This is a genomic window from Rhizobium sp. SG741, assembly GCF_012275435.1.
GTDB classification, from domain to species: domain Bacteria; phylum Pseudomonadota; class Alphaproteobacteria; order Rhizobiales; family Rhizobiaceae; genus Rhizobium; species Rhizobium lusitanum.
The window spans coordinates 392,035-507,377 of the sequence record NZ_JAAZQP010000004.1; the positions used below are offsets into that span (position 1 = coordinate 392,035).

The 115,343-nt window shown below is 60.2% G+C and carries 104 protein-coding genes and 1 pseudogene (2 of these 105 only partly in view); 43 read left to right on the top strand and 62 right to left on the bottom strand.

Going from position 1 to position 115,343, the window contains the following annotated elements; all coding sequences use genetic code 11:
• The 3 genes from FHT29_RS13445 to FHT29_RS13455 all read left to right on the top strand — a co-directional run.
• Positions 1-1,018 carry the 3' portion of a peptidoglycan DD-metalloendopeptidase family protein gene (locus FHT29_RS13445; RefSeq protein WP_047556632.1) on the top strand. It extends 299 nt beyond the left edge of the window, so the window shows 1,018 of its 1,317 coding nt (coding positions 300-1,317); its start codon lies off the left edge, out of view; the stop codon is at positions 1,016-1,018.
• 197 nt (positions 1,019-1,215) lie between these two features.
• Positions 1,216-2,733: a DEAD/DEAH box helicase gene (locus FHT29_RS13450; protein ID WP_037202333.1), complete on the top strand. Its 1,518-nt coding sequence runs from the start codon at positions 1,216-1,218 to the stop codon at positions 2,731-2,733.
• Between the two features lie 56 nt (positions 2,734-2,789).
• Positions 2,790-3,212 carry an NUDIX domain-containing protein gene (locus FHT29_RS13455; protein ID WP_047556630.1) on the top strand — a complete coding sequence of 141 codons (423 nt, stop codon included), beginning with the start codon at positions 2,790-2,792 and terminating at the stop codon, positions 3,210-3,212.
• Between the two features lie 3 nt (positions 3,213-3,215).
• Here the strand turns inward: FHT29_RS13455 and FHT29_RS13460 are convergent, their stop codons facing one another.
• From FHT29_RS13460 to FHT29_RS13490, 7 genes are read right to left on the bottom strand one after another with little or no spacing between them, the layout of a single operon-like run.
• Positions 3,216-3,536, bottom strand: coding sequence for a TfoX/Sxy family protein (locus FHT29_RS13460; RefSeq protein WP_037202336.1), 321 nt, complete (start codon positions 3,534-3,536; stop codon positions 3,216-3,218).
• Between the two features lie 3 nt (positions 3,537-3,539).
• The gene (locus tag FHT29_RS13465; RefSeq protein WP_047556628.1) at positions 3,540-5,174 is read right to left on the bottom strand and encodes a molybdopterin-binding/glycosyltransferase family 2 protein; all 1,635 of its coding nucleotides are present in this window, start codon (positions 5,172-5,174) and stop codon (positions 3,540-3,542) included.
• Positions 5,171-5,878, bottom strand: a complete 708-nt coding sequence (locus tag FHT29_RS13470; protein WP_047638228.1) for an XdhC family protein — start codon at positions 5,876-5,878, stop codon at positions 5,171-5,173. Before FHT29_RS13470 ends, FHT29_RS13465 begins: the two co-directional genes overlap by 4 nt.
• Complete coding sequence (locus FHT29_RS13475; RefSeq protein ID WP_168599748.1) at positions 5,878-6,207, bottom strand: XdhC family protein; 330 nt, start codon at positions 6,205-6,207, stop codon at positions 5,878-5,880. Before FHT29_RS13475 ends, FHT29_RS13470 begins: the two co-directional genes overlap by 1 nt.
• A 10-nt stretch (positions 6,208-6,217) precedes the next feature.
• Entirely contained in the window at positions 6,218-7,462 is a 1,245-nt protein-coding gene (locus FHT29_RS13480) for a VWA domain-containing protein (protein WP_168599749.1), read from the bottom strand.
• 3 nt (positions 7,463-7,465) lie between these two features.
• Positions 7,466-8,398 carry a MoxR family ATPase gene (locus tag FHT29_RS13485; protein WP_047556620.1) on the bottom strand — a complete coding sequence of 311 codons (933 nt, stop codon included), beginning with the start codon at positions 8,396-8,398 and terminating at the stop codon, positions 7,466-7,468.
• Between the two features lie 19 nt (positions 8,399-8,417).
• Complete coding sequence (locus FHT29_RS13490) at positions 8,418-8,936, bottom strand: flavin reductase (protein WP_173410859.1); 519 nt, start codon at positions 8,934-8,936, stop codon at positions 8,418-8,420.
• A gap of 146 nt (positions 8,937-9,082) precedes the next feature.
• Between FHT29_RS13490 and FHT29_RS13495 the strand changes: the two genes are divergently transcribed.
• The 4 genes from FHT29_RS13495 to purB all read left to right on the top strand — a co-directional run bounded on the left by FHT29_RS13495 (position 9,083) and on the right by purB (position 12,845).
• Positions 9,083-10,165, top strand: coding sequence for an ABC transporter substrate-binding protein (locus tag FHT29_RS13495; protein ID WP_168599750.1), 1,083 nt, complete (start codon positions 9,083-9,085; stop codon positions 10,163-10,165).
• Positions 10,166-10,246: 81 nt separating this feature from the next.
• Positions 10,247-10,933, top strand: coding sequence for a ribulose-phosphate 3-epimerase (gene rpe, locus FHT29_RS13500; RefSeq protein ID WP_037202347.1), 687 nt, complete (start codon positions 10,247-10,249; stop codon positions 10,931-10,933).
• Positions 10,934-11,027: 94 nt separating this feature from the next.
• Positions 11,028-11,441, top strand: coding sequence for a hypothetical protein (locus FHT29_RS13505; RefSeq protein ID WP_234903790.1), 414 nt, complete (start codon positions 11,028-11,030; stop codon positions 11,439-11,441).
• Positions 11,442-11,543: 102 nt separating this feature from the next.
• Entirely contained in the window at positions 11,544-12,845 is a 1,302-nt protein-coding gene (purB, locus tag FHT29_RS13510; protein WP_037202348.1) for an adenylosuccinate lyase, read from the top strand.
• Here the strand turns inward: purB and FHT29_RS13515 are convergent.
• Both FHT29_RS13515 and FHT29_RS13520 read right to left on the bottom strand, forming a co-directional pair.
• On the bottom strand, positions 12,842-13,342 hold the full coding sequence (locus tag FHT29_RS13515; protein WP_168599751.1) for a low affinity iron permease family protein: 501 nt from the start codon (positions 13,340-13,342) through the stop codon (positions 12,842-12,844). The genes purB and FHT29_RS13515 overlap by 4 nt on opposite strands.
• 87 nt (positions 13,343-13,429) lie before the next feature.
• Positions 13,430-14,230, bottom strand: coding sequence for a DUF2189 domain-containing protein (locus tag FHT29_RS13520; protein WP_037202837.1), 801 nt, complete (start codon positions 14,228-14,230; stop codon positions 13,430-13,432).
• Between the two features lie 168 nt (positions 14,231-14,398).
• Here FHT29_RS13520 and FHT29_RS13525 point away from each other — a divergent pair, with 168 nt between their 5' ends.
• From FHT29_RS13525 to FHT29_RS13550, 6 genes are all read left to right on the top strand, one after another.
• Positions 14,399-14,953: an alpha/beta hydrolase gene (locus tag FHT29_RS13525; RefSeq protein WP_037202349.1), complete on the top strand. Its 555-nt coding sequence runs from the start codon at positions 14,399-14,401 to the stop codon at positions 14,951-14,953.
• 264 nt (positions 14,954-15,217) lie between these two features.
• Positions 15,218-15,982, top strand: a complete 765-nt coding sequence (gene purC, locus FHT29_RS13530) for a phosphoribosylaminoimidazolesuccinocarboxamide synthase (protein ID WP_034504846.1) — start codon at positions 15,218-15,220, stop codon at positions 15,980-15,982.
• Between the two features lie 17 nt (positions 15,983-15,999).
• Positions 16,000-16,242, top strand: coding sequence for a phosphoribosylformylglycinamidine synthase subunit PurS (gene purS / locus FHT29_RS13535; protein ID WP_037202350.1), 243 nt, complete (start codon positions 16,000-16,002; stop codon positions 16,240-16,242).
• A 103-nt stretch (positions 16,243-16,345) separates the two neighbouring features.
• On the top strand, positions 16,346-17,017 hold the full coding sequence (gene purQ, locus FHT29_RS13540; protein ID WP_037202351.1) for a phosphoribosylformylglycinamidine synthase subunit PurQ: 672 nt from the start codon (positions 16,346-16,348) through the stop codon (positions 17,015-17,017).
• A gap of 131 nt (positions 17,018-17,148) precedes the next feature.
• Positions 17,149-17,556: a hypothetical protein gene (locus FHT29_RS13545; RefSeq protein ID WP_037202352.1), complete on the top strand. Its 408-nt coding sequence runs from the start codon at positions 17,149-17,151 to the stop codon at positions 17,554-17,556.
• Between the two features lie 82 nt (positions 17,557-17,638).
• Positions 17,639-18,172: an AAA family ATPase gene (locus FHT29_RS13550; RefSeq protein WP_047556614.1), complete on the top strand. Its 534-nt coding sequence runs from the start codon at positions 17,639-17,641 to the stop codon at positions 18,170-18,172.
• Between the two features lie 43 nt (positions 18,173-18,215).
• Here FHT29_RS13550 and FHT29_RS13555 read toward each other — a convergent pair whose 3' ends face one another.
• A complete protein-coding gene (locus tag FHT29_RS13555) occupies positions 18,216-18,461 on the bottom strand; it encodes a DUF1127 domain-containing protein (RefSeq protein WP_037202354.1) in 246 nt (81 codons plus the stop codon).
• A gap of 105 nt (positions 18,462-18,566) precedes the next feature.
• Here FHT29_RS13555 and FHT29_RS13560 point away from each other — a divergent pair, with 105 nt between their 5' ends.
• From FHT29_RS13560 to FHT29_RS13575, 4 genes are all read left to right on the top strand, one after another.
• A complete protein-coding gene (locus tag FHT29_RS13560; RefSeq protein ID WP_047556612.1) occupies positions 18,567-19,985 on the top strand; it encodes a PLP-dependent aminotransferase family protein in 1,419 nt (472 codons plus the stop codon).
• A gap of 121 nt (positions 19,986-20,106) precedes the next feature.
• Complete coding sequence (locus FHT29_RS13565) at positions 20,107-20,721, top strand: acyloxyacyl hydrolase (RefSeq protein ID WP_080760516.1); 615 nt, start codon at positions 20,107-20,109, stop codon at positions 20,719-20,721.
• A 172-nt stretch (positions 20,722-20,893) separates the two neighbouring features.
• Positions 20,894-23,125 carry a phosphoribosylformylglycinamidine synthase subunit PurL gene (gene purL / locus FHT29_RS13570; RefSeq protein ID WP_037202357.1) on the top strand — a complete coding sequence of 744 codons (2,232 nt, stop codon included), beginning with the start codon at positions 20,894-20,896 and terminating at the stop codon, positions 23,123-23,125.
• 17 nt (positions 23,126-23,142) lie between these two features.
• Entirely contained in the window at positions 23,143-23,376 is a 234-nt protein-coding gene (locus FHT29_RS13575; protein ID WP_004108912.1) for a BolA family transcriptional regulator, read from the top strand.
• Here the strand turns inward: FHT29_RS13575 and FHT29_RS13580 are convergent.
• Both FHT29_RS13580 and FHT29_RS13585 read right to left on the bottom strand, forming a co-directional pair.
• Positions 23,362-24,561, bottom strand: coding sequence for a hypothetical protein (locus FHT29_RS13580; protein ID WP_047556791.1), 1,200 nt, complete (start codon positions 24,559-24,561; stop codon positions 23,362-23,364). The genes FHT29_RS13575 and FHT29_RS13580 overlap by 15 nt on opposite strands.
• 167 nt (positions 24,562-24,728) lie before the next feature.
• A complete protein-coding gene (locus FHT29_RS13585; RefSeq protein WP_037202359.1) occupies positions 24,729-25,031 on the bottom strand; it encodes a hypothetical protein in 303 nt (100 codons plus the stop codon).
• A gap of 378 nt (positions 25,032-25,409) precedes the next feature.
• On the opposite strand from FHT29_RS13585, the gene grxD reads away from it, so the two are divergent.
• The 3 genes from grxD (at position 25,410) to FHT29_RS13600 (ending at position 28,409) form a co-directional block, all read left to right on the top strand.
• The gene (gene grxD, locus FHT29_RS13590; RefSeq protein ID WP_034504827.1) at positions 25,410-25,745 is read left to right on the top strand and encodes a Grx4 family monothiol glutaredoxin; all 336 of its coding nucleotides are present in this window, start codon (positions 25,410-25,412) and stop codon (positions 25,743-25,745) included.
• A gap of 137 nt (positions 25,746-25,882) precedes the next feature.
• Positions 25,883-27,115 (top strand): multidrug effflux MFS transporter, encoded by a 1,233-nt coding sequence (locus FHT29_RS13595; RefSeq protein ID WP_037202360.1) that lies wholly within the window; start codon positions 25,883-25,885, stop codon positions 27,113-27,115.
• 13 nt (positions 27,116-27,128) lie between these two features.
• Positions 27,129-28,409 (top strand): multidrug effflux MFS transporter, encoded by a 1,281-nt coding sequence (locus tag FHT29_RS13600; RefSeq protein WP_047556609.1) that lies wholly within the window; start codon positions 27,129-27,131, stop codon positions 28,407-28,409.
• Between the two features lie 13 nt (positions 28,410-28,422).
• Here the strand turns inward: FHT29_RS13600 and FHT29_RS13605 are convergent, their stop codons facing one another.
• The 12 genes from FHT29_RS13605 to FHT29_RS13660 form a co-directional block, all read right to left on the bottom strand.
• A complete protein-coding gene (locus FHT29_RS13605; RefSeq protein ID WP_037202363.1) occupies positions 28,423-29,346 on the bottom strand; it encodes an adenylate/guanylate cyclase domain-containing protein in 924 nt (307 codons plus the stop codon).
• 120 nt (positions 29,347-29,466) lie between these two features.
• Complete coding sequence (locus tag FHT29_RS13610) at positions 29,467-30,291, bottom strand: inositol monophosphatase family protein (protein WP_037202364.1); 825 nt, start codon at positions 30,289-30,291, stop codon at positions 29,467-29,469.
• A 17-nt stretch (positions 30,292-30,308) separates the two neighbouring features.
• Entirely contained in the window at positions 30,309-31,136 is an 828-nt protein-coding gene (locus FHT29_RS13615) for an inositol monophosphatase family protein (RefSeq protein ID WP_092573793.1), read from the bottom strand.
• Positions 31,137-31,205: 69 nt separating this feature from the next.
• On the bottom strand, positions 31,206-32,087 hold the full coding sequence (gene ttcA, locus FHT29_RS13620; RefSeq protein ID WP_047556605.1) for a tRNA 2-thiocytidine(32) synthetase TtcA: 882 nt from the start codon (positions 32,085-32,087) through the stop codon (positions 31,206-31,208).
• 60 nt (positions 32,088-32,147) lie between these two features.
• Entirely contained in the window at positions 32,148-33,077 is a 930-nt protein-coding gene (locus tag FHT29_RS13625) for a glutaminase (protein WP_037202367.1), read from the bottom strand.
• A 71-nt stretch (positions 33,078-33,148) separates the two neighbouring features.
• Positions 33,149-33,766, bottom strand: a complete 618-nt coding sequence (gene rpsD / locus FHT29_RS13630; protein WP_037202369.1) for a 30S ribosomal protein S4 — start codon at positions 33,764-33,766, stop codon at positions 33,149-33,151.
• Positions 33,767-33,989: 223 nt separating this feature from the next.
• Entirely contained in the window at positions 33,990-35,507 is a 1,518-nt protein-coding gene (locus FHT29_RS13635; protein WP_092573795.1) for an ATP-binding protein, read from the bottom strand.
• 129 nt (positions 35,508-35,636) lie between these two features.
• The gene (locus tag FHT29_RS13640; RefSeq protein ID WP_092573796.1) at positions 35,637-36,782 is read right to left on the bottom strand and encodes an alpha-hydroxy acid oxidase; all 1,146 of its coding nucleotides are present in this window, start codon (positions 36,780-36,782) and stop codon (positions 35,637-35,639) included.
• Positions 36,783-36,870: 88 nt separating this feature from the next.
• A complete protein-coding gene (locus tag FHT29_RS13645; protein WP_047556789.1) occupies positions 36,871-37,335 on the bottom strand; it encodes a GNAT family N-acetyltransferase in 465 nt (154 codons plus the stop codon).
• Between the two features lie 2 nt (positions 37,336-37,337).
• The gene (gene murI, locus FHT29_RS13650) at positions 37,338-38,138 is read right to left on the bottom strand and encodes a glutamate racemase (RefSeq protein WP_047556601.1); all 801 of its coding nucleotides are present in this window, start codon (positions 38,136-38,138) and stop codon (positions 37,338-37,340) included.
• The gene (locus FHT29_RS13655; RefSeq protein WP_037202374.1) at positions 38,119-38,961 is read right to left on the bottom strand and encodes an RNA methyltransferase; all 843 of its coding nucleotides are present in this window, start codon (positions 38,959-38,961) and stop codon (positions 38,119-38,121) included. The genes murI and FHT29_RS13655 overlap by 20 nt, the downstream gene beginning before the upstream one ends.
• 113 nt (positions 38,962-39,074) lie before the next feature.
• Entirely contained in the window at positions 39,075-39,596 is a 522-nt protein-coding gene (locus tag FHT29_RS13660; protein ID WP_246703036.1) for a hypothetical protein, read from the bottom strand.
• 774 nt (positions 39,597-40,370) lie between these two features.
• Between FHT29_RS13660 and FHT29_RS13665 the strand changes: the two genes are divergently transcribed.
• Entirely contained in the window at positions 40,371-41,585 is a 1,215-nt protein-coding gene (locus FHT29_RS13665) for an NADP-dependent isocitrate dehydrogenase (protein WP_037202377.1), read from the top strand.
• Between the two features lie 118 nt (positions 41,586-41,703).
• Entirely contained in the window at positions 41,704-42,330 is a 627-nt protein-coding gene (locus FHT29_RS13670) for a glutathione S-transferase family protein (protein ID WP_047556598.1), read from the top strand.
• A gap of 46 nt (positions 42,331-42,376) precedes the next feature.
• Here the strand turns inward: FHT29_RS13670 and FHT29_RS13675 are convergent, their stop codons facing one another.
• The 3 genes from FHT29_RS13675 to recA all read right to left on the bottom strand — a co-directional run bounded on the left by FHT29_RS13675 (position 42,377) and on the right by recA (position 47,284).
• Positions 42,377-43,228 carry an AraC family transcriptional regulator gene (locus FHT29_RS13675; RefSeq protein ID WP_047556596.1) on the bottom strand — a complete coding sequence of 284 codons (852 nt, stop codon included), beginning with the start codon at positions 43,226-43,228 and terminating at the stop codon, positions 42,377-42,379.
• A 137-nt stretch (positions 43,229-43,365) separates the two neighbouring features.
• A complete protein-coding gene (gene alaS / locus FHT29_RS13680; RefSeq protein WP_047556594.1) occupies positions 43,366-46,026 on the bottom strand; it encodes an alanine--tRNA ligase in 2,661 nt (886 codons plus the stop codon).
• Between the two features lie 172 nt (positions 46,027-46,198).
• Positions 46,199-47,284: a recombinase RecA gene (recA, locus tag FHT29_RS13685; protein WP_037202383.1), complete on the bottom strand. Its 1,086-nt coding sequence runs from the start codon at positions 47,282-47,284 to the stop codon at positions 46,199-46,201.
• A 239-nt stretch (positions 47,285-47,523) separates the two neighbouring features.
• On the opposite strand from recA, the gene FHT29_RS13690 reads away from it, so the two are divergent.
• Both FHT29_RS13690 and FHT29_RS13695 read left to right on the top strand, forming a co-directional pair.
• Positions 47,524-48,468, top strand: coding sequence for a carbohydrate kinase family protein (locus FHT29_RS13690; RefSeq protein WP_047556592.1), 945 nt, complete (start codon positions 47,524-47,526; stop codon positions 48,466-48,468).
• Positions 48,469-48,514: 46 nt separating this feature from the next.
• Positions 48,515-49,441, top strand: coding sequence for a pseudouridine-5'-phosphate glycosidase (locus tag FHT29_RS13695; protein ID WP_037202385.1), 927 nt, complete (start codon positions 48,515-48,517; stop codon positions 49,439-49,441).
• 22 nt (positions 49,442-49,463) lie between these two features.
• Here the strand turns inward: FHT29_RS13695 and trpS are convergent, their stop codons facing one another.
• Positions 49,464-50,483: a tryptophan--tRNA ligase gene (gene trpS / locus FHT29_RS13700; RefSeq protein WP_047556590.1), complete on the bottom strand. Its 1,020-nt coding sequence runs from the start codon at positions 50,481-50,483 to the stop codon at positions 49,464-49,466.
• Positions 50,484-50,720: 237 nt separating this feature from the next.
• On the bottom strand, positions 50,721-53,336 hold the full coding sequence (locus FHT29_RS13705) for a PAS domain-containing sensor histidine kinase (RefSeq protein WP_047556587.1): 2,616 nt from the start codon (positions 53,334-53,336) through the stop codon (positions 50,721-50,723).
• A gap of 290 nt (positions 53,337-53,626) precedes the next feature.
• Here FHT29_RS13705 and FHT29_RS13710 point away from each other — a divergent pair, with 290 nt between their 5' ends.
• Positions 53,627-54,565: a flagellar biosynthetic protein FliO gene (locus tag FHT29_RS13710; RefSeq protein ID WP_037202389.1), complete on the top strand. Its 939-nt coding sequence runs from the start codon at positions 53,627-53,629 to the stop codon at positions 54,563-54,565.
• A gap of 98 nt (positions 54,566-54,663) precedes the next feature.
• Here the strand turns inward: FHT29_RS13710 and dksA are convergent, their stop codons facing one another.
• Positions 54,664-55,083, bottom strand: coding sequence for an RNA polymerase-binding protein DksA (gene dksA, locus FHT29_RS13715; RefSeq protein ID WP_034504792.1), 420 nt, complete (start codon positions 55,081-55,083; stop codon positions 54,664-54,666).
• A gap of 289 nt (positions 55,084-55,372) precedes the next feature.
• On the opposite strand from dksA, the gene FHT29_RS13720 reads away from it, so the two are divergent.
• The 4 genes from FHT29_RS13720 to FHT29_RS13735 all read left to right on the top strand — a co-directional run bounded on the left by FHT29_RS13720 (position 55,373) and on the right by FHT29_RS13735 (position 59,215).
• Entirely contained in the window at positions 55,373-55,864 is a 492-nt protein-coding gene (locus FHT29_RS13720) for a histidine phosphatase family protein (protein WP_047556586.1), read from the top strand.
• A gap of 125 nt (positions 55,865-55,989) precedes the next feature.
• Positions 55,990-57,465: a YcjX family protein gene (locus FHT29_RS13725; protein WP_037202392.1), complete on the top strand. Its 1,476-nt coding sequence runs from the start codon at positions 55,990-55,992 to the stop codon at positions 57,463-57,465.
• Positions 57,462-58,559 (top strand): TIGR01620 family protein, encoded by a 1,098-nt coding sequence (locus FHT29_RS13730; RefSeq protein WP_168599752.1) that lies wholly within the window; start codon positions 57,462-57,464, stop codon positions 58,557-58,559. The genes FHT29_RS13725 and FHT29_RS13730 overlap by 4 nt, the downstream gene beginning before the upstream one ends.
• 104 nt (positions 58,560-58,663) lie before the next feature.
• Positions 58,664-59,215 carry a hypothetical protein gene (locus FHT29_RS13735; protein WP_037202395.1) on the top strand — a complete coding sequence of 184 codons (552 nt, stop codon included), beginning with the start codon at positions 58,664-58,666 and terminating at the stop codon, positions 59,213-59,215.
• A gap of 63 nt (positions 59,216-59,278) precedes the next feature.
• Here FHT29_RS13735 and folK read toward each other — a convergent pair whose 3' ends face one another.
• The 3 genes from folK to folP form a co-directional block, all read right to left on the bottom strand.
• Positions 59,279-59,797: a 2-amino-4-hydroxy-6-hydroxymethyldihydropteridine diphosphokinase gene (gene folK / locus FHT29_RS13740; RefSeq protein ID WP_037202396.1), complete on the bottom strand. Its 519-nt coding sequence runs from the start codon at positions 59,795-59,797 to the stop codon at positions 59,279-59,281.
• The gene (gene folB / locus FHT29_RS13745) at positions 59,790-60,161 is read right to left on the bottom strand and encodes a dihydroneopterin aldolase (RefSeq protein WP_034504785.1); all 372 of its coding nucleotides are present in this window, start codon (positions 60,159-60,161) and stop codon (positions 59,790-59,792) included. Before folB ends, folK begins: the two co-directional genes overlap by 8 nt.
• Before the next feature lie 61 nt (positions 60,162-60,222).
• Entirely contained in the window at positions 60,223-61,080 is an 858-nt protein-coding gene (gene folP, locus FHT29_RS13750) for a dihydropteroate synthase (protein WP_173410871.1), read from the bottom strand.
• Positions 61,081-61,183: 103 nt separating this feature from the next.
• On the opposite strand from folP, the gene FHT29_RS13755 reads away from it, so the two are divergent.
• Positions 61,184-61,804: a DUF922 domain-containing protein gene (locus tag FHT29_RS13755; protein WP_047556582.1), complete on the top strand. Its 621-nt coding sequence runs from the start codon at positions 61,184-61,186 to the stop codon at positions 61,802-61,804.
• A gap of 458 nt (positions 61,805-62,262) precedes the next feature.
• On the opposite strand, the gene FHT29_RS13760 is transcribed toward FHT29_RS13755, so the two are convergent.
• Positions 62,263-62,583 carry a 2Fe-2S iron-sulfur cluster-binding protein gene (locus FHT29_RS13760; protein ID WP_037202401.1) on the bottom strand — a complete coding sequence of 107 codons (321 nt, stop codon included), beginning with the start codon at positions 62,581-62,583 and terminating at the stop codon, positions 62,263-62,265.
• Positions 62,584-62,731: 148 nt separating this feature from the next.
• Entirely contained in the window at positions 62,732-63,100 is a 369-nt protein-coding gene (locus FHT29_RS13765; protein WP_034504779.1) for an Hpt domain-containing protein, read from the bottom strand.
• A 493-nt stretch (positions 63,101-63,593) separates the two neighbouring features.
• Here FHT29_RS13765 and FHT29_RS13770 point away from each other — a divergent pair, with 493 nt between their 5' ends.
• Complete coding sequence (locus FHT29_RS13770; protein ID WP_168599753.1) at positions 63,594-70,454, top strand: hypothetical protein; 6,861 nt, start codon at positions 63,594-63,596, stop codon at positions 70,452-70,454.
• 134 nt (positions 70,455-70,588) lie between these two features.
• Here FHT29_RS13770 and FHT29_RS13775 read toward each other — a convergent pair whose 3' ends face one another.
• The 10 genes from FHT29_RS13775 to FHT29_RS13820 all read right to left on the bottom strand — a co-directional run bounded on the left by FHT29_RS13775 (position 70,589) and on the right by FHT29_RS13820 (position 82,788).
• Positions 70,589-70,915 (bottom strand): RcnB family protein, encoded by a 327-nt coding sequence (locus tag FHT29_RS13775; RefSeq protein ID WP_037202404.1) that lies wholly within the window; start codon positions 70,913-70,915, stop codon positions 70,589-70,591.
• A gap of 143 nt (positions 70,916-71,058) precedes the next feature.
• Entirely contained in the window at positions 71,059-72,669 is a 1,611-nt protein-coding gene (locus tag FHT29_RS13780; protein ID WP_168599754.1) for a glycoside hydrolase family 43 protein, read from the bottom strand.
• Positions 72,670-72,804: 135 nt separating this feature from the next.
• Entirely contained in the window at positions 72,805-73,836 is a 1,032-nt protein-coding gene (mgrA, locus tag FHT29_RS13785) for an L-glyceraldehyde 3-phosphate reductase (RefSeq protein WP_037202408.1), read from the bottom strand.
• Positions 73,837-73,902: 66 nt separating this feature from the next.
• Positions 73,903-75,036 (bottom strand): Gfo/Idh/MocA family oxidoreductase, encoded by a 1,134-nt coding sequence (locus tag FHT29_RS13790; protein ID WP_047556575.1) that lies wholly within the window; start codon positions 75,034-75,036, stop codon positions 73,903-73,905.
• A gap of 11 nt (positions 75,037-75,047) precedes the next feature.
• The gene (locus FHT29_RS13795; RefSeq protein WP_047556573.1) at positions 75,048-75,809 is read right to left on the bottom strand and encodes a sugar phosphate isomerase/epimerase; all 762 of its coding nucleotides are present in this window, start codon (positions 75,807-75,809) and stop codon (positions 75,048-75,050) included.
• Between the two features lie 76 nt (positions 75,810-75,885).
• Complete coding sequence (locus tag FHT29_RS13800; RefSeq protein ID WP_168599755.1) at positions 75,886-78,348, bottom strand: glycoside hydrolase family 2 protein; 2,463 nt, start codon at positions 78,346-78,348, stop codon at positions 75,886-75,888.
• Between the two features lie 57 nt (positions 78,349-78,405).
• The gene (locus tag FHT29_RS13805) at positions 78,406-79,497 is read right to left on the bottom strand and encodes an ABC transporter ATP-binding protein (RefSeq protein WP_037202413.1); all 1,092 of its coding nucleotides are present in this window, start codon (positions 79,495-79,497) and stop codon (positions 78,406-78,408) included.
• A gap of 3 nt (positions 79,498-79,500) precedes the next feature.
• Positions 79,501-80,442 (bottom strand): carbohydrate ABC transporter permease, encoded by a 942-nt coding sequence (locus FHT29_RS13810; RefSeq protein WP_037202415.1) that lies wholly within the window; start codon positions 80,440-80,442, stop codon positions 79,501-79,503.
• Positions 80,435-81,340: a sugar ABC transporter permease gene (locus FHT29_RS13815; RefSeq protein ID WP_037202416.1), complete on the bottom strand. Its 906-nt coding sequence runs from the start codon at positions 81,338-81,340 to the stop codon at positions 80,435-80,437. Before FHT29_RS13815 ends, FHT29_RS13810 begins: the two co-directional genes overlap by 8 nt.
• A 212-nt stretch (positions 81,341-81,552) precedes the next feature.
• Complete coding sequence (locus tag FHT29_RS13820; protein WP_037202417.1) at positions 81,553-82,788, bottom strand: ABC transporter substrate-binding protein; 1,236 nt, start codon at positions 82,786-82,788, stop codon at positions 81,553-81,555.
• Positions 82,789-83,249: 461 nt separating this feature from the next.
• Between FHT29_RS13820 and FHT29_RS13825 the strand changes: the two genes are divergently transcribed.
• Positions 83,250-84,281, top strand: a complete 1,032-nt coding sequence (locus FHT29_RS13825) for a LacI family transcriptional regulator (protein ID WP_047556781.1) — start codon at positions 83,250-83,252, stop codon at positions 84,279-84,281.
• A gap of 60 nt (positions 84,282-84,341) precedes the next feature.
• Here FHT29_RS13825 and gndA read toward each other — a convergent pair whose 3' ends face one another.
• Positions 84,342-85,769: an NADP-dependent phosphogluconate dehydrogenase gene (gene gndA / locus FHT29_RS13830; RefSeq protein WP_037202419.1), complete on the bottom strand. Its 1,428-nt coding sequence runs from the start codon at positions 85,767-85,769 to the stop codon at positions 84,342-84,344.
• Between the two features lie 297 nt (positions 85,770-86,066).
• Here gndA and FHT29_RS13835 point away from each other — a divergent pair, with 297 nt between their 5' ends.
• Positions 86,067-86,465 (top strand): polyketide cyclase, encoded by a 399-nt coding sequence (locus FHT29_RS13835; RefSeq protein WP_037202420.1) that lies wholly within the window; start codon positions 86,067-86,069, stop codon positions 86,463-86,465.
• Positions 86,466-86,471: 6 nt separating this feature from the next.
• On the opposite strand, the gene FHT29_RS13840 is transcribed toward FHT29_RS13835, so the two are convergent.
• The 7 genes from FHT29_RS13840 to FHT29_RS13870 form a co-directional block, all read right to left on the bottom strand.
• Complete coding sequence (locus FHT29_RS13840; RefSeq protein WP_052212142.1) at positions 86,472-87,086, bottom strand: ABC-type transport auxiliary lipoprotein family protein; 615 nt, start codon at positions 87,084-87,086, stop codon at positions 86,472-86,474.
• Between the two features lie 38 nt (positions 87,087-87,124).
• Entirely contained in the window at positions 87,125-88,495 is a 1,371-nt protein-coding gene (locus FHT29_RS13845; RefSeq protein WP_047556570.1) for an MlaD family protein, read from the bottom strand.
• Positions 88,496-88,504: 9 nt separating this feature from the next.
• Positions 88,505-89,368 carry an ATP-binding cassette domain-containing protein gene (locus tag FHT29_RS13850; RefSeq protein WP_037202422.1) on the bottom strand — a complete coding sequence of 288 codons (864 nt, stop codon included), beginning with the start codon at positions 89,366-89,368 and terminating at the stop codon, positions 88,505-88,507.
• Between the two features lie 12 nt (positions 89,369-89,380).
• Positions 89,381-90,541 carry an ABC transporter permease gene (locus FHT29_RS13855; RefSeq protein ID WP_037202423.1) on the bottom strand — a complete coding sequence of 387 codons (1,161 nt, stop codon included), beginning with the start codon at positions 90,539-90,541 and terminating at the stop codon, positions 89,381-89,383.
• 153 nt (positions 90,542-90,694) lie between these two features.
• Positions 90,695-91,915: an MFS transporter gene (locus tag FHT29_RS13860; RefSeq protein WP_047556569.1), complete on the bottom strand. Its 1,221-nt coding sequence runs from the start codon at positions 91,913-91,915 to the stop codon at positions 90,695-90,697.
• A 167-nt stretch (positions 91,916-92,082) separates the two neighbouring features.
• Positions 92,083-92,895 carry a UDP-2,3-diacylglucosamine diphosphatase gene (locus FHT29_RS13865; protein ID WP_037202425.1) on the bottom strand — a complete coding sequence of 271 codons (813 nt, stop codon included), beginning with the start codon at positions 92,893-92,895 and terminating at the stop codon, positions 92,083-92,085.
• 113 nt (positions 92,896-93,008) lie between these two features.
• Positions 93,009-93,764: a glycerophosphodiester phosphodiesterase family protein gene (locus FHT29_RS13870; RefSeq protein ID WP_052212139.1), complete on the bottom strand. Its 756-nt coding sequence runs from the start codon at positions 93,762-93,764 to the stop codon at positions 93,009-93,011.
• A 221-nt stretch (positions 93,765-93,985) separates the two neighbouring features.
• Between FHT29_RS13870 and FHT29_RS13875 the strand changes: the two genes are divergently transcribed.
• Both FHT29_RS13875 and FHT29_RS13880 read left to right on the top strand, forming a co-directional pair.
• Entirely contained in the window at positions 93,986-96,298 is a 2,313-nt protein-coding gene (locus tag FHT29_RS13875; protein ID WP_037202428.1) for an NADP-dependent malic enzyme, read from the top strand.
• A 148-nt stretch (positions 96,299-96,446) separates the two neighbouring features.
• The gene (locus tag FHT29_RS13880; protein WP_168599756.1) at positions 96,447-97,184 is read left to right on the top strand and encodes a hypothetical protein; all 738 of its coding nucleotides are present in this window, start codon (positions 96,447-96,449) and stop codon (positions 97,182-97,184) included.
• Between the two features lie 73 nt (positions 97,185-97,257).
• Here FHT29_RS13880 and FHT29_RS13885 read toward each other — a convergent pair whose 3' ends face one another.
• Together FHT29_RS13885 and FHT29_RS13890 are read right to left on the bottom strand one after the other, a co-directional pair.
• On the bottom strand, positions 97,258-98,085 hold the full coding sequence (locus FHT29_RS13885) for a TolB family protein (RefSeq protein WP_047556565.1): 828 nt from the start codon (positions 98,083-98,085) through the stop codon (positions 97,258-97,260).
• Positions 98,086-98,113: 28 nt separating this feature from the next.
• Positions 98,114-99,793 carry an NAD+ synthase gene (locus tag FHT29_RS13890; RefSeq protein ID WP_047556775.1) on the bottom strand — a complete coding sequence of 560 codons (1,680 nt, stop codon included), beginning with the start codon at positions 99,791-99,793 and terminating at the stop codon, positions 98,114-98,116.
• Between the two features lie 246 nt (positions 99,794-100,039).
• On the opposite strand from FHT29_RS13890, the gene FHT29_RS13895 reads away from it, so the two are divergent.
• The 4 genes and pseudogenes from FHT29_RS13895 to FHT29_RS35060 all read left to right on the top strand — a co-directional run bounded on the left by FHT29_RS13895 (position 100,040) and on the right by FHT29_RS35060 (position 103,267).
• Entirely contained in the window at positions 100,040-101,911 is a 1,872-nt protein-coding gene (locus FHT29_RS13895; protein WP_348644865.1) for an LTA synthase family protein, read from the top strand.
• Positions 101,912-102,048: 137 nt separating this feature from the next.
• Positions 102,049-102,591, top strand: coding sequence for a DUF1003 domain-containing protein (locus FHT29_RS13900; RefSeq protein ID WP_047556560.1), 543 nt, complete (start codon positions 102,049-102,051; stop codon positions 102,589-102,591).
• A 74-nt stretch (positions 102,592-102,665) separates the two neighbouring features.
• Positions 102,666-102,929 carry a ribbon-helix-helix protein, CopG family gene (locus FHT29_RS13905; RefSeq protein WP_047556559.1) on the top strand — a complete coding sequence of 88 codons (264 nt, stop codon included), beginning with the start codon at positions 102,666-102,668 and terminating at the stop codon, positions 102,927-102,929.
• Positions 102,883-103,267, top strand: a pseudogene (locus FHT29_RS35060) (type II toxin-antitoxin system RelE/ParE family toxin). The gene FHT29_RS13905 and the pseudogene FHT29_RS35060 overlap by 47 nt, the downstream one beginning before the upstream one ends.
• Before the next feature lie 15 nt (positions 103,268-103,282).
• Here FHT29_RS35060 and FHT29_RS13915 read toward each other — a convergent pair.
• The 5 genes from FHT29_RS13915 to rpiA all read right to left on the bottom strand — a co-directional run bounded on the left by FHT29_RS13915 (position 103,283) and on the right by rpiA (position 108,227).
• Positions 103,283-103,708 carry a GFA family protein gene (locus FHT29_RS13915; protein ID WP_047556558.1) on the bottom strand — a complete coding sequence of 142 codons (426 nt, stop codon included), beginning with the start codon at positions 103,706-103,708 and terminating at the stop codon, positions 103,283-103,285.
• Positions 103,709-103,864: 156 nt separating this feature from the next.
• Positions 103,865-105,238, bottom strand: a complete 1,374-nt coding sequence (locus FHT29_RS13920; protein ID WP_047556773.1) for a 3-deoxy-7-phosphoheptulonate synthase class II — start codon at positions 105,236-105,238, stop codon at positions 103,865-103,867.
• Between the two features lie 150 nt (positions 105,239-105,388).
• Complete coding sequence (gor, locus tag FHT29_RS13925) at positions 105,389-106,774, bottom strand: glutathione-disulfide reductase (protein ID WP_047556556.1); 1,386 nt, start codon at positions 106,772-106,774, stop codon at positions 105,389-105,391.
• A gap of 183 nt (positions 106,775-106,957) precedes the next feature.
• Positions 106,958-107,512, bottom strand: coding sequence for a DUF2059 domain-containing protein (locus tag FHT29_RS13930; protein WP_037202441.1), 555 nt, complete (start codon positions 107,510-107,512; stop codon positions 106,958-106,960).
• Between the two features lie 13 nt (positions 107,513-107,525).
• Positions 107,526-108,227, bottom strand: a complete 702-nt coding sequence (gene rpiA / locus FHT29_RS13935; RefSeq protein ID WP_047556553.1) for a ribose-5-phosphate isomerase RpiA — start codon at positions 108,225-108,227, stop codon at positions 107,526-107,528.
• 197 nt (positions 108,228-108,424) lie between these two features.
• Between rpiA and FHT29_RS13940 the strand changes: the two genes are divergently transcribed.
• Positions 108,425-109,099 carry an HAD family hydrolase gene (locus tag FHT29_RS13940; RefSeq protein WP_047556552.1) on the top strand — a complete coding sequence of 225 codons (675 nt, stop codon included), beginning with the start codon at positions 108,425-108,427 and terminating at the stop codon, positions 109,097-109,099.
• A gap of 72 nt (positions 109,100-109,171) precedes the next feature.
• Here the strand turns inward: FHT29_RS13940 and FHT29_RS13945 are convergent, their stop codons facing one another.
• Both FHT29_RS13945 and FHT29_RS34920 read right to left on the bottom strand, forming a co-directional pair.
• Positions 109,172-111,061, bottom strand: coding sequence for a L,D-transpeptidase family protein (locus tag FHT29_RS13945; RefSeq protein WP_047556550.1), 1,890 nt, complete (start codon positions 111,059-111,061; stop codon positions 109,172-109,174).
• A 197-nt stretch (positions 111,062-111,258) separates the two neighbouring features.
• Positions 111,259-111,384, bottom strand: coding sequence for a hypothetical protein (locus tag FHT29_RS34920; protein ID WP_281408366.1), 126 nt, complete (start codon positions 111,382-111,384; stop codon positions 111,259-111,261).
• An 84-nt stretch (positions 111,385-111,468) separates the two neighbouring features.
• Between FHT29_RS34920 and fumC the strand changes: the two genes are divergently transcribed.
• The 3 genes from fumC to FHT29_RS13960 all read left to right on the top strand — a co-directional run.
• Complete coding sequence (gene fumC, locus FHT29_RS13950; RefSeq protein WP_047556772.1) at positions 111,469-112,860, top strand: class II fumarate hydratase; 1,392 nt, start codon at positions 111,469-111,471, stop codon at positions 112,858-112,860.
• 372 nt (positions 112,861-113,232) lie between these two features.
• Complete coding sequence (locus FHT29_RS13955) at positions 113,233-114,840, top strand: fumarate hydratase (RefSeq protein WP_047556548.1); 1,608 nt, start codon at positions 113,233-113,235, stop codon at positions 114,838-114,840.
• Between the two features lie 192 nt (positions 114,841-115,032).
• On the top strand, positions 115,033-115,343 hold the start of the coding sequence (locus FHT29_RS13960; protein WP_037202454.1) for a GGDEF domain-containing protein. It continues 757 nt past the right edge of the window; only the first 311 of its 1,068 coding nucleotides appear in the window; it begins with the start codon at positions 115,033-115,035; the stop codon falls past the right edge of the window.

Below are 115,343 nucleotides of genomic sequence, written 5' to 3' on the forward strand. Positions count from 1 at the left end.
TCAGCAGGTCGTCGAAGAGAAAGTCGACAAGCTCATCGAGCAGCAGCAACAACTGTCGTCGCGCGGCGGCAAGCTCAACGCATTGCTCGACAGGGCCGAAAGCTCGGGCCTCACCGATAAAAGCCCGCATGCCGATGCGAACACGGCAGCTGCAAAGAACGAGCATGCGCAGCTGACCGCGCCAAAGGCCATCGAAAAGCTTCTTACCAACGGCAAGCCCGCAGATGTCACCCCGGACAACTCCACCCTCGCCTACGTCCCCGCCCCGGAAACGGTCGCCGATCGCGCCGACCGCGTCTTTTCGAAAGTGACGCTGTCGCTGAAACATATCGAACAGGATCAGCTAACGCGCATCCGAAATCTCACCGCAGACGCATCCGGGACGGCGAACGAGATTCAGACGATCATGTCTAATGTCGGCGTTAAGATCCCGAACGAGGTCGTGGTCAGTGATAGCGAAGATGACGACGGTGGCGTTGGCGGCCCCTATATGGCGCCGGAAAATGTCGACCAGTTCGAGCAGTCCATGGCCGATCTCGATACGGCGCTAACGCGCCTGGAGACGGCGCGAGGTGCCGCCGAGAGCCTTCCCTTCCGAAACCCTGCACCGGGCAAGCTCGTCACCAGCCCCTTCGGCAATCGCAAGGATCCCTTCTTCGGCACGCTGGCTCTCCATCCCGGCACCGATTTCCATTTCAGCCCCGGCGAAAAGATTAAGGCGACGGCCCCTGGCAGGATCGTTTCGGCGGGCTGGACAGGCGGCTATGGCAATATGGTGGAGATCGATCACGGCGACGGCATCTCGACGCGCTACGGCCATATGGAGGAAGTGCTTGTCAAAGTCGGCGATAAGGTCGGCACCGGTGACCCGATCGGCCTCGCCGGCAGCACCGGGCGTTCCACAGGCACGCATCTGCACTACGAAGTCCGGGAAAATGGGCGTCCTATAGACCCGATGTATTTCATCAATGCCGGTACAAAACTCGCAAGTTACATCAGCGGTCTCGGCGCGATTTAACTGCCAGGATTGTGACAAACGAGCAACAAAGATGGCACTAATCCAAAAATTGCGTTACGAATGAACTTCGGGTCGGCAGAAGCGACCGCTTTCCTTGACTCTGTGGATATTTGGTTCTATGTCGCGCTGCATTACGGCATGCTCCTGTGTGTCGATTCATGGTGTTCGACCGAACCGAGACGGAACTAGTTTTCCCTTTGACAACATTTGCTGACCTTGGCTTGAGCCAAAAAGTCCTTTCCGCGGTAACTGACGCGGGCTACACGACACCGACTCCGATTCAGGCCGGTGCCATCCCATTTGCGCTGCAGCGCCGCGATATTTGTGGTATCGCCCAGACGGGTACCGGTAAGACGGCTTCCTTCGTGCTGCCGATGCTGACGCTGCTCGAGAAAGGGCGCGCTCGTGCCCGCATGCCGCGCACGCTGATTCTGGAGCCAACGCGAGAGCTGGCCGCCCAGGTTGCCGAGAATTTCGAGAAATACGGCAAGAACCATCGCCTCAACATCGCCCTGCTGATCGGCGGCGTGTCCTTCGAAGAGCAGGACCGCAAGCTGGAGCGTGGCGCCGATGTGCTCATTTGCACGCCGGGCCGCCTGCTTGATCATTTCGAGCGCGGCAAGCTGCTGATGAGCGCCGTCGAAATCTTCGTCATCGACGAAGCCGACCGTATGCTCGACATGGGTTTCATCCCCGATATCGAGCGCATCGCCAAGCTCATTCCCTTCACGCGCCAGACGCTGTTCTTCTCGGCCACGATGCCGGCGGAAATCCAGAAGCTGGCAGACCGCTTCCTGCAGAATCCGGAACGTGTCGAAGTCTCGGCGCCCGCGTCGACGGCAAAGACTGTCACGCAGCGCTTCGTCGCCTCGCATGGCAAGGACTACGAGAAGCGCGCCACGCTGCGCGATCTCATCCGAGCTCAGACGGACCTGAAGAACGCGATCATCTTCTGCAATCGCAAGGTAGATGTGGCCGACCTCTTCCGTTCGCTTGAACGCCACGGCTTCTCGGTCGGCGCATTGCATGGTGACATGGATCAGCGCTCGCGCACGACGATGTTGCAGAATTTCCGTGACGGCCAGATCCAGCTTCTCGTCGCCTCCGACGTCGCGGCACGCGGTCTGGACCTTCCCGATGTCGGCCACGTCTTCAATTTCGATGTTCCGATCCATTCGGAAGACTATGTCCATCGCATCGGCCGTACCGGTCGCGCCGGTCGTTCCGGCGCCGCTTTCACTCTCGTGACGAAACGCGACACCAAGCACATCGACGCGATCGAAAAGCTGATCGGCGAAGATGTCCAGTGGCTGAACGGTGACCTGTCGGCACTGCCGCCGGCCGAGGAAGGTGGGGACGACAATCGTTCTCCTCGCCGCCGCGAGCCGAAAGGCAGAGGCCGCGAGCGTGATCGCAGCCCCAGAGGCCGGAGTGCCTCGAGTCATAAATCTGATATCGACGTCGAGGATAATGGCGTCGAAGTGATCGAAGCAGCACCAGCAAAGGCCGAGAGCGTGAGAAACGAGCGCAAGTCTGAGAACAACAACAAATCCAACAACGGTTCTCGCAACAATCACCGGCCCTTCCCCGCTGCGAACGACGACAACCGCGAACGCCGCAGCCGTTATCGCGACCAGGATGACGGCCCGACACCAGTCGGCTTCGGCGACGACATTCCCGCTTTCATGCTGATCGTCGCGAACGCCAAGGGCTGATAAGTCCACATCCGAACCGTTACGCCGGAGTTAACGGCACATTTCGGGATGTAGGCATGGGCAAACCCGGCATCGATTTCCCAGGATTAGGAACCGGTCTCGCAATATTGCGGGACGGGAAGATTTTGCTCTACAGGCGCCTCAAGGCGCCTGAGGCCGGCTTCTGGAGCATCGTCGGCGGCAAGGTCGACCATATGGAGCCCGCAGCCAGGGCCGCCATCCGCGAGGCGGAAGAGGAAAGCGGCCTTTCCATCGGCCGGACCGAATACCTCTGCGCAGAAGAGGTTATCGTCGAAGCGGATCGGCAGCATTGGATTTCGCTGATCTATGTTTGCACGGATTTTTCCGGCGAGCCGCGCCTGATGGAGCCCGACAAGCTCTCCGATTTCGGCTGGTTCGGCCGCAACGAGTTGCCACAACAACTATCCGCTTTCGCCAAAGCAACGATTGCGCATCTGAGCGAAGACGATTTTCGCTGACGCCTACTTATCGGCGCGCAACGCAGCCTCATAGGCCAGCCTTACCCAGTGCGCCATGATGTCGGGATCGTCGAAAGCATCATCGGGAACCGACCAGTAAGGCATATTGACGGCCTTGCCCTTCTTGCCTTCATAAGCCCAACGCCGCGCTCCGGCCGCCTCGAACTCCGAAGCACTGACGTCATCTGCCTTCAAAAGTATCTCGTCATCCACTTCGAGCGCCAGGATCCGGCCCATATGGTAGATCCCCTTGCCGCCGAACATTCGCTTGATCGCTACCGGCCCGAGCGACTGAAACATCTCTTCGATATCGTTATTGTCCATTCCCTATCCCTTTAAAACGCCGCCGGCGGCGATGACGGCCTCGGGCGTATCGACGTCGAGATGCGCCGCCTCGCCGATATCGACGTCGACAACCGGAAGCCCGGACGTCTCGATGATATGCCGCGCGCCGACATCGCCCTCGAGCCGCATGACCGCGTTCAGCACCGCACGCGGCAATATGACGGGGTTGCCGCGCTTGCCGCCCGATACCGCGCGCACGATCGCCTGGCCATTCGCCTCGCGAAACGCGGCGATCAAGGTTTTCAAGTCGTCGCTGGTGACGCCAGGCATATCGGCCAGCATGACGAGGACACCGTCCGCACGTTGCGCAGCCTGCGTACCGACGCCTGCAACCAGCGAGCTTGCCATGCCGGATGCATAATCCGGATTGAACACCTGCTCAACCGCAAGATCGCGCAACGCCGGCTCGATGTCGTCGCGACGGTGGCCCGTGACGACGATGACCGCAGATGCTCCGCCTGCCATGGCCGTCAAGGCCGATCGACGGACCAATGGGACGCCGTCGAACTCGGCCAGCAGCTTGTGCGAACCGCCCTCGCCCATGCGGCTCGCCCGGCCGGCGGCCAGCAGCACGACGGCAACCGATATCTGCGCCGCCGGCTTGGCGGCGATATCACGCGGACGCGGACGCGACTGTATTTCCATGAGCAATCCCCCAACGCCCATGCCGCTGATATCCTGCGGCGTCGGTTGTTCGCCGGCTAAGATACGATCCAGCACCCAGTCGAAACCGTTTTCCTTCGGGCTGCGCGCACATCCTGGTGCACCGACGACATGGACATCGCCCACCTTGCCGAGTACCAAAAGGTTGCCGGGATCAACAGGCATGCCGACCTGAATGACCTCACCGCCCGCAAGCCGGATCGCCTCCGGAATGACATCGCCGGCATCGATAACGGCGGAGGCGCCGAAAACGATCACCAGCTTCGGCAGTTGATCCGGTACCTTCAACGCCTGACCGATCGCATCGGCGACCGCTTTCGCCCGGTGGGCGACGCGCTCCTCCCGTTGCAAAACGCTGCCTGCGAGCTGAAGCCGCTGAGAGAGGATGCGCGCCGTCTTGTCCATGACACCAGTCTTCAGCGACGGCAGCTCCGTGGCGACGAGCGACACGGCATGCGGCAGGAACGGCTTGACTTCAAAAACCGGCATTCGCCGCAGAATGTCGGCGCCGGCCGCCACCTTCGGCCCCGAAACCGCCAGCGGAATGATCTTGAAGGTCGCCACCATATCACCTGATCGCACCGGCACATGATCGGCAAGACAGGCAAGCGTGATGGCCGGGTCGACGCTGTTGAGCCGATCGACGGCGGCGCGATTTGCCACGAACAGGCCGTCGACCGCGCTGTGAATATTGACACGCCCGGTGGTCGCCTTGGAAAAGGTCAGGTGATCGGGTGCAACCGCTTGCGCGAGCTGCTCGGCCGCCTCGTCTTCCATAAGATCGCCGGGTTCGATCCGCGCCGCGATGACGTGATCGATCCCGGCGGCGATCAGTCGTTCGACATCGCCGTGGTCAAGCTTGTGCCCTTTGGCAAAACTACCATCGGATAACCGAAGGGAATGTGCCAGAACCGCGCCCTCGGCGTTCACAGTCGAAAACTCCCCGAAGATCATGGCTTCGGGCCCTTGGGCAACGACACGTCGCGCTCGCGAAGGGCGCCGATGATCTCGGCCAGAATGGCGACCGCGATCTCCGCCGGACTCGCCGCGCCGATGGGAAGACCGATGGGGGCGTGGATGCGGGCGAGATCCTCTTCGGTCAATCCTTCCCGCTTCAAGCGCTCCAAGCGGCCGGCATGCGTCTTGCGGCTGCCGAGCGCGCCGACATAGAAACAGCCCGTCCCCAGCGCTTGCGCAATCGGCTCGTCGTCGATCTTCGGATCGTGGGTAACGGCGACCAGCGCCATATAGCTGTCGAGCGGCCGTTCCTTCAGTGCATCCGCAGGCCAATCGGCAATCAGGTCGATACCCTCGAAACGCTCCGGCGTCGCAAAGGCCGTGCGTGGATCGATGATGGTCACATCGAAGTCGGCAAGTGCCGCCATTCGCGCCAGGATCTGACTGATATGCACCGCCCCGATGACGACGATACGCGGCGGCGGCAGGTGAACATTCAGGAACAGACTCTGTCCTTCAATCGCGACCGGTGCCGACTTGCCCGAACGGAATGTGGACGCGACGGCATCGGCCAGAGCGCCTTCGAGCTTGTCGCCCTCGACGATCAGCCTGTCAGGCCCGCCCGACAGGTCGGTGGCAAGAATCGCCGCCCGCCGCTCGCGCCGCAATTTATTCAGCTTCGCCAGTATCTGACGATCCATCAGGCAAGCCTCTCGACATAGACGCGGATTCGGCCACCGCAGGAGAGGCCGACGCGCCAGGCAGTCTCGTCGGCAACGCCGAATTCCAGCATGCGGGGCTTGCCGTTTTCGATAACGTCGAGCGCCTCGGTGATCACGGCACCTTCCACACAGCCGCCCGAAACGGAGCCGTGGAAATTGCCCTCGCTGTCGATCACGAGGTGACTGCCCGCCGGGCGCGGCGCCGAACCCCAGGTATCGACGACGGTCGCCATGGCAACGCTGCGGCCTGCCGACATCCATTCCTCCGCGATCACGAGCGGATCCAGGCTTTCGGATATATTTGTCATCGGAGCCTCATTACTTACAGAGAAACCGCCGCGGATCGTAGGCATCCGCGCGGCCGGCGGTGAGAGCCGATACGAGATCGGCCAGAGATAATAGATTGTGGACCGGACGGAATTCGTCAACATGCGGCAGCATGGCTTTTACACCGCGGGCGCGCGCTTGGAAGCCATCGAACCGCAACAGGGGATTGAGCCAGATCAGCCGCCGACAGGAGCGATGCAGACGGTCCATCTCCTGAGCGAGCAGTTCCACGCCCTCCCGCTCCAGCCCGTCGGTGATCAAGAGCACGATCGCGCCCTGCCCGAGCACCCGGCGCGCCCAGAGCCGGTTGAACTCCTTCAGCGTCTCACCGATGCGCGTCCCTCCGGACCAGTCCCGCACCGCCGCTGCGCATTCGTCGAGCGCCTGGTCCGGGTCTTTGTGACGCATCGCTCTGGTGACATTGGTCAGCCGCGTGCCGAAGAGAAAGGTGTGCACGCGCCGACGCCGCTCGGTCAGCACATGCAGGAAATGCAGGAAGATGCGCGTATATTGGCTCATCGAACCGGAAATATCGGCCAGCACGACGAGCGGCGGCTGTATTTGCTTGGCTTGCCGAAAACGCGGCAGAATCAGCTCGCCCCCGGTGCGCAAGGCAGACCGCATCGTCGCGCGCGGATCGATCTTGACTGGTCTGTGCGACGGCGCAAAGCGGCGTGTGCGTACCCGATCCAGCGGCAATCGCAGCTTTGCGAGCTCCTTCTTGGCGACGGCAATTTCAGCCGCCGACATCTGCGCAAAATCCAACCCGCGCAGAATCTCGCTGCCCGACGTCGTAAACCGGGCATCGATCTCGATGTCGGGCGTCTCGCGTTGCGGACGGCGGTCGTCGCGGTTATCAAGTAGGGCATCGCCCGCGCGGGTTTCGCCGGGCTTCGGCTTCTCCTTCTCACGATTGGCGGGCGCGATCGGCGACATCATCGCGATCATCTTTGCAACGAGATCGCGCGAGCGCCAGAACAGCCGGAATGCCTCGTCGAAAACCGCCAGGTCCTCATGCCGCTTGACGAAGACCGAACACAGAGCGGCGTAGAATTCCTCGCGCGAACCTATACCGATCGCTTCCACCGCCTCGATGGCATCCGCAATTGCCCCGGGCCCGATCTTCAGCCCGGCCTTGCGGAGCGCGCGCCCGAAAAAGACGATATTATCGACAAGACGCCCGTCACCGGGCGGTGACGGCGCAACGGTGATGCCATCTTGCGCGCCCGGTTCCATGGTTCATCCCGCCGCGAGCAGTTCGGACTTTACTTCGTCCAGCACGCGCTTGCCCTCGCTACCTTGAATACGCGCTATGTCGTCCTGGTATTTCAGCAGCGTGCCCAGCGTGTCGGAGATCGTCTCCGGGTCGAGCGCCAGTCGATCGAGTTCCGTCAGCGCGCTTGCCCAATCGATGGTCTCGGCAACGCCGGGGTTCTTGTAGAGATCGAGAGTCCGCAGCTTCTGTACATAGGCAACGATCTGACGCGACAGCGCTTCGTTGCAGCCCGGCACCTTGCGGCGGATGATTTCCAGCTCCTGCTCCGCCTGCGGATAGTCGACCCAATGATAGAGACAGCGCCGTTTCAATGCATCGTGCACTTCGCGCGTGCGGTTGGTGGTGATGATGACGATGGGTGGCTCGGTCGCGCGAATAGTGCCGAGCTCCGGCACCGTCACCTGGAAATCGGACAGCACTTCCAGAAGGAATGCTTCGAATGCCTCGTCGGTACGATCGAGTTCGTCGATCAGAAACACCGGCGCACGCCCGCCGACACCCGACAGCGCCTGCAGGACAGGACGGCGGATGAGATAGCGCTCGGAGAAGATATCGGCCTCGATGCGACCGCGATCGGTCAATCCCGATGCTTCCGCAAGGCGGATCTCCAGCATCTGGGCCGGATAGTTCCATTCATAGACGGCCGACGAGACATCCAGGCCTTCGTAGCACTGCAGGCGGATCAGCGGCCGGTCGAGCGCCTTCGACAATACCTTGGCAATCTCGGTCTTGCCCACGCCGGCCTCGCCCTCCAGAAAGAGCGGACGCTTCATCTTCAGCGCCAGAAACAGGACAGTGCCGAGCGCGCGCCCTGCCAGATAGTCATGGGCGCCGAGCAAGGCCATCGTCTCATCGATAGAGCTCGGCAGCGAAGTTGATGATTTTTGATCCGCCATGATAACTCCCTTGAAGGGGTTATAGCGTGTGATAGCCCCGGTTCATATACAGCAGTGCCGGCTTTGCCTCGCTGTAGCGCACGGCCATCACCTCGCCGAAGATGATGTTGTGCGTCGAAGCCTGCTTGATCTCGATCACACGGCAATCGAACGCCGCGAGCGCGTCGGCGAGCACAGGCGCCCCGGTCGCAAGCGTCTCGAATGTACCGGAGGCAAAACGCTCGTCGGTGGTCAGCGGTGTCTTGCCGGAGAAGGCGTCGGCGAGCGACTGGTGATGCGCGCCCAGCGTATTCAGCGCGAAGATCCCGCTCTTGAAGAAGATCTCGTTCTTGACGTTGCTGTTGTTGAGGCAGATCAGAACCGTTGCGGGATCGTCCGACACCGAGCAGGCAGCCGTGATCGTCACGCCGCGCCGCTCCCCTTCGAGGGCCGTGGTCACCAGCTGCACATGGCCCGCATAGCGGCTCATGGCATCGCGATAAAGCGCCGGGTCCATACGCTGCCTGTCTAGCACCACCGTCTCCTTATTCTTTCTCATATCCCGTCTTTCGCTCAATATGGCGGGCAGGCGTTAGCTTTTCTACAATAGCATTATTGAAAACAGAGTGATTTTGCTGCTTTTTCTTTTGACGATCCCCCTCAGACGGATAAAAGAGCAGGAAAATTGTCCGGGATAATCAATCGATGAACGTTCTGCGTCGCCTTCCGCTTCTGCTTATGCTGCTTTCGGCGGCCGGCAGCAGCGACGCCGCCGGAATCCGTATCGGTGTCGTGGCGCCACAGGACGGCAACTTCGCAACGCTCGGAGCCGAGATCACGACCGGCGCCAATTTCGAGATGCAGGCCCAGAAGGATGCGGCAACCGTCATCGACGACCCTTGCACCGAGGATGGCGGCCAGGCCGCTGCCCAGGCGCTGATTGCCGCCAAGGTGCAGGTCGCGATCGGCTTCCTCTGCACCGAGACGCTGGAAGGCGCGCTGCCGCGCCTCAAGGATGCCGGCATTCCGGTCATCACCGTTTCCGTACGCTCCCGCATCCTGATGGAAGATGTGCTGAAGAACGGCTGGCCGTTGTTTCGCCTTGCTCCGGTTGATAGCGCCGAAGCCTCCATGGCTATCGATACCATCCTGAAATACTGGGCATCCGAGCCGATGGCGTTGATCGACGATGGCACGATCCACGGCCGCGAACTAGTCGGCGCGATACGCAACGCGCTCGAGGAAAAGGGATTGAAGCCGGTCTTCACCGATACCTACCGGCCCGGCCAGGATCAGCAGATAGCTCTTGTACGCCGGCTGAAGAAGGCCGGCGCCACGCGCGTTTTCGTCGGCGGCGACCGCAGCGACGTGGCCGTGATCGCCCGGGATGCCAAGAGCGAGAACATCCCGTTGACCTTGATGGGTGGCGACGCCATGCGCGCCGCCGATCAGCCAGTGCCTCTATTGAACGGCGTCCAGGCTATCGCATTGCCGGAATACGTAACTCTGCCGGCCGCACAGCCGACTGCGCAGGCCATGCGCGCGAGCGGCATCGAGCCGGATGGCTATATCCTGCCGGCCGCGGCCGCGGCACAGATCGCCAGCCAGGCGGCTGAGAGCGCCAAGTCGGAAAACAAGCCCATCGCTGACAAGCTCGTTGCCACGACTTTCCAGACAGCGATCGGACCGATTACCTTCGGGAAGAACCATGAATTGACCGAGAACCCCTATCGGCTGCTGGAATGGCGCGACAATGCTTTCGTGCCGGCAGCAGCGGCGTCGAACTGACACGATCCGCGCTTTCTGTTGTTTGCCCGCCGAAGCGGTGCTAATCCAAGCGCGAAAAAATCAGATGGAGCTCAGCTACCCATGACTTTGCCGATCCGCATTGCCCCTTCCATTCTCGCGGCCGATTTCGCCAAGCTCGGACAGGAAGTGAAGGATGTGACCGAAGCCGGAGCCGACTGGATCCATCTGGATGTCATGGATGGGCATTTCGTGCCGAACATCTCCTTCGGCCCTGATGTCATCAAGGCCCTGCGCCCCTATACGACCGCCACCTTCGACTGCCATCTGATGATCTCGCCGGCCGATCCCTATCTCGAAGCCTTCGCCAAGGCGGGCTGCGACCGCATCACCGTGCATGCCGAAGCGGGCGTCCATCTGCATCGTTCGCTGCAGACAATCCGGCATCTCGGCAAGAAGGTCGGCGTCACCCTCAATCCGGCAACGCCGCTCTCGATCCTGGAAAACGTGCTCGACGATATCGACCTGATCCTGATCATGTCGGTCAATCCGGGTTTCGGCGGCCAGAAATTCATCCCGGCCATGGCCGACAAGATTCGCAACGCCAAGTCTCTGATCGGTGACCGGCCGATCGAGCTGGAGGTTGACGGCGGCGTCTCCACCGAGACAGCCGGCCTCATCATCGCTTCAGGCGCCAATGTCCTTGTGGCCGGTTCGGCAATCTTCAAGGGCGAATCGGTCGATGCCTACAAGCAGACGATTGGTGATCTGAGGGCGGCGGCTGAAAGAGGTCGCGTTGGATCAAACTAATCCGACCAGCACCATCATCGCGGCGGACCGAACGCGGACCGCCACTTCGCATTGCCTCGAACTGTTTGGTGGCTCGATCAGCTGGGGCGTGGTTATGACCGCCTCGGCACTTGCCGCTCTCTACCTGCGCAACGGCCTTCTGACGAGCCACCTGACCGCCCTTGCCCTTGTCTATTTCCTCGGCGGCGCGCTCTCCTGGCCAATCATGGTGCCGCTGGCACGGCGCGTTGCCAGCAGTCGACCGCCGAGCGCGCGTTTCGCGGCCTTTTTCCTCGCATTGTCGCTCGGCACCACGGCGATGACGGCATTTCTGTTCGCCATGGACTATCGCTGGTTCTATGCGCGCTGGCATGCGCCGTTCGGTTCGCTGATCTGGACATTTCAATTCCTGTTCACCGGCGCCAGCGCCGTCTACCAATTCGCCGTTCTCGGCGTTACCCTATTCCTGCCGTTCGGTTTGCTCTGCCTGATCACCACCTCCGCCTATCTCGCGCGATATGAGCGTTGAGCCGGATGAAAGATCGGTCGGACAAACATTGTGATTGCCGCCCGTCTTTGTTATGGGGGCGCCGAGGTTTCCTTTCCCGTTAGCCAAGAAAGCTTTGAGCCCATGATCCCGCGCTACTCCCGACCGGAAATGGTCGCCATCTGGTCGCCCGAAACCAAGTTCCGTATCTGGTTCGAGATCGAGGCGCATGCCTGTGACGCGCTGGCCGCTCTCGGCGTCATTCCGAAGTCGGCCGCCGAGACCATCTGGGAAAAGGGCGGCCAGGCGACCTTCGACGTCGACCGCATCGACGAGATCGAAGCCGTCACCAAGCATGACGTCATCGCCTTCCTGACGCATCTCGCCGAAATCGTCGGTCCGGATGCGCGTTTCGTGCACCAGGGCATGACCTCCTCCGACGTGCTCGATACCTGCTTCAACGTCCAGCTCGTACGCGCCAGCGACCTGCTGCTGGCCGATATCGACAAGCTTCTGGAAGCCCTGAAGCGTCGCGCTTTCGAACACAAGGACACGGTCACCATCGGCCGCTCGCACGGCATCCATGCCGAGCCCACAACCTTCGGCGTCAAGCTGGCGCTCGCCTATGCCGAATTCGAGCGCTGCAAGCAGCGTCTGATCGCCGCCCGCGAGGAAGTCGCGACCTGCGCGATTTCGGGCGCCGTCGGCACCTTCGCCAATATCGACCCTCGCGTCGAGGAACATGTCGCCGCCGCGCTCGGCCTGAAGCCGGAGCCGGTCTCCACGCAGGTCATCCCGCGCGACCGTCATGCGATGTTCTTCGCCACCCTCGGCGTCGTCGCCTCTTCGATCGAGCGTCTTTCAACCGAAATCCGCCACCTGCAGCGCACCGAAGTCCTCGAAGCCGAGGAATATTTCTCGCCGGGCCAGAAGGGCTCTTCGGCCATGCCGCATAAGCGCAACCCGGTGCTGACTGAAAATCTGACCGGCCTTGCCCGCATGGTCCGCTCTTACGCCATGCCGGCCATGGAGAACGTGGCACTTTGGCACGAGCGCGATATCTCGCATTCCTCGGTGGAACGCATGATCGGGCCGGATGCGACCGTCACACTCGATTTCGCGCTCGCTCGCATGACGAGCGTCATCGACAAGCTCCTCGTCTATCCGGAAAATATGATGAGGAATTTGAACAAGTTCCGCGGACTTGTTCATTCACAGCGCGTGCTGCTGGCACTGACCCAGGCCGGCGTTTCCCGCGAAGATTCCTATCGTCTCGTTCAGCGTAATGCGATGAAGGTTTGGGAGGAAGGCAAGGATTTCCTTGAGGAGCTGCTGGCCGACCAGGAAGTCCGTGCAGCGCTTTCCGAAGCGGATATCCGCGAGAAATTCGATCTTGGCTATCACACCAAGCACGTGGACACCATCTTCAAGCGGGTTTTCGGCTAAGACTTGGCCGGGCCGGCCTGATTGCGAGTAGAGGCGGTGCGGCTGACGCGCCGCTTTTTTCTTTTGTTCGCGGATTTGGCGACGATTGCGCGATCGCGTTCGACGCTTTCGCCCACATTGCCGTTGTGCTGATTTTCGCTACGCTTGGCGGCCTTCCCCACCAGCCTGTCCAGATGCTTCAGATCCTCTTCGTCGAGGTTTTCGATGCCGATGAAGCGGTTTTCAGCCGCGCTGGTGAGGATCAACTCATTGAGCTTGGCCTGAATGGCCCGCGTATCACGCGTCTGCGCGTTCTGCAGCAGGAACACCATCAGGAAGGTTACGATGGTCGTGCTGGTGTTGATGACCAGCTGCCAGGTATCGGAGTAGCCGAAGATCGGACCGGTAACGCCCCATAAGATAATGGAGAACAGCGCCAGGACGAAGATGGCCGGCTTTCCCGTCCATTCCGAAACCTTAACCGCAAAGCGGGTGAAGATGTGCGCAAGCCAAGCCATGATCCGCATCTCCTTGATGATGCGGATCAACGTGGAAACCCTATTGCGGTTCCAGCGATTGCGAAGAACCGCTGAAAGTCCGGACTTTTAGTCCTGAACCACCACCAGCTTGCGATAGAGATGCCAGGATGCGTGGCCGAGTATGGGCATGACCACGGCAAGGCCAGCAAAGATCGGGATCGTGCCGACGACGAGAAGTGCTGCGACGATCAGGCCCCAGACTGCCACGGGCACCGGGTTGATCAGCGTCGCCCGAATACTGGCATCGACCGCTGCCACCACGCCCACGTCACGGTCGAGCAACAGCGGAAACGTGACGACCGTAGTCGCCAGCACGACGAGCGCGAAGACGAAGCCGATGAGATCGCCCCAGAACATCATCGCCCTGCCCTCGGGGGTCCTCAAAATGTTCGACACGAAGGACCAGAGCGTGGGCGGTGCACCATCGCCGAAATAGATGAAGTAGATATTCTGCGCCGCGAACAGCCAGACGATGAATATGCCGAACAGCATAAGGCCGGCGACGATGATCGACGGCAGCGCCGGTGAAAAGCGTACATCGAAAGCATGGCTCCACGACGTATCCTGACCCTTTTCGCGCCGTCGACTGATTTCGTAGAGACCGATCGCCGCCAGGGGCCCGAGCAAGGCGAAGCCGGACATCAGCGGAAACAGCAGCGGCAGCAAATTCTGACCGGAACTCCAGATCGCCAGAGCAATGCCGGCAATCGGATACATCAGGCACAAGAAGACGTAATGCGATGGCTTCTCGCTGAAATCGTCAAGCCCCAACTTGAGGGCGTCGACGAGGTCGGCGATACCGATCTTACGGATGGCGGGACGCGTAAATGTGTGGTCCGCTCCTGCCATGACGTGAAAGGCCGACATAATGCTCTCCTCCTCAACCGTGGTGCGCGGCAGGCGGTGCAAAAGTGGCGGCAAAACGGACGCCGACATCTTCATTCGCTACCGGCAGCGGTCATACTAGCAAATTTTGCTGCATTTGTCGCCTTTTTCCCTTGACAGTTGGGTTCACCTTTTCCACATCGGCGCATCATGAAAGTCTCCGACGCAGATATTCTCATCATCCCGGGCTACACGAATTCCGGCCCGGATCACTGGCAGACGCGCTGGGAGCAGAAGCTCTCCACAGCGCGGCGCGTGGAGCAGGCCGAATGGTCCAAGCCCGTTCGCGATGACTGGATCGCCCGCATTGCCGAAGAGGTGAATGCTTCCGAGCGGCCTGTCGTGCTCGTGGCGCATTCGCTCGGCGTTCCCTCGGTGATCCATGCGATCCCGCATTTTCGCAACAAGGTCGCCGGCGCCTTCTTCGTCGCACCGCCCGATGTCGCCAATCCCGGCATTCGCCCGAAACATCTGATGACGTTCGGCCCCTATCCGCGCGATCCGCTGCCGTTTCCGTCGGTCACGATCGCAAGCCGCAACGACCCCTTCGGCAGCTATGAGCACGCCGACGATGTCGCCAGCAGCTGGGGTTCCCTTCTGATCGACGCCGGCGAGGCCGGTCACATCAACAGCGATTCCGGTCACGGCCCCTGGCCCGAAGGCACGATGGTCTTTGCCAAATTCCTCAGCCAACTGAAGTCGTGATACAATAAAGGCGGACTTGGGATGGATACGCCGCGGCTCACTAGCCTGTGAAGTACCGGCCACCTTCATTCCATCGTCAGATAAAAGCCTGTAATACTGGGCATGACAGGATCCTGATTCTCGCATTGGCGCCCCGCCAAGGCCGGAATTCCGAGGTAAGGAGGCGCTGGCGGATTGTGAATTCGCTTCTTATCCGTTATGGGGACGCCCACATACGATCCACTTGCGCTGTCCCGTGAGCGCCAAAGACAGAGAACAATACCAATGAACCGTCGCCGCCGTATCTACGAGGGCAAGGCCAAGATCCTTTATGAAGGACCTGAGCCGGGCACGCTGATCCAGTTCTTCAAGGACGATGCCACCGCCTTCAACAAGAAAAAGCACGAAGTCATCGATGGCAAGGGCGTTCTGAACAATCGCATCTGCGAATATATTTTCAGCCATCTGAACAAGATCGGCATTCCCACCCATTTCATCCGCCGTCTCAACATGCGTGAGCAGCTGATCAAGGAAGTGGAGATGATCCCGCTCGAGATCGTCGTGCGCAACGTCGCCGCCGGCTCGCTCTCCAAGCGCCTCGGCATCGAGGAAGGTGTGGTCCTGCCGCGTTCGATCATCGAATTCTACTACAAGTCCGATGCGCTCGAGGACCCGATGGTCTCCGAGGAGCATATCACCGCGTTCGGCTGGGCCAATCCCGCCGAGCTCGACGACATCATGGCGCTCGCGATCCGCGTCAACGACTTCATGACCGGCTTGTTCCTCGGCGTCGGCATCCAGCTCGTCGATTTCAAGATCGAATGCGGCCGCCTGTTCGAAGGCGACATGATGCGCATCATCCTTGCCGACGAAATCTCGCCCGATTCCTGCCGTCTCTGGGACATCGAAACCCGCGAGAAGATGGACAAGGACCGTTTCCGTCGCGACATGGGCGGACTGCTGGAAGCCTATTCCGAAGTGGCCCGCCGCCTCGGCATCATCAATGAAAACGAACCCGTGCGCGGCACCGGCCCGGTTCTCGTCAAGTAAGTTCAGGAAGGACAATCGTGATCAAGGCTCGTGTAACCGTCACGCTGAAGAACGGCGTTCTCGATCCGCAGGGCAAGGCAATCGAAGGCGCGCTCGGGGCGCTCGGCTTTGACGGCGTCCATCAGGTTCGCCAGGGCAAGGTCTTCGATCTCGAACTCGAAGGCACCGACAAGAGCAAGGCCGAGGCGGATCTCAAAGCCATGTGCGAAAAGCTCCTCGCCAACACGGTGATCGAGAACTTCAGCATTTCGATCGACTGATTGTCGTCTTCCGCCGGCCATTCTTCCTTTGCAACAGGCAATGGAGTATGGCTCACGAAGCACATTCCAGCGATTACCCCTAGCCTCTTGCGGGACCAGCATCATGAAATCAGCAGTCGTCCAACTCCCAGGCCTCAATCGCGATCGCGACATGATCGCGGCGCTGACCAAGATTTCCGGCCATGCGCCTGTAACTGTCTGGCAGACCGAAACCGACATCCCGGACGTCGATCTGATCGTCATTCCCGGCGGCTTCTCCTACGGCGATTATCTGCGCTGCGGCGCGATCGCAGCCCGCATGCCGATCATGCAGGCGATCAAGGATAAGGCCGACAAGGGCGTCAAGGTTCTCGGCGTCTGCAACGGTTTCCAGATCCTGCTGGAAGCCGGCATGCTGCCCGGCGCGCTGATGCGCAACGCCTCGCTGAAATTCGTCTGCCGCGAAGTGAAACTCGAAGTCGTCAATGCCGACACGGAGTTCACCAGCGCCTACGCCAAGGGCCAGATCATCCGCAGCCCCGTGGCACATCACGACGGCAACTATTTCGCCGATCCCGAGACGCTGGCAGCGATCGAAGGCAACGGCCAGGTGGTCTTCCGTTATGCCGAAGGCACGAACCCCAACGGCTCTGTCAACGACATCGCCGGCGTCATGAATGCCAAGGGCAATGTGCTCGGCATGATGCCGCATCCGGAAAACCTGATCGAGGCTGCGCATGGCGGCAACGACGGCCGCGGTCTCTTCGCCTCGGCACTCGGCGTGATCGCGGCCTGATAGATCGTCGGGCTTGGCTCCGAAATCTTAAAATCGACGTCTTTGCGCCAAACAGCAGGGACGTCGTTATCGTTGCCTCCGGCAACCCTCGGGCAAAGAGCAGCCCTAACCGCTTCGTTGGAAAGAAATTGATGCGCCCTCGCCTCCTGACAGGACTTTACTCCGCCGCTGCCATCACGATGCTTGGGCTTCTGGTCACGTCGTGCGGCCCGCGTCCGCCGAGCATCAGCGCCACCGATCACAGCGCCCTGTCGACGATGGAGCGCGTCATGATCAATTCGAACGCCTGCTGGTTCAAATCGGCCGATCCGGCCTTTGCCGGCTATCAACTCGCTCCGGAACTCAATTCCTTTACCGGTCGTCCGCGCATTCTCGTTGTCGACAAGAAACATCCGACCGGCCGACCGTCCCTGGTTGTCCAAGCGGAAGGCAACCCGGCCCAATTGCAGGCCTTCGGTCCGATGATGAACGGCGCTTCCGGCGGCCGTATCACGGGCGACGTCAATCGCTGGGCTGCGGGTTCGAAGAACTGCAGTTAGGCCGATGGTCTGAAGAAGCTCCGCTTCCACTCAGACACTGCAGCCGACGCATGACGTACCCTCAACTCCAGGGATCATTGTCATGGACAGGTTTGTCATTCTTTCAGGCTGCTCGGGCGGCGGTAAATCGACCTTGCTCGAAGCGCTCAGGCTTCATGGACACCACGTGGTCGAGGAGCCCGGTCGTCGCATCGTTATGGAAGAGCTGAACAGCGGCGGCTCGGCTCTGCCGTGGGTGGACACCGCGGCATTCGTGCGCCGGGCAATCGACATGTCACTAGCCGACCGCGAGGCAGCGGCAACATTTCCAGGTATCGTCTTTTTCGACAGGGGATTGATCGACGCCGCATCAGCCCTCGAGCATCTGACGGGTGAGCCCGCTTTGACGTCATACGGTCAGCTGCACCGCTACAACAAGCATGTCTTCCTCACCCCGCCCTGGCCGGAAATATACGTCGGCGACCGCGAACGAAGACATGACCTGTCCGAGGCAATTGCCGAATACGAGCGGCTCAGCGTCGATTATCCCGCACTCGGCTATGAGATTCATATCCTGCCGAAAGTCGGCGTCGCGGACCGCGCCGATTTCGTCCATTCCATTCTGGGCCTGAGCTAAGCTGCAAACGTCCCGCCATGGCAGGCGCGAACGCCATCCCATTTCAATCCCAGAAGAATGACTTGCTGACCTCGGTCCTCGCCTCGCTTCGCGTCAGCCCGACATCGCGTAGCTGATCATCCGTCAATTCCCGCAGGACACAGCGGCTTTCGCGTTTCTGCATCCACAGCAAAAAGGACGTCCAGAGCCGATGCGCCGCGCGCGACTTTGGCTGCGCTGCCCTCGTGTCCCGGCCCGCGGCGAAAGCATCCTTGGCTTGGGCAGGACGGATTGTATCTATTGTACTCATTTCAATGCTCGCTTGATGGTGACATTTCTCGAAGTACCGAGCCAAACGATACGATTGTCACTTAGTATTGACTCCGTGCGCGATGCAATATAGCAAATTGTCATTATGACAAATTGGCTCCCTGACATTTCCAGCGGCAATGGGCCGGTCTATATCCGTGTTGCCGACAGCATCGAGAACGCGATCACCCACGGCGTTCTGCCGCCCGGCACGAAGCTGCCGCCGCAACGCAACCTCGCCTATGATATCGGCGTCACCATCGGCACCGTGAGCCGGGCCTACGCGCTCGTGCATGAGCGCGGCCTGGTGGCGGGCGAAGTCGGCCGCGGTACCTATGTGCTGGAGCGCTCGAACGGCAAGCAGATCGAACAGGTGGATCCGATCACGCAGGCGCTTGCCGGCACCCGCGGCCTGAATACGCCTGATGCCAGGATACGCTTCGATACGACGGCCGCCCCCGATATCGGCCAGGGCGAGATCATCGGCAAACTGTTTGCGGATATCAGCAACGAGCACCAGTCGGAGATTTCCTCCTACTCGCGGAATTTCCCGACGAGCTGGTTTGAGGCGGGACAGATCTGGCTTGCCCGCAACGGCTGGCAGCCGGCAATCGAGACCGTCGTGCCGACGCTGGGCGCTCATGCCGGCGCCATCGCCGTCATCTCGGCCGTCACTTCGCCCGGCGACAAGATCGTCTTCGAGAACCTGACCTATACGCAGATCAGCCGCGCCACCCGCCTCCTCGGACGCCGGTCGGTATTGGTGGATTCCGATGAGCACGGCATCAACCCCGACGATTTCGAGCGGCTGTGCCAGCAGCAGCATCCACGTCTGGCCTTTCTGATGCCGACGGCACACAATCCGACGCTCGTGACGATGCCGGAAGCACGCCGGCGCGCAATTGCCGCCATCGCACGCCGCCACAGCGTCTGGCTGATCGAGGATGATCTCTATGGCGCCATGACCGGCGACCAGAACCCGCTCATGGCGGCTATCGCGCCGGAACGCACCTTCGTGGTCAGCAGCCTGTCGAAGTCCGTTACAGCGGGCGTGCGTGGGGGCTGGGTCGCCTGCCCGCCGCATTTCGCCCAGCGAATCAAGGTTACGCACAAGATGACGACCGGCGGCCTGCCTTTCATCCTGGCGGAAACCTGCGCCCGGCTCGTGCTCGATGGTCACGCGCTGGAGCTGCGCCGCAAGTCGGTCGAGGAAATCAAGGCTCGCGAGCAACTGGCGCGGGACGCCCTGTCAGGATTTGAGTTCAACTCGCATCCGCATCTGCCGTTTCTCTGGCTGAAGCTGCCCGAACCATGGCTGTCAGGCACTTTCAAGAATGCCGCCATCGCCGAGGGCGTGCTCATCGACGATGAGGATGAATTCAAGGCCGCGCGCATGGAGAAGGTCTATCATCGCGTTCGCGTCGCATTCTCATCGCCGCGACAACGAGAAGATGTCGCCGCCGGCTTCATGACGTTACGGCGGTTGCTGGAAAACGGCTCGGCCGGTTACGACAGTCACATTTAAGCAAGCCTCGTCGTTTTTATCGACAGCTATCTTGCAAAATCCCGGCTCTTCTCTCTCGACTCCTAGCACGCTACCATTTTAACTATGTGAAATGATTCGCCCGCCGTACTAGGGGGAGTGCATGGCCATTGACAGCGTTTCAGCAGGCAATTTGTGCAAGCGTTTAGTTACGAGTTTTCTGGCAATCAGTTCCATATTCATCGCGGGTCAGTCCGCTGCAACCGCTGCAGATACGGTTCCCGTCGCCGCCAGCCCTAAGATTTTCGACGAACTGCGTTTCGGAGCAAGCGGCTCCATCCAGAGCGGAAACGATCACGAAAACGGCGTGTTTCCGGATGTGCAGGTGCTCTTCAATCCGTTCGGCTACAATCCAACCGCTGGTTGGAAGGATCAGTTGGCGCATCCGCGCATCCATTTGGGAACCTCGATCGGCACAGCCGGCTCGGCGACCCAGGTTTATGCTGGTCTTTCCTGGACGCTGACGCATAGCAACGGCATCTTCACCGAAGCTGGCTTCGGTGGAACGGTACATTCAGGCAATCTCGATGATTGGACCGAACATGGTCCGCTGCTTGGTTGTCGCCTGCTTTTCCACGAATATGCCGGGATTGGTTACAATTTTGACAGCCATTGGAATATGATGGCGCAGATCGCGCATTCCTCGCACGCCAATCTCTGCGACGGTCCGAATGGCGGCATGACGCGTGTCGGCGTTTTGGTCGGCTATAAATTCTGACGATCCGAGAACGGCCGCGAATGGTCGTGCTCACGACTTGCCTGTTATCAATGTCGGCGTGCTGCGAACGCCGGCGATTTTCCTGTCGCACGACAGGTTGACTTGCGCTAAAGAGACCTCGATCCCCTGACCGGCCTTCAAACCCCTTACAGGCAAGGACCCTCGAGCGCCCATGACCATTTCAAATTCGATCCAGATCACCCCCGAACTGATTGCCGCCCACGGCCTGAAGCCGGATGAATATCAGCGCATTCTGGATCTGATCGGCCGCGAGCCTTCCTTTACAGAGCTCGGCATCTTCTCGGCCATGTGGAACGAGCATTGCTCCTACAAATCCTCGAAGAAGTGGCTCCGCACTCTGCCGACCAAGGGTCCGCGCGTCATCCAGGGCCCGGGCGAAAATGCGGGCGTTGTCGATATCGATGACGGCGATTGCGTCGTCTTCAAGATGGAGAGCCACAACCACCCCTCCTATATCGAGCCCTATCAGGGTGCTGCGACCGGCGTCGGCGGCATTCTGCGCGACGTCTTCACCATGGGCGCCCGCCCGATCGCGGCCATGAACGCGCTGCGCTTCGGCGAGCCGGATCATCCGAAGACCCGCCATCTCGTCTCCGGCGTCGTCGCCGGCGTCGGCGGCTACGGCAATTCCTTCGGTGTCCCGACAGTCGGTGGCGAAGTCGAATTCGATGCACGCTACAACGGCAATATCCTGGTCAATGCCTTTGCGGCTGGTCTGGCCAAATCGAACGCCATTTTCCTGTCGGAAGCCAAGGGCGTCGGCCTGCCGGTCGTCTATCTCGGCGCCAAGACCGGCCGCGACGGCGTCGGCGGCGCGACGATGGCATCGGCCGAGTTTGACGAATCGATCGAAGAGAAGCGCCCGACGGTTCAGGTCGGCGACCCCTTCACCGAAAAGTGCCTGCTGGAAGCCTGCCTCGAACTGATGCAGACCGGTGCCGTCATCGCCATCCAGGACATGGGCGCCGCCGGCCTCACCTGCTCTGCCGTCGAAATGGGTGCCAAGGGCGATCTCGGCATCGAGCTCGACCTCGATAAGGTGCCGGTGCGCGAAGAGCAGATGACGGCCTATGAAATGATGCTGTCGGAAAGCCAGGAGCGCATGCTCATGGTGCTGCAGCCGGAAAAGGAAGCCGTCGCCAAGGCGATCTTCGTCAAATGGGGCCTGGATTTCGCCATAGTCGGCAAGACGACGGATGACCTGCGCTTCCGCGTCATCCATCAGGGCGAGGAAGTCGCCAACCTGCCGATCAAGGATCTCGGCGATCAGGCTCCGGAATACGACCGTCCATGGCGGGAAGCCGACAAGCGCGCCGCCCTGCCCGCCGATCTGGTACCGGCTCCTGAGGATTACGGCCAGGCTCTGCTGTCGCTGGTCGGCTCCGCCAACCAATCGAGCCGCCGCTGGGTCTACGAGCAATACGATACCCTGATTCAGGGCAACTCGCTGCAGCTCCCGGGCGGCGACGCCGGCGTCGTGCGCGTCGAAGGCCATCCGACCAAGGCGCTGGCATTCTCCTCCGACGTCACGCCCCGTTATGTCGAGGCCGACCCGTTCGAGGGCGGCAAGCAGGCCGTCGCCGAATGCTGGCGCAACATCACGGCAACCGGCGCTGAGCCGCTTGCAGCGACCGACAATCTGAACTTCGGCAATCCGGAAAAGCCAGAGATCATGGGACAGTTCGTCGGCGCGATCAAAGGCATCGGCGAAGCTTGCCGCGCGCTCGATTTCCCGATCGTCTCGGGCAACGTTTCGCTCTACAATGAAACCAATGGCGTCGGGATCCTGCCGACCCCCACCATTGCCGGCGTCGGCCTGCTGCCGGACTGGAAGACGATGGCCCGCATTGGCGCCGCCTCCGAAGGCGACAGCGTCCTGATGATCGGCCTCGACGGCAGCCATCTCGGCTCTTCGATCTATCTCCGCGATATTCTGGGTTCGACCGATGGCCCCGCTCCGGAAGTCGATCTTTTCGCCGAGCGCCGCAACGGCGATTTCATCCGTTCGGCCATCCGCAACGGCCAGGTCACGGCCTGCCATGACATTTCATCGGGCGGCCTGGCGCTGGCCCTTGCCGAAATGGCCATCGCGTCCCGCAAGGGGCTGCGCATCGACCTGACCGAAAGCAAGACCCCACCGCATGCGGCACTTTTCGGTGAGGATCAGGCCCGCTACGTCATCGCCGTTCCGGCCGATGTCGCCGATTTCGTCTGCATCAATGCGGAAAGCGCCGGCGTGCCGTTCCGTCGTCTTGGCACTGTCGGCGGCGATGCGCTCGTCATCGATGGCCTGTTGTCGCTTCCGGTTGAGCAGTTGCGCGACGCGCATGAATCGTGGTTTCCTGCCTTCATGGATGGCAGCGCTCTCGCTGCCGCTGAATAGATCGAGGTACACCACCAATGCCAATGAACCCCGGCGATATCGAAGACATGATCAAGGCCGGCATTCCCGGAGCCAAGGTGACCATTCGCGACCTGGCCGGAGACGGCGATCACTATGCCGCCGAAGTTGTCGCGGAAGCCTTTCGCGGCAAAAGCCGCGTGCAGCAGCACCAGATGGTTTATGATGCCCTGAAGGGCAATATGGGCGGCGTGCTGCATGCCCTGGCGCTGCAGACCTCAGCGCCCGATTGAGGCTGCCTGCAACTCGCTGCCGGAGTTGAACGTCAGCTCCGGCATGTTGTTCGCCGAAAACTCCGCAAAGCGGGAGGCTGGCAATGGGCCAGCCGTCATCAGCGTAAAATCGAAGAATGCCCGCACGTCCGGCCCGAGCACATATTGCCGATGGACACGCAGGAAATCGCGCTTGATCTTGGCGTAGTGCTGCGCTGTCAGCATTTTCTTGAAACGCACGAACAGGATCGCGGGCTGCTTGTCATCGGCATGCCCGCAAACCGCCACGACCTTTGTCTTGTAGAAATGGATCGCGTCGGTCAGACAGTGAACGTCCACCCAGAACATCTCCTTGCAGCGCGCAAGCAAGCCAACGCGTGAGCGCAGCACCGCCGCCGACCGCATGAGGGCGCATTGCAGGATGGCGCTCCCCAAGGTCGCAAACACCACGCGCTTGTCACGAAAAACCTCAGGCTCCCGCTCAAGCAGGAGACCGATCACATGCGCCGCCACGGATGAGCCCATGCTATGCGAGGAGATGACGAATTCATCGACGCCGGGCTCATCCAGCGCCTGACGCACGCCGATCGCGCAGGTCTCCAGCCATTGCTCGTTGCCGATTCCGTTCAGCCCCGCCATCGCCACGGCCATCTCCCAGTCGGAGAAGAGATGCAGCGTATGCAACCTTTCGGCCTGCGGCAGAAAGGCATAGACGAAGAAAGCGACGGCCAAGGCGATGCTGCCGATATGGCTCCAGGCGGCCAGCCCCAACATGAACGGCAAGAATGCTATCGACAGGCTGAGCAGCAGCCCGACAAACATGAGGAGAAACGGAAATATGAAAAACAGGCCGAAACGCCATGCATGGCGGAAATAGCCTGTCATCCCTCCGGAAACGATAACCTTTGCGGCCGCCAGATAGCCCTGTGCCAGCCGCGTGAAGAATGGCCTGCCGTTCAACGCCGCAACCAGGTCGTTATGGTCGACAATATGGACACGGCTTTGCGTCCGCCAATCCGCAGCTTCGGCAGTCACATCGAAATAGGGTGCCCTACCGAAACTCTTCAGCTCGTCCACGGTGACCGAATAATCCCACACGCCGGCGCTTTGCCTGGCCGAGCGCTCGTAGCGCGCCCGATGCGCCGCCGCATCCAGCGGCTCAAAGCCAGGGAAGTGGAGAACCACCCGCTTCTTGATGCTATCCATATTGTCGTTGGTCCCCAGCACGCGCTTCAGCGGCAGATACACGTAAGCGACCGCCAAGACCACGGCCTGCTGGCTTTTTCATGGCAGCGCAATGCAAAGCTATCCATTCGCCGCACCGCTACAACGAGTGAAACTTCCGTCGTCTGAGGCTGAAAGCTCGAATCAGATCAGCATTCCCGGCCGGGATAGGGCGAGATGTCAGAACACGGATCCGCGGGGGGCGCAGTCATGATTTTTTCGATGACCGAAGCCACGGGCGGTTGCGGCGTCGGCGCGGTCGACGCGCGATAACCGAAAGCGATGCTTAGAATCAAAACGATGGCGCTGACGGTAAAGGCACTGTTCAATATCGAGGCTTTTGACGTGCGCACATGCTCATAATATTCCCGCTCGCCGTCGCTAGTCTCTTCCGTACCGTAAAACTCTCGCTCCTCACCAACCTGGCCCTCGGTATAATGATGATGGCTCATGGTGTCCGCTCCCTCAAATGCAATGCAATCTTCGCAAAGGACCGATACGCGCCAAACCGCATAAATCGACTGACTCTAACAAACATACCGGCCGCATGTAAAATTAATAGCAACCTAATATTAATCAACCCTTGCCTCGATTTTATGTGTGTTGTTCAGCTCTCAGGTTGAAGAGGCTATTTCAAAACGCACTGTTCAAGAAAAGTAGCTAATCGACGGATTCGGCCATCTTTCTTAACCGCTGATGCCGAAAATCCATTCATGCGATGAAAACGACGCGTGGTACGTTTTGCGGCTGGAAATCGAGCCGGTCGCTTGCTATTTAAGAAAGAGATTTAACGCTGTGGGCCTTGACCCCGCATGTGAAAGGACTGGAAAATGAGCGGCATTCACGAATTCATTGCCAATGAAGTAAAGAACAACGATGTTGTTGTCTTCATGAAGGGCACGCCCCAGTTCCCGCAATGTGGCTTCTCGGGCCAGGTAGTCCAAATTCTCGACTATATCGGCGTCGATTATAAGGGCATCAATGTCCTTGCTGATGCCGAGATTCGTCAGGGCATCAAGGAATACTCCAACTGGCCCACAATCCCGCAGCTCTACGTGAAGGGCGAATTCATCGGCGGCTGTGATATCGTGCGCGAAATGTTCCAGGCGGGCGAGCTGCAGCAGCACTTCCAGGAAAACGGCATCAGCGTTCGCGCCGCCTCCTGACCGGTCACCGGGCTCTCGTCCGGTTTCCATAGTTCACTTCGATCGAAAGGCGCTGCTGCAGGGCAGCGCCTTGATATGTTTATGGGAATAAAACCGTGACGACTACATCCCAGGCTATGTCCCATGGGCAACTGCCCATGGGCAAACGCGAGTTCATCGTACTCGCGGCCTTCCTGATGGCGATCAATTCATTGGCCATCGACATCATGCTTCCGGCTCTCCAGCAGATCGGCTCCAGTCTCGGTGTCGAGAACGAGAACCATCGGCAATACGTGGTAACAGCCTATCTGATCGGATTTGGCTCGGCGCAGCTTATCTACGGTCCGTTGTCAGATCGCTTCGGCCGCCGCATTCCCCTGTTGATCGGCATTGTCGTCTATGTCATCTCCGCTTTCGGCATTGCCCTTATTCCGTCCTTCGCCGGTCTGCTCGCCCTGCGCTTCATTCAGGGGCTGGGTTCGGCAGCGACGCGCGTCATCACCATTTCCATCGTCCGCGACGTTTTCGGCGGCCGCCTGATGGCCGAGGTGATGTCGCTGATCATGATGGTCTTCATGATCGTTCCGGTCATCGCGCCGGGAAGCGGCCAGATCATCCTGCTGATCAGCACTTGGCACATGATCTTCGTCTTCATCGGCACCATGGCGACCCTGGTCGGTCTCTGGATGTATTTCCGCCTTCCGGAAACACTGAAGCCCGAAAATATCCGCCCGCTGACCGTCAGGTCGGTTGCATCCGGCTTCCGCATGGTCCTGACGAACCGCGTCGCGCTCTGTTACACCATCGCCAGCACGTTCCTCTTCGGCGCGCTGTTCGGCTTCATCAACTCGGCCCAGCAGATCTACAGCGGCATTTACGGACTTGGCGTCTACACCCCCGTCGCCTTTGGTGGCGTGGCGCTCTTCATGGCTCTGTCATCCTTCATCAACTCGCAGCTCGTCGGCCGTTTCGGCATGCGGCGGCTGTCGCATGCGGCCTTGCTCGGCTTCTCCTTCATTACCTTTGTCTGGCTGATGGTGCAGCTTAATGGCCCTGCCCCGATGCCCTTCCCGCTGTTCATGATCTTCTTCGCGCTGGCGATGTTCCAGTTCGGTTGGATCGGTTCCAATTTCAACTCGCTCGCCATGGAGCCGCTCGGCCATGTCGCCGGAACTGCCTCCTCGGTGCTCGGTTTCATGAGCACGGTCGGCGGCGCATCGATCGGCGCCGGCATCGGCCAATATTTTAATGGCACGGCGACGCCGATGGTCATCGGCTACTTCACCGTCTCGCTGATCGGCTTGATGTTTGTGCTGATTGCCGAAAAGGGGCGCCTCTTCCGTCCGCACAATGCGCCACCGCCGGCCGATCAATCCCTCGCTTTGCATTGACAGGCAAATTCATATGACCCCGCCTCAAGAACACACGCCGGCGCAATCCGGCTCCAATCGTATCGGCCTCGGCATCGTCGAATTCATCATCATCATCGCGCTGATGACGGCGAGCATTTCCATGGGCATCGACAGCATGCTGCCGGCACTTCCGAACATCGGCCAATCCCTTAATGTCGCCAACCCCAATGACACGCAGCTGGTCATCGGCGTCTACTTCCTCGGCTTCGGCATCTGCCAGCTCTTCTTCGGCAGCCTGTCGGATACCTATGGCCGCCGTAGCATTCTGCTCGGAGGCCTGGCCTTTTATACGGTGACGCTGTTTGCGGCGGCCTGGAGCGGCAATCTCTTCGCGCTGCTCGCTCTGCGCTTCGCACAGGGCGTCGGCGCCGCAGCCGTGCGCATCACCACGCTTGCAATCGTCCGCGATTGCTTCGGCGGTCGTGAAATGGCGCGCGTCATGTCCTATGTCATGATCGTCTTCATGATCATGCCGATGGTCGCACCTTTCGTCGGCCAGGTGATCGTTGCCTATTCCAACTGGCAATGGATCTTCATCCTGATCGGCATAGTCAGCGCCGGTCTTTTCCTGGTCGCTTTCTTCCGCATGAAGGAAACGCTTCCGACAGAAGAGCGCCTGCCGCTCTCGGTCGCTTCGGTCGTCTCCGGTTTCAAGACGGTTCTGACCAACCGCATCACCTGTGGCTACATGATCGGCCTGACGCTCTACACGGGTGTGATCTGCGCCTATATCGTCTCGGTGCAGCAGGTATTCGGTGAAGTCTACGGCCTCGGGGACACGTTTCCGATCGCCTTTGCGGCGACGGCAGCCGGCACGGCAGTGGCGCAGTTCGCCAATGGTTATTTCGTGCGTAGCTTCGGCATGCGGCGCATTTCCCACGCCGCCATGATCGTTTTCACCGTCCTGGGCGCTGTCGGCTACGTCGTCGGGATGTTCGGTCAGCCGAGCTTCACGTTCATCTATGTGCTGATCTCGATCATGCTGATGATGTTCGCTGTTATCACCACCAACTTCATGGCCATCAGCCTCGAGCCAATGGGACACCTGGCGGGCACCGCGGCTGCCATCACCAGCTCGGTCTCGACCACCGTCGGCGTTCTGCTCGGCGGCATCGTCGGCCAGATGTTCGATGGCACCGCTCAGCCGATGATCGCTGGCTTTACCATATTCGGTGCGCTCACGATCGTCGCGACGCTATGGGCCGAACGTGGCAAGCTCTTCACCCATCCCGGTGATACGCCGGCACTGGAGCCGGGCATGGGGCACGTCTGAACGGCGCACTCTCTTACGCGTCGCTGCGCGAACGGCTGACCCAACGCAGCGCCGCGGCAATCGCAAGTCCGAAGAGTGGCCACATCGCCCAGGGTGTGCCCTGCCAGGTGAAAATGTTGATCGCGACGATGCCGATGCCGGTGACAATCATGCGGGCGATAACGATGTCGATCCGCTTGTTGCTCCGCGCAAAACGGAGCGCCCCAACCCAGGTAAGCGCGAGTATGGGCCACTTTGCCCAGAACTCGCCATGCCATGTCAACGCGTTCAGCGCGGCAAGTCCGACCGCGACAACGAACAGCGCGCCATAGCTCCGCCGCCAATCCAATAAAACGGGTTCTTTCGTTGTGTCCTCGGGCATGCGAACCGGTTGCGGTCTGGCGCGATCGTCAACTGAAGTGTCGACGACCTGCACGCCGCCGACCCGCACCGCATAGCTCGGCACGCCGCCTTCGATGTTCTTGACCTCGAGCTGACCGAGAAAATCGAAGCCGACCGCGACCTTGTTCCGCACTTGGTCGTAGACGGTATTCGAGATGACGATACCGCCCGCCGCAGCGCGCGACTGAAGCCGAGCGGCTATATTGACTCCATCGCCGTAGAGATCATTGCCATCAGCGATTACATCGCCAAGGTTGAGACCGATGCGAAAGAGCATCTGTCTTTCGGTATCCATGGCGGCATTGTAGCCGGCCAGTTCGTTCTGGACGTCGATTGCCGCCCGTACGGCTTCCACAACGCTTGGAAATTCGGCGAAGACGCCGTCGCCCCAGGTATTGATCACCCGGCCGCCATGCGCTTCAATGAGCCGCGTCATTGCATCCCGATAACGACGAAGGGTCGCAAGCGTCCCCTCCTCATCCTTGCCCATAAGACGCGTATAGTCTTGCACGTCTGCGCAGAAGATGGTGGTCAGCTTGCGGCTCGTTTCGGACATCTGCCTCATCCTCTCGGCAAGCGCCGATCGCAGTCCTTGCCTGTTGCGGCGAAGATAGCCTTCCCGACGCGACTTTCCAAGTAGCCGCGCCGACTATCCGATCCGGCTCGATGCGGCCTGTTAGACGGTGAAAACCTCACGCCGCAGCAATTCCCAGGAATCCTTATCCACCGCGACGAGCAAGCCTCCGTCGAGATGATGCGGCAGATAGGGCGAGCCGTCGAAGCGACGCACATAAGCGCCCGCTTCCTGCGAGATCAGCGCGCCGGCGAGATGATCCCAGGGCATCAGCTTGTTGTACATCAGATAGTGGACATGGCCGCCGGCAAGCGTGCGATACTCGTGCGCCGCGCAGCGATAGTTGGTGGAGTAGCGCACCTTGGCGAGATTGCCCATGACTTCCGCGCGCTTGTCCTTCGGCAGGAAGCCGGTCGATGCCATGCCGACCATGTCTTCCAGCGCGACCGATTGCGTAACCCTCATGCGCAGCGTCTCGCCGTCGGGGCGACGCAGCCATGCGCCGCTGCCGCGCTCCGCCAGCACCCAGTCGTCGCCCATCGGATCGAAGATGATGCCAGCGACCGTTTGACCCTTGGAGATCACCGATGCCATAACGCCGAAGGCGGGGATGCCCGAGGCGAAATTGAACGTGCCGTCGACAGGATCGACGATGATGGCCAGATCCGCATCCGGCAGCTTGTCGAGCAGTGCGGGATCGGCGGCAACAGATTCTTCGCCGATGAAGAGCGCCTCGGGCCAGAGCCGCGACACCTCGGCCTTCACCATGCGCTCGGCACGCTCGTCAGCCTCGGTCACCAGATCGGTCGCTTCGCTCTTGGCGCGAACATCGCCGCTGCCAAGTCTGCGGAAGCGCGGCAGGATCTCCATCTGCGCGGCGCGGCGCAACACATGAGCAAGGGTAGTGATGTCAACGGGCGATGTCATGATATGGTCCTTTCCTGTCAGGCGCCGATGATCTCGCGGCGGATCATTTGCCAGCTATCCTCATCCGGCGCAGAGATAATGCCGCCGGTGGTCTCGCCGGGGCGGTATGGTGTGCCATCGAATTTGGCCGTATAGCCGCCGGCCTCCTGATGCGCCAGCACGCCGGCAAGATGATCCCAGGGCATTAGCTTGGAATGGCCGATGAAATGCCATTTGCCCGATGCCACCATCCAGTATTCGTAGGCGGAACAATTGAGCGAGAAGGTCATGCGTGTCTTGGCGAGATTGGCGCAGATACGCGACCTCTCCGGCTCATCCATATGCCCCCAGGATATTGCGCCGGTCATGGCGCTCAGCGCAGCGGGTGCGGCAACCGAAAGCCGCCTCGCCTGCCCCTTGCCACGACGCAGAAAGGTGCCCGCACCACGCATGGCGGTAACGGTGTCACCGAGTACCGGATCATAGATGACGCTGGCGATCGTCTCGCCCTTGGCGACGACAGCAACGATCGTGCCGAATACCGGCAGCCCTGCCGCGAAATTGAATGTGCCGTCCACCGGATCAATGGTAAAGGCCAGATCCGCATGCGCCAGTGCCGGCACAACGGACTTGTCGGCCTCATAGGCCTCTTCTCCGACGATGAGAGCGCCGGGAAAGCGCGCCTTCAGCGCCGCAGTGATGTATTGCTCGGCCAGCAGATCTGCCTCAGTCACCAGATCGATGGCCGACGTCTTTTCCGATATGTCGCCATCACCCAGATTGCGGAACCGCGGCAGGATTTCCCGCGCCGCCGCCTCGGCAACGATCGTCATCAGATGGTCGAAGTCTGTATCGGAGAAAGTCATGGAAGGCCTTTATCTTGGGAGAGGCCTCCTCTTATGACCGATTCGATGACGCTGGTGTGGCAAAACCGCCTAATCGGCGTCGGTTTGTCCAGTCATCAGCCCAGCAAAATCGAAGAGCTTGGGATCGAGCAGATGCGACGGATTCACATGCGCCAGCGCCCGCAGCATCGTATCCTTGCGGCCCGGCATGCGCCGCTCGATATCGGCGAGCATATCCTTCATCGCATTGCGCTGCAGCCCGTCCTGCGAGCCGCAGAGGTCACAGGGAATGATCGGAAACTGCATGGCGGCGGCGAACTTGGCGAGGTCGTCTTCGGCGGCGTAAGCGAGGGGGCGCAGCAGCATCAGATCGCCCTCATCATTGAGAAGCTTTGCCGGCATGGAGGCCAGGCGACCGCCGTGGAAGAAGTTCATGAAGAAGGTTTCGAGAATATCCTCGCGGTGATGGCCGAGCACCAGCGCATCGCAGCCCTCTTCGCGCGCGATGCGATAGAGATTGCCGCGGCGCAGGCGCGAACAGAGCGAACAATAGGTCGCACCCTCCGGCACCTTTTCCTTCACGATGGAATAGGTGTCGCGATATTCGATGCGATGCGCGACGCCGATCTTCGTCAAATAGTCCGGCAGGACATGCTTCGGGAAGTTCGGCTGGCCCTGATCGAGATTGCAGGCGATCAGTTCCACCGGCAACAGGCCGCGCCATTTGAGATCGAGCAGGATCGACAGCAGCCCGTAGGAATCCTTGCCGCCGGAAAGGCCGACAAGCCAGCGCTTCTGCCCCTTCAGCATCTGGAAATCCTCCAGGGCCTGACGCACCTGCCGCAGCAGGCGCTTGCGAAGCTTGTTGAAGGAGACGGATCGAGGCGCATCGGAAAACATCGGATGCACGGCAGCAGCGCCGTCCTCAGCCTCGATATCGATCTCGTCCATTACCGTCGTCGCGATGTTCATTCCGTCGTCCTCAGTGCCTCGCCACGCTGATAGCAGAAAGCGCCGAAAGAAGACACCGCATCAATCGCCGAACACCGACCAGCCGGTGCGCGCAGCCAGCATTTCCAGCGCCACGGCGCCGAGCTGCGAATTGCCGACCTTGTTCAGGCCCGGCGACCAGACGGCAATCGATCCGATACCCGGCGCCACGGCGAGAATGCCGCCGCCGACGCCGCTCTTGCCGGGAAGGCCGACATGATAGGCGAAATCGCCGGAGCCGTCATAATGGCCGCAGGTCAGCATCAGCGCATTGATGCGCCGCGCCCGCTTCGGCGAAACGACGGAATGGCCTGTGATCGGATTGCTGCCACGCGCCGCAAGATAGAGCCCCGCCTTGGCAAGCTGTTCGCAGCTCATCGAAAGCGCGCACTGGTGGAAATAGACGCCGAGTACATGCTCGACCGGATGATCGAGATTACCGTAGGCGCGCATGAAATTGGCGAGCGCGAAATTACGGAAGCCTGTCTGCGTCTCCGAGCGCGCTACCCTGTCGTCGATGGTGATCGACTCGTCATCGGCTACATAGCGTACGAAGCGCAGGAGCTCGCCGATCGCCTCGCGCGGCGCATGGCCAGACAGCACGACATCGCTGACGGCGATCGCGCCAGCATTGATGAAGGGATTACGCGGAATGCCCTCTTCACGCTCGAGCTGGACTATGGAGTTGAAGGAGGTGCCTGACGGCTCGCGTCCCACTCGGTTCCAAAGGCTTTCGCCGATCTTGCCGAGCGCCAGCGTCAGCATGAAGACCTTGGAAATGCTCTGGATGGAAAAGGCAGTGCCCGCATCACCGACGCTGTGAACCTCGCCGTTGACGGTGGCGATCGTCATGCCGAACTGCTTCGGATCGACCTTGGCGAGCTCCGGAATGTAATCGGCAACCTTACCCTCGCCGATACGCGGCGAAAGCTCCGTATGGATGCCGTCGAGAATTGCCTGCAGATCGGTCATAGGGCGCTCCAAAGACAAAAAAGCCGCTCGAAAGGAGCGGCTTTTCCATCATCAAGAAAAATATCCGCTTTTTAACGCGAATAGAATTCGACGACCAGCTGCGGTTCCATGACGACGGCGTAGGGCACATCGGCGAGGGTCGGAACGCGAGCGAAGGTCGCTACCATCTTGTTGTGATCGGCTTCGATGTAGTCCGGAACGTCGCGCTCAGCGAGACCAATCGATTCCAGAACGATCACGAGCTGCTTCGACTTTTCGCGGACTTCGATCACGTCGCCAGCCTTGCAGCGATAGGAACCGATGTTGACGCGAACGCCGTTCACCGTGACGTGGCCATGGTTGACGAACTGACGGGCTGCGAAGACGGTCGGAACGAACTTGGCGCGGTAGACGATCGCGTCGAGGCGCGATTCGAGCAGGCCGATCAGGTTTTCCGAAGTGTCGCCCTTGCGGCGGTTGGCTTCGTCGAAGGTGGCGCGGAACTGCTTTTCACGCAGGTCGCCGTAGTAGCCCTTCAGCTTCTGCTTGGCGCGCAGCTGCACGCCGAAGTCGGAGAGCTTGCCCTTGCGGCGCTGGCCGTGCTGGCCCGGGCCGTATTCGCGACGGTTGACCGGGGACTTCGGACGACCCCAGATGTTCTCGCCCATACGGCGGTCAATTTTGTACTTGGACGATTCGCGCTTGCTCATCGCATTTCCTTTCAAACTATTTGAGCGGCCCGTTGCCGAACCGCTAAGGAAACACGCCCTCCTCTGAACTCCATTTTCGAGCTCTGACAGGCTTCTCACATTAGCGAACGGAGAAAGCCACGGGACATGTCAAATGAAACACCGGACATTTCTGCCCGGCGTTGGCGCGGTCTGTAAGGGGTCGTCATGAAAATGTCAACAGCAGGATCGAAGGAAGTGACGGCTATTCCGCAGCCGCTTGCTCTTCGCCATGCATATCAGGCGCATTGGCATCGCCCGGGGCCGTCTGGCAGTCGATATCCGGGAACGCCACAACGCGGCGACCGGAGAAATCGGTATGGACGACGACGCTGCCCTGTTCCTCGAAGTAGCTGAGCAAACGCCGGGCGCGGCGGGCCGAGTGGGTACCGTAGGCACGGGCGATCCGCGCATCGGAGGGGCAAGCTTCGCCGCCGATGGCCGCCTTGGCAAGCATCAGGAAGACACCCTGCAGATCGTCGGTGACACCAGCCGAAAGCGACAGAGCCGTCGCCCATGCCTCCGTCGCCATCGTCGCCTCATCCGCGCCGGAGCGCACCACCGCCACGCGGCGGCGAAATTCCGACAGGCTCATCGGCGCACCGGGCACGCGGCGCATGCGCAGCCGCACGAGAAACTCCTGGTAAAGGACGGAATCCGTGCGGAAGGCAGAGGCCGGATCATCCAGGATTTCGGAAAGCACGGCGGTCACCCGCGCTTCGCGATCCTCGTTCGACAATTCTGGCTGGCTCGGCTTCGGCTCTGCCGCAGCCGCGTTCGTCGCAGGGGCGGAACGCGATAGTTCGGCCAGGATATCCGTCGTCGGGCGCGGCACGGGTGTGGCCCGGCGAACCATCGGCTTGGAAAACTCCTCCGGATCCGGCGTAAAGATCAGATCCTCGACATCCTGAGGCGCATCCGGCAACGGCATCAGCTTCGGGCTGGAGGAGCGCGCCGAGGTTTCCACGGAACCGATCGTGATCGGCAGCGGCCGCCGCGATAGCGCCGGACCGAGCGCGACGAAATTGCCGCGCTTCAGATCGCGGAACATCTCCGCCTGCCGGCGGTCCATGCCAAGCAGGTCGGCAGCACGCGCCATGTCGATGTCGAGGAAGGTGCGGCCCATCAGGAAGTTGGAGGCCTCGGCGGCAACGTTCTTGGCAAGCTTCGCCAGGCGCTGTGTGGCGATGACGCCGGCAAGACCGCGCTTTCGGCCGCGGCACATCAGATTGGTCATGGCGCCAAGCGACATCTTGCGCGCATCTTCGGAGACATCGCCGCCCACGGACGGCGCAAACATCTGCGCCTCGTCGACGACAACCAGCACCGGATACCAGAATTCGCGATCGGCATCGAACATGCCGTTGAGAAAAGCCGCGGCGGCGCGCATCTGCTGCTCGATATCGAGCCCTTCCAGCGTCAACACGCAGGAAACGCGATGCTGGCGGATGCGGTTGGCAATGCCGGCAAGCTCGGCCTCAGTGCGCTCGCCATCAACGACCACATGCCCGAACTTATCGGCCAGCGTGACGAAATCGCCTTCCGGATCGATGATGACCTGTTGGACCCATTGCGCCGACTGTTCCAGCAAACGCCGCAGCAGATGCGATTTTCCGGAGCCGGAATTGCCCTGCACCAGGAGACGGGTTGCCAGCAGCTCCTCGATATCGAGCTGGGCGCTGGTCCCGCCGGACGCCGTTCCCATGTCGATGCCGACCTGCAATGCACTTCCCCTGTCGTCAAGAATCAAATGCCGATGCGTCCCATCTTTCTGAAAGGACGCGCCTTCGTCTAGCAAAGATTTCCAAGCTTCGCGCCCGTGGATTGAAAAAACCCACAGGCAATCGCGATGTCAGCGAAACCGCAGATTGGCGCGCGACAACTGGTCGACCGAGGTGCAGCCCATCAGCTTCATGTCGCGCTCGATCTCGGTGCGCAAATGCCGCAGCGCGCGTTCGACCCCCGCTTGGCCGGCAGCTGCCAGCGGATAGAGATAGAAGCGGCCAAGACCTACGGCCTTGGCGCCGAGCGACAGGGCCTTCAGCACATGCGTGCCGCGCTGGATACCGCCGTCCATCATGACGTCGATGCGGTCGCCGACGGCATCGGCGATTTCCGCCAGCTGGTCGAATGCCGCTCGCGAGCCGTCCAACTGCCGGCCGCCATGGTTCGAAAGCACGATGCCCGTGCAGCCGATGTCGACGGCACGCTTTGCATCCTCAACCGACATGATGCCCTTCAGGCAGAACTGCCCGTCCCAATGCTTCACCATTTCGGCAACGTCGTTCCAGTTCATCGACGGATCGAGCATCTCGGTGAAGTATTTGCCGATCGACATCGCGCCGCCGCTCATATCCACATGCTCATCGAGCTGCGGCAGGCGGAATTTCTCGTGCGTGAGATAGTTCAACCCCCAGGCTGGCTTGATGGCGAATTGCGCAATGCCGGCGAGATTGAGCTTGAAGGGAATGGAGAATCCGGTGCGCAGGTCGCGCTCGCGATTGCCGCCGGTGATGCTGTCGACGGTGAGCATCATGACGTTGACGCCGGCATCCTTCGCCCGCTGCATCATCGCGCGGTTCAGCCCGCGATCCCTGTGGAAATAAAATTGATAGACCTGCGGCCCCTGATGCTTCTTGCGCACCTCCTCGAGACTGACCGTGCCGAGCGAGGAGACGCCGAACATGGTGCCGATGGAAGAGGCTGCCGCCGCAACCGCATTTTCGCCCTCGTGATGAAAGAGCCGCTGCAGGGCCGTCGGCGAGCAGTAGAAGGGTGTGGCGAGCTTTTGTCCCATGACGGTGACAGACATATCGACACTGCTGACGCCGCGAAGGACGTTCGGAACGAGATCACAGCTCTCGAAGCTCGCCGTGTTGCGCCGAAGCGTCACTTCGTCGTCGGCAGCACCATCGATGTAGTTGAAGATCGGACCGGGAAGACGGCTCTTCGCAAGAGCGCGGAAATCATGGAAATTATAGCAGTCAAGCAGGCGCATGGCTCGCCTCTGCATGGAAACTGCAACCATTTTCAAAAAACATCAAATATCGTCCTCCCAATATCCCGCCGCTTAGTCCGACCTTGCATTACAGTCGATGCAACCGTGCTTCCCATTTGTAAAGCACGTCCGGCTCCTTCTCCTCATTGCCTGCCCCGTCCGACTCGTCAACAACGAAGAAGCCGTGTTTTTCGTAAAAGCGGCGCGCCGGCGCATTTCGTTGAAACGTCCAGAGCGAAAGCACCGGATAGGCCGATTTGGCGACATCGAGCAAACGGCTGCCGATGCCATGCCCCTGTGCCTCTGGCAAAACGTAGAGCTGATCGATCCAGTCCTCCAGAAATGCAATCACGCCGACCAAGCGGCCGCCCTCTTCCGCACCCCAGATCTGGCAGTCCTTGAACACCACTGCACTCCAGAAGCCGACATCTTCCTCCGTCGTATGAAGCCCGGAAAGCGTCGGAAGCCGCTCGTCGAAGGAGGCGCGGTGAACGGCCGCTGCTGCGGGCATGTCCGCGAGATCGAGTTTACGCAACGAAACCTTGTCTGCCATCATCAAGCCCTAAGCCCAAAACCCTGCATCAGCCGCCGGGTTGGAAAATCCGGCGCGCCTGACGTAAACATTGCAAAGTCGAAATTGTCAGGATGGACGGCATCGACGGCTTGCGGCACCAGGCTGCGCGCACGGCGCGCGATCGCCTCGGCCGGATCGAGCCAGTCGACCGGCCAGGGTGCGAGCCTGCGGAAGATGTTGGCCATGAAAGGGTAATGCGTGCAGGCCAGCACGACGATGTCAGTCCTGCGTCCGTCCTTCTCGACGAAGCACTGATCGATCTCGGAGAGCACCGCTTCGTCGGAAACCACATCGCCCCGAATATAGGCCTCCGCCAGGCGCGCCAGATTTTCCGAACCCACGAGCCGGACATGGCATTGAGTGGCGAAGGACTGGATCAGGTCGCGCGTATAGGCCCGCTTGACCGTGCCCGGCGTCGCCAGCACCGAAACCAGACCAGAGCGGGTCCGTTCCGCAGCCGGCTTGATCGCCGGCACCGTGCCGACGAAGGTCATTTGCGGAAAGGCGGCGCGCAGATCGGCGCCGACAAGCGTGAAAGCCGTGTTGCAGGCAATAATGCAAATTTCCGGATTGTATTGCGCGAGCAGCTTGGCGAAGAGATCGATGATGCGCTCCTTCAGTGCCGGCTCTTCCCAGCCGCCATAAGGAAAACCGGCATCATCGGCGACGTAGATGAAACCGCGCTCCGGCATCAGCACCCGCGCTTCGCGCAGCACGGTCAGGCCACCGATGCCGGAGTCGAAGACCAGGATGGGTTTCAGCTCATTCGCCGCTGCTGTCATCGTTCGTGGTTTCCTTGGATGCGCTGGACGATCGGGGATGGGAACCGCTGCCGCGGGGAGATTTCCGCGTGAAGCGATCGAGAGACGAGATCACGCCGCGCAAGACGCTGATTTCCTGTTCGGTGAACGCCCGGCGCGAGAGGACAGCGCGGAGATTGTCGACCATTTTCGGCTTTTTCCCGGCAGGATGGAAATAATTGCGGGCGTCCAGCGCCTCCTCGAGCTGGTCGAAAAGGCCGAAAAGTTGATCCTTCGTCGAAGGCCGCTGTTCGATTGCCTGGAAAGGCACGGCGCCGAGATCCTCCATGCCCGACTTCATCCACTCATAGGACATCAGCAGCACGGCTTGGGCGATGTTCAGGGAAGCGAAAGCGGGATTGACGGGGAACGTCACGATCTCGTCGGCAAGCGCCACTTCCTCGTTCGTCAGGCCCCAGCGCTCGCGCCCGAAAAGAATGCCCGTGCCCTCGCCGGCCTTGAACCGGGCGCGAAGGGTCTCCGCCGCGACGACCGGCGAACGCACGGGCTTATAGCCATCGCGTTCGCGTGCCGTCGTCGCATAGACGAAGTTCAGATCGGCGACCGCCTGCTCCAACGTATCGTAGACCTTCGTCGCCTCGATGATGTGATCGGCCTTCGAAGCGGTCGCCTGCGCTCTCTCGTTCGGCCAGCCGTCACGCGGATTGACGAGGCGCAGTTCTGCGAGACCGAAATTCGCCATGGCCCGCGCCACCATGCCGATATTCTCGCCCATCTGCGGCTCGACCAGAATGACGGCCGGCCCCTCGGCTAGAAGTTGACGCTCGCTGTTCGTGCCTGCCATGACGCTTTTTCTCCGGGCGCGAACCCCGTCCGCGCAAATCACGGTCGCAATAGCGAGACACCAGCCGATCGGCAAGGTTTTTGCGCGCCGGCGCCGCGACGAACCCTGCCCGACTATTGTGGATTGGCCGGCTTCTGCTGATCGGAAGGCTGCTGTTGCTGCTGCTTGACAAGATCCTGCATGACCGATTTCAGCGAGCTCGGATTGCCGTTGTCGTCGATCGTGATGATGTCGTCGATGACGGGTTTTCCGGCCTCCTGGATGACTTCGAAACGAACCGTCGTCGTCTTCTGGTAGTCGGCGTCCGATCCCATGCAGGTGGATTTCTTGAACGTGGCGAGGACTTCCGTCACATCGCCTTTGGGCGGCTGTCCTGCGAGCTTCATGTCCTCCAGCGGACAAGCATCCTGCGCGTTGACGATGACGTCGTAGTCGAACGGTGAAATCCCGTCCTCGTCGGCTGCGGGAAACTGCGCCGCCGCCTGGTATTTGGCAGCAAAATCCTTGCTGTAGACATCCTTGAGCTTGCTCTCGTCGAAAATATCCTGCCAGTCGCTGTCTCCGCCTGCCCAGTTCGAGACGGTGGCATCCATGATGACCTTGACAGGAGCCGTCGCATCGGCCGCAAGCGCCATATTCGCCCCCAACGAGAACTGAAGGAATGTGAGGACAAGCGCGGATGCGGCGAATTTCTGCATGATATGATTCCGTTGCGACAGGCAAAACATGGGCGACATTAGACGCATCCACCGCTTTGGCAATGGTGCCGATTTTGAAAAACCACCCGTCGGACCGAAGCTGCGCTGATAAGATTACGACGATTTCAAAAGCCGTCTTTGTCGGCGTTCCAGGCTTGTATGTTCCTTTTACAAGGAAGGCCGGGCCTTCGTATCGAGTGGATATATGCGGTTTGCTATCCGATATGCGGCGAAGACAATTTCGCCGAGGGGGACATCATGTCGCGTGGCCTGTTGGTATTCGTGCGGCAGATATTTGTCTGCCTCGCAGTTGCATTGCTCGGCGCCTGGACGTTGTTCCGGCCCAAAAGCTTTAAGGCCTTCGTGCATGAAAATTTTGGAATTTTTCCGAGCGTCAAGCCCGGCATCCAACCGATAACTATCCTCATAAGGCTCTCATCGGCTTTTTTGCTCTGATACGCCAAAATGCTGGCGCAGGTCTTCGGTGCTGAAATTCTCTTTCTCGTTCATATCGTGCAGCACCTGGCTGGTTGACACTGACATCGAAAAGTCGATCGCTACCGGAAGGTGCCATGAAGCGGATGTGATGAGCAAAAACGCCGCCTTGGCGCCGCTTTGGCTTTGCGTTCGGAACTTGCGATGCTATAGCGCTCGAGACTTCATATCACTCACGGGGACATGCGCCCCCATCAGCTTAAACGAGGCAGAAGCATGAAGAAGATCAAGGTCGCTAACCCCGTTGCCGATCTCGATGGCGACGAGATGACTCGCATCATCTGGCAGTTTATCAAAGACAAACTGATCTACCCCTACCTCGATATCGATATCGACTATTACGACCTCTCGGTCGAAAACCGCGATGCGACCAACGACCAGGTCACCGTCGACGCCGCCAACGCCATCAAGAAGCACGGCGTCGGCATCAAGTGCGCGACGATCACGCCGGATGAAGACCGCGTCAAGGAATTCAACCTCAAGCAAATGTGGAAGAGCCCGAACGGCACGATCCGCAACATCCTCGGCGGCGTCATCTTCCGCGAACCGATCATCTGCAAGAACGTGCCGCGTCTGGTTCCGGGCTGGACCAAGCCGATCGTCGTCGGCCGTCACGCCTTCGGCGACCAGTATCGCGCCACCGACTTCAAATTTCCGGGCAAGGGCAAGCTGACCATCAAGTTCGTCGGCGAAGACGGCACGGTCATTGAAAGGGACGTCTTCGACGCCCCGGGCGCCGGCGTTGCCATGGCCATGTACAACCTCGACGAATCGATCCGCGAATTCGCTCGTGCGTCGATGATGTACGGCCTGATGCGCAAGTGGCCGGTCTATCTCTCGACCAAGAACACCATCCTCAAGGCCTATGACGGACGCTTCAAGGACATCTTCGAAGAAGTCTATCAGAGCGAATTCAAGGCGAAGTTCGACGAAGTCGGCATCACCTACGAACATCGTCTGATCGACGACATGGTCGCCTCCGCCCTGAAGTGGTCCGGTGGCTACGTCTGGGCCTGCAAGAACTACGACGGCGACGTCCAGTCCGACACGGTTGCTCAGGGCTTCGGCTCGCTCGGCCTGATGACCTCGGTCCTCTTGACGCCGGATGGCAAGACGGTTGAAGCCGAAGCCGCCCACGGCACGGTCACCCGTCACTATCGCCAGCACCAGAAGGGCCAGGAAACCTCGACGAACTCGATCGCCTCGATCTTCGCCTGGACCCGTGGTCTCGCCCATCGCGCCAAGCTCGATGACAATGCCGAACTCGCCAAGTTCGCCGCAACGCTCGAAACCGTCTGCGTCGACACTGTCGAAGCCGGCTTCATGACCAAGGATCTGGCGCTGCTCATTGGCCCGGATCAGCCGTGGCTCTCGACCACCGCCTTCCTCGACAAGATCGACGAAAACCTCCAGAAGGCCATGGCTGCCTAAGCCTCGGCAACATCAAGGCTTACGGAAACCCGGCCTCAGTGCCGGGTTTTCTTTTGTCACGCAACTTGCTGACCCGCCTGAGCGATGGCAAGAATGCACCAAACCAAGGGAGGATCTTATGACCGAGGAACTCGTTTTCTACACCAATCCCATGTCACGCGGACGTATCGCCCGTTGGATGCTGGAGGAAATCGGCCAGCCCTATCGCACCGAATATCTCGATTTCGGCACGACGATGAAGGCGCCCGACTATCTCTCGATGAATCCCATGGGCAAGGTGCCGGCGATCAAGCACGGCGATACCGTCGTCACCGAGGGCGCGGCCATCTGCGCCTATCTGGCCGAGACCTTTCCACAGGCGGGCCTGGCGCCGACGGCAGCCGAGCGCGGACGCTACTTCCGCTGGATGTTCTTTGCGGCTGGGCCGATGGAGATGGCCGTCACCAATCGTGCCCTTGGCTTCGAAATTCCACCCGAGCGCCTGCGCATGGCCGGCTGCGGCAGTCTGGATAATGTATTCGACACTCTGGAACAGGCAGTCAGCGTTTCCCAGTACATTGCGGGCGACCGTTTCACGGCCGCGGACGTCTATGTCGGCTCCCATGTCGGCTGGGGTCTCAATTTTGGTACTATCGAAAAGCGACCGGCCTACATCGACTATTGGAACCGCGTTAGCGACCGCGATGCCTATCGCCGTGGCAACGAACTCGATAACGCGGCAATGCCGAAGCAAGCGAATGGCTGAAAGGCCAAGGCTCTACAGCCATTCCCTCGTGTGAAACATCATGCCGCTATTGCAGCGGCATGTAGATATCGGTCAACAACTCCGTCGGCTGCACGTCGCGCGGATTGTTGAGATATTCCTCGAACATGACGGCATCGCGCAGTTGCCGGCCGGAGGCCGGCAGCCATTCGGCATAGAGCCACTGATAGGCCCTATACATATCGGCATAGGGGCCCTTGTGCCGCAACACGGCATATTCGCCGCCATCGACGGCTCGCCGCTCCAGCGGAGCCTCGACGGCAATCTCCTCGCCGGCATTGACGCAGGCGTAGGAGTGCAGTTTCTCGGCCGCGACAACGTCCGGATCGTCGAGATAGACGCCGATCATCCGCATATCGGGCCTGGCGAGGCCGCGCGCATAGAGCGTACCGAACAGGGTTTCGAAAGCCTGGCCGATCTGCATGTAGGGACCCTTGTGGGAAACCCCGATCAGCGAGACCGGTGAGATGGTGCGAAGCGTAACGTCGAACATGAGCTTGATCCTTCCTTGGGTGCTGGGTTCGAAAATCGTGTGGCTTCCCTCATTCCGATATCGCGCCGGCGGCATGCCGTAGACGGATTTGAAGATGCGGTTGAACGATTGGAGGTTGGGATAGCCCGATCGCTTTGCAATGTCGCTGACCACAAGATCGGTGCGGACGAGATCGCCGGCGGCGCGGTGAAGCCGCAACCGTTTGACGGTAGCAGCCGCCGTCTCGCCATAGATCGCCCGATAAATCCTGTGCCAGTGATAGCTGGACATGCAGGCGATCCCGGCAAGTTTCTCCATATCGAGCTCTTCATCCAGATGCTCGTGGATATAGGCAGAGACCCGCCGCAGACGGGTCTCGTAAAGCGCCCATGCCGTTTCGCCGTTCATGTCCAACTCCTTGCAAATCGATCGGCCCCAAGGAACCATATCTCGATTTGACAAATCCTGCTGAGTCGGTTGCACAAACGAAAACGGCGGAGGTCAACTGCCTCCGCCGCGTCCGATATTGGAATGAAATCTGGCCCTTAGCCGGCGAGTGCCCCAGCAACCGCTTCGACCGCCTCATTCGCCTTGGCACCATCGGGGCCGCCGGCCTGAGCCATGTCGGGACGTCCGCCGCCGCCCTTGCCGCCGAGGGCAGCAGACGCGATGCGGACGAGATCGACCGCGCTGAAGCGGCCGGTCAAATCCTCGGTGACGGCAACGACGGCGCTGGCCTTGCCATCCTCGGAAACGCCGATCAGCGCAACGACGCCGGAGCCGAGGCTGGCCTTGCCTTCATCCGCCAGCCCCTTGAGATCCTTGGGGTCGACACCGGAAACGGCTTTACCGAGGAATTTGACGCCACCGACATCGCGCACCGCATCGGCAGAACCGCCCTGGCCGCCGCCCATGGCGAGCTTGCGCTTGGCATCGGCCAATTCACGCTCCAGCTTGCGGCGCTCATCCAGCAAAGATTCGACGCGCGAAACGACATCCCCGGGCTGCACCTTCAGCGCCGAAGCGAGGCTCTTCACGCGCTCGTCCTGCTCGGCAAGATAATCACGCGCGGATTCGCCTGTCACGGCTTCGATACGGCGCACGCCGGCACCGACAGCGCTGTCGCCGAGAATGCGCACGAGCCCGATCTGGCCGGTGGCGGATACATGCGTTCCGCCGCAAAGCTCGATGGAATAGGGCTTGCCGGCCTTGGCGCCGCGCACGCCCTGCCCCATGGATACGACGCGAACTTCATCGCCGTATTTCTCGCCGAACAGCGCCATCGCGCCTTCCGCGATCGCATCGTCGACGCTCATCAGGCGGGTCGTAACAGGCGAATTCTGCAGAACGATCTCGTTGGCCATATCCTCGACGATCTTCAGCTCCTCGGCCGACATCGGCTTCGGATGCGAGACGTCGAAGCGCAGGCGCTCGGGCGCGACCAGCGAGCCCTTCTGGGCGACGTGGGTGCCGAGCACTTCGCGCAGGGCCTCATGCAGCAGATGGGTCGCGGAATGGTTGGCGCGCAGGCGCGAGCGCCGTGCGTGATCGACCGTCAGCACGACGGCATCGCCCACCTTGATCGTGCCTTCCGAAACCTCGGCGCTGTGAACGAAAAGGCCTTCGCCCTTCTTCTGGGTGTCGCCGACAACAAGCTTGCCGCTGTCGCCGGAGATCACACCGGTATCGCCCATCTGGCCGCCGGACTCGCCGTAGAACGGCGTCTGGTTGACGACGATCTGCACCTTGTCGCCGGCCGAAGCACTGTCGATAGCGGCGCCGTCCCGAACGATCGCCTGGATGACACCCTCGGCAGCCTCCGTGTCGTAGCCGAGGAACTCGGTCGCGCCGAACTTTTCCTTGAGCTCGAACCAGATGGTCTCGGTCGCCTTGTCGCCGGAGCCTGCCCAATGCGAACGCGCCTCGGCCTTCTGCCGCTCCATGGCGTCGGTGAAGCTGGAAATATCGACGCCGATGCCGCGGGCACGCAGCGCGTCCTGAGTCAGGTCCAGCGGGAAGCCATAGGTATCATAGAGCTTGAATGCGGTTTCGCCGTCCAGGCTATCACCCTTGTGCAGGTCCGACGTGGCGTCCGACAGAAGCGACAGGCCACGTTCCAGCGTCTTGCGGAAACGGGTTTCCTCAAGCTTCAGCGTCTCGGAGGTCAACGCTTCGGCGCGCACCAGCTCAGGATAGGCGCGCCCCATCTGCTGGATGAGCGTCGGCAGCAGCTTCCACATCAGCGGCTCCTTGGCGCCAAGCAGCTGGGCATGGCGCATGGCGCGACGCATGATGCGGCGGAGCACGTAGCCGCGGCCCTCGTTCGACGGCAGCACGCCGTCGGCGACCAGGAATGCCGAGGAACGCAGATGGTCGGCGATGACACGATGGCTGGCGCGATGTTCGCCCTCAGCCTTCACGCCGGTCGCCTCTTCGGAGGCTTCGATCAGTGCGCGGAAGAGATCGATGTCGTAGTTGTCGTGCTTGCCCTGCAGCACGGCGGCAACGCGCTCGAGACCCATGCCAGTGTCGATCGACGGACGCGGCAGATCGACACGCTCCTGCTTGCTGATCTGCTCGAACTGCATGAAGACGAGATTCCAGATCTCGATGAAGCGATCACCGTCTTCTTCCGGCGAGCCGGGAGGGCCGCCCCAGATATGATCGCCGTGGTCATAGAAAATCTCCGAACAGGGGCCACAGGGACCGGTATCGCCCATCGCCCAGAAATTGTCGCTGGTGGCGATACGAATGATCTTGTCGTCAGAGAGGCCGGCGATCTTCTTCCACAGATTATAGGCGTCGTCGTCAGTGTGATAGACCGTGACCAGCAGGCGCTTGGCGTCGAGGCCGAATTCCTTGGTGATCAGATTCCAGGCAAGCTCGATGGCGCGCTCCTTGAAATAGTCGCCAAAGGAGAAATTGCCGAGCATTTCGAAGAAGGTATGATGGCGGGCGGTATAGCCGACATTGTCGAGGTCGTTATGCTTGCCGCCGGCGCGCACGCATTTCTGCGCTGTCGACGCCGTCGTATAGGGCCGCTGCTCCAACCCGGTGAAAACGTTCTTGAACTGCACCATGCCGGCATTGGTGAACATCAATGTCGGATCGTTGCGCGGCACCAGCGGGCTCGACGGCACGATCTCGTGGCCGTTTTTCTTAAAATAGTCGAGGAAGGTCGACCGGATTTCATTCACACCGCTCATATTGGGCCCTTCAGTACTGCCATCAGCAACTTGCGTCAAAGTCAGTGGCTTTTATCGTTCGCTCCCGGCCCTGTCCAGCCGCACGAACAAAACCGGCCGCACATCTCTTGGACAATGCGGCCGGTTTCGGATTTTGGTCTTATATCAGGCCCGGGATCGCTCCCTGAAACCGCTATTCCGCAGCGGCGTCGCCATCATCGGCATCAGGGCCGCCATTCTGCAGGAAGCGATCGGCGATCAAGCCGGCATTCTGGCGCAGTGACAACTCGATCTCGCGGGCGAGATCCGGATTGTCGCGCAGGAAGAGTTTCGCATTCTCGCGACCCTGGCCGAGGCGCTGGCTGTTATAGGAGAACCAGGCGCCGGACTTTTCGACGATGCCGGCCTTGACGCCGAGATCCACCAGTTCGCCGGTTTTGGAAACACCCTCGCCATACATGATGTCGAATTCCACCTGCTTGAAAGGCGGCGCCATCTTGTTCTTGACGACCTTGACGCGGGTCTGGTTGCCGACAACCTCTTCACGCTCCTTGACGGCGCCGATACGGCGGATGTCGAGGCGGACCGAGGCATAGAACTTCAGTGCGTTGCCGCCGGTCGTCGTTTCCGGCGAGCCGAACATGACACCGATCTTCATGCGGATCTGGTTGATGAAGATCACCATGCAATTGGACTTCGAGATCGAAGCGGTGAGCTTGCGCAGCGCCTGGCTCATCAAACGAGCCTGCAGGCCCGGCAGGCTGTCACCCATCTCGCCTTCGATTTCGGCACGCGGCGTCAACGCCGCGACGGAGTCGATGACGAGAACATCGATAGCGCCGGAGCGCACCAGCGTGTCGGTAATTTCAAGCGCCTGTTCGCCGGTGTCGGGCTGCGAGATCAGCAGGTTCTGCAGGTCGACGCCGAGCTTGCGGGCGTAGACCGGATCGAGCGCGTGTTCGGCGTCGACGAAGGCGCAGATGCCGCCCTTCTTCTGCGCTTCGGCGATCGTCTGCAGCGCCAGCGTCGTCTTACCGGAGCTTTCCGGCCCATAGATTTCGATGATACGCCCCTTCGGCAAGCCGCCGATGCCCAGCGCAATATCGAGGCTCAGGGAGCCAGTGGAAACCGTTTCTATTTCGACCACGTTCTCGTTGGAGCCGAGCTTCATGATCGAGCCCTTGCCGAACGACCGCTCAATTTGAGAGAGTGCCGCTTCAAGTGCTTTGCTTTTATCCACCGATTTGTCCTCTACAAGCCGCAAAGAATTCTGAGACATTCGATCCACCTTTAGGTTATTGAAGCCGCTCTAGCAATGTCGCCGCCGATGAGAATTCTGTACTCTATTTGTTCTCCAATCACAAGAGCACAACAAGCAATTGAAAGAAAAAGGTAAAATGAATTCCGTTCTACTTTTGTTTTCTCCTTTCTTCCCAAGCACTTACGAGTCCGCGACGATCGGATCAGGCTTGTTGGCGGCCGGTCCGATTCGCCTTTTTGATTGCTGAGGAAAACCATATGGCGAAGAAGATTCTCGTTCTTGGCGGCGCCCATGTCGACCGTCGCGGTCGCATCTTCGGCGAGACGGCGCCGGGCGCCAGCAATCCGGGAGCATGGTTCGAGGAGCCCGGCGGCGGCGGCTTCAATGCAGCCCGCAATCTCGCCCGCCTAGGCTTCGACGTAAAGCTGATCTCGCCCCGCGGCGGCGACCCCTCCGGAGAGATGGTGGCCGAGGCCGCCAGCCACGCCGGCATCGACGACAAGCCTTTCGTGTTCCTCGACCGCAAGACACCGAGCTACACCGCGATCCTAGAACGCGACGGCAATCTGGTCATCGCGCTTGCGGACATGGAGCTCTACAAGCTGTTCGTCCCCAGGCGCCTGGCGATTCGCGCCGTTCGCAATGCATTCGAGGCGACCGACCTCGTTCTTTGCGACGCCAATCTGCCGGCCGAGACGCTGAGTGCCATCACAGCAAGGGCGTCCTTCTGCGGCAAACCCGTCGCCGCCATCGCGATTTCGCCTGCGAAGGTGGTTCGGCTGAAGCCGTGCCTTGCCGGCATCGATCACCTGTTCCTCAACGAAGCCGAGGCCGCGGCGCTGACGGAGAGCCGTCCGGAAGACCCGCGCGAATGGGTGAGCGAATTGCGCGCACTCGGTCTGCGGAGCGGCGTGATCACCCGCGGCAAGCGCGAACTGATCGCGTTCTCGCGCGATGTCGTCATCAGCCTGCAGCCGCCCATCGTCGACAATGTCGCCGATGTCACCGGCGCGGGAGATTCGCTTGCCGCAGGAGTTCTGGCCGCCCTGCTCGCCGGCCACGACCTTGGCGAGGCCGTGCGTCACGGTGCTGCTGCGGCGGCAATCACCGTGCAGTCGCCCTTCGCCACCGCCGAAAATCTCACACCCGAGCTGCTAAAGACGACGTTGGCCCTTGTTCCAGAGGCCGCTATACTGTCATGAAGCCTGCTCAAATCGCCTCTACCGTTTCAGTCAATTGGACACGACCATGACCAAGCCTATCTCGCCACTGCTTCCGATCTCCTATTCGAAGGAAGTCGCTGCGGCAAAGCTGCGCGGCGCGCCGCTCGTCGCGCTGGAATCGACCATCATCACCCATGGCATGCCCTACCCCGGCAATATCGAGATGGCCCGCAGCGTCGAGGCGATCATCCGGCAGGAAGGCGCAGTGCCGGCAACCATCGCCGTCATCCACGGCGTTTTGCATATCGGCCTTGAGCCGGAAGAGTTGCAGGCGCTCGCCAAGACCGAAGCCGCCATGAAGGTGTCGCGCGCCGATCTCGCCTTCGCGATCGCCGAGCGCCGCACCGGTGCGACCACGGTCGCCGCCACGATGATCGCCGCCGCCCGCGCCGGCATCAAGGTTTTCGCCACTGGCGGCATCGGCGGCGTGCATCGCGGCGCGGAGGAAAGCTTCGATATCTCGGCCGACCTCGAAGAACTTTCCCGCACCGGCGTCATCGTCGTCTGCGCCGGCGCCAAGGCGATCCTCGATATTCCGAAGACGCTGGAAGTGCTGGAAACCCGCGGCGTGCCCGTCGTCACCTATGACAGCGCGGAATTCCCGGCCTTCTGGTCGCGCTCCTCCGGCCTGCCGAGCCCGCTGACGCTGAACAGCCCCGCGGCAATCGCCAACTTCCAGACCACCCGCGAACAGCTCGGCATCGATGGCGGCATGTTGATCGCCAATCCGGTGCCGGAAGCCGACGAAATTCCGCGCGAGGAAATGGAAATCTACATCCAGCGCGCCCTCGACAGCGCCGAACGCGACGAAATCACCGGCAAGGCGGTCACCCCGTACCTGCTCGGCACCATCTTCGACATCACCGACGGTCGCAGCTTGAAGACCAACATCGCGCTTGTCGAAAACAATGCGCGGCTTGCCGCCGAAATCGCCGTCGCCCTGGCGGAATAACAAACGGAACCTCGCAGCCGCCCTACGTCAATGTGAACAGACCAAGGGCGGCTCGCAATTCAGCGAGGGTCGACTCCGTCCGCTCCCTTGCCTTCAGCGTGCCCTCCCGCAATATCCCCATTACATAGTCCGGTTCGCTGGCAATCCGGGCGCGACGCTCGCGGATCGGCGCAAGCAGCGCCTGTAAAAAGCCGTCCAGATGTTTCTTCAGGGTGACGTCGCCCAACCCACCCTGCCGATATCGCGCCTTCAGCTCGTCCACGAATTGCCGATCGTCGCAGAAGGCGTCCAGATAGGTAAAGACGACATTGCCCTCGATCCTTCCAGGATCGCTAACGCGTATGTGGTCGGGATCGGTATACATGCGCCGTACGGCATCGCGAATATGGTCCGGCGAAGCCGAGAGCGGGATGCCGTTGCCCTGCGACTTGCTCATCTTTGCCTTTCCGTCGACGCCCGGCAGGCGACCGACGGTCGGCACCATGGCCTCCGCCTCGACAAGGATATCGCGGCCGACCTGCCGGTTGAGGCGGCGGACGATCTCGTTGGTCTGTTCTATCAGAGGCGCCTGATCCTCGCCGACGGGCACGACCGTTGCCTTGAAGGCGGTGATATCGGCCGCCTGGGCCACGGGATAGCAGAGGAAGCCGGCGGGTATATCGCGCTCGAAGCCGCGAAGCTGGATTTCCGTCTTGATCGTCGGGTTGCGCTCCAGGCGGCCGACCGTGACGAAATTCATATAGAGCAGCGTCAGTTCCGCCAGCGCAGGCAGCGCGGATTGCACGCAGATCGCCGTCTCTACGGGATCGATGCCGACGGCGAGATAATCGAGGGCGACTTCGAGAACGTTGCGACGGACCTTCTCCGGATCGTGGGCATTGTCGGTCAGCGCCTGTGTATCCGCCAGCAGCAAGAACTGCCTATGGCTGCGCTGGAGCGCGACGCGACTCTTCAGCGATCCGACATAATGGCCGAGATGGAGCGGCCCTGTGGTCCGGTCGCCCGTCAGGATGACGGGGCGGGTATCGATAGAGGAAGACATTTTTTGCTCCGCAAAAGGAGCCGCCGTAGTCGGGAAGGAAAACTGAAATGACGATGCCTACCGGATCACGGCGGCAAAGGTCGATTTCAAGACATGACGACTGCCGCTCCTAGAGGGAGCGCCACCACATACGGAAAATTGGCTTGGCAGGATCGATCATGCGCAGTTGATATCACTCATGCGCCGGCATCGGCAATATCGGCGGAGAAAAATCGCTCCGAATGGAAAATACCCCGCCTATCGGTCCAGCGTTTCCCGCACGACGACCGCGAGCTGCTTCAGCGAGAACGGCTTCGGCAGGAAGCCGAACTGCGCGTCGGCCGGCAGATTGCGGGCGAAGGCATCCTCTGCATAGCCCGAGACGAAGATGAACTTCATATCCGGATATTTCTTGCGCAACTCGCGCAGCAGCGTCGGACCGTCCATCTCAGGCATGACGACATCGGAGACGACAACATCCACCTGACCATCGAGCTCGTCCAGGATCTCCATTGCTTCGACGCCGGAGCCCGCCTCGTAGACGGTGTAGCCGCGTGTCTCCAGCATGCGCTTGCCGCCACGGCGCACTGCCTCCTCGTCCTCGACCAGCAACACGACGGCAGACTTGCCGGTAAGATCCGCCGGCTCTTCGCTCTGCCCCATCGCTGCAACGCTCTGATCCATTGCCGTGACGCCGCGGCTTTCCGACACCTTTTCTTCCGTCACGACCGACGGGTCGACCATATGACGCGGCAGGAAGATGCGGAAGGTCGTTCCCTTGCCGACTTCCGATTCCGGATGGATGTAACCGCCGGACTGCTTGATGATGCCATAGACCATCGCGAGGCCGAGACCCGTGCCCTTGCCCACTTCCTTCGTCGTGAAGAAGGGCTCGAAAATCTTGTCCATGATTTCAGGCGCAATACCCGTGCCGGTATCGTTGACCTCGACGAGAACCATGTCCTCATGCGGCAGATAGGCGTAATTGAAGGCGCTTACATCCGCCGCCAAAAGATTGCGGGTGCGCAGCGTCAGCGTACCGCCGCCCGGCATGGCGTCGCGCGCATTGACGCAGAGGTTGATGAGCACCTGCTCGAACTGCGACAGATCGGTTTTGACAGGCCAGAGGTCGCGGCCGTAATCGACATCCAGCTTGACATGCGTGCCCGACAAGAGCCTGTCCACCAGCATGCGCAGGTCGCCGATCACGTCGGTCAGGTTGAGGATCGTCGGCCGCATGGTCTGCTTGCGGGAGAAGGCCAACAGCTGCCGGACCAGCACGGCCGCTCGATTGGCGTTGCGCTTGATTTCCATCAGATCCGCAAAGCTGGCGTCGGAAGGCCGCGCCTGCAGCAGCAGATGGTCGGAAGACAGCAGGATCGCCGTCAGCACGTTGTTGAAATCATGCGCGATGCCGCCGGCAAGCGTTCCCACGGCGTTGAGCTTCTGCGTCTGGGCCATTTGCGTTTCGAGCGCCTTCTGCTCGGTCACTTCGACCGCATAGACGATGGCGGCCTCTTCCGGGGCTTCGTCGGTCTGGTCGATCACGGCGTTGATATAGAAGCGGAAATGCCGCGTGTCGTCCTTCGGATTGCGGGAATCGATCGGCGGAATGTCACCCTGTCGGTCCTTGGCGGCCGCCAGCGCCCGGCGCAGCTGAGCCCGGTCGTTGTCGTTGACGACAGTCTCAAGTGCAGCGCCGCGCTCGATATCGTCGCGCGATACGAGATCCGAGAAGAGCTTCAGGAAGGGCGCGTTGGTGCGCAGAATGCGACCCTCGCCATCGACCGAAGCGATTGCCATCGGGGTATTGTTGAAGAAGCGGCTGAAGCGCATCGCCGCCGCCGAAGCCGATTGCTCGGTGCCGCCGCCGTTCTGTCGCGTCAGCACGATCGTCCGGCTTTCGCCGGGGGCGCCGTCGCGCATGGATGTCACGCTGTGGACGATCTGCACCGGCAGGCTCTGGCCGTTGGCACGGCGCAGATCGAGATCGAGCGTCACCGTCTTCTTCAGTCCCGGCTCCGCCTGCACGGATTGGATCAGCGCCAGCCCCTCGCCGGCAACGAGATCGCCTATCGTCGTCGAGCCCGGCACGAATTTCGTGAGGTCCAGACCCAGCCATTCGGCAAGCGTCGCATTGAGATAGAAGATCTCGCCCTTGCGTCCGGCCGAGAAGAAGCCGGCCGGCGCGTGGTCGAGATAGTCGATCGCGTTCTGCAGCTCCTTGAAGAAACGTTCCTGATCGTCGCGTTCGGAGGTGATGTCGGTGATCTGCCAGATATGCAGGGCCTTGCCGCGCCCCGGTTCCGGCGGCAGCATGCGCGCCTTCAGGCGATACCAATGAGCATCGTTGCCGCTTCCATCCCCTGGGCCAAGAGGCTTCATCAGACGGAATTCTTCCGATCCCTCCTTCGCTTCGCGCAGACCGTTTGCGAGGCGATACAGTGCCTCGTTGGATTCCCGGTTGCGCGACAGCAGCGTCTCGAGCGACTGCACCTCCGTCGCCTTGGCGGCGCCCGTCAGGCGTCCATAGGCCGCATTGGCATAGATGATGCGGCCTTTTTCGTCGGTGATCAGCGTGCCGTCGGGCTGGCTGTTGAGGAATGAGCGCGCCAGACTATCGGACTGGGGCTGCGGCATGACCTCGACGAAACCGATGATCGACGACACCAGGAAGAAGATGCCGACCATGGCGAGGATGCCGAGGCCGCCGAGCACGGCCTCATTGTCGAGCTGGCTCTTGAAGACGACAAAGGCGGCCGCGGCCGCGACGAGGACGAGCGCAAGCAGGATGATGCGCAGCGCGGTGCCCGAACGAACCCCACGATCCACCAGCGGCACGCTATACTCGTCGGACGGACGATGCTTCGTCATAGACCCCTCGTCTTCGCCTTCCCCTTGCGACATGTCGTGAACGTTACGGATCGCAGGAGTCGGACCTTTCGATTCCTTCTTTATCAACTTGCGTCACCCGCAAAAAGCTTTGCAGGCTCAGAAAGGCTTGAATTCACAGGCAAGAGCACGGAACATCAGGCAATGCCATCTTGTCTCCGGCACAATCCTGTTCATATGATCACCTCATATGAAGGCCAATGTCACGGCGGCGGCCCTGCGGTTGCTGCGCAAAGGCCGCGCTATCGGGGATAAATACGGAGTATCTCGACATGTTGGACGAAATCGCCGGAGCCTACGGCAGCCGCTTCTTCCTCGCAGTCGGCGGAGTTGGCATCGCTCTTCTCCTGCTGATCGGCATTCTCTGGATTCTGCGCCACCGAGCGCCCTCGCCTTTCGTGCGTGGTGGCAAGAACCGCCAACCGCGCCTGCAGGTGCTGGATGCGGCCGCTGTTGATGCCCGCCGCCGACTCGTTCTTGTCCGTCGCGACGGCATTGAACACCTTATCATGATCGGCGGGCCGACCGATATCGTCATCGAATCCGGGATCTCAGATCCAACGCGGACAGGAACACCGACACCGACATCGATACCAACGCCCACGCCGGTCGAAATCCCCTTCGCGTACGAAAACCGACCGGAACCGTCACAGAAAGCCGCCGAACTCGATACCCTCCCCGCCGCATTTTCGCAGCTCCCTCGATCGACCGGGGACAAGACCGACGCCTATCTGCGCACTGAACCGGCTGTCGCCGCTGCGCCGGAGCCCGCACCGCGTCAGGTCGAACGGCCTCAGCCTATCGTCACGCCGCCGCAGCGCGCATCCCAGCCCGTGACCGCGCTGACCGAGACGGAAGCCGCCGACATCTTGGAAGCCGCTCGCCATATGGTCCTGCCGCAACAACCGGCACGCGCGGCGGCCGTCGAGCCGACGGTCGCCGCACCGTCTCCCGCCGAACCTGCCAATGAATTTCAACGCGTGCTGGAAGCGGAAATGTCAAAGAATTTGACTGCCGAGCGGATCATTCCGAACGTGCAGCAGCCCCGCCAGGTTCAGCAACAGCCGGCCGCCGCATCCGCCCCGGTACAGGCTCCTGGTCCCGCACAGCGCATCGATCCCGAACTCGCCCCGATAACCGGAGCAGACAGCGCCCTGCAAAAGGAGGTTGCACGCATTTTCGGCGAGATGAGCGTCAGCCGCGACAAGTAAGACGCAGTCGCGCGACTGCGTCGCCAAATGAAAAAGGCACGACGGAAATATTCGTCGTGCCTTCAGTTTTTCAATATCGGCCGAAACCGGCTGTGCAACTACTCGTCGCGATAGACCTTCTCGCGGCGCTCGTGACGCTCCTGCGCTTCGATCGACAGTGTGGCAATCGGACGGGCATCCAACCGCTTGAGGCCGATCGGTTCGCCGGTCTCTTCACAGTAGCCGTAAGTGCCGTCTTCGATGCGCTGCAATGCAGCGTCGATTTTGGAAATAAGCTTACGCTGGCGATCACGAGCCCGGAGTTCGATGGCTCTATCTGTTTCCGAGGAAGCCCGGTCGGCCAGATCGGGATGGTTTGCGCTTTCTTCTGCCAGGTGATCCAGCGTCTCGCGCGCTTCTCTCAGGATATCATTTTTCCAGGCTACCAGCTTCGCTCTAAAATAGGCCCGCTGATTTACATTCATGAACTCCTCGTCCTCCGAGGGCACATAACTGCTAAGATCGATCTTCTCACTCAACGCGATTCTCCTGAAGAACATCTCATATTGCGGGGTGTATATCCCAACCAATAGTATCGATTCAAGCCAAATAGATGCTGTCAACTGATTTTTAAATTTGTCATAAAATTCAGCTAAGGGTCTATTTTTTCATCATATATTTGCAACGGACCGAATCCGGCCCAACCGTAACCTTCGCGTGAATAAGCGCCAAACGCGGATCTGGCGGAGCTGGCGGATCTGGGAGCAGTTGACTGTATGTGGGATCAGACGTTACCTCGTTGATGAAATCGAGCTCTGGAATTTCGCCATGACCAACATCTCGCCACCGCCTTCCCGGATCTATCTCTTGCGTCATGCGGCGGCTCAACAAGCCGCGCCGGGTCAGCGGGATTTCGATCGCCCTCTTACCGACGACGGCTTTGCCGCGGCCGAGATTGTCGCGGACAAGGCGGCTGACAAACACTACGAGCCGGACCTGATCATTTCCTCGACCGCCCTGCGGTGTCGGCAGACTGCTGACGCCATGCGCCGCGTCGTCAGCCCATCCACCGAATTCCGCTTTGTCGATGCTCTCTACAACGGCACGTTGGAAATCTACCTCTCGCTCATAGCATCGCAAACCGACCAGGAATCCGTGATGCTGGTGGCGCACAATCCGACCATCGAGCAGACGCTGGAATCCCTGATCGGTCATGAAGCCTTGGTTGGCGCGCTTCCTCGCGGCTTTCCAACCGCCGGCCTGGCGGTTGTCGACTCGACATCGACAGGCTGGGTGCTTGCGGACTTTGTCACCGAGTAGCGATATCTGCTGATGCCAGCAAGCGCTCCAGCCTTGGCCGGAACGCCCGCCGATATAACGTTGCCTTTTCGGCTTGAGTTTCGCTTCCTATATTCACGGTCACGCTGTCATTCAGAGATCCCGCCTTGCCGCCAAGCCTGACCTCCTTCACCGACGACGCCCTGATCGCCTTTGATAATCTTGCTGATCGCGCGGCCGGCCTCGTCAACCCGACAATTCGCCTCGGTGTCACCGGCCTTTCCCGTTCGGGCAAGACCGTGTTCATCTCCTCCCTGGTACACAATCTGTTGAATGGCGGCCGCCTGCCGCTGTTCGAGGCGGTGCAATCGGGTCGCGTCTCCGCAGTGCGCCTCGAACCGCAACCTGATGATGCCGTGCCGCGTTTTCAATACGAGGACCACATTCGCGCGCTGGTGAAAGAGCGGATTTGGCCGGATTCGACACGCGCGATCTCGGAGCTGCGCATTACCCTGGACTATCAAAGCGCCAGCGGCTGGAATCGACTGTTCTCTCCCGGGCGCCTTTCCATCGACATCGTCGACTACCCCGGCGAATGGCTGCTCGACCTACCACTGCTCGGCAAGGATTTCCGCACCTTCAGCGGGGACACGCTGGCTTTGACCGCGACCGGCATCCGCGCCGAGCTGTCACGCGCCTGGCTGGCGATAACAGAAAATGCGGATATTGCGGCGCCTGCGGACGAAATGAAGGCGCGCGACCTTGCAACGGCTTTTGCCGATTACCTCAAGGCCTGCAAATCCGACGAGCGTTCGCTGTCGACGCTGCCGCCGGGCCGCTTTCTGCTGCCTGGCGATCTGGACGGTTCGCCGGCGCTCACTTTCGCGCCGCTGAAGCTTCCGGCTGAGGGCAACGCCCCAAAAGGCTCGCTCTGGGCGATGATGGAGCGCCGCTACGAGGCCTACAAATCCGTGGTGGTCAAACCCTTCTTTCGCGAGCATTTTGCCCGTCTAGACCGCCAGATCGTTCTCGTAGATGCCTTGCAGGCCATCAATCGCGGTCCAGAAGCGGTGCAGGATCTCGAGCGCGCGCTGACGGATGTGCTGGCCTGCTTCCGTCCTGGCGCCAATTCCTTCTTTTCCGCGCTCATCGGCCGCCGCATCGATCGCGTGCTGGTCGCCGCCACCAAGGCCGACCATCTCCATCACGAAAGCCATGACCGGCTGGAGGCACTGACCCGCCGCCTCGTGGAGCGTGCCGTCGAACGCATCGGCATGGCCGGTGCCGGCATCGAGGTCATGGCCATCGCCTCCGTGCGCGCCACCCGCGAGGCGACCGTGACGCGCGACGGACAGACGCTTCCCGTCATCGTCGGCACGCCGATGGACAAGGAAACGATCGCCGGCGAAATCTTTGACGGCAATCGCAAGACGGCAGTATTCCCGGGCGATCTGCCGGAAAATCCCCGCTGGCTGTTCGAAGCCCTTGAATCGGATGGGGCAAAGGTCCATCTGCCCGAGGTGAACGTCGTGCGCTTCCGCCCGCCGGAGCTGGATGAAACCGGTAGCGGCATCAAGCTTTCGGTGCCGCATATCCGCCTCGATCGCGCCATGCAGTTCCTGTTCGGAGACCGTCTCGCATGACGAAACCGACCGCAAACGAACCAAGCGGCCCCGCCCGCCGTCCGGCCGCCTTTTCGCTGGAGCCGGACATTTCCAGAAGCGATGCGAATGCCGCAGCCGGTTCGGAATCGCTGCGTCGCAAGCCGCAAAGCTTCGACACCGAGATCGTCCTGACACCGGACGAGGAAGACCCTTTCATCAACCCTGCCCTCGGTTCGGCACTGACCGAAAACGCCGTTGCCAGGCCACGCCGCCGTGGGTTTTCCTTCGGCAAGGTGGCGCTGAGCGCACTCGGCATCCTGGTGTCGCTCGCCTTCGGCCTCTGGACGGATCAGCTCATCCGCGACCTGTTCAGCCGCGCCGACTGGCTCGGCTATACGGCGCTCGCAACGGTCGCCGTCGGCATTCTCGCCGTCCTTGCCATCGTTGTCAGGGAAACCGCCGGCATGATGCGGCTCGCGGCCGTGCAGACCATCAAGGCGGAAGCGGAAGCCGCGATCGTCGATACACGCCCGGCGCGCGCCAAGGCGCTGGTAAAGCGTCTTTGCACTCTTCTCGAAGCCAATCCGGAAACAGCACGAGGCCGCGCCACGCTGAAAGCCGCCGAGGACGACATCATCGATGCGCCGCACTTGATCGACCTCGCGGAGCGCGAGCTGCTCGGACCGCTCGACCGTCGCGCCCGAGCGCTGATTCTCGGCGCCTCGAAGCGGGTCTCGGTCGTGACAGCCGTCAGTCCGCGCGCCCTTGTCGACATTCTCTTCGTTCTCTACGAGGCGGCAAAGCTGGTGCGGGCCATGGCCGAGCTCTATGGCGGTAGGCCCGGTACGCTCGGCATGCTCAGGTTGATGCGCGATGTGCTTGCCCATCTCGCCGTCACCGGCTCGATCGCAGTCGGCGACGGCATCGTCCAGCAGCTGATCGGCCACGGCCTGGCATCGAAGCTTTCGGCGCGGTTAGGCGAAGGCGTCGTCAACGGCATGATGACGGCGCGGATCGGAATTGCAGCCATGGATCTCTGCCGGCCATTGTCCTTCAAGGCGCTCAAGCGGCCTGGCATTGCCGACTTCGCCGGCGATCTCACGCCGAGTGTGACGGGCCGCAAGACGACATGAATGCCCGTAAATCCGGCTTTGCAAGGCGCAGGAAACCAAGCATTAACCATTCTCGGGCAAAAGTGGGAACCAGATTTACGGTCCCGCCTCGCTAAGGAATGTCCATGTTTTCGCGTCAATTTCTTCTTGTAAGCGGCCTTGCCGCCGCGACCCTCTCCACAGGTGCTTGGGTTCATTCGGCTGACGCGGCTCCCCGCGACAAGGCCTTTTTCCAATCGGTCGCTGGCTCCTGGAGCGGTCCGGGCGAAATCGTCGCCGGCAAATACAAGGGAACGAAATTCACCTGCGCCCTCACGGGCAAGGCGCTCGACAGCAGCAATGCCGGCGTCAAGCTCGATGGCACCTGCCGCGTCGGCGTCTTCCAGCAGCCGATGTCGGCCGAGATCACCCAGAGCGGCGGTAGTTACACCGGAAAATTTCTGGACGGAGCCGCCGGCAAGGGTCTGGATGTGACGTCCGGTACGGTCAATGACGGTACGGTCGTGCTCGGTCTGAACCGCCAGAAGCTCAATGGCGCCATGATCGCCCGCGTGACGAACGACAAGTTGATGAACGTCACGATTTCGGTAAAGGTTGGCGAACAGATGGTTCCGGTCATCGGCGTCACGCTGAAGCGCGCCGACATCGACCAGATGGCGGTCGGATCGATCCAATAATTCCAGGCATCAAGCCATATTGATAGCGGCCGGCATCTTTCGCCGGCCGTTTTGCATTCCCTGTCAGGCCGATTGCCACCAATCGCGGCTTTCGTCCGCGACCTCGATCCCCTCGACATCGACCTCACGCAGCCAGTCCTTGATCGCGCGTCCTTTGACCGTCAGATCGGCGGCGAAATCGGCAAGCGGCATGAGGACGAAACCGCGCTCGGTCATGCGGGGATGAGGAATGCTGAGCAGCGGCTCGGCACGCTCCAGCTCGCCATAGGTCAGGATATCGATATCGATCGTCCGCGGCCCCCAGCGTTCGATCCGAACCCTTTTCATGTCGCGCTCTATACCCAGGCAAACCTCTAGCAGCGCTTCCGGCGCAAGCGTCGTATCGACGGCGGCGCAGGAATTATAGAAGAAGGATTGATCCGTCTTGCCCCAAGGCGGCGTCCTATAGAGCCGGGAGACCGAAACCACCTGGCAATCGGCCCGCGAATCAAGCGTCCGCAAGGCAAGCGCCATCGCGTGCTTGGGATTATCCAGGTTGCCGCCCAGGCCGAGCGTTGCGCGCACGGCTCCGTTCTCAGGCAAAATGCTCAACGCTCACCTGTACGTAATCGAGAACGCCCGGAACCGGAGCATTGGGTTTGCGCACCGTAATCTTCGCCCTGCGGATGCTCGGAAAACGCCGGCACAGCTCCTTCGCCACATCGAGCGCCAGCGCCTCGATCAGATAGCGCCGGCGTCCCGTGACAATTTCCTCGATGACGCTGAATGCGATGCCGTAGTTGACGGTATCGTTGATCGAATCTCGCTCCAGCGCGTCGCCGGCTTCGACGTCGAGTTCGGCGTCGACAAAGAAACGCTGACCGAGGAATTCCTCCTCGTCATGCACGCCGTGGCGGGCAAAGAACGCACAATTCTGAAGAGTGATGGTGTAGGTGATAACGCTCATGACGTCCCTCCGTTTCGAACAGACACGACGGCGTCCGAAAACCGCTCCCTATGGTCCGGGATCATGCTTTAAGTCTCGCGCGCGTCCCGAGGATAGCATCCGCGACCGCCAACGCGTCCCTGTTGATTGCGACATTATGTACGCGGAATAGGGCTGCTCCCTGCAAGCGCAATATCGCATTCGCCGCAGCCGTCCCGACATCCCGATCCGGTGCGTCGCGTCCGGTAATAGCGCCGACAAATCGCTTGCGCGAGGTGCCCACCAAAAGAGGCAGCTCGAATCGAAGCAATGCATTGAAACGCGCCATCAATTCCAGATTCTCCTCCGTGTGCTCCTTGGCAAAGCCAAAGCCGGGATCCAGCACGATATTCTGCCGGCTCACGCCGGCCGCAGCGGCGATGTCGAGCGAGCGACTGAGGAACAACATCTGATCATCGATCACGTCGGGCAGCTTCTGCCGGTCGCGACCGGTATGCATGATGCAAAGCCCGGCGCCTGTCTGCGCCGCCAGAGCCGCGATCTCCGGCTCGCGTTGCAGGCCGAAAACATCGTTGACGATATGCGCGCCGGCTCCAACCGCCAGTCGCGCCGTGTCGGCCCGATAGGTGTCGACCGATATCAACGCATCCGTCTTGCTTCGGAGCGCCTCGATGACGGGCAGCACCCGCCCCTGCTCTTCGCTGGCGCTGACGGCATCACCGCCGGGCTTCGTCGATTCGCCGCCGATGTCGATAATCGCGGCGCCATCCTCGACGCAGGCGAGCGCATGCGCAACCGCGGTATCGACGGCCTCATAGTGCCCGCCATCGGAGAAGGAATCCGGCGTCACATTGACGATAGCCATGATGACGCTCTGTTTGCCGACATCGAGGCTGCGCCCATGCGCGACATGCCAGCTTTGACTGCGAAGCTCTGCCACCAACCATCCCATCCCATTGAAATGAAAAAACCTTGCGCTTGATATTGCGCTCACAGTGGCTATGCCGCAAGGTTCGCCGAAGTTCAACATGGTAGCAACATGAATGCCGTTTGCGTCCCAGAAGATCCGTGTTTCGCTTGCGCTGTTGCTTGCGTGCTGCGTGCCCGGCATGGCCGACGCGGAGGTGATCGCCCGTAAATCCGTCTCCTATTTCGATATCAAGGGAAAGAGCGCGGACGAGCTTGACGCGGCGTTGAACGAGCACGGACCGCTCGCGATGGGCTCCAGCAGCCATCATCCCGGCGCGACAAGGATTCGCTTCGGTGGCAGCGCGACCTACAGCGAGACGAATGGCCGCTGTTATATTTCCGGCGTGAAAGTTACTGTCGATACTGAAATCATCCTGCCCCGCTGGCGTGACCGGCGCCGTGCAAGCAAGCGGCTTTCCATGATCTGGGATACTCTGCAGGCCGATATTCGCCGTCATGAGGATCGGCATGTCGAAATCGCACGCGAGCACGCGCGCCAGATGGAGAGGGCGATCCTTTCCCTGCCGTCGGCAGGCAGCTGCGACGCGCTTCAGGAAAAGGCAAACGAGGTGACGTCGCGAGAAACCGACCGACACGACGCCGATCAGGCGCGATTCGACCGCATCGAAGCAATCAATTTCCAGAACCGCATACAAAGACTGCTGTATTATCGCGGCCGGCAAAGCGGCCAGTGACTGGACGCAACAATGTTCATTTCGGACAAACAGCGGCCGGATCGCAGCCTACTGTGTGAAAAGAGCCACTATATCTGTGAATCGTCCGCCCGCGCCGCTCTTTGAACTTTACGAGAATCTGAAATAGGTTTTTCCTGTGGAACGTAGAGATGATCGCACCGGATGATTCGAAAATTCTGGGCGGGATCTCTGATGGATCGATTGGATTGCCTGCGCTGGCGGGTTCGTTCGCTCTCCTGCGCAGTCTGGGTTTGCCTTTTAAAGCATGCGCTACGTGTTCTCCTGGCGCGTCCTCAAGCCGCAGGTGTTTCCTCCCTTGCCTGTCGGTGATGCGCCCGCCTCGCCTCGCTCGCTGAAACTAGCAGAGCGGGGCTTCTTTTTGGAGCGAACCTTCGGATTTTACATCCGACAGTCCGGCATGATCGCGGCAGCCAAAAAAACACTGGCTGCAGGACGTTCTAGGCCTGGCGTTCGGGAACGTGGACGACAAGCCCGTCAAGGGCGCCCTTCATCTTGATCTGACAGGAGAGGCGCGAATTGGGACGGACGTCGAAAGCGAAATCCAGCATGTCTTCTTCCATCGCCTCGGGACTGCCGACCCTTTCGGTCCATTCCTCGTCGACATAGACATGACAGGTGGCACAGGCACACGCACCGCCGCATTCCGCCTCGATGCCGGGCACCGAGTTGCGAACGGCATTTTCCATCACGGTGGAGCCCTCGTCGACATTGAGGTCAAAGCGCGTGCCGTCGAAGGCGACGATGGTCAATTTTGTCATTTAAGTGAATTCCGAAATCGTGAGTGAAGGATCGTTCGGAATTTTACTTCCAACAAATCGTTGGGGCAGTCAACATTTGCGCCACCGAAACGGTTTCACCCGTTTGGCGGCGCAATGCCTGAATTTGCCGATTTTCCAGCGGATCAGTTCAACGCGACAGCTTCAGAATGAAATTCTCGGCGTCGACGACACAGGTGGTAACCGCCGCCATGCGGGCAGCATCGCCTGCATCGCTCTCGAGCGCCGCCGCCGCATCCGCCACGCGGAAGGCACCGACGGCACTGGCTGCACCCTTCAACTTGTGCGATGCAGCCTGGACACGCTTGGCGTCGCCGCTGCCGATCTCCTGCAGACAGGAGCGCGCCTGCCTGGCGAACATCTGCAGCACCTCGACCTCGAGGGCCTTGTCGCCCATCGTCTGCTTTGCAAGGTGAACCAGATCGATCGATCGCTCCCGCGACGGGGCCGGACCCCGCGAATTGTCCGGAGATTCAAACGCGATATTCAGTGCTGCCATGTGCCAATGCTCCCGTCTTATAACTGTGACTGTTTGTGGGACGTGCCGCATGCTTGCGGCCTGGGGATGGCCATCGAGTTAAATTTTGGCACATTCAGGGCGCAAATCTCCAGACATGGTTAACGTGCGTTAAACATGCTCAAAATATTGGCTTTTCATGATGTTGCACCAGCGAAGAAGGTTAATGGTCTCTTAATGATCCACTGCCTTTACCGTGGAGTTAATTGTCATGACTGGGGGAATGTGTCACTACGATACTGATAAATTGGGTCTTTGGCGCATGCCTTTGCCCAAGAGGTGGATAGTGGTAATGTTTTCATAACATTCGTTTGAAAAAGCAGTTATCCACTCTGAATGTAATAGGAAATCCATCATCGATAGAGATCGATGACGGAAGACCTCACGGGAGGCAGGGTTCGTCTTTTCTGGACACGGCGGAATTTCCGGAAACGACACGGCAAGCCCGATTTGAGTTGTAACGAGGCGTAACCGCATGGCGAACAAAAAGTACATCGAGTCGGTCGAGGACAAGGCCTTTCAGGCATTGGACGAAGCTTTGCAGATCGATTTCAGTGACGAGGACTTGGAGTCTCGCAGCAGCCCTACACCCGATGCCCCGGAGCGAAAATTGTCTGAGCCGACCAAGCAGACTAGGAGCGACGCAGCCCCTAAGACAGGCCCCGCACGCAACTCGACCACAACGGCTGCCACGCCACGCCCGGCTGAAGCGCCCAAGAGCCCGAACCTCGCAGCCGCCAACGATGCCAACCGGGCAAGCCCGGCCAGCATATTGAAAGCACTGGACGGCGGCTCCCAGAGCCATGCGGTGCGCAACGCCACGATCTTTTCGTTGTTCTGGATCATCGGCGGCGTCGGCCTCGCCATGCTTCTTTACGGCACTCAGATCCGGAACATCCAATCCGTCGCCGATCTCGCCGCCCTTCCCGGCGTCATTGCCTGCATCGTCGGCATCGTCGTTCCCGTACTCCTGTTCTATGCTTTCGGCATGATGATCTCCCGTGCGCATGACATGCGCAATGCGGCCCGCTCCATGGCGGAAGTGGCCTTGCGCCTCGTCGAGCCTGAGACCGTCGCCTCCGACCGCATCATGACGGTCGGCCAGGCAGTGCGTCGCGAAGTCTCCGCTATGAACGAAGGCATCGAGCGCACCATTGCGCGCGCCACCGAACTGGAGACCCTCGTTCACACCGAGGTCAATGCGCTGGAGCGCAGCTACGCAGACAATGAACTGCGCGTACGCGGCCTCGTCCACGAACTCGGCGCCGAGCGCGACGCGATCGTCAACCACGCGGAGCGGATCCGCTCGTCCATCGTCGGCGTGCATGACCAGATCAAGGAAGATCTGTCGCTGGCGACGGAAGAGATCGCCGTGCGTCTTTCGACCTCGGGCGAAGCCTTCGCCTCGATGATCGACACGCGCGCCGCTGCGCTGATGGAAAAGTCGGATTCTGCGGTCAACGCGATCGGCACCCTGCTCGCCGCCAAGACCGACAGCCTGCTGCAGAACCTCAACGCTTCCGGCTTCGCCCTCAGCCAGGAATTCGACACACGCCTGGAATCTCTGTCGTCGACGCTTTCCGAACGCGGCAAGGAATTGCTCGGCCAGTTCGAAACCCGGGCATCGACGCTCGACGCGAACACCGAAAAGCTCAACACCGCGCTCAATGAGCGCGCCCGCCAGCTGAATGAGACGTTGGTGGCCCGGACCAGGGAGATCAGCGAGAGCCTCACAGGCGGCGAGCGTTCAATCACCGGCACGCTCGACGATGTGCTGGCCAAGCTCAACACCGCGCTTGATGAAAAGGGCTCAAGCTTTCGCCAGAGCCTGCAGTCGACGGCTGACGATGCTATCATGGACATCGATCTTCGCTCCGGTTTCTTCGATGAGCGCTTCCAGTCGACGATCGCGCAGCTTTCGACTGCCTTCGACGAGCGCGTATCCCAATTCACCTCCGCCTTCGACAAGCGCGCCGGTACGCTGGACAGCAAGCTGTCGGAAAGCCTTGCTCGCATCAATGAGACCTTGGGCAGCAACTCCGACGCTATGGAAGGCATACTGACCTCCAGCATCGAACGCCTGGGTTCCACCCTTACCGACCAGTCCTTCGCGCTGGCCACGACGCTGGCCACCGGCCAGGAAGTGCTGGAAAGCGCGATCGGCTCCAAGGCAGGCGAGATTACGTCCGCGCTCCAGAATGCCACCAGCGGCATTTCGTCGGCACTCACCTCGGGCACGGGCGAATTGAACACGACCCTCGCCTCGCATGCCGGTGCCTTCACGTCGGCCGTCCAGGGCGTCACAAGCGATGTCACGACCGCGCTGCAAAGCGGCACGGAAGCACTCACCACAGCCTTTGCCGGCGGCGCCAACAACATCAACAATACGCTCTCGGCTCGCACCAGCGAGATCACGCAGGCGCTCGGCTCGGCTCACGAGCGCATCGACACCGTCATGGCGGCCCGCAGCGGCGCCCTGTTCGGCGCTCTCGCCGACAATCAGTCGCGTTTCGAGCAAACGCTTTCCGAACGTTCGGAAGGCATCATCAACGCCGTCACCGGCTCCCACGAACATCTGACTGCGGCCCTCGACGAGCGCACGTCGATGCTGGCGATTTCGCTTGCCGAGAACCAGCTTCGTCTCGAAAACACGCTGGCGAGCCGCGCCGATGCCATCACCGGTATCATTGCCGACACGCACGGCAAGATCGCCGACACGCTCGACGACAAGACGATGGCCCTCGCCATCGCTCTCTCGGAAAGCCAGGCACGCCTTGAAGATACCGTCTCCGGACATGCCGAACATGTCGCAGGCACTTTGGACGAGAAGACAAAAGCACTTGCGCGCGCGCTTGCAGAGAGCCAGGCTCGCCTGGAAAGCACCGTTTCCGGCCACGCGGAAAGCGTCACCAACGCGCTTGACGACAGGACGATGGCCCTCGCCATCGCTCTCTCGGAAAGCCAGTCACGTATTGAAGATGCCGTCTCCGGACACGCCGAACATGTCGCGGGCACTTTGGATGAAAAGACAAAGGCACTCGCGCGCGCGCTTGCAGAGAGCCAGGCGCGGCTGGAAGATACCGTTTCCGGTCACGCCGAGCGCGTCGCCGATACCCTGGATGGCAAGACCAGTGCGCTCGCCTCCGCGCTGACGAGCGGACAGGCTCATCTTGAGGAGACGCTCGCCAATCGCGCCGAAGCGATCATCAAGGCATTTGCCGGCAATCATGCCGCATTGGCTGACGCGCTTGATGACAGGACGATGGCGCTGGCCATCGCGCTTTCAGAAAGCCAGGCTCGCCTCGAAAGCACCGTCTCCGGCCATGTGGAAAGTGTCGCCAGCACATTGGACGACAAGACGATGGCACTCGCCATCGCCCTTTCCGAAAGCCAGGCGCGACTGGAAGATACCGTTTCCGGTCACGCCGAGCGCGTCGCCGATACGCTTGATGGTAAGACAAGAACACTTTCCGACGTTCTGACGGGCGGTCAATCCCGTCTCGAGGCAACGCTCGCCAATCGCGCGGAAGCGATCACCAACGCATTCACCGGCAATCACGCTGCGCTGGCCGATGCCCTGGACGAAAAGGCTATGGCCTTGGCCATTTCGCTTTCCGACACACAGTCTCGCCTCGAGAACGCCCTTTCCGGCCGCCTGGATGCCCTTTCCGACACGGTAGCCGGCACCCACGACAAGATCGTCAACAGCCTCGACGACCGGACGATGGCACTGGCGATCGCCCTTTCGGAGAACCAGGCAAAGCTTGAGGAAACACTGGCAAACAGCGCCCAGGCTATCGCCCACACTGTCACCAGCGGCCACGAAGCACTGACCAATACGCTCGATGACAAGAGCATGGCCTTTGCGATTTCTCTTGCCGAGAACCAGAGCCGGTTCGAAAACACCCTGGAATCGCGCGCCAATGCACTGCTCGACAGCGTCTCCGGCGCCGAGTCTCGCGTGACCGATGCCTTTGGCGACAAGGCGGATGCCATTCGCGCCGCCTATACCGAAAATCAGGCTCGCCTCGACCGATCGCTTGCCGCCCATGCCGAATCCCTGTCGGGACTGCTCGGCAGCAGCAGCGACCGGGTCGAGAATGTTCTCGGCACCACGACGCGCCAGCTCGAAAATACCCTCGGCGCCGGCCTGTCCCAGATGGACCAGAGCCTGGCCTCGGCCTATGAGCGCATGCGCACGACGCTGGAGGATCGCAGCAACGAGATCAGCCTGACGCTCCGCGACGCACATGAGCAACTCGATAACACGCTGCTCGAACAGACGACCGCGATCGGCACGTCCATCGCCACCAGCGCCAGCATGCTGGAAATGTCGCTCGAGGATCGCGAGGCCTCGCTGCGCCAGAGCATCGATGCCAGCGCGAGGGCTTTGGAAGAACGCCTGAACAGCGGCGCCGGCGATATCGCCGGCCGCATACAGCAGGCCGCTGGCGACATTGCTCGCTCGGCCGAGACCTTCTCGTCCAACCTCAATCAGTCGATAGACGGCATGACCAGCCGCTTCGCCGAAACCGGCTCCCGTGTCGAGGAAAGCCTGTCGACTCTCGAGAATCGCATCCACGAAGGCGTCGGCGGCGTTGCTGCCCAGGTCGACGCAGCCGGCAACCGTCTTTCCGAAACGCTGGCGAGCGGTGCAACTCAGATAGATCGGAGCGGCAGCGAGGCCGCAGCACGCATCGAAGAACGTCTGTCGACGATGGATCGCGCGCTCAATGTCGGCCTTGAAGCCGTCAACCGCACGATCGAGGGCAAGGCCGCAAATCTCGCCACGACACTGCGCACCGCCGTTGCCGATGCCGCTCAGGGCATGGACAGCGAAGCAACGCGCACTGCCGATCTGCTTGCTAGTACCGGTCAGCAGTTTGCCGACAATCTCGGCAGCCACAGCGATGCTTTCACCCGCGCCATGACCGAGCGCTCCGACGATCTCGTCAACCGCGTCTCCGAAACGCAGAACCGGCTGGCAAGCCAGGCCGCAGCCGTTGCCCAGACCTTCTCGGAGGCTGGCAACGCGATCGTCGCCAAGGTTGCCGAAGCCGAAGGTCTCGTCAGCAGTCAGGTGGATACGATCTCTCAGGCCCTGTCATCAGCCGAACAGTCGCTGGAAGCCCGTGGCGCGTCCATCCGCAATACGCTGACCGGCGGCAGCGAGCAGATCGCTTCCACCATGGCGCAGGTCGAGCGTGCCCTTGATGAGCGCGGAAACGCCATCCGCACCTCGCTGGAAGACCGCGCCCGCCAGATCGACGCCACGCTGACCGATGTCGACAAGGCACTGGAAGCGCGCGGCGCATCGATCCGCAATTCGCTCGATGAACGCACCCGCGAGCTGAACTCCATGCTGGCAGGGCGCTCCACAGAACTGTCGCGCCTCATCGACGAAAAGGCCCGCCCGATCGTCGACCGCTATGCGGCAACGGGCCAGGAAGCAGCCGCCCTCATCTCGGCGGCGGCTCAGGAAAGCAGCGATCGCCTGCGCGCCGAAAACGCCGCTCTGATCAATGCCATTGCATCGCGCACCGAACACGCGGTCAACACCGTCAGCACGCTCGAAAACAATCTGCTGGCAAGCGTCAACGGCATCATCGCCCGCCTGGCGGAAAACAACTCGACGATCGCCGGTCTGTTGACCAATGCCGCCACTGAGTTCGCGACCGTGGACGATCGCCTCAGCGCGACCTCGGTGCGCTTCGCCGAATCCGCCACGAAGGCCGGCGAGATGGTTTCGGCCTCCTCGCGCCTCCTCGAAGGCAAGGTCGACAAGCTCTCGGAAATCACCGGCCAGACCCTGTCGCAGGTCGGCAACATCGTCGGACGCTTCGACGAGCATTCCAAGGTGCTGTCGCAGGCATCCCAGCTTCTGGGTGCTGCGCAGTCCAATCTCGTGTCGACGCTCGAAGAACGCGAAACGGCATTGCAGAACCTGGCCGTCGGCCTCGTCCAGCGTTCGGAAGAGATCGAGAACACCATGCGCGCCCTCGGCTCGATGGTGGAAACCGCCTTTGACCGCGCCGAACAGCGCTCCAATCAGGTCACCGGCAATCTGCGCCAGAGCGTGCAGTCTTCCTTTGCAGATATCGGCCGCGTACTCTCAGATACGGAGAAGCGGGCCGAGGAAGCAGCAGAGAGCATGCGCGGCGTACTTCACAAGGCCAGCGAAGACGCAAGCCAGGCAGTGGAAAGCACCTTCGCCAGTGCAGAGCGTCGCTCCAATGACCTGAGCAACCGTCTTCGCGGCGGCCTCACGGCTTCCTTGTCCGAAGTCGAGCAGATGTTTGCCGAAGCCGGCAAGACGTCCGATGGCGCGGCTCAGCAACTGCGCGAGACCCTGCGTGTTGCTGTCGACGACGCTGTCGGCCGCTTCGCCGGGGCAACCGACGAGATCCGCCGTTCGGCCGGCGATATCCGCAGGGAACTCGACCTGACCCGCAGCGAATTGAAGCGCGGCGCTTTCGATCTTCCCGAAGAGGCCAAGGAAAGCGCTGCCGCCATGCGTCGCGCCGTGGCTGAACAGATCAAGGCCCTGCAGGACATCTCGCAGATCGTCGGCCGCTCGACGCAGCAGCTGGAGATCTCAGAGCCCTCAGCTCGCGCGCTGGCAGACGTACAGCCGGCCCAGCGCCCGCGGCCGGCGGCACCTGCCCCGACCGCCGCCGCCGCTCCCAGGCCGCAACAGCCTGCTCCGCAACAACCTGCGCCCCAGCAGCCCGCTCCCCAGCAGAGCCTACAGCAGCCGTCGCAGCCTTCGATCGAATCCTTGGGCCTGCGCGGCTCCATCCCGGCTGCTCAGCCGCAGCGACCGGCAGAGACGCCCGCTCCGGTTCGTCAGGAAACGGCAGGTGGCGGCTGGATCAGCGATCTGCTGCGCGGCGCTTCTCGCGACGAGAACGCCGACCTGCCGCCACCCCGCCAGACCGCACCGCGTCAACAGACAGAAACGGCGGCGGCTCCCGTGGCCCGCAATCCGCGTCACGTCGTCGAGTCGCTGAACTCCCTATCGGTGGATATTGCCCGTGCCATCGATCATGATGCTTCGGTCGATCTGTGGCGCCGCTACCAGCGCGGCGAACGGGATGTCTTCACCCGCCGTCTCTACACGCTCAAGGGCCAGCAGACGTTCGACGAGATCAAGCGCAAGTATGATCGCGAGCCGGAATTCCGCACCGCGGTCGATCGCTACATCGCCGATTTCGAAAAGCTGCTTGCCGACGTTGCCCGCACCGATCGCGACCGCACCGTCACGCAATCCTATCTCACCTCCGACACCGGCAAGGTCTATACCATGCTGGCACATGCCGCGGGCCGCCTGAGCTGAGATTGAAGCAAGACAAAGTGCATAAAATCCCCGGTTAAATGCCGGGGATTTTGATTCAAGCCGATATCAATCATTGATACGAAAAAGGCGACCTCGAAGGTCGCCTTTTCTCGTCGCCAAGGTCCGGTCGAAACCTATCGGGCGTCATGCACCTTCGAAATCAGCCCGCTCGTAATCCCGACAAGCAGGATGCTGTTATTGATGCGAACCCAATGATAACCGCGCGGCGGCGACGTCAGACGAAGAGCACGATAGTCGATCTCAGTCGCACGACGTCGGTCGGAAGCGGACAGACGACGACCTTTGACCCAGCCGCCCTTGCGGACGACCACCTTCTTCTTCACCACTTCCTTCTGAACGACGACCTGTTTGCCAGTCGGCGTTGGCTTGACTTGCGCTGTCGCAGCCAGCGGCATCGCCAGGACCGACGCCGCAAGAAGGACGGTGAAGATTTTTCTCATTGGTTGTTTCCTCGTTTCAGAATCTGCGCGCGAACCTATCCCGCCGGACATGAAGCAAATCTGACGGTTGGATTACAATTTCGTAATGAAAATGATTAGCTTGTGTGAATTTCCTCAAACACCGTCACAAGCCGCTAACGACTTCATAGCTCATCATAATTGAACCAGTCGAAATCCGCCGTCTTCGCCCGGCCCGACGTGTCGAAGGCGAACATGCCGGCAAACGCGCCAGTGAACGAGCCATGTTCACCACGACCGCCCTCATCCGAAATAACACCGGCATCGAGGACGGGACCGATGGCCTGCCACGCCCCCATGCCTTCCGCCTGCCAGAAGAACTGAAGGTCGTTGTCGCGCACCTCCATGGCAAGCTGGATCCGCCCGTCGGGCACGGCGACGCCGGCATCGATCGGAAAGCTCAAACGGCCGTTCGGATAGTCGCCGGGGCAGGTCATGATGGTGACGCAGCGCCCGAGCTTTTCATGCAGGGTCACGGCAATCGCATGCAGCTTGAAGCGATTGTAGTAATGCGTCAGACCGGCGACCTGCTGATAGGTATCCGGCTCGAATTCGACGACCGTCTCGGCGCGGAAGCTGTGATGTTCCTGCCGGCGGGCGACGAGAGCCTGCTCGAACCAGGAGCCGATGCTCTCACGGGCGAAAAGCCTGAGATGGCCTGATCGCTCTATCAGGCTGAAGATCCGCTCCGGCTTTGGGGTGCGCAGCCACTGGAAATCCATGGGCAATGTGCGCTCGTCAAAATTATAGCCGCTGCGGCGGGGCTTCTCGATGCGCTCGGCGCCAGTCAGGCCAGGCACCTCGACATCTGGCACGCTGGTGCCGTTTTCCAGGTAAAGCCAGCCGTCGTCCTTCCAAACGCATTTCTGCAGGCCGGTTTCGCGGCCGAGCGTGCAACGGCGATGCGGCGGCAATGGCCGGCCGCATAGATGCGTGTGGTAGAACCGACCGTCATGCGTCTCGACATACTGGCCATGTCCCGCCCGCTGCAGCGCAGCCTCCGGATGATCCTTGGACGTGATCAGGTATTTGTTCGGATGCAGCTCATAGGGGCCCTCGAGATTGCGCGAACGCGCCATGGTCACGGCGTGATCATAGCCGGTGCCGCCTTCGGCAGTGGTCAGATAATACCAGCCATCGCGCTTGAAGAGATGCGGTCCTTCGACCAGGCCAAGATCGGTGCCCGAGAAGATATTCCTGATCGGCCCCTTGAGGCACTTCGCCGCCGCATCCCATTCCTGCAGGAGAATGCCGTCGAAGGCCGGCGTCTTCGGGGAGCCGCCATAGCTCTCCGTTCGTTGGTTCCACTGCATGTTGACGAACCATTTGCGTCCATCATCGTCATGGAAGAGCGATGGGTCGAAACCGGAGGAATTGACGTAGGACGGCTCGGACCATTCGCCTTCGATGGTCGGCGCGGTCACGATATAATTATGCGCGTCCTTGAAGTTGCCGTCGTAGCGCTTGACGTCGGTATAGACGAGCCAGAACAAGCCATCCGCATGGGAAAGGCACGGCGCCCAAATGCCGCAGCTATCGGGCTCGCCGCGCATGTCGAGCTGTGATGAACGCTCGAGTGGCCGGCGCACCAAGGTCCAGTTCACCAGATCGCGCGAATGATGGATCTGCACGCCCGGATACCATTCGAATGTCGATGTGGCGATATAGTAGTCCTCACCGACGCGGCAGATGGACGGATCGGGATTGAAGCCCGGCAGGATCGGGTTGCGGATCATGGAACATCTCCTCCAGAGAACACCTTAATATGCGCCGTTCGGACGGCAATGGATACAATGACCGACCACCTGCATATCCGCTCCACCCGGACAAAGCAAAACGCCCGGAAGCTGGTTCCGGGCGTCTCAAGCTTATCAGTCGCGCTCGGCCGACTTGGCCCAGAGATTGACGTCGGCCTCACGGGCGTAGACATCGATCTCCTTCAGCTCTTCGGCCGTGAAGTCGAGATTGTCGAGTGCCTTGACGCAATCGACGATTTGCGACGAACGGCTGGCGCCGATCAATGCCGAGGTGATACGGCCGCCGCGCAGAACCCAGGCAATCGCCATCTGCGCCAGCGTCTGGCCGCGCTTCTCGGCGATCTCGTTGAGTTTGCGGATATTGTCGATGATCGACGGACGAATGAAATCCCGCTTCAGGAAGTGGTTCTGCGCGGCGCGGCTGTCCTCCGGAATGCCGCCCAGATATTTCGTCGTCAGCATGCCCTGGGCAAGCGGCGAAAAGACGATGGAGCCGATGCCGAGCTCATCAAGCGTATCCACCAGACCGTCATCCTCGACCCAGCGATTGAGCATGGAGTAGCTCGGCTGATGAATGAGGCATGGAGTGCCGAGTTCCTTAAGGATAGCGGCAGCCTCGCGCGTACGCTGCGAGTTGTAAGAAGAAATGCCGACGTACAGCGCCCTGCCCGAACGGACGATATGATCGAGCGCGGCGCAGGTTTCTTCGAGCGGCGTATCAGGGTCGAAGCGGTGTGAATAGAAGATGTCGACATAGTCGAGCCCCATGCGCTTCAGGCTCTGGTCGCAGGAGGCGATCAGATACTTGCGGCTGCCCCATTCTCCGTAAGGACCCGGCCACATGTCGTAGCCTGCCTTGGACGATATGATGAGTTCATCACGCAAGCCGGCGAATTCGGAGCGCAGGATCTCGCCGAAGGCAGTCTCGGCACTGCCGGGAGGCGGACCGTAATTGTTGGCAAGATCGAAATGGGTGATGCCGAGATCGAAAGCCGTGCGGCACATATCGATCTTGCGGTCATGTGGCGTGTCACCACCGAAATTGTGCCAGAGTCCCAGCGAAATCGCCGGCAGCTTCAGACCGGAGCGGCCAACCCTGTTGTATTTCATTTTCGCATAGCGGTCGGATGCCGGTTGCCAAGCCATGATAACTATTCCTTTGAGATGAAAAGCGCGCGGGTTGCCCCGCGCGCAAACTAGCTTTTCCTATGCTTACTTCAAGAGCGCTTGCGCCTCTTCGATGCCGAGTGCCGCCGGCTGCGTGCAGGTCGTGGTCAGATCGATGAAGCGGTTTTCCGCACCCGACTTCAGGATCGACGTCATGACGTCGACGCCATGCAGCGTGCGGTCGAGCGAGCAACGCGCATCGCGCCCGTCGATCAGCGATGCCGCCATGTCGGCAAGACCGGCCGTGCGGTAGTTGGCGCGCGGGCCGCTCGGGCTTTCCTGGTTGGCTATGCCGAAGGGATGCGCCCAGTTCTCGAGCGGCTTGATGTCCTTGTCGCGGCCGCTGGCTTCCACCGTACCACCGAAGAAGTTCGGGTCGGGCACGTAGAGCGAACCCTCGGTGCCGTAGAGTTCCATATTGGCATGGCGATGCGACCAGACATCCCAACTCGCCGTCAGCGTGATCGTCGCACCGCTGACGAATTCCAGAAGCGCCTGGATCGTCGTCGGCGTCTTCACCGGAATGATTTCGCCGTTGCGCGGCTCGCTGGTGATTGTGCGGGTCGGCGATGCCATGGACGTCATGGCACCGACACGCTTCACCGGTCCGATCAGGTTGATTAGATTGGCGATATAATAGGGACCAAGGTCGAGGATCGGGCCGCCCCCCGGCAGGAAGAAGAAGTCCGGGTTCGGATGCCACATTTCCATGCCTGGGCTCATGACATGGCAGGAGCCCGAGGTGATGCGACCGACGCCGCCGTCATCGATGAATTTGCGCGCGAGCTGATGCGCACCGCCAAGGAAAGTGTCGGGGGCGCAGCCGACGGCCAGCCCCTTCTCCTTGGCGATACGCCGCAGTTCTTCGCCCTGCTCCAGAGTCAGCACCAGCGGCTTTTCGGAGTAGACATGCTTTCCCGCCTCGAGAATGCGCTTCGAAACCGGAAAATGTGCGTCCGGGATGGTCAGGTTGACGATGACGTCGAGCTCGTCATTGGCGAGCAGTTCATCGATGGTCTGGGCCTTGACCTTGTATTCCTCGGCGCGCAAGCGCGCCGCGTCCATGTTGATATCAGCGCAAGCCAGCACATTGAGCCCCTTGAAGAGCGGCGCGAGCTTGAAATAAGTCGTTGAGATGTTGCCGCATCCGATGATGCCGACGCCAAGTTCCTTAGCCATGTGGAAATGCCTCAAAAGCTCTTGAAGGATGCGATGGAGCGCGTGATCAGGCGATCGACGTCGCTCGGATTGTCATGTTCGATAACGTAATGCTTGGTCTTGGTGCCGGCCAGCGTCTTGATCAGCTTGGCCCAGGGAACCGTACCATATCCAAGGTCGGCCCAGCCGTCTTCATTCTTGTTTTCGCCTGCCGGCGCGATGTCCTTGACGTGGACGGCCGTGATGCGCGAACCGAGCTTTTCGATCCAGGCGAAGGGATCGCCGCCGCCGCGGATGACCCAGGCGATATCGGCTTCCCAGGAAATATCCGGAGCGCCTTCGAAGATCTGCTCGATCGGTAGAGAGCCGTCGGCCTGCTTGACGAACTCGAAATCATGATTGTGCCAGCCGAATTCGAAGCCTGCATCCTTGTAAGGCTTGCTCATCTCCTGCAGGCGCTTGCCGAAAGCAAGCCAGCCGGCTGCGTTCGTCGGGCGTTGATCGGCGGCCAGATGCGGGGCATAGATCGAGTCCATGCCAAGGATCTTGCCGATCGTCAGCGACTTCTGGACCTGGCCATCAAGGAAATCCGGGCTGAAATGGCCGCTTGCCATCGTCAGGCCGTTTTTGTCGAGTTCGGCGCGCAGGCTCTTCAGGCCCGCCTCGTCGAGGTCGGCGTAGATGCCGCCGAAGCCCTCGACTTCCGCATAGCCGGCTTTGCCGAGCTTTACGAAAATCTCGGAATAGGGCTGGAAATTGCGGGCGCTATAAAGCTGAAATCCAAGTTTCGTCATCGCTAGTCCTCCATGGCCTCGTGGCCGTCTGTCATGAGCTTGTAGCCCGAAATCGCCGCCGCTGCGGCGGAATAGCTCAATCCACCGATTGGCTGGATTGGAGATCGTAGATACGGAATGCAGGCACGCCGCCTGCCAATGGCTTGGCCGGCGTAAAGACGATGCGGCGGCTTTCGCCGGCGGCAAGATCGAAGGCGTTGTCAGAGTAGCGCCCCTCAGTCTCGCTCTCGATCATCACGAACAGCGCAAGTCCCTTTGCGGTGACGGTGAGCTCCACCGTACCGTTTTCCTCCTTCTCCTCCCTCAGCACCGTCAGGCCCCCGGGCTGAAGCTCCAGAGCCTTATAGGTGCCGTGGACATAATGCCCCTCACCGCCCATGCCGTTCGATGCGGTGAAACGCCACGCCAGCAGGCAATCGGCAGGAACCTGATCCGCATCGATCGACAGCGCGACCACCGCCGCATCCGGGGTGCAGACCGCATGCGCCGTCGTCAACGGCACACGCTCGCCATCAAGCTTGAGCAGCGAAACCGAAATATCCGCGGTCACGTCCGCATTGGTATCGTTGACCAGCGAGAAGCGGATCGTCTTGTTATCCTCCGACGGGATCGCCGCGACCGATACCGGCTGGAAGAAGCGTCGCACCAGATAGTGCATCACCTTCCATCGGCCGCCGTAATCCAGGCTCGACCACGAAGCCACTGGCCAGGTGTCGTTGAGCTGCCAGTAGATCGTGCCCATGCAATGCGGCTTCAGCGATCGCCAATATTCCACCGCCGTCTTGATCGCGAGGCCCTGCTGGACCTGGCTCAGATAGACGAAGTTCGGAAAATCCTTCGGGAAGCGGAAATAGCGGAACATCGTGCCGGCGATGCGCTCGTTGCCGCCGGCATTCTTCTGGTGCAGCTCCATCACCGGGGATGCGATGTTCATATCCTTCGCCTCGGCATAGGTCTTAATGACAGGCATCGAGGTGTAGGACTGGAAGCCGAATTCCGAGCAGAAGCGCGGATGAACGGTGCGATAATTGTCGAACGACTTGTTCTCGTGCCAGACCGACCAGTAATGCATGTCGCCGGAGCCATCGGCATGCCAGGCATCGCCGAAGTTCAGATAGCCGGACGCCGGGCTCGACGGCCACCAGATCGCATCCGGCGCGGCCTTCTTCATCGCCCGCTCGATCGTCCGGTTCAGGCGATCATAGGAAACGAGGTAGCGATCGCGATCCTTACGAGATTCCTCGAACCAGGTAAGTGCGCCCACCAGTTCGTTGTCGCCGCACCAGAGGACGATCGAGGGATGCGTCGCCAACCGACGAACCTGATAATCCACTTCGGCTTCGACGTTCTCCAGGAAATCGCCGGTCGAGGGATAGAGATTGCAGGCGAACATGAAGTCCTGCCACACCATCAACCCGAGCCGGTCGCAAATATCGTAGAACCAGTCGTGCTCGTAGAAGCCGCCGCCCCAGACGCGGATGATGTTCATGTTGGCCGCAGCGGCCGATTGCAGCAGATCCTCGGTCAGCTCCGGCTTGGAGCGCGAAAACAGCGCGTCGGCCGGAATCCAGTTGGCCCCGCGAGCAAAGATCTCGCGGCCGTTCACCTTCAGCGCAAAACGGCTGCCGGCCTCGTCCTCGTCGGTGATGAGCTCGACCGTCCGCAGGCCGATCTGCCGCGTGACGGTCTCGAAATTCGTCTCTACCGACAGAGCATAAAGCGTCTGCTCACCATTGCCGGCTGGCCACCAAAGCTTCGGCTTGTCGACATGGAAGAGATGGGTGATCGAGGTTTCCCCGGCATTGACGCCGACATCGAGGCGCACCCACTCGTCATCCAGTTCGAAATAAAGCTGCGCAACGCCCGTTCCCTTGGCAAACAGCGCCACCGTCACCTTCAGATCGACGGAACCGTCGTCATTGTGGATCTGTTGGGTGACGACGTTCTCGATGCGGGCGATTTCGAGCTTCTTCAGCGCGATCGTGCCGTAAAGGCCGAGCGGCGCAATCGCGATGTTCCAGTCCCAGCCGAAATGGCATTGCGGCTTGCGCAGCATGTTGCCGTTCGGGATCGGCGAATTGTTTGTGCTGTATGGGATGTAGAAGGGCTGCTTCGCCTGCAGCTCCGCCCCCTCTTTGATGCTCGAATGCAGGACGATGCGAATGTTGTTCTCGCCCGCCTTCAATACCTTCGAGACATCGGGGCGATAGCGCTGGAAGCAATTATCGGCTTCGAGCACCAACGCGTCATTGACATAGACACTTGCGACGGTGTCGAGATAGTCGATATCGAGATACCAGTCGCCACCAGTGTCATCGAGAGTGAAGCTGCGTCTCAGTTCCCAATCCTGCTTGGCGACCCACTGCACGACCTCCTCGTTCCGGCCGAAATAGGGATCGGGGATGAGGCCTTCCGCATTGAGCGCGGCATGGACATCACCGGGCAGAGACATGAAAAGAGAATGATCGCTGCCGGGAGACGTGAGCTTCCACGAGCCAGCCAGATCGATGGCAAAATTATCGTTGATCGAAGATGACATCGGACCTCCCCGGACCGCTGTAAAAAGGAGGCGGCAAGGCCGCCCCCATGCATATGATCATATTCTGAGTTCTGTCTGCGCATCAAAGAGCGATGCGACAGACATGTCAAAGCCAAGCTTCACGCCCGTACCGGGGCTAAAACGCCTGGCACCGTTGACGCGCACCGACATGGTATGGCCGGCATGCTTCAGCCAAAGCAGATTGTCAGCCCCCATCGGCTCTTCGATATCGACGGTGGCATTGTGCGCCTCCGCGCCCGGCGCCAATTCCTCGTTGACCTTGATGTGCTCGGGACGTACGCCGAGTACGACCTTGCGCCCGGCCTGCAATGCCTCACCGGCCCTGTAGCCATCGAGCGAGAATAGCACGTCGTTGGTGGCAAACACGACCTTGCCTTCGCGGTTCACCAATTCGCCCTTCAGGAAGTTCATCGAAGGCGATCCGATGAAGCCGGCGACGAAGAGATTGCGTGGCTCGTTATAGATCGTTGTGGGATCGTCGAGCTGCATGATGACGCCGTTCTTCATGATGGCGATGCGGTCGGCGAGCGTCAGTGCCTCGATCTGGTCGTGCGTGACGTAGATCATCGTGTTCTTCAGCGACTGGTGCAGCCGCTTGATTTCCACACGCAGCTCAGAACGTAGCTTCGCATCGAGGTTCGACAAGGGCTCGTCGAAGAGGAAGACGTCGACATCGCGCACCAGTGCGCGGCCGATCGCCACGCGCTGGCGCTGGCCGCCCGAAAGCTCTGCCGGCTTGCGCTTCAAGAGCGGCTCGATCTGCAGGATCTCGGCCGCACGCGCGATGCGCTTCTTGATCTCGTCGTTCGGCACCTTGGCCACACGCAGACCGAAGGACAGGTTCTTTTCGACCGACATCTGCGGATAGAGCGCGTAGGACTGGAACACCATGCCGATGCCGCGGTCCTTGGGCTCTTCCCAGGTGACGTTCTTGCCCTTGATGAAGATCTGGCCTTCGCTGATATCCAGCAGACCGGCAATGCAATTGAGCAAAGTCGACTTGCCACAGCCCGACGAGCCGAGGAGCACCAGGAATTCGCCGTCATTGATCTCGAGGTTGAGAGTTTTCAGGACGTTGACGGCGCCAAAATTCAGCGAAAGGTCTTTGATGGAAACGCTGCTGGTCATGGATCACCCCTTCACTGCGCCGGCGGCGATGCCCCGGACGAAAAGCCGTCCGGAGACGAAATAGACGACCAGCGGAACGAGACCCGTCAGGATCGTTGCCGCCATGTTGACGTTGTATTCCTTCACGCCCTGGACAGAATTGACGATATTGTTGAGCTGCACGGTCATCGGATAATATTCCGGCCGGGTGAAGACGACGCCGAACAGGAAGTCGTTCCAAATTCCCGTGATCTGCAGGATCATTGCGACGACGAAGATCGGCAGCGACATGGGCAGCATGATGCGCAGGAAAATCTGCCAGAAACCCGCGCCGTCGATGCGCGCAGCCTTGAAGAGCTCCACCGGCAGCGATGCGAAATAATTACGGAACAGAAGCGTCAGGATCGGCATACCGAAGATGCTGTGCACCAGGATAAGTCCGCTGAGCGTGCCATAGATACCGATTTCGCGCAGCACGATGACGATCGGATAGATCATCACCTGATAGGGAATGAACGCGCCGACGACGAGGATGGAGAAAAAGAGATCCGCCCCCTTGAAGCGCCAGTTGGCAAGCGCATAACCGTTCACCGAAGCGATCGCGATCGAGAGGATCGTGGACGGTACGGTGATGCGAACCGAATTCCAGAAGCCACGGGAAAGGCCGTCGCAATTGAGACCGGTGCAGGCCGTCGCCCAGGCTTTCACCCATGGTTCGAATGTGATCTCGAGCGGCGGCGAGAAGATATTGCCAAGCCGGATTTCCGGCATTCCTTTCAGCGAGGTGACAATCATCACATAGAGCGGCAGCAGGTAATAGACTGCGGCAACGAAGAGCGTGCCGTAAAGCATGATGTTGCGGCCAGAGAGCGCCGGGCGCGGCTTGCGGCCGTTCGGTCCGGAGAAGGTCTTGCCGCTCGCGGCCTCGCTGCCATTCGCATTCTTGAGAGTAACAGAATCAGCCACGCTTGCGCCCTCCGCCGAATTCCAGGTAGGCCCAGGGGATAATGATGATCGCAACGGTCACCAGCATCATGGTGGAGGCTGCAAATCCCTGACCGAGGTTCTGCGCCTGGAACATGTAGTCATAGACATATTTGGCCGGGACTTCGGACGAGATGCCAGGGCCGCCGCTGGTTTGCGCGACGACGAGGTCGTAGACCTTGACAATGCCGCTGGCGATAATGACCAGCGTCGTAATGAAAACGGGCCGCATCATCGGAATGACAACGAACAGATAGGTCCTCCACATAGGAATCCCATCTACGCGGGAGGCTTTCCATATGTCCTCATCGATGCCGCGCAGGCCGGCGAGCATGAGGCACATTACAAGACCCGTTCCCTGCCAGAGTGCGGCGATCAGCACGCCATAGATAACGATGCTCGGCGTATAGAGCGGATCGAAGGTGAAACTCGTCCAGCCGAGCGAACGCACCACCGACTGGATGCCGAATTCAGGATTGAGAAGCCACTGCCAGACCAGACCGGTGACGATGAAAGAGAGGGCGAAAGGATAGAGGAAAATCGTGCGGAAGGTGTTTTCGAACCTGATCTTCTGGTCCATCAACGCCGCCAGCACGAAGCCGATGACGAGACTGAAGATCATGGACAGCACACCATAAATCGCAAGATTCTCGATGGACATAATCCACCGTGGCGCCGCCCACAGGCGATGGTACTGATCCAGCCCCACAAAGCTGAGGCGAGGCAGCAGCTTTGAACTGGTGAAAGAATAAACCACTGTCCAGATTGAGCCGCCAAGGAAGATGACGACAGCCGTCAGGATCATAGGAATGGATGCAATCTTCGAGTTCAGATTGCGCAGATATTGATTTGGCCGGCCGGCTTTCGCTTGACCCGTCATTGTAGCTCCTTCTGCATCGCAACTGCTTCGACGATCAGAAACTGGGTTTTGACCACGGTTCCTGCGCTTCCCCTCACTCTCGGCAACCGCCACATAGATGCGGATCCGTCGTCCGGGAGGGCCGCTGTGGCAAACCGGATCACGCTATGTGTCCCGGCCGTGATACCGGCCCGCTACGCGAAGCCGGTATCACTACAGCGAGAAGGTAGAGGTCAATCGGCCGCGGCGATGATGTCTACGAAGCGCTTCTGTGCCGCTTCCGGCGTCATCGCGGGATTTGCGAAGAACTCGGAGAACAGGTCCTCCTTCTGCTTCTGGGTATCGGCGGAAAGAAGCTGGTCCGTACCCTCGATCACGTTACCCTTCTTCAGGATCTCGAGGCCCTTCTTCATGCAGTCGTTGGCTTGCGCGAGATCCACGTCACCACGAACGGGCAGCGAGCCCTTCTTCAGGTTGAAGGCGACCTGCGTCTTCGGATCGAGCAGTGTCTTGGCCAGCACTTCCTGAGCCTTGGATTTGGCATCGTCCTTCAACAGCGGGAAGTAGAATGCATCGCCCCCTGTCGAGATGACTTCATTGACGCCGAGGCCAGGAAGGCAAGTATAATCCGTGCCGGCCTTCTGGCCCGCCAGCGCGAACTCGCCCTGCGCCCAGTCGCCCATGATCTGACCGCCGGCCTTGCCGGTGATCACGAGGTTCGTGGCCTGGTTCCAATCCTGGACATTGGAGCCCTTGGACAGCTTGCGGGCATCGTCGGCAGCCTTGAAGACCTTTGCGATTTCCGGTCCGGCAGCGACTTCCTTATCCTTGTCTCCGAATACCTTCTGGAAGGTATCCTTGCCGGCGATGGCGACCATCAACACGTCGAAGGCACCCGCGGCCTGCCAAGGCTGACCACCCAAGGCGAGCGGAACGATACCGGCCTTCTCCAGTGCCGGACCAGCGGCAACGAACTCATCCCAGTTCTTCGGAACCTCGACGCCGGCCTTCTTGAAGGCTGCGTTCGAGAGCCAGAGCCATTGCCAGGAGTGGATATTGACCGGGGCGCAATAGATCTTGCCGTCGATCGTGCAGGAATCGAGCAGGCTGGACGGGCGTATGACATCCTTCCAGTGCTCCTTGGTGGCGACATCGGTCAGGTCGCGCATGAGGCCGGCCTGCACAAGCTCCTCGGCCTGGCGGCCGTGGTTGAACTGGGTGGCGCCCATCGGATCGCCACCGGTGATGCGGCTGACCATGATCGGACGCGCAGTACCGCCGGAGCCGGCAATCGCACCATCAACCCAATGATTGCCGGTGGCGTCGAACGCCTTTGCCAGTTCGGCCACCGCAGCAGCTTCGCCGCCGGACGTCCACCAATGGGTTACTTCCAAATCCGTCGCGTTGGCTACCCCCAGCGGCAACACGACCGACGCAGCAAGCGCTGTCGCCATCAAACGGATATTCATGAGTTCTCCTCCCTCACTGAAACGTTGCCGGAAAAACCTAGTCGAATCATTTTCGCCGCGCAACCGCCAACTCGTGATTTTTTTGAAGATAGTTGAATATACAACCTATGAGTAAGTATTTCTTGTTGAATACGCGGTCTGTACAGAGCTCATTCAACTGAAATCCCTTCAAGGATCTTTCCATAAATAGCTGATTTTGTTTTATATTTTTAAAAACCACCTCCACAATTTCCCAGATGCAGCTCCGCGGCTGCAAAGCTTTCGATGGGTAAGCAGCGATGCAACCTTTAGGAATTTAGACAAAAGATGCACCGAAAATAAAGCTCGACATTCGTACTGTATCGTTACAGTTTTGATCATTGGCGGAGGAACAGTCGCATTGCGTCTATGCTTGCGATACTGGCGTGAGCAATATAAGCGGATTGGCCGCGGGAGGCGGCCGGGAGGCGAGCTTGTACGAAATGGACAATAAGAAAACGTCAGGGGGCGGCACTCAGCCCGCACCGGAGCGGCCGACACTGAAGACGATCGCCTTCATGACGGGGCTTGGAATTACCACCGTTTCGCGCGCATTGAAGGATGCCCCCGATATCGGCGCCGAGACCAAGGAGCGGGTGCGCATGGTTGCCCGGCAATTGGGCTATCAGCCGAATCGCGCCGGCGTGCGCCTGAGGACCGGCAAGACCAATGTCATCGCGCTGGTGCTGAGCATCGACGAGGAGATCATGGGCTTCACCAGCCAGATGGTCTTCGGAATTTCAGAGGTTCTGGCCGGCACGCAATACCACCTGGTCATCACGCCGCACTCGCACAGCAAGGACCCCTTGGTTCCCGTGCGCTATATCCTCGACACCGGCTCTGCGGATGGCGTCATCATATCGCGTACGGAGCCGGATGATCCGCGTGTTCGGTTGATGCACGAACGCGGCCTGCCCTTCGCCACGCACGGGCGGACGGACATGGGCATCGTTCACCCTTTCCACGACTTCGACAACGAGGCCTTCGCCCACGAGGCCGTTCGTGCACTGGTCGCCAAGGGGCGGCGTCGCCTGGCGCTGCTGCAGCCCGCCAGCAAGCTGACCTACTACTCGCATATCCGCATCGGCTTCCAGATCGGCCTGCACGAATACGGCGCCGAGGAGATCCCGCTGAGGGTAACGACCGATGCGCCGCTGGCCGATATCAGGGACAGCGTCGAGGCGCTGATGCGCTCTCCTCATCCGCCTGATGGAATCGTCTGTTCCAGCGGCGGCGGCGCCATTGCCGTCAATGCCGGCATCGAGGCGGCTGGTTTCCGCCTCGGCCGTGATATCGATATGGTCGCCAAGCAATCGACCGACGTGCTGAACTGGATCCGCCCGGAAATCATCACGATTTATGAGGATGTTCGTCATGGCGGCCGAGAGCTGGCCAAATCCGTCATCGCCCGCATCGACGGGATAGAACCGGAATTGCTGCAAAGCATCAGCTCGCCTGTCTGGCCGAAGAGCTGACGGTAAAAGGCCCGCCGGATTTCGCCGGCGGGCCTTTTCAGTTTAGATTCTGCAGCTCACTCAGCCGTTTGCGCCACTGCCCCATGGGCCGTGATGGATGTCCTTGCCGTCGATACGGTCGAAGCCGTGCGCGCCGAAGAAGTCGCGCTGGGCCTGGATCAGGTTGGCGGTGCCGCGAGCCTGACGATAGGCGTCGAAATAGGTGAGCGCCGAAGCGAGCGCCGGAACCGGCAGGCCGGATGCCGTGGCGGCCGAAACGATGCGCCGCAGCGACGGGATCGATTCTTTGACCATCTCACCGAAGGCCGGTGTAACGATCAGGTTTGCCGCATCAGGCGCCTTGGTGAAGGCGCTGGTGATCTCGTCGAGGAACTGCGAACGAATGATGCAGCCGGCTCGCCAGATCTTGGCGATGACAGGCATTGGCAGCGACCAGTTGAACTCCTTCGATGCTTCGGCCATGACAGCAAAGCCCTGCGCGTAAGCGCCGATCTTGGCGGCGAACAGCGCCAGTTCCAGATCCTTCAACAGGTCGGGACCGAAGGCGATCGGGAACTTGTAATCCGGCGTGCCGAAGATCTTTTCGGCGGCCTCGCGCTGGCTCTTGAGAGCCGAAAGGCTACGGGCTGCAACGGCGGCTTCGATGGCGGTCGCCGGAATGCCCATGTTCTGCGCTTCGATCGCAGACCACTTGCCGGTGCCCTTCTGGCCGGCCTTGTCGAGGATGACGTCCGGCATGGCGCTACCGGTCGCCGGATCCTTGGCGGCCAGAACCTTTTCGGTGATCTCGATCAGGTAGGAATTCAACCGGCCCTTGTTCCAGTCGCCGAAGATACCGCTGATTTCGGCGGCGCTCTTGCCGAGTCCATCTCGCAGGATGCCGTAGATTTCGGCGATCATCTGCATGTCGGCATATTCGATGCCATTGTGAATGGTCTTGACGAAATGACCGGCGCCGTCATTGCCGAGCCAGGCAACGCAGGGATCGTCGTTGTATTTTGCAGCGATCGACGTCAGGACTTTTTCGACGCGCTTATAGGAATCCTCGGTGCCGCCGACCATGATGGACGGGCCATGACGCGCCCCTTCCTCGCCGCCGGACACGCCCATGCCGATGAATGTCAGGCCAGTATCCTTCAGGCGATCGAAGCGGGCCATGGTGTCGCGGAAATTGGCGTTGCCGGCATCGATCATGATGTCGCCCTTGTCGAGATGCGGCTGCAGCGCCGCCATCTGCTGATCCACCGGCTCGCCGGCCTTGATCATGATAATGATCGGCCGCGGCGGGCGGATCGCCTCGACGAACTCCTCGATCGTCTTGCAAGGAATGATCTTGTCCTTAAGCGCGCCCGCATTCGCATAGAATTCGTCCGTCACTTGCGGCGTCCGGTTGAACACCGCGATCTTGTTGCCTTTTTCGGCAATGTTGAGCGCCAGATTCGATCCCATCACAGCAAGACCGATCAGCCCGATTTCTGCCTTTTCCACGACAATCCTCCAATGAGTCGTTGACCACATCCGGCGCCGCGCCGGTGGCGCAGAGGACGCGGCAACATCCGATAGGACGCAATGCCTCCGTCAATCGATGCGAGTTGCGACGGCCTGCGTTGGGCGTTGTTGTTGCATTCCGAGCGTGAAACGGCAAGCCTTCGACAGCCCCGAATCGCCCGCTTTGCAGGACTGTGCAAAAATGTTGCGGGATTCGCGGCCCATCCATTTTCCATGCGCGCGAGCCCGCAGCCGATCGCCAGTCCGCCGAGAGAAAATATAGAGGAGGAGACCATTATGTCGACCATGATCGCGAAGATCGTGCATATCTCCATCGATCGTCACTGGACGGAGGTCTACGGTTTTGCCAGCCGTCCGGAAAACATGCCGCTATGGGCTTCCGGCCTGGCATCGGGATTGAAGCAGGATGGAGAGGACTGGATCGCGGAGGGCATTCTTGGCACCGCCCGCGTACGCTTCGCCGCCCGCAACGACTTCGGCGTCCTCGACCACAGGGTGACCTTGGATTCCGGTCTTCAGGTTCACAACGCGCTGCGGATCGTGCCGAATGGCGACGGCTGCGAGGTCATGTTCACCTTGCTTCAGCTCCCCGGCATGACCGAAGAGCAGTTCGCGGCCGATGCCGCGCATGTGTTGAAAGATCTCGGGACTCTCAAAGAACTGATGGAGCGATAATGGCCCTTAAAGCGAGCGCAACGTCCAATCGACAAGCTCGCTGGTCACGCCCGCAAACGCGGCATCCAGCGCCCGCACGAAATCGGGATTGCTGCCGCCGCTGACGGGCACGACCTTCCGGAAGATATTCTGCGCCTTTACCGTACCCGTGCGGTCGTTCAGAATCTTTTCCGAGATTTCGACCGTCGCGGTTTTCTGGCCGCCTACGGTATTGATCTCGAAGGAACGAATGTCGGTGACGACCTGATAGTCGATCGCCAGGCCCTGCCCCGGCACGCCGACGCCACCAAGCTTGCCGGTATTCTCGAAAGCCTCGACCAGCTTCGACTGCACCATCCTGCTCAGCTTGTCGCTCCATTGCGACTTGCCGAGATACTGGATTTCCGAAGATGAAACGCGGATGACGATCTGGTTGCTGTCCAGCGCCTGCAGCGCGGTCGGCGGCGGGATGAGTATCTGTCGGTTCTTGACCGAAGGTCCGTTCGCCTTCACCGACGCGGAAAGATCGTAGGTGTCGTTGTTGGAGGAACTTCCGCAGCCCGCCAGCAAGGCTACTAGCAATGGCAATGCGATCACAGCTTTCCACACCTGATGACGCTCACTCGACACGCAACCGACCATATTCCGCTTATCCCCTGGAGCCCAGATATCGCTATTCATCAGTGCCGCGCGCGGCCATCATATGTCTTGACCGTATCCCCACCGAAGATCAGTCGCTGTGGATTGCGGTCGAAATTAGTGATTGTAGTATTCAGATTGTCAACCGTGCCCCGCATGTCATTAATGAGAGTTTGGACATCGCGCAGGCCGCCACTCGAAAACTTCTGCAGATTATCGGCGATCGGGCCGATACGGGAATTGAGATTGTCAGCCATCTTCTTGAAGGATTCCAGCGTATCCTTGGCTTCGGCGAACAGCGATTGCGTGCTGTCGTTGCCGAGCAGGGAATCGACCTTCGTGAGAATGCCGTCGACCTTGCCGGACGCCGAGTTCAGCTTGGTGGAGATGTCCCGCGCATTGGCGATCGTCTGGTCGATATCCTGCTGATGCGCCGCAACGGTATTGGCCACATCGCGAATAGACGCGACAGCGGTGCGAGCCTGCTTCGTCACGTCGGCAATGTCATCCACCGATCCCTTGATCTTCGCCGGATCGATCTGCGCGACGATGGCGTCGACACGATCCAGCGTCTGCTGCGCCTTCTGGCCGAAGGTGGTGTAGGTTTCGGCCGTCTGCTTGAAGCTTGCGATGGTCGCCTTCAGATCGGTCGTGGCATCCGCCACGTTGGCGGTAATCCTGTCGGCATTGGCGATGACGTCGTTGACCTTCTGGGCATCGACTGCGCGCACCAGTTTCTCAATTGCATCCAGCGTCGAGTCGATGCGCGTCGAAACGGTCTTGAACGTATCGCCAAGCTGTCCGACGCTCGCCAAGAACTTGTCGATATTATCGGAATTGTCGGCGATCGCCTTGGAGAATTTCTGCGCGTTGCGCACCGTATCGGTCAGCGGCCCGCGCGAATCCGAGACGAAGCCCTGAATGTCGCCGATCGTATCATTGGCGCGGTTGAGAATCTTGTCCGCCGTGGTCAACAGGTTCGTGACGCTGGACTGATCGGCAAGCAGCACGGCGCGTTTGCCGGTATCGATCGAACGTTTCAGGATATTCTCGTCGCCGTTGCGGCCGCCGGAAAGCTCGATGTAGGCAGCACCTGTCAGGCCCTGAATTTCAAGAATAGCCTTGGTGGACGTATAGACCGGCGCATCGGCACGCACCTGCGTAAATGCCAGCGAGTAGTTCGGATCGTCGGCATCGATCGAAAGGCTCTGCACCGAACCGACCTGAATGCCGTTGAAGCGAACCGGTGAACCGACGCTCAAACCGTTCGCAGAACCGGGGATGCGCACCACGAGTTCGACCATCGGACCGCCGCGGCCATATTCCGCCATCCAGTAGACGAAGCCGAAAGCGGCCGCGATAACGAGCAGCGTGAAGAACCCGACGATCGTATAATTGGCTTTGGTTTCCATTGTCTCCAGTCACTTCTCGCGGCTGTGGGGGCCTGCGCCGTTGTCGTCGTTGTGCTCCCTGATGTCTTCCCGCGGCACGATCGAACGTGCGCGCTTGCCCCTGAAATAGGCTTGTACCCAAGGGTCATCGCAGGCAAGCATGTCCTCAACTGTGCCTTCCACCAATACCCGCTTCTGTCCAAGAACAGCAATACGGTCGCAGACGGAAAACAGGCTGTCGAGGTCGTGAGTCACCATATAAACGGTCAGGCCGAGCGTGTCGCGTAGCCTGGCGATCAGCTCGTCGAACTCCGCCGCGCCGATCGGATCGAGGCCGGACGTCGGTTCATCGAGGAAGACCAGGTCAGGATCGAGCGCCAGGGCTCTGGCAAGTGCTGCGCGCTTGATCATGCCGCCGGAAAGCTCGGACGGATATTTGTCGGCGGCGTCGGCAGCGAGACCCACCATGCGGATCTTCATCAGCGCCAGCTCGTCCATCATCTCTTGCGGCAGGTCCAGATATTCCCGCATCGGCACCTGAATATTTTCCTTCACCGTCAGCGAGGAAAACAAGGCGCCCTGCTGGAAGAGGACGCCGAGGCGCATATCGAGCTGGTTGCGCTCTGGCTCCGAGAGCGTGTCATAGTCTTCACCGAGGATCTCGATCTTGCCCGAGCGGCGCGGCAGCAACCGCAGTACCGTGCGCAGCAGCACCGACTTGCCCGCGCCGGAAGCGCCCACGAAACCGAGGATTTCGCCGCGATAGATATTGAGGTTCAGTTTATCGAGCACGACTTTCGATCCGAAAGCAACGGTGACATCCCGTGCCGACAGCACGATATCCCTGCCGTGCTCATCTCTTTCCAACGGGATTTCCGAGTGAAGTGCGCTCATCGTCGTCATCCCTCAGAAGTCGATCGCTGCGTAGAACATGGCAAAAAGCCCGTCCATCAGGATCACGACGAAGATCGACTTCACGACCGACGAAGTCACATGCTGCCCCAGCGACTCGGCACTGCCGCCGACCTTCAATCCCTCGACCGCCGCGACGATGCCGATGACCAACGCCATGAACGGAGCCTTGATCATGCCTGAAATGACCGTGGAAAGGCTGATCGCCTCATGCAGGCGGGAGATGAAGGTCGCAATGGTGATACCGGAATAGCCCCAGGCGACCATCGCCGCGCCAAACAGCGAAGCGAAATTGGCAATGATCGTCAGCAGGGGCAGAGCGACGGTCAGCGCCACCAGCCGTGGGAAGATCAGCACGCCGATGGGGTTTAGACCCATGACCTTCAGCGCGTCCACTTCCTCGCGCATCTTCATCGAGCCGATCTCGGCGGTGATCGCGCTGCCGGAACGACCTGCGATCATGATCGCCGTCAGAAGCACGCCGATTTCGCGCAATTGAAGGATGCCGACGAGATCGACGACAAAGACTTCCGCACCGAAATAGCGCAGCTGGAACGCGCCTTGCTGCGCGATGATCGCTCCAATCAGCGACGACATCAGCAGGATGATCGGAACGGCCCTCACGGCCATGTGGTCGATCTGATTGACGATCGAAGCCGGCGAGACGCCGCTGCCGCGTCCGAACTTGAGCTGCGCACCGCGTACCGCGGAGCCCAATATGTACATGGCAGCAATGAGATTGCCCCAAAGTTCGTAGACATTTCTGCCGATCGGCGCAAACAGCCGCTCAGGCAATGATATCTTCGCCTTCGGCTCGCCCTTCTCCGCGTCCGGATCCTCGTCGAAGGCGGTCAGCAGCTCGTCGATATGCGAATTGGAGCCCTCGATCGTCACGGTGGCGCCATGCGCCTCCTGGCTCACCTTCAATCGCCGGATCAGCAGCGCACCGGCCGTGTCGACATCGGAGAGATCGGAAAGATCGATCACAACCTCGCCACCGGCGCTCCGTTTCGAGAGCTGCTCGATCTGCCGCAGCACGCCGTGCACATTGGCGCTACGCCAATTGCCTTCAAGCCGATAGCGATGCCCATTGCCATCGGGCTCTTCATCGATCCTCGGTGCATCGGATTTCTGTTCGGCTGCTTTCAAGCTCATGCGTCTTTCAAATGTGGCATCACCAACGTCGACTCACGGAGCCCGCACGACGCCGATGTTTAATACACCGACTGCACGGGAGATTGCTATGCTGCGCCGCGGCCAACATATGTCACGGCTTTTTGATATCCAAATGAATTTGTTGCATCCGCGTTATGAGACGCCGTGTGCGCCCCCGCCGATCGCCGAACTCCTGGGCTGGAGGTTGCGCGCGAAGATGACCATGCCCAAGCCGAACGCAGCCACCGCTGCCATCACATAGTAGCTGGAAAGGTCTAGCCAGGCATAGAGATAGCCGGACGCGAGCGTCATCAAGCCGAGGAACATGCCGTTATAGAAATAATAGGCGCCCTGGGCGGACGCCTCCTGCGTTTCCTGAACGGATCCGACGATGCGGCGCTGGATGCCGGTATGCACACAGGCATAGGTGCAGGAATGGAAGCACTGCAGCAGGAAATAGCCGGCGAAACCGAGATTGATGGGGAACAGGATCCAACGCAGGACGCACATGCTCGAGCCGAAGAAAATCAGCGTCCACGCACTGAAACGGCGACTTAGCATTCTCGAGAGGAAGAAGACCATTACCTCCGCCGCCACGCCGATGCTCCAGAGAACGGCGATCTGGGTTCCGGAAAAGCCGAGCTTGTGCCAATAGATCGACGCGAATGTGTAGAGCATCGCGTGGCTCGATTGCTGCACCGAGACCCCGATCATCGTGATCAGCAATTGCGGAGAGCGCAGCGAGCTTCCAGTCGGCGACTGCAGATTGATCGGCTGGTTGCGCCGCCGCGTCGGCCCGATACGCGGCGTGATCAGCGCCGTGAGCATGGTCAGCACGAAGCCGGCGACCATGACGGGCAGTACCATGGTGCCTCCCCACATCCCGATCATCTGGCCGCCGAAAAGCGTCGAAACGATGAAGATGATCGATCCCCAGACACGCATGGAGCCATAGTCGAACCCCCAGCGGCGCACCCCCGACATAGCGATCGATTCGACCACCGGCACATAGGGCGCGTAGGTCGCGCCCTGGACGCCATAAACGAGCAGCACGGGCCAGAATTCGCTCGTCCAGTAAAGCGCGATCGCCGTCAGCAATGACAGCCCACCGGACCAGAACAGCACATCGGCGCGTTCCTTCATGTGATCGGCAAACACCGCGATGACGGGCGTCACCAGAACGCGCACGACCATCGGCACGGCGATCACGAGACCGATTTCATGATCATTGAAATTCAATCCCGCCAGCCAGACGGGGAAAAACGGCAAAGCGATCCCGTTGACGAACAACGGCGCGCAGTAGGACAAGGCGGTGCGCAGACGGAAATACGAAGGCGCGCCCTCGCCCTGCAAGGATTTTATCGCGGGAATCATGACAGACCTGAAGGGAACTGAATTTGTCCCTATCACGCTATCGAGAGTACGACTATGGCGAGAAATAGCCAAATCGTAACGTTTCGGAAAAAACCCGAATTACAGGCGCCTCATAACGATCAATAATTATGACAGCCTGTTATTGCGTCCGTGAAGCGGCGCTAAAATTAGGCTGCCTGGGCGCCGACGCCGAGTGCCTTCGGCAACTCTTCGACAGATATACCGGCCGGCTCCGTCTCAAGGATCGACCGCCAGGTAAGCAGCTCGAAAGTGCCGTCCTCATGCTCGGCGATCGCCGTGCAGCTTTCCACCCAGTCACCGGTATTGATATAGCGGATGCCGTCGAGATCCTCGATGACAGCGTGATGGATATGGCCGCAGATCACGCCATCGGCATCGTTGCGCTTGGCTTCCTCGGCGACGACACGCTGGAACTCGCCTATGAAGTTGACGGCATGCTTCACCTGCAGCTTTGCCCAGGCCGAGAACGACCAATAGGGCATGTTCAGGCGACGGCGCACGGCCGCGAGGCCGATATTGATCAGAATGGCCATGTCGTAGGCCCAATCGCCGAGATAGGCGAGCAGGCGGGCGTTACGAACGACGACATCGAATTCGTCGCCATGCAGGACGAGATACTTCTTCCCGTCGGCAGTCTCGTGCATGGCGCGTTGCGCGACTTCGATGCCGCCAAAGTGCGTGCCGGGGAAATCGCGCAGGAATTCGTCGTGATTGCCGGGGATATAAACGATCCGTGTGCCTTTGCGCGCCTTGCGCAGAACCTTCTGCACCACGTCATTGCAATCCTGCGGCCAGTACCAGTTTCGCTTGAGGCGCCACCCATCGATGATATCGCCGACGAGGAAAATGGTATCGGCATCGTGGTAGCGCAGAAAATCGAGAAGGAAGTCCGCCTTGGCGGCCTTCGAACCGAGATGTACGTCAGAGATGAACAGTGTACGGAATCGCCGGGTGTCCATGTTTTCATTCACGAACTATAAGTCCGTGCCCTATCCAAACTTGGCTATTCCAAAACCAGACTCGTGTTTCAGGAAGATGACAAACCCTGTGTCTGCTGGCCTATCGGGCTGGATCAGCCACGTTTGGCCGCGATGGCGAGATCGGGACGATCGGTTGTAAAACTGGCGACACCGAGGCGAAACATCGCTCTCGCCGCTTCGCTCGTATGCGCCGCCCAGCCGTGCACCGTCATGCCGCTCCTGCGTACGATGCCCATGACTTCGGCGTCCAGGGCGTCGGCGCGCACCGCTATCTCGCGCACACCGCAGCTGCGGAGCGCGGCGATGATCCCATTCCAGCCAAGCTGCGCAGTCATTTGCGGCGAACAAAGAAAAATGAAGCCGAGCAGTTCGCCGACGTTCAAACCGCGGTCACCAAGTGCTTTGCCAAAGGCTTCGAGACGCGGCAGGGCGAAACTGGTGATCATCGTCCGTGACACCATGCCGGTCGCCATCAACTTATCGACGATGCGGGCCTCCATCCCCTCATAGGGCGTGCCGTCCGCTTTCGTCTTGATCTCCAGTCGGAGATCGACCGGCGACGGGCCGAAGATATCGATGGTCTCAGCAAGGGTCGGAATAGTCTCGCCGTCGCTTCCGATCACGACATGGCGCATCAGCTCTTCATGGCTGAGATCGACAATAGCCCCCTTGCCGTCGGTCATCCGGTCGATCAGGGCATCGTGATGCACAACCAGCTTGCCGTCCCGCGTCTGGTGAACGTCGAATTCAACGAGATCGACATCAAGCTTGGCCGTCTTTGAAAAGGCAAGCCTGGTGTTTTCTGGCCATAGATGCGCGCCGCCGCGATGAGAAGCGATCAATGTCATGGAGTATCCTCCGTCTGCCGTTCTCATAAGCCCACGCGATGAACCCCTTATGACCGTCCGAGCGGCGGAGCGGGGAAGCATAGCCCTCACCGGCCCCAAGACGGACACCGGCGAATCCGCGATGACAAAAAAGCGGTCAGCGACGTCAATTGCATACTGTGAACGCGAAGCGATTGATGTATTCAGGGGACTCAAAGCATAGGCAGGAATGGAGAAGTGTGGTGGATACGCACGATACATCGAAGGCAGCCAAGAACATGGCGAGTGGCGATCTCGACGAACAGGCTCTCTACTTTCATCGTTATCCCCGCCCCGGCAAGCTTGAAATCCAGGCCACCAAGCCGCTCGGCAACCAGCGCGATCTGGCGCTGGCCTATTCTCCGGGCGTGGCCGCACCCTGCCTCGCCATCCGCGACAATCCCGAGACGGCAGCGTACTACACGTCCCGCGCCAATCTCGTTGCCGTAATTTCCAATGGTTCGGCCGTCCTCGGCCTCGGCAATATCGGCCCGCTCGCGTCCAAGCCTGTCATGGAAGGCAAGGCGGTTCTGTTCAAGAAATTCGCCGGCATCGACGTGTTCGACATCGAAGTGGCAGCGCCCACCGTCGACGAGATGGTCAACACCATTTCGGCGCTGGAGCCGACCTTCGGCGGCATCAATCTGGAAGACATCAAGGCGCCTGAATGCTTCGACGTCGAACGGCGCCTGCGCGAAAAGATGGAAATCCCGGTTTTCCATGACGATCAGCACGGCACCGCCATCATCGTCGCCGCCGCCATCCTCAATGGACTGGAACTGGCCGGCAAGAAGATCGAGAACGTCAAGATCGTCGCCTCCGGCGCCGGTGCCGCGGCGCTTGCCTGCCTCAATCTGCTCGTCATACTCGGCGCCAAGCGCGAAAACATCTGGGTCCACGACATCGAAGGCCTTGTCTACAAGGACCGCAACGTGCTGATGGACGAATGGAAGTCCGTCTATGCCCAGGATAGCGACAAGCGCGAGCTCGCCGAGTCGATCCCAGGCGCCGACGTCTTTCTCGGCCTTTCGGCCGCAGGCGTGCTGAAGCCCGAGCTCCTCGAGAAAATGGCGGAAAAGCCGCTGATCATGGCGCTGGCCAACCCGACGCCGGAAATCATGCCCGACCTCGCCCGCGCCGCTCGTCCCGATGCGATGATCTGCACCGGCCGTTCGGATTTCCCGAACCAGGTGAACAATGTTCTCTGCTTCCCCTATATCTTCCGTGGCGCGCTCGACTGCGGCGCCAAGACGATCAACGAGGAAATGAAGATGGCCGCGGTGCGCGCCATAGCCTCGCTCGCCCGCGAAGAGCCGTCCGACGTTGCCGCCCGCGCCTATACCGGCGAGACCCCGGTCTTCGGTCCGAACTATCTGATCCCCTCGCCCTTCGATCCGCGCCTGATCCTGCGCATCGCTCCGGCTGTGGCGAAAGCAGCCGCCGAAAGCGGTGTAGCGCTGCGCCCCATCACCGATTTCGATGCCTACATGGACGAGCTCAACCGCTTCGTCTTCCGGTCCGGCTTCATCATGAAGCCGATCTTCGCCGCTGCGAAGATTGCCGAGCGCAAGCGCGTCGTCTTCTCCGAAGGCGAAGATGAGCGCGTGCTGCGCGCCGCGCAGGTTCTGCTTGAGGAAGGCACAGCCACCCCGATCCTCATCGGTCGTCCCTCCGTCATCGAGACCCGCCTGAAGCGCTACGGCCTCAAGATCCGTCCGCATACCGATTTCGCCGTCATCAATCCGGACGACGATCCGCGCTTCCGCGAGTATGTCGAGCTCTATTTTTCGCTCGTCGGCCGCAGCGGCGTCATCCCCGAGGCCGCCCGGACGATCGTGCGCACCAACACGACCGTTATCGGCGCGCTTGCCCTGAAGCGCGGCGAAGCCGATGCGCTGATCTGCGGCCTCGAAGGCCGCTACGAGCGCCACCTGCGCATCGTCCGCCAGATCATCGGCAAGCGCCCGGATGTTCGGGATTTTTCAGCGCTGAGCCTGCTCATCTCGCAGCGCGGCGCAACCTTCTACACCGATACCTACGTATCATTTAACCCCGGCGCCGAGGAAATCGCAGAGTCGACGGTGCTGGCGGCGGAGGAAATCAAGCGCTTCGGCATCACGCCGCGTGCCGCCCTCGTCTCGCACTCCAACTTCGGCTCGCGGGAATCGGAAAGCGCCACCAAGATGCGCAATGCCCTGGCGCTCGTTCGCGAAGCCGCGCCGGAGCTGGAAGTCGATGGTGAGATGCACGGCGACAGCGCCATTTCCGAAAGCCTGCGCCGCCACGTCATGCCGGACAGCACGCTTTCCGGCGAAGCAAACTTACTCGTCTTCCCCAATCTCGATGCCGCCAACATCACGCTTGGCGTGGTCAAGACCATGACCGACGGGCTACATGTCGGGCCGATCCTGCTGGGTACGGCCCTTCCGGCCCACATTCTTTCGCCTTCGGTCACTTCACGCGGTGTCGTCAACATGGCAGCCCTGGCCGTGGTCGAGGCATCGCAACTGGCCTGACGAAGCATTTTTTGCGGCCGCCCGAGCATGGTGGCCGCAAATCACAATTCGCTAAAATCCTCTCGAAATCCGTGTGTTTTGATGGATACGTTGTTAAGCTCCAAAGTGTAATTTCCAACGAAATCAACCCGCCTTCGAGAATAGAATCGTGAACCGCGGCACAAACCTAGTTTCCATTGCCCTGCTGTCCCTGTTGACGGCCACACCGAGCTTCGCGCAAGCCAATCTGTGCGACGAATTGCGCGGCCGCTACGCCGATACCACTGAAGTGGTCGGCGCGAGCCAGGAGACGCGCCAACTTTCGCGTGCCATAGTCCAGCAAAACACGATGATCCGCCGCTTGATGAGTGATCTGCGCAATCAGGGCTGCGTCGAAGACAGCAGCATGGTGATCATCGGCTCAAACAACGAAGGCGTCTGCGACGACATGCGAACGTCGCTCGATGGAATGCGGCACGATCTCGGCATGTTGGTAGATCAGCGCGATGAGAGCGTCGGCCGCATCGACGCGGCCAGCCTTAAGCGCCGGCAACTGCTGGATACCATGCACAGGAACGGTTGCAGCGCGCCGGCCTCGGCCACGCCGGATATCGTCATCGATACCCGCACCAAGCTCGACGCCTATGCGCCGCAGCAGCAGTCCCTTGCGCAGCCGGAAAGCTCGATTACCATAATCGAAACGCCAAAACCCCAGAAGAATTCCGGTCTGCCGCAAAAGCAGGCTCCGGCGGTGACGCAGGCCGAGCCGCAGCAATTCCCGCCGGACAGACCCTACGATCCGTCAGCCAACAAGGTCCGTCAGGTCGGGCCGCAATTCCTTGCGACCGACCAAGGTGGCATTGACCTGAAGCATCCGAAAGAGGCCGGGCCGCAACCGACGCAATAGGCTGCCGCAACAGGGAAATGATGACTTCGTCGCCTACTTCCTGCGCGAGGTTGCGGTAAGAGCGTCCAGAGCGTCAGGCCGGCTCGTAACGGACATAGGCGAACTCGTCGCCATCGGGCGACCAGTTCGGCACGTTGATGCTTCCTTGTCCGCCGAAGAGTTCGAACAGCGTCGTGAGATCGCCGCCATCCATATCCATCAACCGCATCCGCACATTCAGATCGCGCGGATGGTCGAAGACTTCAGGATCGTAGGAGATCAGCACGACCTTGTCGTTCCTGGGAGATGGATGGGCAAACCAATTGCCATAATTATCATCGGTCAGTTGCTGCAACCCCGTGCCGTCGGGATGAATGCGCCAGATCTGCATGAGACCGGTGCGGCTGGAGTTGAAATAGATCCATTGCCCATCGGCCGAAAAATCCGGGCCATCGTTGCGGCCCTCGCCATGCGTCAGCCGCGTCTCTTCGCCGCCGTCGATCGAGATCGTGTAGATATCGAAGACGTTGTCGCGGATGCCGCAATAGGAGAAGCGCTGCCCGTCGGGTGACCAACCGTGCCAATAGGACGGCAGGTTGGTCGTGACCTGCCTGGGTGTGCCGCCTTCGGCCGGCAGCACATAGATGCAGGATTTGCCATGCTCCGTCTTGTCGGAAATCGCGATCAGCGATCCGTCGGGAGAAATCCCATGATCGTTGTTGCACTGCGTGGCGAAGCCGGTATCGACACGAACGATCTTGCCACCGCCACCCAACGGCAGCCGGTAAAGCAGACCTTCGCCGTTCAGCAGCAAATAGCGTCCGTCAGGCGAATAGTTCGGCGCCTCGATCAGCTGGTCCGTCTGGAAGACCACCCGGTTCGCACCCGTGCGGATATTGTAGATCTCGACCGAGCTGCGCATACTTTCCCCTTTACCGCCGGCGTTGCGATCAGCGATCGCGGAACCGGTTGGTGATCGGATAGCGGCGATCACGACCAAAATTCTTCTTGGTGATCTTCACGCCCGGAGCCGACTGGCGGCGCTTGTACTCGGCGAGATAAAGCAGATGCTCGATACGATGCACTGTCGCGACATCATGTCCACGCGCCAGGATCTCTTCGACCGACATTTCCTTTTCCACCAGGCATTCGAGGATATCGTCGAGCACCGGATAGGGCGGAAGCGAATCCTGGTCTGTCTGGTTCGGCCTCAGTTCAGCCGAAGGCGCCTTGTCGATAATGTTGTAGGGGATCACCTCGCCTGAAGGGCCGAGCGCGCCCGGCGGCACATGCAGGTTGCGCCAGCGCGACAACGCATAGACCTGCATCTTGTAGAGATCCTTGATGGGATTGAAGCCACCGTTCATGTCGCCATAGAGCGTGGCATATCCAACGGACATTTCCGACTTGTTGCCCGTCGTCACCACCATCGAGCCGAACTTGTTGGAGATCGCCATCAGGATGGTACCGCGGGCACGGCTCTGCAGATTTTCCTCGGTGATGCCGCTTTCCGTACCTTCGAACAGATCGGACAAGGCCGTCGTAAAGCCGGTGACAGGATCCTCGATCGGCACGATATCGTAGCGGCAGCCGAGCGCCTTGGCGCAATCCGCCGCATCCTTCAAAGAATCCTCTGAGGTATAGCGATAGGGCAGCATGACGGTGCGTACGCGCTCCTCTCCAAGCGCATCCACCGCAATCGCCGCGCAGATCGCCGAGTCGATACCGCCGGACAGGCCGAGCACGACCGACTTGAAGCCGTTCTTGTTCACGTAGTCGCGGAAGCCCAGCAGGCAGGCGCGGTAATCGGCCTCCTCGCCTTCTGGAATATGCGCCATCGGTCCTTCGGCGCAATGCCAGACGTCGCCGTTCTTCTTCCAGGTGGTGACCGCCAGCGCGGTCTCGAACTGGCTCATCTGGAACGCCAGGGTCTTGTCGGCATTGAAGCCGAAGCTCGCGCCATCGAAAACAAGTTCGTCCTGGCCGCCAACCTGGGCGGCGAAAATGAGCGGTAAACCTGACTCGATCACCTGCCGCAATGCGACCTGGTGACGGACATCGACCTTGCCACGATAGTAAGGCGAACCATTCGGAACCAGCAGGATTTCCGCACCGCTCTCGGCCAGCGTTTCGCAGATGCCGAGATCGTTCCAGATCTCCTCGCAAATCGGTATGCCAAGGCGGACGCCGCGAAAATTGACAGGCCCCGCGATGGTCCCTTCGTCGAAAACCCGCTTCTCGTCGAACTCGCCGTAGTTCGGCAAATCGACCTTGTCCCTGATGAAGATGACTTTACCGCCATCGAGCACGGCCACGGAATTGTAGCGGCCGGTGTCGTCCTGCCGTGGGACACCGACGACGACGCCTGGCCCGCCATCGGCGGTATCGGCGGCGAGACTTTCAACGGCTTTCCAGCAAGCGCGGATGAAGGCCGGCTTCAGCACCAGATCCTCCGGCGGATAGCCGGAAATGAACAATTCCGTCAACATCAGGAGCTGCGCGCCTTCGCGCGCCGCCTCGGCCCGCGCCTCGCGCGCCTTGGCCAGATTGCCGGAAACGTCGCCGACCGTCGGATTGAGCTGCGCGACGGCAATACGGATGGTCTGAGTGATCGGGCTTTGCTCTGTCATGCCATACATTTAGCGATGGCATTCTTCTTCCGCAACCGCCTTCGTTCACCTGCAGGTATCAAAGATCGCACTACGCGCATAGGCGGTATTTTTACCCGGAAAACTACCAGGTCAGCCTTGCGGTTCATCCAGAATTCATGACAGAAACGTGACAATTATATGAATACCCTATAGCATTCGGAGAAACCCTTGGTCGATCTGGTCATCGGTTCCGCTTTGGCGGGCAGGCTCGTTCTTTTCCAGAAAATCGGCGCAGCGAGGCAGAAATCAGCCGTCCTGCGCCAAGTTCTGAGCCTTACTCTGACCTTGCTGCTCGCACTGTCGATCGTCATTGCCGTCGAATGGATTGTGCGCGGTGAGTTTTCGACCGTCCCGTCCTATCTCTTTTCTCCGTCTCGCCCCGGCTTCACCACCATTGGCATCGTCATGCTGACTATGCTCATTTTGGATGCGGCTCTCGGCCGAGCGCATCTATCGGTCTTGATCGTCGCACCGCTGCTGTTGGTTCCGGCGTTCATCTCCAGCCAGAAGCAGAACTATCTCTCCGATCCGCTCTATCCGTCTGATTTCCTGTTTGCACGGCAGATCATGGAATTGATGCCTGTGATGGTGCGCGATCGGCCGTGGACCGCGGCGGCACTCGCCATCGGCGTCATTGCGTCCCTCGCCGCCCTCGCCTTTCTGTGGCGCCATGCCTGGCAACACGCCGCCGCGCTATCGCAAAAGGCGCGCATGATCAGGCTGTCGGTATGCCTGCCGCTTGCGGCGCTGTTCGTTTCGCAGATGGACCCGACGCAATATTCCTCCATCCGTGAGAAACTGCGCATCATCCCGATCGTCTGGGATCAGAAGGAAAACTACAGCTACAACGGCTTCGTCATCGCCTTCTCGCTCAACCTGCCGATGGCCGATGTCAAATCCCCGGCGGGCTACGGACCGGATGCGATCGATGCCATTCCGGCGAGAAACTACGGCTATCTCTCCGGTCCGCGCGAGAAGCCTGACATCATCATGCTGATGAGCGAATCCCTCTGGGATCCGACCCGGCTGTCCAATGTCGCCTTTACGCCCGATCCGATGCCGACTATCCGCGCCAGGCAATCCGGTTACGTCTTTTCGCCTGAGTTCGGCGGCATGACCGCCAATGTCGAATTCGAGGCGCTGACAGGCTTTTCCAATGCCTTCCTGCCCTATGGCAGCATCCCCTATCAGCAATATGTGCGCCGGCCCATGCCGTCGCTTGCCACCTTCTTCCGCGGCGAAGGCTATGCGGCACGCGCGCTCCACCCCTTCAGTGGCTGGTTCTGGAATCGCAACGAAGTCTACAAGGCTTTCGGCTTCGAGGAGTTCCACACCGATGAAACCCTGCCGCCGATGGAGAGGCGCGGCATGTTCGCCGCCGACGATTCCCTGATGAAGGAAATCATGCGCGAGGGAGACGAAGCCGATCAGCCATTCTTCTTCTTCGCTGTCACTCTCCAGGGACATGGCCCTTACGAACCCAATCGCTTTGCACAGAATACCGTCGATATCACCGGCAACCTGAACGACGACGATCGTGCAACGCTCGCCACCTATGCGCAGGGCGTTCGGGAATCCGATGACAGTCTGAAGATGCTGATGGACTGGGCTGAAAAGCGTGACCGTGAAACCATCATCGTCCTCTGGGGCGATCACCTGCCGCCGCTCGGCAGCGCCTATCCGAATACCGGCTACATGCCCCAGCAGGTGGCGACGCGAAAGGCACCGCTCGACGTCATGAAACAGGAGCACGAAACGCCGCTGGTCATCTGGTCGAGCAAGAATGGCGTACGCAAGGATATCGGCACGATCAGCCCGTCGCAACTGCCCTATCACGTGTTGAAAACAGCCGGATATGAGCATCCCTTCTACACCGGCTTCCTCGGCCGCGTGCAGAAGAAATACACCATCGTCGACCGTTATCAGCTGGCGACGCGCGACAACGAGACTTTCCCGGACTGGGCGCGCAACGAGCAGCACCTCGATCCGACGGTGCGCGACTATCGCCATCTGCAGCACGACATCATGTTCGGACGGGAATACGGATTGGACCGCTTCTTCCCGTCGCATAGCTGGCTAGTCAGCCAAGGGAGTTAGCGGATCGAACACAATGGTCGAGCCGAACACGCAAGGTTGGATTCGATCCACCATGCTGCAACCCTTTTCGCGTTGCATTTTCGTTGGGCAGTCGAATACTTGGCGCTCAAAGACGATCAAGCCCCCGGAGTATCCTCATGTACAATCTGCCAAATTTCGTCCACCAGCATTTCGACAAGACGGCCGAAGAGCTAGGCGAGACAGAAAAGCGCGTGCTCAAGAAAGCGCATGAGCGCAAGATCGTCTCGACCGATATCAACGCGGCCTTCTCCGCCAATGCGTCCTATGGCGAACGCCTCGCCGACGGCATCGCCCGTGTTGGAGGCTCCTGGGCCTTCATCGTCTGCTTCCTGCTGTTCCTGGTCTTCTGGTGCGTCGTCAACACCATCGTACTCCTCACCCGCGCCTTCGATCCCTACCCTTTCATCTTCCTCAACCTCGTCCTCTCCATGATCGCCGCCATCCAGGCGCCGATCATCATGATGTCCCAGAACCGCCAGACCGAACGGGATCGCTTCGAAGCAGCCAAGGACTATGAGGTCAACCTCAAGGCTGAACTCGAAGTCCTCTCGCTGCACCAGAAAATCGACATGCAGGTGCTGACGGAGCTTTCGGTGGTCAAGGAGGAAATCGCCAAGCTGAGCAAGCTGGTGACGGAGAAGAACGGGGCTAGTGGGTGAGCCATCACCCCACGCTCGGAAATTGACTTTTAGCATGTCTCCTATATTTTGTAATACAAAATGAGATAAATCTGATGAAAAATCAAAGGCAGCTTTCGAATCCTATTACGCTTCGGGTTCCTGCCGACATCCTCGCTGAAATCGAAGAGATCGCGGATGTCTGCGAGCGGACGCGCAGCTGGGTCTTTGTACGAGCGCTCAAATCTTATCTGGCGACCGAAGGTCGCGAAGTATTGGAGATCGCAAAGGCTCGCCGGGAAATGGCAAACGGCGAAGCATACGATCTTGATGATGTCATCAGCGAAGTGGCGACGGCCATCAAAGGGGCTGCTGCTTGAAAGAGTTCGCCTTTCGGCAGGCGCCAGAGCATATATCAAGTCGGAAGCGCAATACCTGAAAGATAGAAGTCCCACAGCGGCTCTCCGCTTCCTCGACGATCTGAACCGGGCTCAGAACAAGCCTGCTTCGTTTCCCCCAGATGGGTTTTCGGAGCGATGAACTGCCAATTCCCGGCATTTTACGATTTACGATGGGAGATTATCTCGTCGATTACGAAATTGCCGGTGACCTCATAGAGATCAGAGCCATTCGCCACGGTCACCAAAGACCTCCGGGTCTCCCGATTGATGATGATTTCGACTATGAAGACAATAACTTCGAGCAGCCCAAGACTTGATGGCACCATGCTTTATCAGTCTGATGGCCCTGCCGTGAGCAGCCCCGGCCGCCCCTGCCTGTATTGCGGCAGCCCATCGGTGATATCGTAGTAATCGCCCTTGTCGGCGCAGTAGATATGATAGGCGATCTCAAGACCGCTCGGCGGGTCGAAAAGCCCGGCCATGATCGAGATTTCCTCGACCCCGTCAGCCTCCCAGAACAGCGCCGAACCGCAGGTCTTGCAGAAGCCGCGACGGGCAAATGTGCTGGCGCGATACCAGGTGATCGCCTCTTCCCCCTCGATGAGGAGGTTGCCGATCGGAACGTTGGTGGCGGCATAGTAGAGCCCGGTCTGCTTGCGGCACTGCGAACAATGGCAGGCGACGACCTCCCGTAGCTTGCCACGTGTCTTGAAACGTACGCTGCCGCAAAGGCACGCGCCGGTATGTTCGTCGTTCATAGTCGCTCCCCTTTTTCAGGGAACCTTCCCGAGAACGATATGCCGGTCAATCTCAAAGAAATGAAACGCATCTTCAGCCGGATTGATCTATCCGGCACAAATGCAAACGGGCCGGCTTTCGCCGGCCCGTTTGATAAATCAGAGATCCGTTTTCCCTCAGCCGTGGGCGCGCAGACGCTTCTCGTCGCGGCCGCCCTTCATCCGCTCGGCAAGCAGGAAGGCTAGCTCGAGTGCCTGGTCGGCATTGAGACGCGGGTCGCAATGGGTGTGGTAACGATCCTGCAGATCTTCGGCGCCGACAGCGCGGGCGCCGCCGGTGCATTCGGTCACGTCCTTGCCGGTCATCTCGATGTGGATGCCGCCCGGATGCGTGCCTTCGGCGCGGTGAATCTGGAAGAAGCTTTCGACTTCCGACAGAATGCGCTCGAAGGGACGCGTCTTGTAGTTGTTGAGGGTGATCGTATTGCCGTGCATCGGGTCACAGGACCAGACGACCTTGCGGCCTTCCTTCTCGACGGCGCGGATGAGCCGCGGCAGGTTGTCGGCAACCTTGTCGTGGCCGAAACGGCAGATCAGCGTCAGACGGCCGGCCTCGTTCTGCGGGTTGAGAATATCGATCAGATTGAGCAGATCGTCAGCCTGCAACGAAGGGCCGCACTTCAGGCCGATCGGGTTCTTGATGCCGCGGAAATATTCGATATGCGCATGGTCGGCCTGGCGCGTACGGTCGCCGATCCAGAGCATGTGGCCTGAGGTGGCGTACCAATCGCCCGAAGTGGAATCGACGCGGGTGAACGCCTCTTCATAGCCGAGCAGCAGCGCCTCATGGCTGGTGAAGAAATCGGTCTCGCGCAGGCTTGCATTGCTATCGGAGGTAATGCCGATCGCCTTCATGAAATCCATGGTCTCGCTGATACGATCGGCAAGTTTGCGGTAGCGCTCGCCCTGCGGGCTGTCCTTGACGAAGCCGAGCATCCATTTGTGGACGTTTTCGAGGTTGGCGTAGCCGCCCATGGCGAAGGCGCGCAGCAGGTTGAGCGTCGCGGCAGACTGGCGGTAAGCCATCATCTGACGTTCCGGATTGGGAATGCGCGCTTCCTCGGTGAATTCGATGCCGTTGACGATGTCACCGCGGTAGCTCGGCAGAGATACGCCGGCCTGTGTCTCGATGCCCGAGGAACGCGGCTTGGCGAACTGACCGGCGATGCGACCGACCTTCACGACAGGCAGCTGAGCGCCGAACGTCAGCACGACGGCCATCTGCAGGAACGCGCGGAAGAAGTCGCGGATCGTGTCGGCGCCATGCTCGGCGAAGCTTTCGGCGCAGTCGCCGCCTTGCAGCAGAAAACCGTTGCCTTCGGCGACATTGGCAAGATGCGCTTTCAGACGGCGGGCTTCACCGGCAAAAACGAGCGGCGGATAGCTTGCAAGCTGCGCTTCCGTTGCCGCCAGTGCCGCCGGGTCCGGATATTCCGGCACCTGCTGGATCGGTTTCTGCCGCCAACTGCTGGGTGTCCAATTCTGTGCCATCTCACTCACCTGCTTGTGCACCCGGTCTTTGCCGGGCGTCCCGTCGTAAATAACGCGCGCTTATAAACCTTTGCCGGTCGCTTGCAAAGGCGGGCGAACTACTGTGCGAATCTTTTATGGCGCTGGCGACGACTGCGCCGATCCAATCCGTTACACGCGCTCGCCATTGCTAATGCGATAGCTCGGCGAATACATCGTCACCAGTTCTTCCGACGCGGTCGGATGAACTGCCATGGTGCGGTCGAAATCGTCCTTGGTGCAGCCCGCCTTGATGGGTATGCCGAGCAGCTGCGCCATCTCGCCGGCATCATGGCCGAGAATATGCGCGCCGATCACCTTGCGGTCGGCGGCATTGACGATCAGCTTCATGATCATCTTCTCATTGCGGCCCGAAAGCGTCGCCTTCATCGGCCGGAACTGCGCGCGATAGACCTCGAGCTCCGGATAACGCTTGGCCGCGTCCTCTTCGGTCAGGCCGACCGTGCCGATCTCCGGCTGCGAGAAGACGGCCGTCGGGATCAGCTCATGATCCGGCCGCGTCGGATTGTTTTTGTAGACGGTTTCGATGAAGCACATCGCCTCGTGGATGGCCACCGGCGTCAGCTGGACCCGATCGGTGACGTCGCCGAGGGCATAGATGTTCGGCACGGAAGTGCGCGAATATTCGTCGACGACGATGGCGCCCTGCTCGTTGATGGCGACGCCGGCTGCTTCCAGTCCGAGATTTGCGGTATTCGGCGTGCGACCGAGTGCAAGCATGACCGTGTCGACCGTCAAGGCCTTGTCGTTCTTCGTCCGGACGCTGAGCCCATTCTCCGTCTTCTCCACGCTCGTGATGATGTCGTGGCAAAGAACGCGGATGCCCTTCTCCTCCATCGCCTCATGCAGGCCCTTGCGCAGATCGTGGTCGAAGCGCGACAGGATCTCGGCGCCGCGGTAGATCAGCGTCGTCTCGACGCCGAGTCCATGGAAGATATTGGCGAATTCGACGGCGATATAGCCGCCGCCGGCGATCAGGATCGACTTTGGCAGCCCTGCCAGATGGAAGGCTTCGTTCGAGGAAATGCAAAGCTCATAACCGGGCAAGGCCGTATGCAGGTTCGGCCGACCGCCGGTCGCGATGACGATGGTTTCCGCAGTCACCGTCTGCCCGGTCTTCAACAGGCGGACTGTATGAGCGTCCACGAGTTCGGCGCGCGTGTCGAATATGTCAGCCTTGGCATTGTCGAGCCCCTTGCGATAGAGCCCTTCCAGCCGTGCGATTTCCTTGTCTTTCGCCTCGATCAACTTCGTCCAGTCGAAGCTGCTTTCGCCGACCGTCCAGCCGAAACCGGCCGCATCCTCGAGATGCTCGCTGTACTGCGAAGCATAGACAAAAAGCTTTTTCGGCACGCAGCCGCGAATGACGCAGGTGCCGCCGTAGCGATACTCTTCGGCAATGCCGACCTTCTTGCCGAGCGATGCCGCCACGCGCGCGCCGCGCACGCCGCCGGAGCCGCCGCCAATCACGAAAAGGTCGAAATCAAACGAAGGCATCGGTGGCTCCTGTAGACATGACAAGGCGCGCAAAGCGCTGATGGGGGTCGGCATTCATATAGGAAGCCGGAGCATAAAAAGAAAAGCCCGGAATGATCCGGGCTTTGAATTTGCAACCGCCTGCCGATTATCCCGAAAACGTGAAACACAGTTTCGAGAACGATCGCAGCAAAGAATTGCGGTTTACTGCTTCGGCGCAGGCTGTGCGGCAGCGCCTGCATTCGGCGCGACAACCGGCTGCTTGACAACCTTCTGCAAAGCGTCATTGCTCTGGTTGGCTAGATCACGCGAAATACCCTGGCTCCAGATATCGGCGGCCTTGTAAAGCTCGCGCGTCGCCAGCGGACCATCCTTCAGAAGCTTCTTGCCGGCTTCCGAATTGTAGAAATCGGCGATTGCCTTGAGCTCTTCCGCCGAGAAGGCTTTGGCGTAGGTGACGGCGGCTTCGTGCTCGAGATCGGCGCGGCGCGGCGCGAGCGCCAGAGCAGTGGCGTCAACCGTCGAATTGATCGCGTCGCCAAAGTTCGGATTGGCTTGGATCATCGTGCTCTTCAGCTGCTCGGCGAGGTTCGGCAGGATGTTGTCGAACTGATTGGTGATGCCGAGCGCGTTGATCGCGGCGCGGGCAGCCTTGATCTGGTCCTCGGATACTTCCTGAGCGCTGACAGAGCCGAACGCGATGCCCGAAAGAAGGATGGTTGCAGCGGCAAAACGGCCAAGACCCGCAAATTTGATCATGAGATGAGTGCTCCTATGTATTGTTCGCCTGCAACGTGCGCGCACCGGCAGGGCCGGCAATGATCGCCAATGTCGCCATATTGATAAAGAGCCCGTGTTCGACAACGCCGGGAATCGAATTGAGCGCATTCGACAGCGCCTCTGCATCAGGAATGCGGCCGAAAGATGCATCAATGATAAAATGTCCGCCGTCGGTGACGAAGGTGTGGTCACCCGAGAGACGAAGATTGAGAGCGCCGGATAAGTTAAGACGCGACGCAGCCTTCTCGATGAGGATGCGCGTCGAAGCAAGGCCGAAGGGATTGACTTCGATCGGCAGCGGAAACGCGCCAAGCGTCTGAACGAGCTTGCTTTCGTCGGCAATCACGATCATGCGGGCCGATGAGGCTGCGACGATCTTTTCACGCAGCAGCGCGCCACCACCGCCCTTGATCAGAGTGAGCGCACCATCCAGTTCGTCGGCACCGTCAATGGTGAGGTCGAGTGCAGGAAGCTCGTCGAGCGACTTTAGCGGCACGCCAAGCTCATTGCAAAGCTTTGCCGTCCGTTCCGAGGTCGGAACACCCTCGATCGAGAGCCCGGACGCGACTTTCTCGGCGAGCAGCCGAACGAACTCCTCTGCCGTGCTGCCCGTGCCGATCCCCAGCCGCATGCCGCTCTCGACATAGGTTAGGGCCGCCCTCGCAGCCTCAATCTTCATCTGGCGGGCGTCCATGCGCCACCTGCTCCCATTGTTACGTTGGTCTGCTGTTTACACGGCTCTCCAGCCAAACGAAAGCCAAAATAACGGCACAAGATAGAAATCCCCGCGCCTCTTTGCCGAGGCTTCCCGGGCCTTCTGTTGCAATTGCCCGCGCGATCTTCTAACTCCGAAAGACGCTCTATTTCTTCTTATACAAAGGCTGATTCCTCGTGACATCTCCTCTTGTCGTATTCGATCTCGATGGCACGCTGCTGGACACGCACGCGGATCTCATCATCAGCCTGAACCACACGATCGCCGCGCTCAAGCTTCCACCGGTCAGCTATGACGACGTGACGCACCTCGTCGGCTATGGCGCGCAGGTGATGATCGAACGGGCCTGCAAGCTGCATGGCTATACGCTGACCTCGGAGGAATTGCCCAGCCTGATGCAGCGCTTCATTACCCATTATTCAGAGACAATGCCGGGCGTCACGCAACCCTATCCCGGGCTCGTGGCTGCACTCGGCGCGCTGAAGGACCAGGGCTACAAGCTGGCCGTCTGCACGAACAAGATGGAATCCCTCGCACGCACGCTTCTCGATAGGCTCGATCTCACGCATTATTTCGAAACCATAACCGGCGGCGACACGTTCGCCGTGCGCAAGCCGAATGCCGAGCACCTGATCGGCACCGTCGAACGCGCCGGCGGCGATATCGGCCGCACCGTCATGATCGGCGACAGCGTCAACGATATTCTTGTCGCCCGTAACGCCGGCGTCCCTTCGATCGCCGTCCCCTTTGGCTATTCCGATGTCGGCATCGAAACGCTCGGCCCGAGCCGCATCATCTACCACTACGACGAACTCACGCCCGAACTCGTCGAGGGGCTGCTCGCCGCCTGAAATATTCACATTCCTAAATTGCAAAAGGGCGGCCGATCGGCCGCCCTTTTGTCTCTCGACGTTACGCTGAACTCAAATCTGAGCCGTGCGCGACTTGGTGGTCGTATCGAGCGCCTTCTGAGTCGCCGCGTCGCGGTCGTAGACGTCGTTGAAATATTGGACAACGCCGTCCTTGTTCGGCCAGGCGGTGAAGTAGGCGATGTAGATCGGGAACTTCTGCGGCACGGCGACGGCCTTGTTCTGGCCGTCTGCGATCTGCTTGGCGACATCATCGACCGTGGTGTTCAGGACGGCGGCAGCCATCGCGCGCGGATCGGCAAGGCGGACGCAACCATGGCTGAGCGCGCGCATGTCTTTCTTGAAAAAGCTCTTCTGCGGCGTGTCATGCATGTAGATCGCATGCGAATTCGGAAAGAGGATCTTCAGTTCGCCGAGAGCATTATCGCCGCTGGGCGGCTGGCGCACGGAGATGTTCTTGGTCGAGCCATACCAGTCGACGCTGGACGATGCCACGGCTTGGCCACCGACTTCGACCTGGTAACCCATACGATCGAGATAGTTCGGATCGGCGCGCAGCTTCGGCAGCATCTCGTTGATGATAATCGACTGCGGAACACCCCAGAAGGGATTGAACTCGACGGTCTGCACCTGATTTTCAAAGAAAAAGGTCTGATGCTGCTTGCCGCCGACGACGACGCGCATCGACAGCTGTTCCTGGTTATTGTTGTAGTAATAGACCATGAACGCCGGCTGGTTGATCAGGACGTAGCGCGGTCCGAGCTCTGGCGGCAACCAGCGCAGCTGTTCCATGGCAATGATCAGCTTCTGGATCTTCGTGTCGTTGTTCTCGCCGACCATGGCGCGAACCGAAGACGGGCCGATCACGCCGTCCGAGGTCAGTCCCTTTTCTTTCTGGAAGTCTTCGACCAGCGACACGAGGTCGGGCGTATAATCCGGTGTACCCAGGTAGGAAGCAAGAACGCCGGCATGCGCGGTCTTCAGCGCATCAGATCCGCGATGCTGGATCGCCTTGACGATATTGGCCATCTCCGGCGAGCTGCCGCCCGGCTTCAGAGTGCCGGTCAAAGAGATGGAAATATGGCTGCCATCGGAACTGGCCTCCGCCCTGAGCTTCGCAAGCTCGGCTTTCAGCAGCACAAATTGCTGGTTGGAAGGATTGCTGCTGTTGAGATAGGCGGCAACGTCCGGGCTGGCGCGCAGCAGGTCGAGCGTAGCCGGCAGATTGACGTCCTTGCGCTTGAAATCGTGATAGCCGGAGATCCTGTTCGGGTCGAGACGGCCACGGACCGTATCCTGGACGAACATCAGCACCTTGCTGGAGAGCGCCAGCTCGAATTGCGTGAGGGCGCGGTCGCGCATCACCGGGTCGGCGGCAGCGTCGAAGCTCGGCGGCGTCACCGCATAATCCGAGGGGTCGAGACCGACGGAACCGGCGTCGGCGAGAACGGCCATCGCAGCCTTCGCCTTGTCGGTGACAGCATGATCGGCGATCCAAAGCAACGGCTTGTTCTGATCAGCGTAATAGGACTCGATTGCCTTGGCCACATCGTTGGTGGCCATGACGTGAGCATCGGCAAGGTAGCGGCGCTGCGATAACTCGGTATCGACGGCAACCGGTGCAGGCGATGCATCGGCAACGGCTCCGGTCACTACCGGATCGGCAAAATGCGTCGTCGACACCAGACGCATCGCGTCTGCCTTGTAGGTATAATATTTCGGCGCGCTGACCGTGGGAAGCGGCAGCTTGGCCTGCCCGGGCTCCATCATTGTTTGCGCCGGGTTGGCCGGAACCGGAGCAGACACTTGCGTGCTCTGCTGACGCCCCTGACCACCGCGGATGAAATCCATGAGGGTCATGGCGTTCGCGGACGTGACGCCGATGGCGGAAAGGCAACAGGAAAGAGCCAGGACGGATGCTGTGGCTTTGGTGACGAGTTTCATTCTGTAATCAGTCCCTTGTCGAGCGGTAACTTCGAGCTAGCGGTGCTGTTTTCAACCCGGCCGCGATGTCGGAAACATCGTATAACGACTACAATGAAAACGGCGAGACCCCGCCTTTCGTTCAATGCCTCAACTTCGCGTTACAAAGCGGAGACGTTTTCCACGATTTAATTCACACAAAATTATGAAATTATTGGTTAATCTTCTATTGAAATTTCCTGAGATTTTTGCGCGACGGAAAAAACGCCTTCAAGAATATCTACGGAGCGTGTTAAAAAGAGCACGCCTGATCGGGCGCGTGAAAACATGATCGCCCCTGTCATGAAATAGCCCCTTCGGTGTTTTCATAAGCGTCGTTCCGGCCTATATGACTGCTATCTATTTCAATGGAAAGCAGGATCAGGAACATGACTTCCACCCGCACCGAAACCGATACTTTTGGCCCGATCGAAGTCGCCAGCGACCGCTATTGGGGCGCGCAAGCGCAGCGTTCGCTCGGCAACTTCAAGATCGGCTGGGAAAAGCAGCCTCTCTCGGTCATACGCGCCCTCGGCATCGTCAAACAGGCAGCTGCGCGAACCAACATGGAGCTTGGCCAGCTGGACCCTGCTCTCGGTAAAGTGATCGTCGCTGCCGCGCAGGAAGTCATCGACGGCAAGCTCAACGACCATTTTCCGCTTGTTGTCTGGCAGACCGGCTCCGGCACGCAGTCGAACATGAACGCCAATGAGGTGATCTCCAACCGCGCGATCGAAATGCTGGGCGGCGTCATGGGCTCGAAGAAGCCCGTCCATCCGAACGATCACGTGAACATGAGCCAGTCGTCGAACGACACCTATCCGACGGCGATGCACATCGCCTGCGCCGAAGAGATCGCTCATCACCTGCTGCCGGCTCTGCGGCATCTGCACGCGGCGCTGGAAAAGAAGGTCGCCGATTTCGCCCATATCATCAAGATCGGCCGTACCCATACGCAGGATGCAACGCCGCTGACGCTGGGCCAGGAGTTTTCCGGCTATGCCGCCCAGGTCGCCTCGGCCATCAAGCGCATAGAGCTGACATTGCCGGGTCTCTGCGAACTCGCCCAGGGCGGCACGGCCGTCGGCACCGGTCTCAACGCGCCGATCGGCTTTGCCGAGAAGGTGGCAAACGAAATCGCTGGGATCACTGGCCTGCCCTTCGTCACGGCCCCGAACAAGTTCGAGGCGCTTGCCGCGCATGATTCGATGGTGTTCAGCCACGGCGCGATCAACGCGGCAGCGGCTGCGCTCTTCAAGATCGCCAATGACATCCGCCTGCTCGGCTCGGGCCCGCGCTCCGGTCTCGGCGAACTGGCGCTGCCGGAAAACGAGCCGGGCTCGTCGATCATGCCGGGCAAGGTCAATCCGACGCAGTGCGAGGCGATGACCCAAGTCTGCATCCATATCTTCGGCAACAATGCCGCCCTGACCTTTGCCGACAGCCAGGGGCACTTCGAGCTCAACGTCTACAATCCGATGATGGCCTACAATTTCCTGCAGTCGGTGCAGCTGCTCGGCGATGCCGCCATCTCCTTCACCGACAATTGCGTTGTCGGCATCGAAGCTCGCGAGGATAACATCAGGGCTGGCCTGGAACGTTCGCTGATGCTGGTGACGGCGCTCGCGCCGAAAATCGGCTACGACAATGCCGCCAAGATCGCCAAGACGGCACACAAGAACGGCACGACGCTGAAGGAAGAAGCTTTGGCGAGCGGACTGGTCTCCTCGGAAGAATATGATGCCATCGTCCGCCCGGAAACGATGATCGGGCCGAAATAGGTTCGTCATTCGGTGAGGTCAGGCACACCCGCCGGTGACTCAATTGCCTGCCTGGCCCCTTCCCCAACCCTCTCCCCGCTCATGCGGGGAGAGGGAGTTTACCGCGTTAAATCACAGACCTTCCATCCGTGTGGAGCGACCGTCGTCTTGCTTGGTCGTCCCCTCGCCCCGCGGTGCGGGGAGAGGGCCAGGGTGAGAGGCCGGGCAAAAGGTCTCGGCACGGGAGGACCCACCCGACCTGCGCATCTTTCCATCGACGATCTGCTGCTTTGAAACTCCTTAGCGGCAGCCAAGCAATTGCTTTTGGTTCGAGCCGGATCTAGATCGTTTCCAAACATCTTCTTCCGCCATCCGGCTTGAAAGGTTTCCCAAATGGCTGACGATCTATTTCCACTCGGCGACGACACGACCCCCTACCGCAAGATTTCCAGCGATTACGTCGCCGTCGACGCATTCAAGGGCCAGGAAATCCTGACCGTCGATCCGGAAGGCATCCGGCTGCTAGCCGAGACAGCCTTCGCCGATATCAACCATCTGCTGCGCCCGGGCCATCTGAAACAATTGGCGTCAATCCTCGAAGACCCGGAAGCGACCGACAACGATCGTTTCGTGGCCTATGATCTGTTGAAGAACGCCAACATCGCCGCCGGCGGCGTGCTGCCCATGTGCCAGGATACGGGCACCGCGATCATCATGGGCAAGAAAGGCCGCCGCGTCTGGACCGAAGGCGGCGACAGCAGTGCGCTGGCCAAGGGCGTGCTCGACGCCTACGAGAAGAAGAACCTGCGCTATTCGCAGCTCGCCCCTATCAAGATGTTCGAGGAAAAGAACACCAAGAACAACCTGCCGGCGCAGATCGATATCTATGAGGAAGGCACCGACGCCTACGAATTTCTCTTCGTGGCCAAGGGCGGCGGTTCGGCCAACAAGACCTTCCTTTATCAAGGCACGCCATCGCTGCTGACGCACGACCGCATGCTGGACTTCCTCAAGGAGAAGATCCTGACGCTCGGCACGGCGGCCTGTCCTCCGTATCATCTCGCCATCGTCATCGGCGGCACATCGGCCGAGATGACCCTCAAGACGGTCAAGCTTGCCTCGACACGCTACCTGGACTGTCTTCCCACGGAGGGCTCCGAAAGCGGGCACGCCTTCCGGGATATCGAAATGGAAAAGGAAATCCACAAGCTCACGCAGAGCCTCGGCGTTGGCGCGCAGTTCGGCGGCAAGTATTTCTGCCACGATGTCCGCGTCATCCGCCTGCCCCGCCACGGCGCCTCGCTGCCGATCGGTCTCGGTGTCTCCTGCTCAGCCGACCGTCAGGCCAAGGGCAAGATCACCCGCGACGGCATCTTCATCGAGCAGCTTGAGACCGATCCGTCGAAATATATGCCTGAGATCGACGAGGCGAAGCTTTCCGAATCGACGGTTCGCATCGATCTCAACAGGCCGATGACCGATGTCCTTTCCGAGCTGTCGCAGCATCCGGTCAAGACACGCCTGTCCTTGACCGGCACCATCATCGTGGCGCGCGACCTGGCGCATGCGAAGATCCGCGAACGCCTGGAAAAAGGCGAAGGCATGCCCGAATATCTGAAGAACCATCCGGTCTACTATGCCGGCCCGGCCAAGACGCCCGCCGGCTACGCATCCGGCTCCTTCGGTCCGACGACGGCAGGCCGCATGGACAGCTATGTCGATCAGTTCCAGTCGTTCGGCGGTTCGATGATCATGCTCGCCAAGGGCAACCGTTCGCGCGCCGTGCGCGAGGCCTGCAAGACGCATGGCGGATTCTATCTCGGCTCGATCGGCGGTCCGGCTGCGCGCCTGGCTCAGGATTGCATCAAGAAGGTCGAGGTGCTGGAATATCCCGAACTTGGCATGGAAGCCGTCTGGAAAATCGAGGTTCAGGATTTCCCCGCCTTCATCGTCATCGACGACAAGGGCAACGACTTCTTTCAGGAGCTCAACCTAGGGTAACAATATCTAGGCAATCCGGGTCCAAGGAAGGCGCCACTGGCGCCTTCCTTAGTAAAAAATGCTTTAGCTATAAAACATTTGAATAAATCTATATTTGCGAATGAATTTCCACGGTCATCCTCTTAATATTTTTCAAAGAATCTTGGTATAAGTAAAAATAGTGATTTAGTTGACATATAACGGAGCTCACCGATGAGTACGGCGATTGCGCCGAGGGCGCAAACTCCCGACGTGGCAGGGCAGATTACCTACGCCATGCGATCCATGGGGGTCGCAGCTATTCCGCGCAATTACGAGCTATTCTACGAGGCCTATATCGGATCCAATCCTACTCTGACCCGTGAGCTGGCCGCTCTCGGGAGCAGCGCCACGCAGGAGGAATTGGACGCGATCGGGGCCAAGTATTTCTCCGTCCATGCGGGCCGTATCTTCGATGACGCGCACGTACGCCTGACCACGGAGCTGGACGCCATCCTTCGCGCGCTGCGGCAGGAGCAGGCCAC

Excerpts from the sequence above, each read along its gene's own strand:
- FHT29_RS13455 (WP_047556630.1), top strand. The coding sequence starts at position 2,790 with ATGGGCAAACCCGGCATCGATTTCCCAGGATTAGGAACCGGTCTCGCA.
- FHT29_RS13460 (WP_037202336.1), bottom strand. The coding sequence starts at position 3,536 with ATGGACAATAACGATATCGAAGAGATGTTTCAGTCGCTCGGGCCGGTA.
- FHT29_RS13465 (WP_047556628.1), bottom strand. The coding sequence starts at position 5,174 with ATGATCTTCGGGGAGTTTTCGACTGTGAACGCCGAGGGCGCGGTTCTG.
- FHT29_RS13470 (WP_047638228.1), bottom strand. The coding sequence starts at position 5,878 with ATGGATCGTCAGATACTGGCGAAGCTGAATAAATTGCGGCGCGAGCGG.
- FHT29_RS13475 (WP_168599748.1), bottom strand. The coding sequence starts at position 6,207 with ATGACAAATATATCCGAAAGCCTGGATCCGCTCGTGATCGCGGAGGAA.
- FHT29_RS13480 (WP_168599749.1), bottom strand. The coding sequence starts at position 7,462 with ATGGAACCGGGCGCGCAAGATGGCATCACCGTTGCGCCGTCACCGCCC.
- FHT29_RS13485 (WP_047556620.1), bottom strand. The coding sequence starts at position 8,398 with ATGGCGGATCAAAAATCATCAACTTCGCTGCCGAGCTCTATCGATGAG.
- FHT29_RS13490 (WP_173410859.1), bottom strand. The coding sequence starts at position 8,936 with ATGAGAAAGAATAAGGAGACGGTGGTGCTAGACAGGCAGCGTATGGAC.
- FHT29_RS13495 (WP_168599750.1), top strand. The coding sequence starts at position 9,083 with ATGAACGTTCTGCGTCGCCTTCCGCTTCTGCTTATGCTGCTTTCGGCG.
- rpe (WP_037202347.1), top strand. The coding sequence starts at position 10,247 with ATGACTTTGCCGATCCGCATTGCCCCTTCCATTCTCGCGGCCGATTTC.
- FHT29_RS13505 (WP_234903790.1), top strand. The coding sequence starts at position 11,028 with ATGACCGCCTCGGCACTTGCCGCTCTCTACCTGCGCAACGGCCTTCTG.
- purB (WP_037202348.1), top strand. The coding sequence starts at position 11,544 with ATGATCCCGCGCTACTCCCGACCGGAAATGGTCGCCATCTGGTCGCCC.
- FHT29_RS13515 (WP_168599751.1), bottom strand. The coding sequence starts at position 13,342 with ATGGCTTGGCTTGCGCACATCTTCACCCGCTTTGCGGTTAAGGTTTCG.
- FHT29_RS13520 (WP_037202837.1), bottom strand. The coding sequence starts at position 14,230 with ATGTCGGCCTTTCACGTCATGGCAGGAGCGGACCACACATTTACGCGT.
- FHT29_RS13525 (WP_037202349.1), top strand. The coding sequence starts at position 14,399 with ATGAAAGTCTCCGACGCAGATATTCTCATCATCCCGGGCTACACGAAT.
- purC (WP_034504846.1), top strand. The coding sequence starts at position 15,218 with ATGAACCGTCGCCGCCGTATCTACGAGGGCAAGGCCAAGATCCTTTAT.
- purQ (WP_037202351.1), top strand. The coding sequence starts at position 16,346 with ATGAAATCAGCAGTCGTCCAACTCCCAGGCCTCAATCGCGATCGCGAC.
- FHT29_RS13545 (WP_037202352.1), top strand. The coding sequence starts at position 17,149 with ATGCGCCCTCGCCTCCTGACAGGACTTTACTCCGCCGCTGCCATCACG.
- FHT29_RS13550 (WP_047556614.1), top strand. The coding sequence starts at position 17,639 with ATGGACAGGTTTGTCATTCTTTCAGGCTGCTCGGGCGGCGGTAAATCG.
- FHT29_RS13555 (WP_037202354.1), bottom strand. The coding sequence starts at position 18,461 with ATGAGTACAATAGATACAATCCGTCCTGCCCAAGCCAAGGATGCTTTC.
- FHT29_RS13560 (WP_047556612.1), top strand. The coding sequence starts at position 18,567 with ATGACAAATTGGCTCCCTGACATTTCCAGCGGCAATGGGCCGGTCTAT.
- FHT29_RS13565 (WP_080760516.1), top strand. The coding sequence starts at position 20,107 with ATGGCCATTGACAGCGTTTCAGCAGGCAATTTGTGCAAGCGTTTAGTT.
- purL (WP_037202357.1), top strand. The coding sequence starts at position 20,894 with ATGACCATTTCAAATTCGATCCAGATCACCCCCGAACTGATTGCCGCC.
- FHT29_RS13575 (WP_004108912.1), top strand. The coding sequence starts at position 23,143 with ATGCCAATGAACCCCGGCGATATCGAAGACATGATCAAGGCCGGCATT.
- FHT29_RS13580 (WP_047556791.1), bottom strand. The coding sequence starts at position 24,561 with ATGGATAGCATCAAGAAGCGGGTGGTTCTCCACTTCCCTGGCTTTGAG.
- FHT29_RS13585 (WP_037202359.1), bottom strand. The coding sequence starts at position 25,031 with ATGAGCCATCATCATTATACCGAGGGCCAGGTTGGTGAGGAGCGAGAG.
- grxD (WP_034504827.1), top strand. The coding sequence starts at position 25,410 with ATGAGCGGCATTCACGAATTCATTGCCAATGAAGTAAAGAACAACGAT.
- FHT29_RS13595 (WP_037202360.1), top strand. The coding sequence starts at position 25,883 with ATGGGCAAACGCGAGTTCATCGTACTCGCGGCCTTCCTGATGGCGATC.
- FHT29_RS13600 (WP_047556609.1), top strand. The coding sequence starts at position 27,129 with ATGACCCCGCCTCAAGAACACACGCCGGCGCAATCCGGCTCCAATCGT.
- FHT29_RS13605 (WP_037202363.1), bottom strand. The coding sequence starts at position 29,346 with ATGTCCGAAACGAGCCGCAAGCTGACCACCATCTTCTGCGCAGACGTG.
- FHT29_RS13610 (WP_037202364.1), bottom strand. The coding sequence starts at position 30,291 with ATGACATCGCCCGTTGACATCACTACCCTTGCTCATGTGTTGCGCCGC.
- FHT29_RS13615 (WP_092573793.1), bottom strand. The coding sequence starts at position 31,136 with ATGACTTTCTCCGATACAGACTTCGACCATCTGATGACGATCGTTGCC.
- ttcA (WP_047556605.1), bottom strand. The coding sequence starts at position 32,087 with ATGAACATCGCGACGACGGTAATGGACGAGATCGATATCGAGGCTGAG.
- FHT29_RS13625 (WP_037202367.1), bottom strand. The coding sequence starts at position 33,077 with ATGACCGATCTGCAGGCAATTCTCGACGGCATCCATACGGAGCTTTCG.
- rpsD (WP_037202369.1), bottom strand. The coding sequence starts at position 33,766 with ATGAGCAAGCGCGAATCGTCCAAGTACAAAATTGACCGCCGTATGGGC.
- FHT29_RS13640 (WP_092573796.1), bottom strand. The coding sequence starts at position 36,782 with ATGCGCCTGCTTGACTGCTATAATTTCCATGATTTCCGCGCTCTTGCG.
- FHT29_RS13645 (WP_047556789.1), bottom strand. The coding sequence starts at position 37,335 with ATGGCAGACAAGGTTTCGTTGCGTAAACTCGATCTCGCGGACATGCCC.
- murI (WP_047556601.1), bottom strand. The coding sequence starts at position 38,138 with ATGACAGCAGCGGCGAATGAGCTGAAACCCATCCTGGTCTTCGACTCC.
- FHT29_RS13655 (WP_037202374.1), bottom strand. The coding sequence starts at position 38,961 with ATGGCAGGCACGAACAGCGAGCGTCAACTTCTAGCCGAGGGGCCGGCC.
- FHT29_RS13660 (WP_246703036.1), bottom strand. The coding sequence starts at position 39,596 with ATGGCGCTTGCGGCCGATGCGACGGCTCCTGTCAAGGTCATCATGGAT.
- FHT29_RS13665 (WP_037202377.1), top strand. The coding sequence starts at position 40,371 with ATGAAGAAGATCAAGGTCGCTAACCCCGTTGCCGATCTCGATGGCGAC.
- FHT29_RS13670 (WP_047556598.1), top strand. The coding sequence starts at position 41,704 with ATGACCGAGGAACTCGTTTTCTACACCAATCCCATGTCACGCGGACGT.
- FHT29_RS13675 (WP_047556596.1), bottom strand. The coding sequence starts at position 43,228 with ATGAACGGCGAAACGGCATGGGCGCTTTACGAGACCCGTCTGCGGCGG.
- alaS (WP_047556594.1), bottom strand. The coding sequence starts at position 46,026 with ATGAGCGGTGTGAATGAAATCCGGTCGACCTTCCTCGACTATTTTAAG.
- recA (WP_037202383.1), bottom strand. The coding sequence starts at position 47,284 with ATGTCTCAGAATTCTTTGCGGCTTGTAGAGGACAAATCGGTGGATAAA.
- FHT29_RS13690 (WP_047556592.1), top strand. The coding sequence starts at position 47,524 with ATGGCGAAGAAGATTCTCGTTCTTGGCGGCGCCCATGTCGACCGTCGC.
- FHT29_RS13695 (WP_037202385.1), top strand. The coding sequence starts at position 48,515 with ATGACCAAGCCTATCTCGCCACTGCTTCCGATCTCCTATTCGAAGGAA.
- trpS (WP_047556590.1), bottom strand. The coding sequence starts at position 50,483 with ATGTCTTCCTCTATCGATACCCGCCCCGTCATCCTGACGGGCGACCGG.
- FHT29_RS13705 (WP_047556587.1), bottom strand. The coding sequence starts at position 53,336 with ATGACGAAGCATCGTCCGTCCGACGAGTATAGCGTGCCGCTGGTGGAT.
- FHT29_RS13710 (WP_037202389.1), top strand. The coding sequence starts at position 53,627 with ATGTTGGACGAAATCGCCGGAGCCTACGGCAGCCGCTTCTTCCTCGCA.
- FHT29_RS13720 (WP_047556586.1), top strand. The coding sequence starts at position 55,373 with ATGACCAACATCTCGCCACCGCCTTCCCGGATCTATCTCTTGCGTCAT.
- FHT29_RS13730 (WP_168599752.1), top strand. The coding sequence starts at position 57,462 with ATGACGAAACCGACCGCAAACGAACCAAGCGGCCCCGCCCGCCGTCCG.
- FHT29_RS13735 (WP_037202395.1), top strand. The coding sequence starts at position 58,664 with ATGTTTTCGCGTCAATTTCTTCTTGTAAGCGGCCTTGCCGCCGCGACC.
- folB (WP_034504785.1), bottom strand. The coding sequence starts at position 60,161 with ATGAGCGTTATCACCTACACCATCACTCTTCAGAATTGTGCGTTCTTT.
- FHT29_RS13755 (WP_047556582.1), top strand. The coding sequence starts at position 61,184 with ATGCCGTTTGCGTCCCAGAAGATCCGTGTTTCGCTTGCGCTGTTGCTT.
- FHT29_RS13760 (WP_037202401.1), bottom strand. The coding sequence starts at position 62,583 with ATGACAAAATTGACCATCGTCGCCTTCGACGGCACGCGCTTTGACCTC.
- FHT29_RS13765 (WP_034504779.1), bottom strand. The coding sequence starts at position 63,100 with ATGGCAGCACTGAATATCGCGTTTGAATCTCCGGACAATTCGCGGGGT.
- FHT29_RS13770 (WP_168599753.1), top strand. The coding sequence starts at position 63,594 with ATGGCGAACAAAAAGTACATCGAGTCGGTCGAGGACAAGGCCTTTCAG.
- FHT29_RS13775 (WP_037202404.1), bottom strand. The coding sequence starts at position 70,915 with ATGAGAAAAATCTTCACCGTCCTTCTTGCGGCGTCGGTCCTGGCGATG.
- FHT29_RS13780 (WP_168599754.1), bottom strand. The coding sequence starts at position 72,669 with ATGATCCGCAACCCGATCCTGCCGGGCTTCAATCCCGATCCGTCCATC.
- mgrA (WP_037202408.1), bottom strand. The coding sequence starts at position 73,836 with ATGGCTTGGCAACCGGCATCCGACCGCTATGCGAAAATGAAATACAAC.
- FHT29_RS13790 (WP_047556575.1), bottom strand. The coding sequence starts at position 75,036 with ATGGCTAAGGAACTTGGCGTCGGCATCATCGGATGCGGCAACATCTCA.
- FHT29_RS13795 (WP_047556573.1), bottom strand. The coding sequence starts at position 75,809 with ATGACGAAACTTGGATTTCAGCTTTATAGCGCCCGCAATTTCCAGCCC.
- FHT29_RS13800 (WP_168599755.1), bottom strand. The coding sequence starts at position 78,348 with ATGTCATCTTCGATCAACGATAATTTTGCCATCGATCTGGCTGGCTCG.
- FHT29_RS13805 (WP_037202413.1), bottom strand. The coding sequence starts at position 79,497 with ATGACCAGCAGCGTTTCCATCAAAGACCTTTCGCTGAATTTTGGCGCC.
- FHT29_RS13815 (WP_037202416.1), bottom strand. The coding sequence starts at position 81,340 with ATGACGGGTCAAGCGAAAGCCGGCCGGCCAAATCAATATCTGCGCAAT.
- FHT29_RS13820 (WP_037202417.1), bottom strand. The coding sequence starts at position 82,788 with ATGAATATCCGTTTGATGGCGACAGCGCTTGCTGCGTCGGTCGTGTTG.
- FHT29_RS13825 (WP_047556781.1), top strand. The coding sequence starts at position 83,250 with ATGGACAATAAGAAAACGTCAGGGGGCGGCACTCAGCCCGCACCGGAG.
- FHT29_RS13835 (WP_037202420.1), top strand. The coding sequence starts at position 86,067 with ATGTCGACCATGATCGCGAAGATCGTGCATATCTCCATCGATCGTCAC.
- FHT29_RS13840 (WP_052212142.1), bottom strand. The coding sequence starts at position 87,086 with ATGGTCGGTTGCGTGTCGAGTGAGCGTCATCAGGTGTGGAAAGCTGTG.
- FHT29_RS13845 (WP_047556570.1), bottom strand. The coding sequence starts at position 88,495 with ATGGAAACCAAAGCCAATTATACGATCGTCGGGTTCTTCACGCTGCTC.
- FHT29_RS13850 (WP_037202422.1), bottom strand. The coding sequence starts at position 89,368 with ATGAGCGCACTTCACTCGGAAATCCCGTTGGAAAGAGATGAGCACGGC.
- FHT29_RS13855 (WP_037202423.1), bottom strand. The coding sequence starts at position 90,541 with ATGAGCTTGAAAGCAGCCGAACAGAAATCCGATGCACCGAGGATCGAT.
- FHT29_RS13860 (WP_047556569.1), bottom strand. The coding sequence starts at position 91,915 with ATGATTCCCGCGATAAAATCCTTGCAGGGCGAGGGCGCGCCTTCGTAT.
- FHT29_RS13865 (WP_037202425.1), bottom strand. The coding sequence starts at position 92,895 with ATGGACACCCGGCGATTCCGTACACTGTTCATCTCTGACGTACATCTC.
- FHT29_RS13870 (WP_052212139.1), bottom strand. The coding sequence starts at position 93,764 with ATGACATTGATCGCTTCTCATCGCGGCGGCGCGCATCTATGGCCAGAA.
- FHT29_RS13885 (WP_047556565.1), bottom strand. The coding sequence starts at position 98,085 with ATGCGCAGCTCGGTCGAGATCTACAATATCCGCACGGGTGCGAACCGG.
- FHT29_RS13890 (WP_047556775.1), bottom strand. The coding sequence starts at position 99,793 with ATGACAGAGCAAAGCCCGATCACTCAGACCATCCGTATTGCCGTCGCG.
- FHT29_RS13900 (WP_047556560.1), top strand. The coding sequence starts at position 102,049 with ATGTACAATCTGCCAAATTTCGTCCACCAGCATTTCGACAAGACGGCC.
- FHT29_RS13905 (WP_047556559.1), top strand. The coding sequence starts at position 102,666 with ATGAAAAATCAAAGGCAGCTTTCGAATCCTATTACGCTTCGGGTTCCT.
- FHT29_RS13915 (WP_047556558.1), bottom strand. The coding sequence starts at position 103,708 with ATGAACGACGAACATACCGGCGCGTGCCTTTGCGGCAGCGTACGTTTC.
- FHT29_RS13920 (WP_047556773.1), bottom strand. The coding sequence starts at position 105,238 with ATGGCACAGAATTGGACACCCAGCAGTTGGCGGCAGAAACCGATCCAG.
- gor (WP_047556556.1), bottom strand. The coding sequence starts at position 106,774 with ATGCCTTCGTTTGATTTCGACCTTTTCGTGATTGGCGGCGGCTCCGGC.
- FHT29_RS13930 (WP_037202441.1), bottom strand. The coding sequence starts at position 107,512 with ATGATCAAATTTGCGGGTCTTGGCCGTTTTGCCGCTGCAACCATCCTT.
- rpiA (WP_047556553.1), bottom strand. The coding sequence starts at position 108,227 with ATGGACGCCCGCCAGATGAAGATTGAGGCTGCGAGGGCGGCCCTAACC.
- FHT29_RS13945 (WP_047556550.1), bottom strand. The coding sequence starts at position 111,061 with ATGAAACTCGTCACCAAAGCCACAGCATCCGTCCTGGCTCTTTCCTGT.
- FHT29_RS34920 (WP_281408366.1), bottom strand. The coding sequence starts at position 111,384 with ATGACAGGGGCGATCATGTTTTCACGCGCCCGATCAGGCGTGCTCTTT.
- fumC (WP_047556772.1), top strand. The coding sequence starts at position 111,469 with ATGACTTCCACCCGCACCGAAACCGATACTTTTGGCCCGATCGAAGTC.
- FHT29_RS13955 (WP_047556548.1), top strand. The coding sequence starts at position 113,233 with ATGGCTGACGATCTATTTCCACTCGGCGACGACACGACCCCCTACCGC.